The following is a 114,399-nucleotide window of genomic DNA, read 5'->3' as shown; positions in this document are numbered from 1 at the left end:
ACAGCGGCAAACTCCTCGCCGTCCACAACCAGAGCCTCGACGACGGCGCCCACGTCCAGCAGTACAACGACAACGGCACCCAGGACCACCTCTGGCGCCTCGTCGACCCACCCCCACGACTGACATGAGCACGCCACAAACCGCACACCGGAGACCGTCGCCCCACCGATCCCGCCTTTCCCGCCCCACACGGAAATGAAGGAGCGTTCCATGAGAAGCCCCACGAAACTCTGCCTGGGCCTGTCCGCCCTGCTGGCCCTGGGCACCGGAGCCCTCGGTCCGACACCCGCCGCCGCGTCGCCGTCGCGGCCGACGTCGGCTCAGGCTCTCTCCCCCGGCCTGACCACCGCCCTCCAACGGGACCTCGGACTCACCGCGGCGCAGGCCCGGACCCGGCTGACGCAAGAAGCAGCCGCCACGAAGCTCGCACCCCGCGCCGAACGAGCGGCAGGACAGACCTTCGGCGGCTCCTGGTACGACGCGGCGCACGGCACCCTCGTCGTCGGGCTCACCGACACCGCGGGCGCCGCGGCCGATTCCGTACGGTCCACCGGCGCCGACGTCGTACGGGTCGCGCACAGCGCACACACCCTCGACGCCACGAAAACGGCACTCGACAACGTTGCCAGGACGGACGGTGCCCCCACGGCCGTCCGCAGCTGGCACGTCGACCCCCGCACCAGCAAGGTCGTGGCAGAGGTCAGCGAAGGGACCGAACACAGCGCGGCCGTAACGAAGTTCCTGGCCCCCGCGCGCAAGTCCGGACTGCTCACCATCAACAGCGTCACCGCGCGACAGCAGCCGCAGACCTTCGCCGCGGGCACCGTCGGCGGCGACCCGTACTACATCAACGGCAACACCCGCTGTTCCATAGGGTTCTCGGTGGTCGGCGGCTTCGTCAGCGCCGGACATTGCGGAACGCCCGGCAGCTCGGTGGCCGGCTGGGACGGCTCGGCGATGGGCACCTTCGCCGGCTCGTCCTTCCCCGGCAACGACTACTCCTACATCCGGATCGGCAACGGCTGGTGGACCGTCCCGGTCGTGCTCGGCTGGGGCACCGTCAGCGACGTCCTGGTCCGCGGCTCCGCGGTGGCACCGGTCGGCTCTTCGGTCTGCCGTTCCGGCTCGACGACTCACTGGCACTGCGGCACCGTCCTCACCCAGAACGAGACCGTCAACTACAGCCAGGGCTCGGTCTACCAGCTGACCGGCACCAGCGTCTGCGCCGAACCAGGCGACTCCGGCGGCTCGTTCATCACCGGCGACCAGGCCCAGGGCGTGACGTCCGGCGGCTGGGGCAACTGCACCAGCGGCGGCCAGACCTGGTTCCAGCCGGTCAACGAAATCCTCAGCACCTACGGCCTGACACTCGTGACCGCCTGATCCACCAAGCAATCACCGTACGACGGCGCTGCGGAGACGCACCATCAAGACGCCATTCGATTGGCTACGGCCGTCCGGCTCACCAGAGCCGGACGGCCGTCCGTTCCACTTGAAGTACAGCGCGGCCCAATCCGGGAGTTGGGGGTCCGGACCGGCGTACATGAGCACCAGCTGGCAGGCACACCGACATCCCGAGGAACTCGGCACCATCCCGCCCGACATCGAAGTACGGTCCTGGGTCCCGCAGCGGGCGATGCTCGAACAGGCCGGCGCCTTCGTCACCCATGCCGGCATGGGCGGGTGCGGTGAAGGGCTCCTCGCCGGGATGCCCATGATCGCCGTACCGCGGGGAGCCGGGCAGTTCGTGAACGCCGACCGGCTGGTGGAACTCGGCGTAGCCCGCCGCGTGGACACCGCCGACACCACGGCCGAGACCCTCCGCACGGTGCTGAACGACCTCGTCACCGATCCGGAACGCATCGCCCGCTCCAGGCAGTTGCAGGCCGCTGTCCGCTGTCCGCTCCAAGGGCGGCACCCCACGCGTCGCCGACCTCATCGAGAACCCGCTGACCGCTTGAACCTGTGCTCCGGCCGAGAAGAAACCCTGGTCAGCGGAGGGATATGCGGAAACGCACCCGCCGGGTCCACTCCGCATCCGGCGAAGCCAGTCGCTGCCTCATGCGTTCGCCGGACGTGGCGCGGGTGCCTGCGCCCACCGGATCATCGAGGTGAGGGCGGAGCCGAGCGGGCGCACACAGAGCGCGTCCACCGCCGCGAGCCGGGGCAGCCGTAGTTCCTGCGCCGCCCAACGCGGCAGGAGCGAGACCGCGTTTGCGGCGAGCGCACCATAAGGCAGACGGGCCGCGAGAGGCAGGGGCGGGTTCAGGAGGAGGAAGCGTGCGGTGTCGCGTGCCTGCGGGGTCGCTTCCAGCTCCGGGCGGTACGCGAGAAGGCGCTCGGTCAGCTCGGCGCGGTTGCGCGGCGGATCGGACACCCCGAGCGCGACGGCGACCCTGGCGGTGTTCTCCACGTATCCGTCGCACTCCGCATCCGTCAGCGGGCACGCCCCGTAGCGCTGGTGGGCCCGCAGGAAGCTGTCCACCTCCGCGACGTGGACCCAGCAGAGCAAGTGCGGGTCGGAGGCGTGGTAGGCCTCACCCCGGTCGGTCTCGCCGCGCACCCTCTCGTGCACGGCCCGGACCTGGTCACAGGCCCGCTGTGCCTGGTCGGCGGTGCCGTATGTCGTCGTGGCCAGGAAGGTGCTGGTCCGTTGCAGTCGGCCCCAGGGGTCACCGCGGAAACCGGAGTGGGCGGACACGGCGGCCATGGCCAGCGGATGCAGCGACTGGAGGAGCAGGGCGGACAGCCCGCCGATGAACATCGAGGCGTCACCGTGCACGCGGCGGACGGGCTGCTCCGGGCCGAACCAGCGCGGGCCGGGGGTGTCGTGGATCCGGGCGCGGTTGCGCGGGCCGTCCGGTCCGGCGACACGAGCGAACAGGGCGGCGCCCAACCGTTCCCGCGGGCCGGGACACCCGGCGATGGTGGCTTTCATGAGTGATGGCCTTCCGCCGACCTGTCTTCCATTGTGCCGGGACCCTCCCTCGCCGACGCCCGAGGGTCCCGGGGGAAGCACCGCCCGTCGGCCCCGGTGCAGGCGGACCACAAGCACGTATTCCGCCTTTCTTTCCGTGCGGGACGCACTTTTGGATGCGGACCGGGGAGAGAGCGTTTCCAACGATGCGAACCCGGCCGTGACGCCGTGGGGCGAAGCCTGCCGAAAGGCCAGGCCGCGGCTGGAGCCTTGCGGATGCCTGTGGGCCAGGGTCTGGGAAACCGACCCCACCGGTCACAGCAGGCGGCTGTACGCGAGGATGTTCCGGGTCCCTGAGCGACAAGCTGAAGCCGGGGCACTGACTCCACTCGCCGCATATGCCGGGAGAACGTGTTCGTGTCCCACGTAGGCGTTCGGGCGCGGACAGCGGGCCCGTCACCCACAGGTGCGAGGCTTCCCCGAGCTCAGGAGGCCACCGCATGACCGGTCGCCAGGCCGGGCAGCACTGCGGCACGCGACGCCTTGTCTCCACCCTCCACCCGTCGAGGGAGCCGTATGTGAGCGATCTCGTCTTCACAGCCGATTTCACCTCCACCAGCCAATGGGTGGCCGGCCGTTCCTGGGCCTATCCCGACGGCGGCCCCACCAACCCCGGCGACAACAAGCTGGACCACCTCACCCCCGACCCGGCCTACTCCCGCACCGGAACCTTCCGCGCCACCCGCAGGACCGACAGCTGGTGGAACACCGGACTGCTGACCACCGAGGGAAGCGACGAGGCCTTCACGGTCCGCACCGGCGACCAGCTCCAGGCCCGTGTCTGCCTGCCCAGCGGGCTGGGCGCCTGGCCCGCGATCTGGACCTGGCGCGACGGAGGCAACGAGGTCGACGTCTTCGAATACCACCCCGACAACCCCGACCTGCTCGAACTCAGCAACCACGTCCGCGAAGGACACACCTACCTCCACCACCCCGCGGTGAGTCCGGGTGCCGTCATCGACCTCGGAGTGACCTTCGGCCGACGCAGCGTCGTCTGGACACTGAACGGCACCCAGGTCTTCGCCGACGGCCGGGGCGTCGGATCCGGCTGGCACGCCTACCTCGTCGTCAATCTCTCCGTCTGCGCCGGCCTCTACCACCCCTGCCCCGACGCCAAGACCACCGAACTCTCGTACCGCGTCGAGAACTTGACGGTGCGTCGGCGCGCGATCCCGCACGCGGCGGAATCCCACGACGACGGGACGGCGGCCGAGACGGCGACGGCGGACGGCCCACCGTGAAAAGCCCCAGGCGGCAGGGTGTCCGGCGGGCCGCACTGGTCGTCAGTCACTGACGCCGACGGCTCTGCCGCCCCGGCCTTCAACGCGGCAGGCATCCCTTCGCCCGGCTCTTGGCCGACGAAGAGACCGTCGACACCACGCTGCCGGCTCATCCCTCACGGAGAGAGTCCGGGGCGTCGATACGGTTCAGCAGCAGAGACATCGCCGTGCGGGCGATCTCCCGGTTGTCGGGCGAGACCGAGGTGAGACTGGGCACGCTGAAGTCGGCAGCCGCGATGCCGTCGAAGCCGACCCGGATCGCCCTGCTGTCGGTCCGCGACACCAGCAACGGCATCGCCACGATCAATATCGACGGCGGGGCGGAGAGCCAGGTCGACCTTTAGGGGACGATTCGTACAGGCGAGACTGTCCAGTACGTCAGCCCTGAGCTCGTTCCCGGTCGGCACATTCTGCGGATCCGGGTGACGGGCGAGCACAACGCCCAGTCGGCGGCGTCGTCCGTGAGCGTGGAACGGGCCGAGGTGTACACCGACTGACCCGCCACCGGCACGATGCCGACCGACACGGGGCAGTTCACAACCTGCCGGCCTTCGTCCGAGTGAGTCGGAGAGGACCTTGGGGTCGAAGTGCCTTCCGGGGGTATGGGCTTGACGTGCGCGTTCTGGTTCCTCCTAGAGGGTGGTGTCCTTCCCATGGCCGACGATGCCTTGCTGTTCGTCCTTCCCGAGCGTCATCCGCGACTGGGTGCGGCTCTGGCGGCTGTGGGCGAATTGGAGTGTGCCGAGACTCCGGCGGTGCTGGCATGGCTGCACGCGCACGGGGTCCCCGCTTCCTCCGAGTGCGTTCGCATCGTGCCCTCCGGCGCTGAGGTGCTCATCCCCGGCGACGCGGAGTCTCTTCCGGTCCCTCTGAGTGAGGAGGAGACGGTGCGGGTCCAACAGGCGTGCGCGCCCCGGTCCGTGACGGACATGGAGGCCGAACTGCTCGAATTCAGGGACACCACCCAGGACTGGCAGTCCCTGGTCCACCGCGCGCTCACCTCCGGGGTTCCCGCGCCCCGCATCGCACAGCTCACCGGTCTGGACCCACAGCTCATCGTCCAGGTCGTCGACGGCTGAGCTCCCGCCGAATCGACGGGGCTCGAGGGGCGGGGATCACAGGATTCCAGAGAGGCCGTCGGTGGAACCAGGGTCCCCACGGCCGAGCCGCAGTGCCGACCACCGGCTGCTGCGGTGCGGGGTACCCTCTGCGTTGGGACCACCTGCGCCGATGCCTGCGCAAGCGCGGCATCCGCCATCGCATCGCTCGTAAGGCGTCGGATCCTCTGAACGGCCGAGTCGACATCGCTGGGTTGCCGAGAGAACCGCGTCCTGGCTCGCCGGTTGCCGCCGCCTGCACCGACGTCACGAGCGCAAGGCAGAACACTTCCTCGCATTCGCGGCCGTCACGACAGGCTTGATCAGCTACCGCAGACTCGCCATGTGAAGCAGCAATGCCGCCATTGCGGCGTCAACGGATGTCCCATTCATCGGCCGGCACGCAGTCGTGCACCGTGTACGCCCAGTCCTGGAAGTCAGCTACGAAGAAGGCCCTCGACAGGAGGATGTCGCCAGCTCGCTGGGCCCGCACCAATAGCCCGAGCTGTTCCGAGACTGCATCGCCCTCGACAGAGACCGTGGGCACCATGCCACGAACCTCCGAGTATCCATGGAGCTGTCCCGTAAGTTCAGACGGCACCCGGCCAACCAGGCGGAGCCCGTCAAGGGAGACTTGCGGACCGAACAAGGCATCAACCGCGACGGCGGCCAGATCACCAGACTTCCTGCAGTAGGCCGTGACGGCCTCCGCGTACTGCGGAGCGTCTTTGGAGCGAAAACCAACCTGCTGCACCAGAGCACCATGCGGCCGGCTCATGGAGGAATGAGTGCTGGCGAAGTCCTGTGCGCTCATTGCCGTGGCCACTTCCTCAACGCTCATGCCGAACCGAAGCGGGCCGACAGTCTCGAACGGCACAAAGTTCCACTGTGCTCGCTCGGCGTCGTCGACGACGGACCACATCTGTGGGCATCCCTCCAAGCCGTCACGGAACCGCCTCTCGCGGCACGCGGATCAGGGTCGGCTGTACAACCGCACTCCGCCGGATCCTGAGGCCCTGATCTACCAAAGGAAACGACAGCTTAAGCCCCTGCCGAACGGCGGCTCATGACGGGTTCGGCCAGCAGTCTCGCCGTTCCGCAGAGGCTCTGGCCGTGCTGGGCGAAGAGTGCGTCACGTGAGTCGAAATGGCCCAGGTCCGTCAGGACGTGGGCCGAGAGGTCGCACGAGGGACCGGTGGCCGGGCAGACCGTCGTGCCGTCCCAGTCGATCGCCGTCCGGGACAGCGCCTCGAAGAGTGTCTCCGGGCCGGTGTTGGTGAAGCCGCCACCGCTGGATTCGTTCAACTCGTCGAGGTCTCCGAAGAGTTCCGAGACCGTCAGCCACGGCGCGGCGGGACGGCCGTTCCGCGGCGGGCCTTCCATGTGGAACTCCGGCCATGCGAGCACGACCTGGTGCGGGACCAGCCGATGGACCCGGGGGAAGCGCGGGTACCAGAAACTGCCGTCGACCAACAGGCCGCGCACGCGCGTCGGCACTCCGATTGCTCGCGCGACCGCCTCCAGCACCGCCAGCCGCTGACTGCACGAGCCCCGTCCGCGGCGCAGCACCTCCGAGACGGGTCGCTCGTCCTGCACCGAGTAAACCGGCCGCACGGCCGTGGCGATGAATCGGTGGGCCTGCCGCAGGGCCGCCGTTCGGCAGGCGTCCGAGGCGTCCTCCGTGTCCGTCGGCAGGTCGAGACGGCGCAGCAGGGACGAGACGTTCGGATGCCGCCAGTCGAGAATCCGCGTCGGAGCCGCGCTGCCCGCCGCTCCTCCCCTGTCGGCGCCACGTGTGCGGACACGGCCTCGCGGCATGAGAAGTGAGCTCGTCATGACGGTGATCCTCTCCCCCAGCATCCTCCCCGGATGGCGAGACCCATCATGGCAGCATTTTTGAACGCGTTCAACTATGGAGTGAGGCGATCCGGCTATCGGGAGATGCCTGCCGTCCGGACGCCGCCCGAGCGCCCGGACAACCGGCCATCACCGGACCGAAGAGCCACAGGTCAGGCGCACAGCTCTGCCGCCGACCGAGCCGTCCCAGTGTGCGGCCGCCGCCAGGACGGCCGCGGCCGCGCCCGTTCCGAGGACGGCGCCGGCGACGACGTCGCCCGGGTAGTGCACCCCGGTGTGAACGCGCGAGTAGCCCACGGCACAGGCCAGCAGTCCGAGAGGGACCGTGACGGCCGGGAACGCGGGCCCGACCGCCGCAGCGAAGGCGACGGCGGACGCCGTATGACCGGAGGGGAACGATGCGGACGCCGGCATGGGGACGTGCCGACCCGGGAACGGCGAGTCCTCGGCACGGTGCGGACGTGGCCGCCGTACAAGTCGCTTGCCCAGGAGGTTGGCCGTGGTGGACGCGACGCCGATCGCTGCCACGCCGAGCACCGCGGCGCGGCGGGAGCGGCCGGGGCGCAGGGCCAGGGTGGAGGCGATCAGAAGGGAGATCTTGGAGTGATCGGCCGCCGCGGACAGTCGGCGCAGTGCCGAGTCCAGTGCGGGTGTGCTGGTGACCGTCACGGCCTCGTAGAGGGCCTGGTCGAGGCTGGCGAGGTCGCGCAACAGGCCCTGCGGTACTTCCTGCTGCCGAGTCCGACGGTCAATCATCGCTCTGCTCCTGGTTCTTGTCGCGGGAGGGGGCTGCTCGGTCGTGGCTCGCGCGTGCGCGGGGCGACAGGTCGAAGGCGAGGCGTATCACGCGGTACCAGTCGACGGTCGGTGCGACGTACGGTGCCCCGGGACGTTCCCGTGGCACGCGGACCCGCAGGACGCCGGGCCGTATGGAGCACACGACGGGCGCAGGCAGGACGAGTGCCTCACCGTCCACGGCGACCGGGATCGCCTCCTCGTCGGACTCCACGACGACGCTGCGGGACGTCAGGACCGTCATGCCACTGGCCCGCTCCCCCAACAGCGCCAGTTCGGCGGCCTGTACGGCGCCCCCGACCCGGACCGCGATCACACCGAGCTCGCCCGTGTCGAGCCGTTCCCTGCGGCCACCGGTCAGCGGGTCGGCCCGGGCGTAGGGGTTGTTGCTGACCAGCACCGCCTGCGGGGCCTCCAACCGCTCGTCGTCGGTCCGGGCACTGAGTGCGGAGCCCGCCTCGCCCGCCAGCAGGTCCGGCAACTGGTCGAGCGCGGTGACCGCTTTGGCGTCGCGGTAGTCGGGGTTCTGCACGATGTGCGCGTACGTACCGAACGAGGCGGTGTTGACGAAAGGCCGGCCGGCGATGTCTCCGAGGTCGACGCGGAGTTCCACACCGTCCGAGAGCGCGTCCAGGCTGCTCACCGGATCGTCCCGGTCCAGGCCGAGGTCCATGGCGAAGTGGTTGCGGGTGCCGGCCGTCACGACCATGAACGGCAGACCGTGTTCGGCGGCCACTCCCGCCACCAGGGCCTGGGTGCCGTCGCCGCCGGCCACACCGAGCAGGTCGGCTCCTTCGGCCACGGCCTGCCGGGCCAGTGCCACCGGATCCGGATCCGAGTCGAGGTCGAGCAGGATCACTCGCGCGCCCAGCGCCTCGGCCCGCTCCACGAGTCCGTACTGCACGACCTTCCCGCCGCCCGACTTCGGATTCATGATCAGCACGGCCCTGCGGGGCGGGCGCACCGTGCGGGTGTGCATACCGTGCGGCTTGCGCAGACGGCGCAGGGCACTCCGCGCGCAGCCGAGCGCGGCGGTCCACGCCGCGAGGGCGACCACCGCGACCACCCACAGGCCCGACACGGCGTACAGCACCAGGACGCCGACGGGTGCGGTGATCGCCAGAAGAGCACCGAGGAGCCGGGCGAATCCGCGGTGCGCCAACGCCCACCACAAGCCCGCGCCGGCCAGTGCGAGACCCGCCAGGCCCAGCAGCAGGATGAACCACTGCTCGGTGCCGGCCACCACTGCGGCCACCGCGCCCGCGATGCACAGCAGGGCGAGACGGGCCAGGGCTCGCGCCGAGCCGAGACCCTTGTCGGGTCCGTGGCGTTCCGTCTCACGCGTCGTTCTGGTCTCGTTCAATGTCGATTCCCCGTCATGAATGAGGCGGACGGCCGCGATCGCGCGGCGGGTTCTTCGTCTGTCCGTCACACCGGCGATTCATGTCGGTGTCCGTGAAACCTACGCGGTGTGACCCGCCTCCTCCTCGACCGGGCGCGGTCGGCGGCTCGTGTGCAAGCCGCGAAGCGGATCGCGGGAGCGCCCTGGTCCGCGACGGTCGGGCTGCCGATGTCCGCGACGCGGCTCCCGAGCGACGCATCCGGAGTGCGGTCATCGCCCGCTCAACGACGAGCCCTTCGAACCGCGGCCTCGTGTCCCTCTATACCGCGAGTCCGCCGTCTCCCGGCCTCGTTGTCCCTGTCCGCCACCCCGTCTCCTCTCGCCCGCCGGTGATCAACCGAGCCTCGACGACATGTCAGGCAAAGTGGATCAAGACTACAGGCCGGGTCGCACCGCCCCTGCCGGACACCGGATCCGCCGACCCGCCCTGCCGGATCAAGCGGACACGAGGTCTCCGGTCCCCCCGTACCAGGCATGGGCAGCGGCCGACATCGTCACCGTACGTGACGGGACCTTCCTCCACCTCACCGCCCTCGCAGCAACCGTGCAACACCGCCTCAAGAGCCGTGACGGCCACGCACTCTCCTCGATGGAGATCATCGAGCTCGTCGACGCCTCCCCGCCTCCGGCCGGAATCCCTCGGGTCCTGAACTCCCCTTGGCTTGACTCGGTCGGCGATCTTGGAGTTTCGCGGTGCGGCAGCATGGTCAGCGGGCATGCTCTTCGAGCTCCGTTGACCGATGCAGTAGTTGTCGAGGTGCCTGTTGTCCCTCCGTCCACGTTCCGGTGAGCAGGTCCCGTCTCTGACCGTGCAGGTCGCGCAGGCGAGCAACCCGGGCGGCACGACGGCGATATGGGTGCGCGACCGGCCGGACGGGCTGTGGTGCGATGAGGACTTCGCCGACTGGTACCCGCGGGACGGGCGCCCGGGTCTCTCGCCTCCTCAACTGGCCGCCGTCTGTGTGCTGCCGAACCTGCTCGGACTGTCGGACCGGCAGGCCGCCGAGCCGGTCCGCTGCCGCATCGACCTCAAGTACGCCATGGCCATGGAGCTGGACGACCCAGGGTTCCATCACAGCGTGCTCGCCGACTTCCGCGACCGTCTCGCCGAGAGGGACCGTGCTGACCGCCTCCTCGACCTCGCGCCGGCCCGCCTCAAGGAGGCCGGCCTGGTCCGCGAGCGCACCACGCAGCTCACCGACTCCACCCATGTCCTGGCCGCGGTGCGTGACGTGACCCGCCTGGAGCTGATCACCGCGGCCGTCACGCCTCACCCTTGACCTTGCCGCCCTTCCTCCGGTTGCGATCCTCGGACCCACCCAAAGGCGAACGCCACTCGCGCCCCCCTGCCCGGGTTTGCGTGTGGAAGGCCGTCGTCAGCGTCTACCCCGCCTCACCGAGGTTCTTCACCGCTTCCCTGACCCGGTCTTCAGCTCGGCGAGTTCGGCCGGTTCCGCATCCGGCCGGCCCACGGCTCGGGCCGGGCCGGACGCAGGCATCCCGGCGGTGCTCCAACCACTTCGAGAAGGGCGTCACCGTCACCGTGGCAACCGCCGTGCCCCGGCCCGGAGTTGCGTCACCGGCACAGGCTGACTCCTGCGGGGCCGCATCCCGTGCGGGGCAATCGGTTCCGGCAGGGCTGACCGCTGCCGTGATCGGTCCGGAGGAACCGGGCACTCGTGCGAAGGGGTGTGCGACGGCCCTGCCCGGCCGATGTGAGACCAGGCGGCTCAGGGATCGGCAACCCCAGGGCCGGACGTCTCAGGAGCGCTTGCGGGTCGGAGCACCGGCGAACCAGAAGGCGACCCCGATGAGAGCGAAGACGACCAGAGGGATGGCCTCCGTGGCGAGATACGTCCAGCGTTCGGAAGGGTCCCAGCCCGAGGGTGCGTATCCCGGTCCGAACCAGTGCGCGCCGATGCCGGGCAGGAGCAGCTGGACAGTGGCGAAGGAGATCAGCGCGGTCAGCAGCCAGCCGACAGTGCGCGGATAGCGGACGCGGTAGGGCCGGGGAACGTCGGGGTACTTGCGCCTGAGGACGTGCAGCGCGGGGAAGATCCCGAGATAGCTGAGCAGGGTGGTGGAGAGCGCCAGCGAGAGCACCGCGCCGAACAGTTTGGCGGCATCGCCCCCGGTGAGCTGGTGTGCGAGCACGAGGACTCCGGTGGAGACGAGGCCGCTGAGCAGGTTGACACGGACAGGTGTGCCGAGCCGTTCCGAGATGACTCCGAGGGCACGGGGTGCGGCACCGTCGTAGCCGCTGACCGCCAGCGCGCGATCGGTGCCCATGAGCCAGGCGACACCCGAGGAGAGCAGCGTGAGGATGAACAGCACCGCGCAGATGCCGCCGAGTATCAGGCCGGCGCCGGTCAGGGTGACTGCGCCGTCGGGTCCGACGGAGCCTCCGTACACGCTGAAGACCTGTCGCATCGCGTCGAGGAAGCCGCTGAGCCCCGTGACGGCCCTGGTCGGGAGGACCAGCAGGACGCCCAGGACCGGCAGGGCGTAGAGGAGCACGGCCAGCACGCCGCTGCGGAAGATGGCTGCGGGTACGTCCCGCCGGGGGTCGACCATCTCGTCACCTGCGCTGTTGGGCAGTTCGAAACCGACGTAATTGAATATCAACACCGGCATGAGGGCGACGAATCCGGACCAGCCCGGCGTGAAATCGGCGAGGCCGAAACCGTGCACGCCATGCCGGGCGGCGTAGATGAGCACAGTGCAGGTGAAAAGGATCAGCAGCGCCAGCCGGGTCCAGCCTCCCAATACGGGTATCCACTTGCCGATACGGAAAGAGACCACGGCCGTCAAGATGCCGAACCAGACAAATCCCAGCGTGAAGAGATAGAAGCCGAGGGTGCCGAATGGCCGGCCGTCGTGGAAGAAAGTAGTGAAGGCCGTCACGGCGGAGACCGTGAGCGTGCCGCCGAACCACACCGGGTTGGTGACCCAGTACATGAAGGTATTGACCGCCCCGGCGAGGTGGCCGAAGGCGAGCCGGACCCAGAGATAGGGGCCGCCCTCCTGCGGGAAAGCAGTGCCCAATTCGGCACAGAGCAGGGCGGACGGCACGAAGAAGACGACCGCCAGCACGATCATCCAGGTGAAGGCCTGTGGTCCACGGGCAGCGACGGTACCGATGGTGTCGAGGCCGACGAGAGTGCAGAGAAGGAAGAAGAGGATGTCGAAGTGACCGAAGTGGCGTCATAGCTTCCGGATTTCCAGATCGGAGTCGGCGGTACGAAGGACCGGCGTCGTACGAGGGGGTTTGGTGTCCACGAGGCAGAATGCTGCATAACCATCTGATGCCGCGCAAGAATGGGTTCAGGATTTTCGGAGAACCCACTTCACGGCCGGAGGATTTATGACCTTCAACCTCATTCGCGCCCGCTTCGACCAAACGGGGAATCCCGCTCCGCTTTTCCGCGACTCCCTTGCCATTATTGCTCCTTGACCCGCCATCAGAGATGTGGTGACACTGGTCACTTCGACTGACACTGCGCTTCAGCCGCTCACTCCCGGGAGCCTCACGCATGAAAGTCAACCTCTACTATGCGCCATTTCCCTCGCAGATGTTTCGCGGCTTCGACGAGCCGATCAACACCGAACGGCCGTTGAATCCGAAGAGTGCGCTGCCGACGCTGGCGAGTGGGCTGCGGATGTTCGCGGAGACGATGGGCTTCGACTGCGAAATCGAAATCGTCGACATGCAGCTCGGCGGCCAGCGCATCCCCTACAAGACCATCCCGTACGGTCCGCACCAGATGGACTGCTATCGCTTCGGTTCTCCTTTCGAGGACTACGTCGAAAAAATCAAGGAAGCCGAGATACACGGGCTGACCTGCAACTTCACCAACAGTGCGCAGATCACGGCCGATCTGGCGCAGTTCATCAAGAGCGTCAACCCGAAGGCGTTCGTGGTGGCGGGCGGTGTGGACCCGACGGCCCGGCCGCAGTACTACCTGGAGCGCGGGGTGGACCTGGTGGTCCAGGGCGAGGGAGAGTGGGTGTTCTCGCGTGTCGTCCAGGCCTGGGCCGAAGGCGGCGACTTCAGCGAGGTGCCGAACATCGCGACCCGCGAGCGCACAGCACGCAAGGTCGACATGTCACACATGATCGACATGAACACCCTGCCGCCCATGGCGCTCGACCTGGTCGGCGACCTGTCCTTATACACCGACACCGCCGAGGGTCCGCCCCCCGAAGGTGTCGGCATGAACTTCATCTGCTGGGAAACCTCCAGGGGCTGCGCCTGGCGCTGCTCCTTCTGCACGGCACCCTCCCGCGGCAAGTACCGCTACATGTCGCCCGCGGCCGTCGAGGAGCACCTGAAGTACTTCCGCTCACGGGGCATTCGCACGATCGTCTGGCAGGAGGACAACCCGCTCTCGCGCATCCAGCAGAACGGCACGGGCCGCTTTCTGTACGACAGCGGCCGGGAGGAACTCCTGGAGATCTTCCGGATGATCCGCGAGTACGGCTTCGCCTGGGAGTTCGCCAACGGCATCGAGTTCGGCAAGTTCCGCCAGAACGGGCGCTTCGACCACGAGCTGGCCCAGGCTCTGCTGGGCAACGAGAAGTCGGCCGACGGATGGACCGGCTGCTACCGGGTTCAGATCCCGCTCGACAACATGAACATCGGCAAGAGCCGGTTCCCCAAACTGCTCGGCTTCGACGAGCAGGTCGACATCCTGGCGACCATGCTCACCGACTACGGTGTCGGCCACCAGACCTACGACCTGTTCATCGGCTATCCGGAACAGGGCACCGAGGCCATCGACCAGTTCAACGACTACTGCCTGCGCATCAAGGACGAGCTGGGCGCCCTCGGCGGCTCCACCTACCAGCCGTACTTCAACGTCTTCAACCTGTCGCTGCTGCCCGGCGCCCGTGACTGGACGACACTCCACGACCTCCTGGCCTTCGACGTGGAGGCGAACCCCGAGGTGATCGGGATCTTCCTCTCCGCCATCAACAACGACCACTTCACCTACTGGGACATCTACCAGAAGCGGCTGGAGATGACCAACTCCCTCAACGACCGTGAGCTGCACCGTCTCTACGACGGCATCTACGCGGGCAGCGGTACCCACAACGGCGCGGGAGCGTGAGCGGCATGCTTGTCGATCTCTACTACGCGCCCTACCCCGGCCAGCGGTTCGCCGGGGAAGCCGAGACGATCAGCCCCGTACGGGTCCTCAACCCGAAGAGCGCGCTGGCCACACTGGCGGCCGGCACCCGCAGCTTCCTCGCGCAGTGGGGGGTCGAGGCCCAACTGCGGATCATCGACACCCAGGTGGACGAGGACGAGCCGGTGCTCTACAAGTCCTTCGCATACGGACCGCGGGTCATCGAGTGCCTGCGCTACGGCGGGGAATTCGAGCGCTACGACACCACGCTGCGCGAGGCCGACATCATCGGCATCTCGAACAACTTCACCAACTCGGCAGGCTCCGTCACCGACTTCGCCAAGCACGCCAAGGCGGTCAACCCGCAGGCTCTGGTGGTCGGCGGCGGCATGGACGCCACCGCCCGCCCCGAGTGGTACCTGGACAACGGCTTCGACGTGATCGTCCAGCTGGACGGCGAGTATCTCTTCGCCAAGGTGATCGAGGCCGTCGCCAAGGGACAGCCCCTCACCCAGGCGGCGTTCTGCCGTGAGTACAACGGCGGGTACATCGTCTTCGGCGGCCCGTCCCTCAAGATGGACGAGTTGGAGCCGATGGCCCTCGACCTCGTCACCAACTACCAGGACTACAACGACACCGGCGAGGGCACCCCGCCGCAGAACGTCGCCACACCGTTCATCTGCTTCGAGTCCTCCCGCGGCTGCTACCGCACCTGCTCGTTCTGCGCGACACCGATGCGGGGCAAGTACCGCCACATGTCGCCCGAGGCGGTCGAGAAGCACTTCGACTACTTCCGGAAGATGGGCATCCGCAACATCCTCTTCCAGGAGGACAACATCCTCTCCCGGCTCCAGCGCAGCGGCCGCGGCACCATGCTGCACCGCAGCGGCCGGGAGGAGGTCTTCGAGATCTTCCGGATGGCGCGGGAGTACGGCTTCTCCTGGGAGTTCGCCAACGGGCTGGAGTTCGGCAAGTTCCTGGATCTCGGGAAGCCGGACCTGGAACTGATGGAGCACCTGTTCTGGAGCGACCGCTCCGGCGACATCTGGCGCGGCTGCTACCGCGTGCAGATTCCGCTCGAGTTCCTCGGCGACGACCCGACCTCGAAGTTCAACAAGCTGCGCGGCTTCGAGGAGGAACTGGAGATCCTCGACGCGATGCTCGGCTTCGGCGTCACATATCAGACCTTCAACGTGCTGATCGGCCACGACGGCGACGACCGGCCGGCGATCGACCACTATCTGCGCCGAAGTCTCCAACTGCGCGAAGCGCTGCTGGACCGTGACTCCCGCGTGGTGCCGTACTTCAACGTCTACAACCGGACACTGCTGCCGGGTACGGCCGATTTCCGCAACAAGCACGAGCGGCTCGAATTCGACATCGAGCAGGTCCCCGAGGTGATCAGTGTCTATCTCGCGCCGATGAACAGCGATCACCTCTCCTACTATGATCTCCTCGACGAACGCCTGCGCATGATGCGGGAGTTGAACGGGGATCTGATCGACCAGTACGACGGCATCCACCGCAAGGCGCTGATCGAGACCGGCGGATAGAGGCAGAGGAGCAGCGTGTGACCGCACCACCGCGACGGCGGTACGGTTTCGGCGCCCTCTGGCTCGGCCAGAGCCTGTCCCTGGTCGGTACCCAGGTGGGCACGCTGGCCCTCCCGTTGCTCGCGGTGGTGTCGCTCGACGCGAATGCCGGGCAGCTCGGGGTGATCGCCACCCTGCGCTATCTCCCGTTCCTGCTCTTCGCGCTGCCGCTGGGCCCCCTCGTCGACCGGGGGGACCGCCGCCGGCTGATGATCGTCGCGGACGTCGCCCGTGCGGCACTGGTACTCGTCCTACCGGTGCTGCACGCGATGGGTGGGCTGCGGCTGTGGTGGCTGTACGCCGTGCCGTTCCTGGTCGGCATCTTCCAGGTGATCTTCGACTCGGCCTATCTCGCCTACGTCCCCCAACTCGTCGGCCGCGACAGACTCACCCGCGCCAACCGCAACCTCCAGGCCAGCCAGTCCGCCGCCGATCTCGGCGGGCCGGGTCTGAGCGGACTGGTCTGCACCGCGGTAGGCGCGGCCGGCGCCCTGGTCATCGACGCGTTCTCCTTCGCCTTCTCGGCGCTCACCCTGGCCCTGATCAGGCCGACGCCCCGACAGGCCGTCGAGAAGACGGCACCCGGCGGCGTGCGGCAGGTGGCAGTCGCCTGGTGGCAGGACGTCAGGGCCGGGCTGGTCTTCGTCTTCGGCCAACCCGAACTGCGGGCGCTGGCCATCGAGACGGCCGTGTTCAACGCCTGTGAGCAAGGCGCCCTGGTCCTCTACCTGGTCTACGCGGTGCGCGAGTTGGGATTCTCGCCGCTGCTGCTCGGACTGTCGCTCGCGACGGCCGGCATCGGCTCGACGCTCGGCACCTTCCTGTCCGAGGGCTCGGCCCGCCGGATCGGACTGGGACCCACCATCACGGTCGGCTCCGTGCTGGGCTGCAGCGCGCTCCTGCTGGTACCCGCGGCCTCGGGCAGCCGGCTCGCCGCCTTCACCGTGATCTGCTCGGGGTTCGCCGTCTCCGGCCTGGCGACCGGCGTCTCCAACGTGCTGCAGGTATCGCTGCGCCAGACCCTCACGCCGGACACCATGACCGGCCGAATGACCGCTTCATTCCGGTTCGTCGCGTACGGCATGGTACCCCTGGGCACCATGGCCGGTGGTGTGCTCGGCACCGCACTGGGACTGCGCGAGGCGCTGTGGGTGATGTCCGGCGCGTTGCTGTTCGGGCCGCTCGCGATCATCTGTTCGCCCCTCCCCCGCAGGCAGGCCCTGCCGGCTGACAGAGCGTCAACCTGAGGCGACGAAAGGGGCCTTGGGATTCGGACGTCGATAGGATCGTCTCCGACCGCTCAGCTCTCGGAAGGACGCACGGTGGACAGGTTTCGCTATCACGACGGGGTGCTGCGCTGCGAGGGAGTGGACCTGGAGGAGCTGGCCGCCGAGCACGGCACTCCGACCTACGTCTACTCGCGCGACACGTTCCGTACGCACCTCGCGGATCTCACCGCGGCCTTCTCCGAGTTGAACCCGCTGGTCTGCTACGCGGTGAAGACGTGCAGCAACCTCCATCTGCTGCACGAACTGGGCGCGGGCGGCGCCGGGGCGGACGTGGTCAGCGGAGGCGAGCTGCACCGGGCCCTCACGGCGGGCATCCCTGCCGAGCGGATCGTCTTCGCCGGGGTCGGCAAGTCGGAGTCCGAACTGCGCGAGGCAGTCTCCGCCGGAATCGGCTGCGTCAATGTCGAGTCCGAGTCGGAGCTCGAACTCCTGGCCCGGGTGGCCCGGTCGATGGGCCGTACCGTACGGGCCGCGATCCGGGTCAACCCCGACGTGCAGAGCGAGGGAACCCCGGAGAAGACCACCACCGGTATCCGGGGCAGCAAGTTCGGCATCGATCTGGAGCGAGTGCCCCGGCTGTTCGCCCGCGCCTCGCAGCTGGACCACGTCCGACTGACCGGTGTGCATGTCCACCTCGGCTCGCCCATCCACTCCCCCGAGCCCTACATCGTCGCGCTCACCCGGGTGCTGGACCTGGTCGACAAGCTGAGGGCCGACGGCCACGAGATCGAACTCATCAACATGGGCGGCGGGTTCGCCGCCGAGTACGAGACGGGTGCCGCACCGGGCTGGGGGGTGTACGCCGATGCGATCACGCCTGTCCTCAAGCCGTTCGTCGCAGCCGGCGGCAAGGTCGTCATGGAGCCCGGACGCTCGATCGCCGCGAACGCCGGTGTCCTGCTGACCCGGGTGCGCTATCTGAAGGACGCCGGGCAGCACCGGGTGGCGATCGTCGACGCCGGGATGAACAACCTCATCCGCGCCGCACTGTACGACTCCTTCCACTTCATGTGGCCCGTCCGCCCCGTCGACGGCCTGGTACCGCCCACCCGCTCCGGGCGGATCGACCTGCCCGGTCTCACCGGCTACGACATCGCCGGGCCGATCTGCGAGTCGACCGACTACCTCGCCCGGGAGCGCCGACTGCCGACGCTCGCCGAGGGGGACCTCATCTGCATCTTCGGTGCCGGCGCCTACGGCATGGCAATGGCCAGCCAGTACAACTCCTCACTGCGCCCTGCCGAGGTGCTCGTCGACGGCTCCACCAGCCGTCTGATCCGCCGCCGTGACACCTATGCGGACCTGATCGAGGCGGAACTGGGCCTGCCGGACAGCGAGTTGTGAGACAGGGCTCCCCCACCGAGGCCGCGGGGCACCCGGCGGCGGGGCCCCGGCCTCGGTGGGAAGCGGTGCCGCCGGCCGGGGCTCGCCGCCGAAGGAGTCAGCCGGTCGCGTCCAGATAGTCCTCGCCGGGGAGCAGGAGCGCGGAGCGCACCGACTCCCGGCTTCCCCGCGGGGGCCAGACCAGGGCATGGGTGGTGCGCAGCCGGGCGCCGCGCAGCATCTTGCCCCGGTAGGCGCCGGTGCCGAGGTCGAGCCAGGCAAGGCCGAGTGACGCCGCGAGGGCGAGCGGCTCATAGACGGCGAGGTTGAAGTACGCGTACGGGCCGGCGTCCGGGGCGAAGCCGGCGGCGCGGACATGCAGCGTGTCGCCCCACAGATAGCAGAGAGCGAAGCCGGTGAGGCGGCCGTCGCGGCGTTCGAGGAAGACCTCGCTCCACGGATCGAGACAGGCCGCCTGCTGTCTCAGGTACGCCGTCATCGACTCGTCGGTGTCGTCCGCGCCGTACTTGCGCTGGAGCCGGCCGAGCAGCGGTCCGGCCTCCTGGTAGCACTCGGAGAGCCGCACGCGGTGGACCGAGCCACCGGAGTCGGCGAATGCGCGGGCCTCTCGCTGCCATTCGCGGCGACGCCGGGCGGAGCGTTCCTTGTCCACTGTCGCGACCGGGACGACCGCCTCCGCGGACAGCGGAGCGTACGAGGGCGCCGGAACGTCCGGCGCGTGCGCGGCAAGTGCGGCGAGACACTCCTCGGCGTGGTCCTGCGGTGCGTACAGCAGGGCCGTCGCCGCGGCACCGAGGGTCTCGGCCAACTCGGCCGCTGCCTGGATCAGCCGAGCGATCACGCGCGCGCGTCTCGACGCGGGCAGCGCCGGGTCGACGAGTACTCCTCCGTGGTAGCCGGCCCGTGAGCCCAGCAGGAGCAGCGGCATCCAGAGGTGCCGGTCGGCCTCCGCCTCGGCTCCCAGGCGAGGGACGGCGAGCAGGTCGAGCGGGTGGTAGGCCTGGTTCATGGAGACACCGGAGCCGCCGCGCCAGAAGTAGGTGGGCAGCGCGCCCACCACGGAACCGTCCGGTTCCTCCGCGAGCAGATACCGGCTCTCGTAGTCGTCGGATCCTTCGGCCCATTCCAGCCAGGGGCGGCCGAGGTAGACGGTGCGGCCGGCCGACAGTCGCTCCCAGTCCGCGGGTTGGAGTTCGTGGACGCTGCGGATGTGCCGCACTCTCATCCGGCGGGCTCTTCCTGGTAAAGGCCGGTCTGCTCGATCTCCCGAACGCGCCGGTAGTCGTGCTCGATCTGCTTACGGTCGCCGAGCAGATACAGGTGCCCGGGCGAGCTGAACAGGTCGACGGTACGGCGGACCTCGTCTCCGCCGGCCAGAAGGTCGATCGAGCCGCAGAGGTAACTGGGCAACGCGCGCACCTCCGCGAGCGGTCCGGCAGCCAGACGCCCGTCCTGCGGGGCGATCAGGCACACCACCCGCAGGCTCCGCAGGAGCCGGTAGTCCGTGCCGGGCAGGCAGGCGAACGAGGCGGGATCGGTGTACGCGTCGACGGTGAGCGACACCTGGCTGTGGCCGGTGGCCTCCCGCGGGCCGCGGGAGGTGACGGCGCCCTCCAGCCTCGCGCCGATCTCGATCAGCACGGGCCCGCGCGAGGTGAGCATCACCTCGGCGTGCGCGGGGCCGTGGGCGATACCGAGAGCGTCGAGCACCCGTACGACATACGCGGCCAGGTCTCGCTGCACATCACCGTCGGGTGCCAGCAGGTCCTGGTAGTCGTAGACGACGGCGCCGTCGACGCTCGCCCGCTGCTCGCGCCAGATCTCATGGACGAAGTGGAGCCCGTCCCGGCTCACCGTGTTGACGAAGTACTGATCGCCGGCGAGGAATTCCTGGGCGAGCACCAGCTCGTTGAAGTTGCCCATCTGGTCGGTCCGCCGGTGGATACGGGCGAAGGCGTCACGGGCCTGGGCGTCGTCGGCGCAGATCGCCACCGAGTCGGAGCCCGCGCTCGCCAACGGCTTGACCACCAGAGGCCAGTGGCCGCCGACGTCGGCCCAGTCGATCATCTTCTCCACGTCGTCGCAGACGGTGCTCTCCGCGGCGTCCACCCCGGCAAGGCGCAGACATTCGGCCATCGCGTACTTGTCGCGCCGGGAGAGGCTGAGCCGGGTGCCGTTGCCCAACAGGCCGAGCCGCTCGGCGAGTTCGTCGGCGGCCCGTACCCCCCACTCGGATCCGGTGATGACCAATGACGGCTGATGGAGCGCGACTTCGGCGGCCGGATCGGCCACCGATCCCAGATCGATGACGGCCAGGTAACGCTCGGGACGAAAGGCGAGACGGTACGCCGCCGGCATCTCGCCCGGGGTGAAGACGGCCACGGTGTCCCAGCCGCGCCGGGCGAACTCGTCGGCGAGTTGGGAGCCCGTCGAGACAGGGTCGACCACGGCCACGACGGGCCGTTCCGGCTGCGTCACTGCGACCACTCCGTCGGCACACGATCCCAGCGGTGGCGGCGCAACTCGTCCATCAGCCCGGCCGGCAGGGCGACACCGTCACTGACGGACAGATTGGCTCGGACGTGCGCGGGGGTGCGCATACCGGGAATCACCGTGCTGACGGCCGGGTGCTGGAGGATGAAGCGCAGGGCGAGCTGCGGCATGGTCATCCCCTCGGGGACGACGGGGCGCAGGCGATCGGCGCGTTCCACACTGGCCGCGAGATTGGCCGGGACGAAGTAGCTGTTGCGCCAGTCCCCTTCGGGCCAGCGGGTGTCCGTGGTCAGGGAACCGGTGAGGGTGCCCTCGTCGAACGGTACCCGCGCGATCACGGCGACGTCGTGCCGGGCGCAGGCGGCGAAGAGTTCGTCCTCCGGGGCCTGGTCGAAAATGTTGTAGATCACCTGAACGGCGTCGACCAGGCCGGTCTCCAGCGCGGCCAGCACGTTGGTGGGCTCCCACCGGTTGACGCTGATGCCGACCGCCTCGACCAGTCCGCGTTCCTTCATCCGGGCCGCCTGGGCGAGCCACTCGTCATCATCCGCCCAGCTGTCGTCCCACACGTGGTACTGCATCAGATCGATGCGCTGCGCCCCGAGGTTCTTCAGGCTGAGCGCCAGATACTCCGCCACGTGGGCGTCGGGGAAGACCTCGGTGAAGCGCGCGCCCGGGCGGGTGGGCCAGTTCCGGTCCAGTGGCGGAATCTTGGTGGCGATCCGGATCGCCCCGTCGGGGTACTCGGCGCGTAACTCGCCCAGCAGCAGCTCGCTGTGGCCTCGGCCGTAGATCCAGGCGGTGTCGAAGAAGGTACAGCCCTGATCCACGGCGAGGCGCAGCGCCTCGCGTCCGCTGCCCTCGTCACCACCTGTCCAGCCACCGGTGCCGCCACCGATGCCCCACATGCCGTAGCCGATCTCGCCGACTTGCCATCCAGTCCGGCCGAAGCGACGAAGACGCACCGACAGATCCCCTCTCGGACTTACTGTCAATTGGCAAGCAATAGTACAGGGTTGGCCTTCCACAACCGTGAGGGGAGAACCGTGCACTCCGCGCTCAGACACCGGCTCCTGACCGACTTCCAGGGGCACCGGGTGGACTATCCAGCCGACCGGACAACCATTCACCTGATCGAGGAACAGGCGCGGCGGGCCCCCCAGCGGCCCGCACTGCTGTGGGACGACACCTGCCTCACCTACGGCGAGATCATCGAGCTGGCGGCGGCCTGGGCCGGTGAGTTGCGCAGGCTCGGCGTACGCCGCGGCGATTTATTACCCGTGATCACGGCCGGCGGTCAGGAGCTGGCCGTGGTGATGCTCGCCGCGATGAAGCTGGGCGCGCCGTTTGTGCCCATGGACGACGCGTGGCCCGAGCACCGTCTGCACGAGAGCATCACGGCGCTGCGGCCGCCTCTGGCAGTACGCACCGGGCCCCGCCCGGTTCCCCCGCTCGGTGTGCCGGTACTTCACGTGACCGGGACCGGCGCGCCCGACGGCGTGCGGCCCGTGCACCACGCGGTGCCCGGCACCGACGAGTTGATCTACGGCTTCTTCACCTCCGGCTCGACGGGGACCCCCAAGTGCGCGCTCAACGGCCATCTCGGGCTGCTCAACCGGTTCCTGACGATGACGCGGCGCTTCGGTGCGGGGCCGGACGTGGTGCTGCAGAACAGCCGCCATGTCTTCGACTCCTCCATGTGGCAGCTGCTGTGGCCGCTCACCAAGGGCAGCCGGGTGGTACTGCCTCGCCGTGAAGGCGTCCTCGACCTCACCCGGACCATCGACGAGATGGCCCGCCACCGTGTCACGATGACCGACTTCGTTCCCTCGGTCTTCAACACCCTGGTCGATCTGCTCGACTCCGACCCGGCACTGACGGCGCGGCTCTCCTCCCTGCGGCACCTGCTGATCGGCGGAGAGGCGATCGACCCGAGCGCCGTCCGCTCGTTCCGCGAACTGCTGCCGGAGGTCAGGCTCACCAACACCTATGGGCCGACGGAGTGTTCGATAGGTTCCGTCTTCCACGAGGTCTCGGACGCCGACACCGGACCGATACCGATCGGCCGCCCGATCGACAACACCTGTGCCGTGCTGCTCGACGGGAACGGGGCACTGGTCGCACCCGGGCAGGTCGGTGAGATCCACCTCGGCGGAGACTGCCTGGGCGCCGGCTACCTGCACGACCCGGCCCGTACGGCGGATGCCTTCGTGGAGAACCCCTTTCCCGAGTTGCCCGGACGCCGGCTCTACCGCTCAGGGGATCTGGCCTGGCAACGGCCCGACGGGCTGCTGATGTTCGTCGGGCGGCAGGACCAACAGGTCAAGCTGGGCGGCGTGTTGATCGACCTGCTGGAAGTGGAGGCCGCCGTCGCCGCACACCCGCAGGTGGTGCAGGCCAGGGCAGTGATCCACGGCGAGGGCGATCTGCGCAGTCTGGTGTGCTGCGTCACCACCGACGCGACGCTCACCTCCACCGAACTCGACGCGCACAGTCGGGCCCTGCTGCCGGCCCACGCGGTGCCGCGTACCTTCCTGCTGCTCGACCGGATGCCGCTCACGCCCAACGGCAAGACCGACCGCCGGGCACTGGCCGAACTCGCCTCCCTGCAGCTCGCCGGTCGGGCAGGAGGCGGGCAGCTCACCGCGCAGGAGGAGATCATCGCCACGCTCTGGCGGGAGCTCCTGGCCGATCTGCACGGTGCCGCCCCTGGCCCGGAGGCCGACTTCTACGCTCTCGGCGGTACCTCGCTCACCCTTCAGCGGCTCTCGGCCGCCCTGCACCGCGCCTTGGGCGTGCGGGTCCCGCCGCGCCAACTCGCCGCCGCCGCAACCCTGCGGGAGCAGGCGGCGCTGCTGCACCAGGACGGTGCGACTCCCGACGACCGCGCCCTGCTGCTCGCCGACATCGCACACGCGTCCGTCCCGCGCCCCGGGTCCGGTCCGACACCCACCGGCGAACCGGTTCACGTGCTGCTCACCGGTGTGACCGGCTTCATCGGCGCCCATGTACTGGCCGAACTCCTCGACCGCACCGACGCGGTGGTGCACTGTCTGCTTCGCACCGGCGGCCAGGCCGACCGCGTCGCCGAAGTGATGGCCCGGTCGGGGCGGCCCTACGACGCGCGGCGGATCGTTCTCGTCCCGGGTGATCTGGCACAACCCCGACTGGGCCTGACCACAGAGGCCTGGACCCGGCTGGCCGGACGCGTCGACTCACTGCTGCACTGCGGCGCGCTGGTGAACCTGGCCCTGGGCTATCCCGGACTGCGCGCACCGAACGTGGTGGGTACCGGGGTGCTGCTGCGGCTGGCCACCACCGGCCGGCCCAAGCGTCTGCATCACCTCTCCACCCTCGGTGTCTTCCCGGACAAGGACGGCACAGAGCGCGTGCTGGAGGAGGACCCGCTCCCGGAGGAGCTGCCCGAGGACGGTTACAGCCGCTCCAAGTGGGCCGCCGAGCGGCTTCTGACGGCGGCCAGGGCACAGGACGTACCGGTCACCGTCCACCGCCTCGGTGAGGTCATGCCGCACTCACTCACCGGCGCCGGCAACCGGCGCGCCCAGTTGGATCTGCTGCTGCGCGCCTGCGCCCGCCTCGGCCTCAGCCCGCGTACGACGGCCGTCACCGACTGGACACCGGTCGACGAGGTCGCCACGGCCGTAGTGGGTGCCCTTCGCACCGGCCGCGACAACGAAACCTTCCACCTGCTGCGGCCGGGGGCCGTCCCGCTGGAACAGGTCCTGGCGGCGCTGGCCGAGCTGGTGCCGCTCCGCCCGGTGGACTATCCGGACTTCTACCGCGCGGTGGCGGCCGACGGCGACGAGTCACCCCTGCTCACCTTCCTACCGGAACCCGACACCGACGACCTCAACGCTCTGTTCCGCAACGGCCACTTACGCTTCTCCGCCAAGCGAGGCACCGAACTCGCCGATTCCTGCGGCCTGGCCTGGCGCCCCACCACCGACACCGAACTCCTCAACTGCACCCGCTGGATCGTGCACGACTCGCCGTGACAGCCGGCCTGTTGACGACCGCGGGAAGGATCGCCCAGGCCCGCCGAAGCAAGCCACCGTCGAAAGACCAATGGACACGGACACCAACTGGCGCGGGTCCTTGCCGAGTCGGCAGGGACCCGCAGTGCCGGCGGCAGTGCCCCTGTCCTGCGGCAACTGTGCCGCGCGCACATCGGTCACGGCGACTTCGGCCACGAGGCGCGCGGCGGTGCGCGGATTGTCGCAGGTGAACCGCTGGAGGACTTCACCCGCGCGAACAGGTGCTGGAGGACGGTGCTTTCCTCGACCGCTCCGGGGCGACCCGGTGCCGGCGGCTCGATGCCCGCGGCATCCCTCGGACGAGACGTGACGGGCGTCGCGGCCACGTGCCGCAGCGTCCGCTCAGAGGTGGCCGTCCAGGAACTTCCGTACCTCGGCGGTGGTCATGGGCCCCGTGCCGTGCGTCACCGCCTCTCCCTCTTTCAGCAGGACGTAGGACGGGGCTCCGGTGATCCCGTATCGCTCGGTTGCGGCCGGACAACGGGTGATGTCGGCGCGGACGGCCGTCAGGCGGCCCGTGTAGTCGTCGGCGATGCCACCCACGACGAGGTCCATCACCCGGCAGGGCTCGATCGCCTTGGGCCATGTCCCGGTGAAGTACGCGAGGACCGGAACTCCGCTCATCCCGAGGATGAAATTGAACTCCGCGTCCTCACGGGGTCGGTGAACCCGCTGCGCCATAGAAGCCCCTGACCTCACATTCCGTCATTCCATCCCCATCATCCCTCGCGCGGTGCGCCAGGCCGGCCCGGCCGGTCGTCCCGTTGGCCTGTCGGAAGGGAGGCGCGGTGCCGCCGCAGAACCACGGTGGTCCCCGGCGCGAGCGGCCCTGACCCCCGACCCTGGTGACCCGGCCCGGCCGCCCCGCCGGTCACCCAGCTGCAGCCCGCCGCGCGCCCGTGGGTCAGCTCGTGCCAGGAGAGCGCCCTCCACGACGACGTGAAAGCCGTTCTCCACGGCGTAGCTGCCCAGAACGCCGACCAGATGCTCGATGAGCACGTCGACGAACGGGCCGGAGCGCATCGTCCACCGGATCCGGTCCAGCCGTATCCGCCACCGCGCTTCCCAGAGACAGCGCCCCGACGGGCTTCCCCTGGCCGCATGAGCCGGCTGATGGGACCGAGAACGAGGCACGATTCCTGGACCGCTCGCGGACGCGGTCGTGGACGGTCGAAGTACACGTCAGCCGACCCGAAGACCGACCGCCAGCGTCAGTTCAAGGACCCGGTGTGGCGATGCGAGATCCGGAAACAGCTCCCGCAGCTGCGACATCCGGTACCGGACCGTCTGGGGATGGACGAACAACGCCGCCGCCACCTCCTCCCGTCTGCCCTGGTGCAGCAGCCACTCCCGCAGCGTCTCCTCCAGGCGCCGTGCGGTCGCGACAGGCAAGGTCCGCAAGGGGGCGAGGGCTCGGGCACGCAGGTCTGCGAACGCGTCCGCGTCGGCGCTCAGCACCAGCTCGGGCAGGTGGTCCTCGGTGTCGCGGATATCAGGGGAGAGGGAGCGCGCGCGCAGGGCTCGTGCGTACGAGGCGGACGCACGAGTCCACGGCCTGGCCGGGCCGACCACGGCGGTGCGGTCGGTCAGCTGCCGCAAGAGATGTGACCGGTCGGCATCGGGGACGAGCAGCACACCGGTGGCGTCCGGCAGATCGTCGAGGACGAGGGTGCTCGGGTCGAGCGCGCGGTAGGCAGGCCGGCCCTGGGCGGCGGGCAGCAGGACCGCGGTCAGCGAAACCGGAGGCTGCCACCCGGCCCGTTGAGCAGAGGCCAGCAGCACGTCCGGGCTCGCGCCCGCGAGGAGGTCGCGGGCCAGGTGTTCCAGGTGGCGCTCGTGGTCCCTGCCCCGGGCGGTCAGTTCGTCGGCGTGGCCGGCGGCGCTCGCGGCGGAGAGCTCGTCGATGTAGGCGAAGGTCAGCTCGGCGAACTTGGCGACCTCGGCGGCGGGCAGACCTGCGGGTACGGCACCCGCCGCCAGGCATCGCCAGGCCACGCGGGCGCCGACGCGGTAGGCGCTGAGCAGGGCGTCCATCGAACGGCCGTCGCGCACCTCACCGCGGCCCAGCTCGTAGGCCGCGTCACCGGCGTCGCCGCCCGTGGCATTCCCGCTCGCGAGGTCCAGGTAGTGCCCCAGGGCGGTGCGGACGGCTCGGCGGATGGTCGCGCCCATGCGGCCCGCAAGGGCGTTGGCGTAGGGAGGTACCTCGTCGATGATCGCCTGAACGATCTCGTCGGCGGTGGTCTTCAGCGCGGCCCGAAGTACGGTGACCGTCGTCTCATCCAGGGCCAGTTCGCTGGCCCTCCGAACTGCATGCCCCATGTTTTGTTCCCTGCGAACAATTCAGTCGACCAGATTTACGTCCTGCGGTCAGGACTTTACGCCTTGCGGCGCAGCAGGCTGGACTCATGACGAGTACAGCCCTCCGCAGCAGGGCGTGGAAACTGCTGGAGATGGTCACGACGCCGCTGCTGCCGTCGGACTACCTCGACCTGGTCAGTCCGCTGCGTGCGGGCGCTGACCTGCGTGGGCGCATCGAGTCCGTGCACCCCGAGACGGGTGACGCCGCGACCATCGTGATCAGGCCGGGACGGGGCTGGCGCGGCCACACGGCCGGTCAGTACGTGCGGATCGGGGTCGACGTCGACGGAGTGCGCCTGTGGCGTGCCTACTCCCTCACCTCGCCGACAGACCGCCAGGACGGCCGCCTCACGATCACCGTGAAGGCGATCCCGGACGGCAAGGTCAGCAACCACCTGGTCCGCAGGGCGAAACCGGGCACGCTGATCCAGCTCGACCAGGCGACCGGTGACTTCGTGCTGCCGCGGGCCAAGCCCGCCAAGGTGCTCTACCTGACGGCCGGCAGCGGCATCACGCCCGTGATGGGCATGCTGCGCGACAGCGAGTTCGACGACGTCGTCATGGTCCACTGCGCGCCACAGCCGCAAGACGTGATCTTCCGCAACGAACTGCACGACCTGGTCGCGGACAAGAAGCTGCGGCTCACCGAGGTGCACACCGACACGGACGGCAAACTCGACATCGCCCGTCTCCACGAACTCGTGCCCGACTGGGCCGAGCGCGAGACCTGGGCCTGCGGGCCCGCGGGCCTGCTCGACGCCGCCGAAGAGCACTGGACCGAGCACGGCCTCCAAGAGCGCCTGCACACCGAACGCTTCCGCCCGGGCATCGTCGTCACCGGCGACGGCGGCGAGGTCACGTTCAGCGCCACCGGCAAGACCGTCGACGCGGACGGCGCCACGCCGTTGCTGGACGTCGGCGAGGAGGCCGGCGTGCTCATGCCCTCCGGGTGCCGCATGGGCATCTGCTTCGGCTGCGTCACGCCGCTCAAGGCGGGCGCCGTCCGCGACCTGCGCACCGGCGAGATCACCGAGGCCGAGCCGGGCGTCCTCATCCAGACCTGCGTGTCCGCCGCCGCGGGCCCCTGCGACATCGAACGGTAGGAGCACCTTGACCGCCACCGACCCCACCGCCCACCTGACCGCGGAGCAGATCGAGGAGCTCGGCCGCGAGCTGGACGCGATCCGCGACGAGGTGATCGCCGGCCGCGGCGAGAAGGACGCCGCCTACATCCGTAAGGTCATCTCGGCGCAGCGCAGGCTCGAGCTGGCCAGCAGGGGCGTACTGCTGTTCTCGATCTTCCCGCCCGCGTGGCTGCTCGGCACCGCCGGCCTGTCCGTGGCGAAGATCATGGACAACATGGAGATCGGCCACAACATCCTGCACGGCCAGTGGGACTGGATGCGGGACCCGAAGATCCACTCCACCACCTGGGAGTGGGATCACGTCTCGCCGTCCGAGCAGTGGAAGCACTCGCACAACGAGCTGCACCACACGTACACCAACGTGATCGGCAAGGACAACGACCTCGGCTACGGCATCATGCGCGTCGACGAGGACCAGAGGTGGCACCCGTTCCACCTCGGCCAGCCGCTGTGGAACTTCATCAACGCCTGCTTCTTCGAGTACGGCATCGCGGCGTACGACCTGGAACTCGGCAAGAACCTGAACAAGCGCCGCCGCAAGAACCCGGAGTTCCGCGCGCGGGCCAAGGCCGTGGGCCGCAAGATCCGCAAGCAGGTGCTCAAGGACTATGTGATCCACCCGCTGCTGTCGGGCCCCTCGTTCCTCCCCACGCTCGCCGCCACGTTCACCGCGAATCTGGTCCGCAACGTCTGGACCCACTCGGTGATCATGTGCGGGCACTTCCCCGAGGGCGTGCAGGTCTTCGAGCGCCGGTCGATCAACGGCGAGACCCGCGGCCAGTGGTACCTGCGCCAGATGATGGGCTCGGCGAACATCAGCGGCAGCAAGGCCATGCACTTCATGACCGGCAACCTCTCCCACCAGATCGAGCACCACCTGTTCCCGGACCTGCCGAGCAACCGGTACGCCGAGGTCGCGGTGAAGGTGCGCGCGCTGTTCGAGAAGTACGAGCTGGAGTACGTCACCGGGCCGCTGCCCAAGCAGGTGTTCTCCGCGTGGCACAAGGTCTTCCGGCTCTCACTGCCGAACAAGAAGCCCAAGGTCAAGATGCCGGACCGCGAACAGGAGCTCGTCGCGGCCTGATTCCCGGTCTCGGTTCAGTGATAAAGAGCTCCCCACCGAGCCGACGGCGACACGGCCGGTAAATTCCCGGCACCCGTCACTTCGTCCTCACTCATATGCCGCCCCGCCCCTCAGCGGCCCGTCCGGGCAGAAGCCGCATCCGAATCCGGTACCCGTCGGCGGCTGTGGTCTCGAGCTCCAGCCGCCCACCGGCTGCGGCAGCCCCGGGCACACCCGTCAGGCACCGCTGCCGGGCCAGTTCCTGCTGCGCCCGCCACCGCAGTCACAGCCACAACGCCAGCAATCCATACGCCTTCGCAGTGCCGATCGACACGATGGTGACAACAACCGTCGCCGAGTCCACGCAGGCCTCCCTTCCCGTCGGGACGAACCCACAGCAGGCCCGTCATGAGCTACGAGCCCGCAGCCGACTTCAGCGTGAACTCCTCGAGAAACAACGGAGATTGAGGCAGGTCACATTGCCCAGGACGACACGGCCCGGCCGGACAGCTGCCGGACCGGACATCGCGCGCGGCCCCGCCGTCGCGCGCGAGCAACACCCGCGACGCCTGATCCCTTCGCCCACCGCCCGGGGCCGGTCCCACCACCTACTTCATTTTTCTTCCCGCTGTGGGGCGTGGACTCGTGCGGACGGTTGACCGGCGGCAAGCGAGCAGATCCGTCCAACCGCCCACGCGCTGGGCGGAAGCGGAACCCGGCACAGCCCGTCGACCGGACGCCCCGGCACACGCGGCACGCCGGCACCCAACACGGACTCCGACCACATCGCATGGCCCCCCGCAGCCTCACCGGGCGACTCCCCGAGGCGACCGGCCCGAACAGCCCGGTGGGCAAGGCCGGTGGCATGGCAAAGCGGGCCAACTCACCTGAGTGAGCGCTCAGTTGCGTCGGGCTCTCACGCACCGCACGCTCGATTTCGGGGAGCGCGGGACGTCGGGCGCCGACGGTCGCCCGCCGCGGGACTCCCCCGGCTCAGTACAGCGACTCGAAGTACACCTCCGCACGGACCTTGGCGCGCAGTTCGGCGGTGAGGACGTCGCTGCCGCAGGGCCCACACGAGGTGAGCGGGCCGGTCTCGGTCGGCGGGCGCGGGCGACTCCATCGACGGCCTGAGCCTCGATGCCCGACTCGCCGCCGTCGATGCCTCGATGACGGTCCGTCTGGAGATCGCGGCCGTCGCCCACGAGGTCCGCACCGCACACATCCACACCTCCCCCGTGGTCCTGGCCGACGTCGTCACCGTCCCCGACGCCCTCCTGCACACCGCCCCCGCCGCCCCGCCAGCGGTATACCAGTCACCGGTCGCCGCGCTCCTCGATCGCGCACAGCGCCGCATGGCCACCGGCGGATGGTGCGCCGGCACCCTCACCGACGAGGACGGCGCGGTCTGCATGATGGGCGCGATCCGCGCCGAAGCCGGCGGACACCAAGCCCTGGAAGCCAGCGCGCTCGCCGTCGTCCGCGATGCCCTGCACCGCCGCTTCGGTGACGACGACATCAGCGTCCCGGACTTCAACGATGCCCACGGCAGCGGACGCGTCCCGACGCGGATGCTTGGGGAGGCCGCGAGCCTCGCCGATGCACGCGGCCTATAGGTAGGCCGGGTTTGGTGGCGATGTAACGGTCTATCAACCCCACCAGTGTGTATCAAGCGGTCAGATTCGTGAGAACTGCCGTAGTCAGTAGCTTCAGTCCGTTTCGCCAGACCGTAGCCAGTGGGTGAGGTTGTTGCGGGTGATCAGTGTGTTGGGGTGGTTGGGCCCCAGGATCCGTAGCTGGTCGTGGAGGAGTTCCTCGGTGGCGGTGGCGGCTCCGGCCGCATCTCCCGCCTCTCCCCGCCAAGCAGCGAGGTTGCTGCGGGTGGTGAGTGTGTTGGGGTGGTTGGGTCCCAGGATTGGTAGCTGGTCGTGGAGGAGCTCTTCGTAGGCGGTGGCGGCTCCGGCCGCATCCCCGGCTGCGCCCCGCCAAGCAGCGAGGTTGCTGCGGGTGATCAGAGTGTCGGGGTGGTTGGGCCCCAGGATCCGTAGCTGGTCGTGGAGGAGTTCCTCGGTGGCGGTGGCGGCTCCGGCCGCATCCCCGGCTGCGCCCCGCCAAGCAGCGAGGTTGCCGCGGGTGTTGAGTGTGTTGGGGTGGTTGGGTCCCAGGATTGGTAGCTGGTCGTGGAGGAGCTCTTCGTAGGCGGTGGCGGCTCCGGCCGCATCCCCGGCTGCGCCCCGCCAACGAGCGAGGTTGTTGCGGGTGGTGAGTGTGTCGGGGTGGTTGGGTCCCAGGACCCGTGAGCGATCGTGGAGGAGTTCCTCGGTGGCGGTGATGGCTCCGGCCGCATCCCCCGCCTCCCCCCGCCAAGCAGCGAGGTTGCCGCGGGTGGTGAGTGTGCTGGGGTGATTGGGTCCCAGGATTCGTAGCTGGTCCTGGAGGAGTTCCTCGTAGGCGGTGACGGCTCCGGCCGCATCCCCCGCCTCCCCCCGCCAACCAGCGAGGCTGCCGCGGGTGGTGAGTGTGCTGGGGTGATTGGGTCCCAGGATTCGTAGCTGGTCCTGGAGGAGTTCCTCGTAGGCGGTGACGGCTCCGGCCGCATCCCCGGCTGCACCCCGCCAACGAGCGAGGCTGCCGCGGGTGGCGAGTGTGTCGGGGTGGTTGGGTCCCAGGACCCGTGAGCGATCGTGGAGGAGTTCCTCGGTGGCGGTGGCGGCTCCGGCCGCATCCCCCGCCTCCCCCCGCCAACCAGCGATGTTTCCGCGGGTGATCAGGGTGTCGGGGTGGTTGGGTCCCAGGACCCGTAGCTGGTCGTGCAGGAGTTCCTCGTACGCGGTGACGGCTCCGGCCGCATCCCCCGCCTCTCCCCGCCAAGCAGCGATGTTGCCGCGGATGGTGAGCGTGTTGGGGTGGTTGGGTCCCAGGATTGGTAGTTGGTCGTGGAGGAGTTCCTCGTAGGCGGTGACGGCTCCGGCCGCATCCCCCGCCTCCCCCTGCCAACGAGCGAGGTTGCTGCGGGTGATCAGGGCTTCCGGGTGGTTGGGTCCCAGGATTCGTAGCTGGTCGTGCAGGAGTTCCTCGGTGGCGGTGACGGCTCCGGCCGCATCCCCCGCCTCCCCCCGCCAACGAGCGAGATCGCCGCGGGCCACCAGGACTTCGAGGTGGTCGGGTCCCAGGTGTTGTCGCAAGAGGGTGTGCAGTCGTGTGAAGTATTCGGAGGCGGCGGCAACTTGCCCGGATTCGCCGAGGCTTCTTCCCGCAAGGAGCAACACGACATGGGCGCTCGGTTGCAGGAGACTGTCTTCCCCGGAGGCGAGAAGTGCGGCGGTGTTGGCGCGTAGTGCGGCTGTCAGAGCGGTGTCGCGCTCGGTGTTCGGCCAGGCGGCAGTAAGAGCGTCAGCGGCTACGCGGGCGGTCCTGTCGTACCGGGCTGCGCTGAGGGAGTCACGAGTCGCGCGCTGGATGACCTGGTGAACCCGTACTACCTCACTGGATCCATTCAGCCTGTCGGAGCTGATGGCCGAGGAGGGAATGTGGATGAGGCTGAGGCGGCGTAAGGCGCGCAAAGCACCGTCCGCGTCATCCACGCTGACCGCGAGCATCTCGTCTTCCGGAGCAGAGCGGTTGGTGCGGCAGGCAGCGAGGTATGCCCGGGCTTCCTGCGAGATTAGGACGCCGATGGGGATGCTGTTGGGGTCGAGGAAAGCGGCCAGCTGGAGCATAGGACGGGCCAGGCCGACGGGGCTTAGCTGGTCGGCGTAGTCCATGGACAGTGACCAGGCCGCGGCCATGGTGTGGTTCTGCCCGTCGGGGAGGATGTCGGGGCTCAGTTCGGCCAGGGTCCGGGTCCGGTCGGCCAGCAGGGTGCGGTAGGCGGCGCAGCTCTTGCCCGCGTCGATCATGTAGGCGGCGGCCTGGGAGAGGGCCAGTGGCAGGCAGCCCAGATCGTGTGTCAGAGCGGTGATGTCGTCGGCGGGTTCGGTGCGGTTGTGGGCGGCCAGTGCTTCGGTCAGGTAGTCGGCGGCTTCAGCGCGGGTGAACACCCCTACGTCGATCCGTCGCCGACTGGGGCCGGTCATGGCCGCGTCCTGGCGGCGGGTGGTGGCCAGGGTCCGGCCGTGTGGGCTGGACGGAGGCCACATGCCGTTCAGCGCAGCGGGATCGGCTATGTCGTCCAGGACCACCAGCCATCGGCACGGTTCCGACTCGCCCTTAGGTTCCAGCCAAGACAGGAACTTTTGTGCTGCCGCGGTCGGATCGGCCGGGTCGGCGCCCAGGACTTCGACTCCGGCCTGCCCGTACCCGGATGTGGCTGCTGTGCCGCTGGAGGCAGTGATCCACACCAATACGTCCAGCTCCCCCGCCGACAACGCGGTGCGGGCGTAGTCCGCGGCCAACTGCGTCTTGCCGACACCGCCCATACCGGCCAACACTCCCCCCGCAGGCGCGGGCTGGCCAACCACGGCGGTCCCGCCTCCGGCCAGCGCTTGCCGCAACCGCACTGCCTCCGCACGGGCCTGGAAACACTCCGCCAACGCCGGGATCCTCCCGACCAGGTGCGGCCACGGAGCCCCCGCCGGCTGTGTGCCGTGGAAGTGGTTGTGCTGGGTGTTGCCGTCGCCGGACTGACCGGCGGTGGGCCCGTTGTAGGTGTCACCGGCCACGGGTCAGGAGCCGAACGTGTTGTGCTGCGTGTTGTGGTCGCCGGACTGGATCGCGGTGGGGCCGTTGAAAGTGTTGCCGTATACCGCCCGCGCGCCCGGGGCAGCCTCCGCGGCCGCTGCCTGCACGCCCTCGACCGCCTTCCGAAGTTCGGCGGCGAAGCCGGGATCCTGCTCGGTCTGCTCTTCCAAGGCCAGCTGGAGACGCGTCCGAGTCCGGCCCGTCACCTCTCCCTGCTCCGAAGCGGCTTCGACCATCGCCTGCTCCAGGGCGGGATCCTTGCCCAGCCGGGCCGCGACCACCTCATGCACGCGATCCATCCCCGCATCCAGTACCAGGTCGGCCTCGGCATCGGCCCGGCCGGCCACACGCTTCGCCTTGCGCACCGCCCACGCCGCCACGAGCCCGACCGCCAGCTCGATGCCCGTCACGTACTTCCCCCGACTGCCGTTGCACTGATTCTGCGTCGACCGTAGCGCCAACCGCCCCACCGCAGACGGCAAATGACCAAGCCGGACAGAACGCACAACGGCCATCGCATCCCGCTGCCGTCCGTCCTCGCAGACACCGCCCGTACTGATCAGTCATCCATCTCGACGATCAGGTAGCCGTTGTCGTCGACGTACGCGGGATACACATAGCCGTCCACGATCGCCCGGTCGACCACCACCGGCACCTCGGTCAGCATCCGGCCAGCCTCGTCGTACGTCGCGCGCCAGGTGTAGCCACTGGCATCCATCACGGTGTCGACCCACACCTGATCATTGGGGGACCGGCCCTCGGCCTCCGCGGCTTTGCGGGCCTCCAGCGCGACCCCGTCCGCGGTGCGGGCGCCGACCGCGAGCCCGGCACGGGGCCCGGCGACCACGTCGCGGTGCTGCAGGTGGCGGTGCAGCAGCAGGACTTGGACCAGGTCCTTGGTGCCCTCGGACTCGCCGAGCATGACAGCGAAGTACACACATGACGCCCGCGGACAGCGTGACGGCGAGCGACAGCCGTGCTGCCGATCAGGCTGCCGCTCGCAGGTCTCCGGCCGTCAGCAGCGACAACAGTGCGATGCTCTGGGCCGCGAGGGCATCGGCGCCGCCCTGTTCGCGGTCGATCACGCACAGAGCCTCATGCACCTGCGCCCCCAGACCGCGCAGATCCGCGGTCGACAGCACGATCTGTCCACCACTGGTGACCACATCCTCAACGACCAGCACCCGACGGCCCACGACCGCGGCGCCTTCGGCGAGACGGCAGGTGCCGTACGGCTTGGCCTGCTTGCGCACGAACGCGCAGGGCAGACCCGTGTGCCGTCCCAGCGCGGTCACCACGGGGATGCCGCCCATCTCCAGGCCGGCCAGAACCTCGGTGGCAGAGGGCACCAGCGGAACCATCCGCCGGGCGATCTCATCCAGCAGGACCGGGTCCCCCTCGAACCGGTACTTGTCGAAGTACTCCGTGGCAGTACGCCCGGACCGAAGCGTGAAACGCCCCGTCAGATGCGAGGCGGCATGGATACGGCGAGCAAGATCAGAATGAGTCACAGGCATCCAGTCTTCCAGCTGCGGCCACGGAACGCGTCCACCGATACCAGTACTTGACGCCCCGATGGTGCGAGCATGTCCCGCGGGCGTGGGCACTGTATGGGTACGAGCCGTCCTTGCACTTCGCGGTAGCCCCGTGCGGATGCGGCGAGTTCTCCTTGCAAACACCCGCCGTGTGCCGCGCGCACGACGCGGCCGCCGCATCGGCCGCCACGGCCACGAACACCAGCAACGCCCCCGCCATCACTGCCGCCGCAACCGCGCCCCGGAATGTCGCCGGCATGACTCCCCCTTCTGGTCGTTCGGCAGAGGCGGGCACGCATCCGCCTGCCTCAGCATCCGGGCAGACCAGGCGGACCGACACAAAGCAGCGACTGTCGTAGGACGGCCATCGCACTGGGTTCGGCGGGACCGCCGACCGCGTGCACGGCACCTCCGGCTCACGCCGCTGGCCACGGGCACAGGAACCCGGTGGATCTCAAGGGGATATCGCACATTCGGCGATCACCACGCGGACCGCGGAGCGCGTTCCGTTCAACGGCACAGCACGCGACGGCGTCGGCCCGGGCTGTCAGCGTTCTCCGGGTCACGCACCACTGTCGTCGACGAGGAGAAGTACACGCTCATGAGAACGCAGCGAGAAGGAACGAGACTCGGACGTCTGCTCGGTGCCGTCGCGGCCTGTGCCGGACTGCTGATCGGAGGAGCGGCGATCGCCGCTCCCGCCCACGCAGCCGAGGCCACGGGGTCGGCCGTCACGGCCACGGCCCGCACCGCGGCAACGCCGGACTCCTTACAGGGCCAGCTCGACAGCATCATGGCCAAGCATCCCGGTGGCACCCAGACCGGCAGGGACGCCATCACCTGGAAGAGCGAAGGGGTGACGCTGAAGCTGACATCGCCGGCGGCTCTGGCGGACTGCGGGAGCGGGCAGTTCTGCCTGTGGCAGGACAACTGGAGCGGCCGGATGCTCAGTTGGACGCCGAGCACCTCACTCTGCTCGGGCTTCACCATCAACCTGACCGACTTCGGGTTCAACGATGTCGCCTCCTCCTGGGCGAACAACACGCAGAGCTACACCATCGACGTCTGGCACGACATCGGCCAGGGTGGATCGAGACTGTGGACCGAACTCCCGGGCACCAGCTCCCAGTTCGTGTCGGCCAACGACCAGGCCTCCAGTCTGAACTGTCACCTCTGACAGTGCCGTCCGGTCCCGCCAGGACCGAGTGGGCCCCTGCGCCGAAGCTGTGAGCCGGGCCGACGCAGGGGCCCACGTCCTCGCGCTCCGCGCCCGGGCCGGCTGCGCGGGTCGCCTCGAAGCCAGCACCGCTGAACACGTGGACCTGGAGGCACCAGATGCGGTCCTCCCATACCGGCCCTGGCCGCCGGCCCGCCCGTTACCTCGCCGGTCGCCCCGTCAAGTACCGACCGACCAGCTGCCTGGCCGCTCCCGGAACCCGTGATTGCGTTCAAGGGCCCACTGGGGGATCCCCGAGGTGAGCTCCAAAGCCTCCAGCTACTGATCCTGTGGTTCAGTCCGACGGCGGCCGTCGTCGACCATCCACACTCCGGGGACCGGAGCCGGTGCGATCGTCGGCGCCGGAGCGCTGCTCGATCACAGCCCCTACGGCTGGGCGGGTCCGGCTGACGGGACACCTTGTCGGCGCAGGAGCAGGCCCGCGGGCCGCCGCAGGGCGAAGGTCAGGCCGAGGACGAGTGGGATCTGCAGGAACTGCTGGATTACCGGCGGCCCGGGCTTGTCCCCTCGCTTGAGCGTGGCACGGCCCTGCGGATCGACGGTCACCGTGTAAGTACCGCCTACCACCCACTTCCAGCCCATGAGCCCGTTCTCCTCGAACGGAGCCAGCGGTGGGCCGTCGAGGACGGTGACCGTGTAGCGGTGGACGCCCGGATCCATGCCGTCACCGGCGGACCACCGAATCTGTCGGACCCTGACGTGTTCGGTACGCCCGTGCTGGTGCAGCGCCTGCTGATCCAGCTCCAGGTTCTGCAGGAACAGCACCCCGAAAAGACACACCGCACACAGCAGCCATCGGAGGTCCAAGTACCAGCACGTGCACAGGAACACGCAGCCGAGGAGGATCGCCAGCGCGCACAACGCGTCGATCCACTGGGCCTGCGTGACGAAGGCCGTGCGCACTATCAGACGCACGATCGCCCACAGCGCCAACGCCGCGCCGGTGCTTGCGGCGCCGACGAGCACCCGCCAAGCCATGCCTGTCCGCCCTTGTCCTGCTTCCTCCGCGCTCACCCTCACCCCTGCTCTCGACGAAACCGTCGGCTTGGTGGTGCACGCGTTCCAATGTATGGATTGTTGAACGATCCTTCAATAGGATGGTTCAACATTGAGTCGTCTGCTTCGTGGACGCGGAACGGCAACCAACCGGAGGGCTGAAGAAGAAGATGAGCCGGCATCAGTTCGAACAGGTCGACGACCTCGGGCGGATCCTGTTCTGCGACGACCCCGCACTGCAGCTCGAGTGCGTGCTGGGGGGCCTGGAGACCGCGGAAGGCACAGTCACCCTCCATCCCGCACAGACACCCCGCCTGCCCACCGCCCTCTTCGAGTTCAGGCAGGCCGTGGGCGTCGGCCACTTCGGGTACGTCGCGCCGAAGGGAGCCTCGCCCGACGAGATACCCGAGGAACCGCAGATCGAAGGCGCCATCCTGTTCGGCATGAGGCGCCTACCGCCCGACGTCTACTGCGACCTGCCCTCGATCCCCGGATGGGAGCTGCACGAGATACCCGATGAACAGCCAAAACTGGCGCGGTGCTACGGAGACACCTACTCCCGGCTGGAACTGCGGACGCCCGACGGTGAGATCTACTCCCGGACCTGGGTCCCGCACGACCCCGAGTGGGCAGCCGCCGCCCTGCGTCACGGCTACGTCGTGTGCCTGTGCGGCGTGGAACTGGGGATCCGCGCACCATACGCGATGACCGACGCCCAGCACACCCCGGGCATGCGCCACGAATCCTTCCGCCGCGGATGCGCACTGGGCCTGACCATCGGCGGACTCGTCACCTACGTCGACCACCGCTGACCAAGCCACGCCGTGCGACACCACCCGCTACGACACGGCCGAAGCCCTCGCCTGGGACCGGATGCGCCCCCGATTGCAGACCCGTGGCCCCTGGCTCGACCACTGCGGTGAACTCCCGCTGATCCACGGCACGTTGATCCGGCTGAAGGTCGAGCACCTGCCTGGTGACCGCGGCCCCAAGCCGGTGTGGCTGTGGTCCTCGCGTACCGGCACGACCGGTCAGGACGTCGATGTCGGCCGGCAGGCGTTCCTCCGCAGATTCGACCTTGAACACACCTTCCGGCTGTTCAAGCCGACCCTGGGCTGGACCGTCCCCAAGGTCCACGATCCGCACACGGCCGACCTGAGGACGTGGCTGATCATCGCCGCCCACATCCAACTCCGCCTCGCACGGCCCCTCGCAGAGGACCTCCGCCGCCCTTGGGAACGGCCCGCCGAGCCGCGTTGGCGCACCCCCGCCCGGCTCGAAGAACCTCAGGTCAGCGGCACGTCACGAGCTTGGGAAGACCGTGAAACGAATCGCAACCCTCACCGAGCACGTCCGCCTGAAACAACAGCGAGGTCAATGATCGAGATGAGCGATTGTGACCGTCACGGGCTCCGGGAGGCCAGGTCTCTTCAGCCATCGAGCGGCGACAAGCCAACAGCCGTCCCCGGAGTCCTCGGGCTCACCGATCCTACGAATGACCGGCGTGGGCCCGCGCTGGAACGGTAGGACAAGCTCAGAGGCGCGAGCTGCCGTCCTGCTGCTGGTCGCCCTCGGTCCCCCGTGCCGCTGTGGACGGTGAGGCGGCCGGGGAGCTTCGGCCGGGCGCCCGTGGTCGTCATGATCCGCATCGGCGACGGTGGGGCCGCTCCCCCTTGACGGCCCCACCGGGCGCTCGGCCCGTGCCGTGCTCACCTTCTCCGGCGTCCGGACTCAGCAGCTGGCGAGCCACTTGTGGGACAGCACCTTGAGGCCGGGGCCGCCGCTGACGCCAGGGCCCTTCACGCCCTGTCCTATGCAGCCGAGATACCCCGAGTAACCCGCTCCGGAATAGAGGCCGACCCCCTCGTACGAGGAAGAAGTCCCGTGGTTGTAGACCGACTTGACGTTGCGGTCGTCGGCCCATGAACACGTCACGGTCCCGCTGGTCCAGTCGCTGTCGGCGTTGCTCCAACTGCAGCGGTTTCCCGTGTAGTTGATTTGGTCCCAGACGCACAGGCTGCCGGAAGGGCAGTCACTCGCGGCGGCTTCGGCCGAAGTCGGTGCCAACAGGCCCAGAGCCGCCACCGTGGCGGCGACGACGGTCGCGCTCAGAGTCCTGCGGACTGTGCGTGTTGTGACGTTCATTCATGGTCCTTTCCCGTGAGTGATCCTTCCGGCGGAGAACACGTCTCGGGCCGGCCCCTCGGCGGTGCGTGCACGGATCGTGGAATACCGACCTTGTCGCGACCTTGTGGAAACCTTGTCCGCCCTGTAGGTGCCTGCCGTGATGAATCCGCACCCCAGGTGATGAAGTGGACCGAGCAGACCGGTTGGGATAACGGACTCTCAACTGCTGGGCCCGCTGGAGTTGCGCGTGGCCGGACACTCCGTGGAGCCCGGTCCGGTGGGCCTGCTGGTGGACCGGCCGTGGGGTGGCATCCGCCCGCCGAGGCCCTCGCTTCGGTCTCTTCGCGCATTGACGGCGGCCGTTGCAAAGTCCAGTTGTGCGGCCAGCCGAGTCCAGGCTGATGGCCACCGGAATTCCAGGTGGATGGCCGTCTGACCAGTGGTGTTCCTGATCACTTCCTTAACTGGCGGAGACCCCTCCGACCGTTTGCTGGTGTTTGCACGCATCAGCTACCGGCCGGAGAGGTCCTGTGACGAAGTCTGACACGGAGATCATGGAAATCGTTGGGGCGTACGACCTGACCGGGACGGTCTGGTCCGCGGCGACCTTGACGGGGCACGACCCGAAGACGGTCAGGCGGTATGCCGAGGCCCGCAACGGCGGGCGCAATCCCTATGAGCGAGAGCCGCGGCCGAAGATGATCGACGCGTTCCTGGAGAAGGTCGAGGAGTGGGTCGAGCAGTCGAAGGCGACGATCCGCGCCGATGTGGTCCACGACAAGCTCGTGAAGATGGGCTACCGGGGCAGCGAACGCTCGACGAGGCGGGCGGTGAACACGGCAAAGACCGCGTGGAAGGCGGGCAAGCGACGAACGTACCGCCCGTGGATTCCCGAGCCGGGCCGGTGGCTGCAGTTCGACTGGGGCGAGGGGCCGCGCATCGCGGGGCGTCGGACCTGGCTGTTCTGCGCATGGCTGTCCTGGTCGCGGTTCCGGGTGGTGATCCCGGTCTGGGACTGCACGCTGGGCACTTTGGTGGCCTGCCTGGACACCACGCTCAGGCGGATCGGCGGGGCGCCGACGTATGTACTGACCGACAACGCGAAGACGGTCACCGTCGAGCACATCGCCGGGATCCCGGTACGTCATCCGCAGATGGTCGCCGCGGGCCGGCATTACGGCTGCCAGGTGGTCAGTTGCGTGCCCTACGATCCCGAATCGAAGGGCGGCGCGGAGGCTGCAGTCCGCATCGCGAAGGCCGACCTGGTGCCCACAGATGCGAACCTGCTGGCCGCCTACGACACCTTGACCGAGCTCGCCGATGCCTGCCTGACCTGGTGCGATGCGGTGAACTCGCGCCGTCACCGGGCGACCGGGCAGATACCCGTCGACCGTCTGGACATCGAACGCACCACACTGCATGTCCTGCCCATCGAGCCGCTCGCGCTCGCACTGGGCGAGGAGAGACTGGTCGGCTCGGACCGCACCATCAGCTTCAACTCGGTGCGCTACTCGACCCCGCCGGGCTATACCGGTGCCAAGGTGTGGTGCCGGGTGGTCGGCGAGGAACTGTCCATCACCGCCCGCACCAACTCCGGTGACCTGTCGGAGATTTGGCGCCACCAGCTTTCCACCCCGGGTGTTCCACAGATCATCGACGCGCACTGTCCCGACCATCCCGACGGCCGCAGCATCCACCAACCGAGGCTGCAGCCCCGCTCGGAAGCGGAGATCGCGTTCATGGGCATCGGCGCCGGGGCCGGGCGCTGGCTCAAGGAAGCCGGCCCCGCCGGCGCGGGTCCGCATCCGCGCCAAGATGGCCCGCGCGGTTGAGCTGGCCACCGTCCTGGGCAACGACAAAGTCGACCAGGCCCTCGGTCTGGCGGCCACGGCCGGGCGCTTCGCCGACGACGACCTGCTCTCGATCCTGGGACACATCGCCGACAGCAAGCCTGCCGGCGAGGTCGTCCGCGCCGACGAGTCCCACTCCGTCCAGAACGGAACCATCGGCTGGCAAGCCCTGGGCCAGTAGGCAACGACTTCAAGGAAGTTGACGCACGACTCTGCGGTCAGTCGCCGACAAACCACAGATAACGGTGTGACCCCTGCTCGACGACCTGGCACAACTCGCGAGCCTGCCCGACCCAGTCACCGCCGCAAGCAGCCGGGAGCCGGTCGAGTTCCGCCAGCAGCAGCGACACCTGCCGATGGTTGAAGACCGCATCCCCATAGGGAATCAGGCCCCAGAGCATCGGGAACAGCCCCGGATTCAGATCACCGAAAGCGGAAGTCCACTCCACCCCGCCCTCGGCCCGGGCTATGACGTCGCCGCTGTCACCGCGCACCTGCATATCGATCACCCGTCGAGCCTATCGGCGCCAATCCTGACCGACGAAGGAATTGACGACCATGACGTTCCCCCAGGCCCCGGCCCTGCCCGAGGAGCTCGACAAGCTCATGCGCCACATGCGCCTGCCCTACATGCGCAAAGCGGCCCCGGACGTCCTGGCCACCGCCCGAGCCCAACGCTGGGACCCCGCCGAGGTGCTGCGGCTGCTGATATCCGAGGAGGTCACCGGCCGCGACGCCGCCACCCGGCGTCTTCGTCGCCACTCGGCGAACTTCCCCACCGGCAAGACCCTGGGCTCCTGGCGAGCCGAGGACTCCACCATCCCCGAGCCCACCCAGAACTCCCTGATCACCCTGGAGTGGATCGGCCGCGCCGAGAATTTGGTGATCGCCGGCCCCACCGTTATCAACGGTTTCAGCTATTGATGTGGCATTCTTGCACTTCAGAACGTTGATGAGATTGCTGCCAGGTGGTGTCAGCGCAGGCTGGCAAGTTCATTGACGTGGCGAGTGGGGACGCCGAGGAAGAGGTCGGTCCGTGCCGGTCCATGGACGATGTTGAGCGTGTCGAGACGGTAGGTCCATTCGCCGCCGTGTGAGCCGGTAAAGCGGTAGTTGACCTGCCAGCGGAGCCATTCTCCACGGGCGAGGCGAACGGCCGGGGGACGCCGCCATCTGCGCGGCATGCCGAATGGCGTCGCGACCAACTGAACCCGCAGCAGTCCGTCGGCTTCCCGCAAGAGCACGCCGGCGTCCGTGCTGGAGTTGGGCATGCTGTCGTGCGTCACAGACCGGGGCTGGAAGTCTTCGGCTTCGTGCATCCGGACCTCGTGCATGAAGGGCGGCGAGCCGAGCGGCAACGGAAAGGCCGTCGGGGTCGCGTTCCGACGCGCGGCTTCGAGCCCGCCGCGGGATTGTTTGGTCCAAGACGTGCGAACCCACTGCACCACTGTCTCCACGAGGTTGATCCTGCGGCATGGTGCTGACCGGCCGCTACTTCGTTTCGGCAATGGCCGCCTGTGGCAGGCCTCGGCGGGCGAGTTCGCGTCGTAGGTCGAGGTTCTCGCCATGGGCCTGCTCCAGCGCGTCCCGCAGGGCCTGTACTTCTTCTCGGTGCTGCTTCTTCAGGCGCGTGATCTGGCTGGTCAGAGCGAGAACGAGGGTGCTTTCCGCGTCGGCGGGGGCGGCCGGTGCAGGAACAGGGCGGGCTTGGGACCGCAGGCGTTCAATGCGTCCTCGCAGGTCGGGGTGGTTATAGAGGAAGGCATGCGAGACGCCTGCCTCGCGCTGAACGCCTTGGAAGGTGATCGGCTCGCCGCGCTTGATGAGCGCGCGGATCGCCTGTTCGGCGGCCTTCGTCTTGGCTTGCGACTTCGCCTTCGCGGCGGCGGTGAGGGTCTGGGTGCGTTTGGTGCGGGCGTCGGTCATGGCCGAGTCCTTCGGTGACGGTCGAGATCGAGACTGATCGGGACGGGGCCTGCGGGGGCGGTGCCGCAGCCGGCGCCCTGGACCGCCCGGCCGGGCTGTGAGCCGATGGTGTCCAGCAGCTTCTCGCGGGCGGCGTGCTCGGCTCGCCGCTGCAGGAGCCAGACGTTGTCTTCGGGCATCGGGCGGCCGTGTCGTTCCTGGAAGGCGGTGGTGGAGCGGTCGATCAGTGCGGTGGTCTCGGTCAACTGCCGTTCCAGCGCCGCCTTGTGGGATGAGTCGGTCACGAAGACTGAGCAGGTCAGGCAGGCGTTTCCTTTGTCGCAGGACTGCATCGGCGGCAGCATGCACCAGCCGTGGGGCAGGAATCGGTCGGCACGGTTGAACAGGTGGAGGCTGTCGTGGTCGTTGCGGGAGAAGACGACGTGGGTGCCGTCGGCCCTGAGTTTGGCGGTGGCCAGGAACGCCTGCTCGGCGTGTTCCTGGCGGGCCGCGACGTAGTGCATCGACATCGACGGGGTGGTGTGTCCGGCGTAGCGCATCAACACGTGGACGGGCAGGCCGAGTTCGGCGAGCCGGGTCAGCTTGGTGTGACGGAAGCGGTGGGTATGACTCAAGCCGACGGCCTTGCCCTTGCTGTCGGTGATCTTCACGATCTTGCTGAACTCGCGGAGCATCCAGCTGTAGGTGCCCGACGGGTAGGGCTTGTCGCCCTGGCGGTTGCCGGTCCTCTGCATGAACAGGTGACGCGGGGCGATGCCGGGGAAGTGATCACGGACCCACTTCCGCTGTTCCTCGATGACCGCGACGACCTCGAGATCGACAAGGATGTTGTCCGGCGCGATATCGATCTTGCTCTGTGCGTAGTGGAACCGGGCGATCTCCTCGTCCTCGACCGCGTCGAGGACCCGGTCGGGGACCGGGGAGAGGCAGTCGAACAGGCAGGTGCGGATCTCGCTGGCCCGCCGACCGGTGAGGATCTGCAGCAGGATCATGCGCATGGCCTGCGGGTCGTCGAAACCGCGAGCCGTCGTCTGCTGTCCGTCGCCCCGAGTGACCAGCATGTGCTCGTCGCGGCCAAGCCCGAGCAAGGGCAGGGCGGCGGGAATCTGGGCGAGCGCGTGGTCGTCGACGTAGTGCTCGTCGTTGAGGTCCCGCTGGTGCGGAATGCGGGAGACCTGACGGAACCACCCGGCCGCGTGCACGTCCGTGGCCCTCGACCACGGGTGGGCGCCGAGGACCTGGCGGGCCTCGGCGGGGTTGGCCGCGACGAACGCGAACAGCTCGGCGACGGCCCGCAGGTCATCGTTGAGCTCACGGGCGGCAACGGGACGCTGGGCATGCCGTTGCTCGTTCTCGCGCAGGAGGCGGTTGGCGGGGTCGGCGTCCCAGCGGCGGAAGGCGGCGGCCGTCTGGACCGCATGGGCGGGATCGCCCAGGACGTCCAGCGGATCGGCGAAGGTCGACAGCCACCGGTCGAAGCGGACCAGGCAGCGCATCCGTTCCTGGCTCACCGTGGACCAGCGCAGGACACCTGCTTCCAGCTGGGTGCCGAGCCACCATTTCACCGCTTCCCGCAGCCACTCGTGGGTGATCTTGGAGGGTGAACAGCCGTAGTGGGCCTGGGGTTCGTGCTCCGCCAGCGGGATGCGCGGGTCGCATCTCGGGTACCACTCGTCCAGCGTCCACCACGGCTCGATGGAGCATCGGGCAAGCAGGGCCAGACGGGAGAATCGGCAGCATCACCCGCAGTCGGGCGATGCTGCCGTGCGGCGGAAGCCGGCCCCAGCGGGTGGCATAAAACCACCGCTGCAGAGCGCTGGCCGTCTCCCAGTCCATCGTGCGGATCGAGGACGGGAAAGCGTGGTTCTCGCGAAGAGCCCGGCGAAGGATGTTGGCCAACTGGTTGGTGCCCAGCACCGCAGAGCGGGTCCCGTCCTGAGCCTGCCAGTGCGCCATCCAGGCCAGTTCGGCGGAGATCAGGTCGGGCAGGCCCCGCAGGTCGATGCGTCGGTCGCCGTTCTCGGTGATCCTGTCCCAGTCCTCGATGCCGTCGCCGATGACCGGCCCCTTCCAGGGCTCGGGCAGTTTCAACCACAGATGCCAGAACGGGTCCAGGTCACCGACCTTGTGCAGATGCCGATGTTCACCGGCCATCGGTCACCTGCCAGGGGGAGATGTACGACTTCCAGTTCGCCGCGGCCCGCAGGGCCTCGTCCTCCCGGACCCAGCCATAGAGGTCGATCGTGGTCTGGACCTGTGCGTGTCCGAGGCGGCGAGAGACCACCCACTCCGGCGTCCCGGCCAGCAACAGCGCGGTCGCGTGGCTGTGGCGGAACCAGTGCGGCGTCCACCAGCCGGGGCCGATCTTCTTCTTGCGGAGGGCGGCGGTCCTGTCCCGCACCGTTCCTTCCCGCACTGCGGCCAGCAGCGGCGGCCGGGTCAGGTTCACCAGTAGCGGCGAGTGCGTACCAATCTCCTCACCCAACTCGGCGGCCCGGCAGGCGAGATGGGTCAGGTAGTCGGCGAACAGCTTCTCCAGGTCGGTGCCGACATAGACCCGGCGAGGGCGCATCATCTTCACCCTCGCCCCGTTCTCGTTGTCCTCGCGCGGAACGATCTCGATATAGGGGGTGTCACCGCGGCCCATGACGAAGTCACCGATCCGCAGGCCCAGGGCCTCGCCCAGCCTCATCCCGGTCTCCGCGAGAAGGGCGAACAGCAACCGGTCACGGAGGTTCCCGGTCCACTCGCCGAGCGAGGTGTCCGGCATCGCGCAGCCGTCCAGGATGCCCTGGATCTCGGTCGGCAACAGCAGAGGCGGCCGCCCACGATACCGGTGGCGGCGGACCCTCACCAGCAAGGACGGGCCCGGCACGGTGCGGGCGTCCAGGTGTGCGAGCAGTCCGCGGGCCGGGGCAGCACACGAGAACCGACGTGAGGAAGTCGTACTTCGTGCTCCGGGGATCCCGGAACCGGTGGTGCGTGGAGACCGAACTGATTCCACCAGTGTGCGAGCCACACGCCCAAGGCTCCTACGGGTTAAATCCCGAGCTTGGACACATATCGCGCCGAGGGGTTGCGGCAAGAACGCGCCGACGTCCACGCGTTGCCGTGCTGTCGGGCGGATCCGCGATGTCGGGACGTCGGACGCGGGCGGCCACAGGTCACCCGGGCCGCAGCCTGGCGTTCTCGGCTTTCGATGTCCTCGGGCGAAGACCGCGGCGGTGACGGCACGGAGCGACCCGGTGCGCGGACGGCGGGCCTGGGCGCCGCCGCAACCTCCTTGCCCACCGAGGTCACGGCCACCCGGCCGTGTTCCCGGCTCGCCCGGTCAACTCGGCCGGATCAAGCCGGTGCGAGGTCACAACCCTGGGCGACCGGCGCGTGTCTGACCTGTCAGGAGCAAGACACTCCTAAGACCATAAGGGGGAAATATGCGATTCAATCATTCCATTCTCGCCGGTACCGCGATGGCGGCCCTGGCATTCGGCGCGACGACCGTTCTGGCCGGCCCCGCCTCCGCAGCACCGAACACCACCGCGCAGAAGGTCTGCGGAAGCAGCTACAAGACCGTCAACTCCGCGCCCGTCGGCACGCAGGGCACGGTCTACCTGACCTACAACGCCTCCAACGGCAAGAACTGCGTCGCGACCATCCGCACCAACCCTGGCACCGCGCGCGACATGGGCGCGTGGGTCTACGTCCCCGACACCGGCGAGTACGCCCAGGACGAGGGCGCGTACACGTCGTACGCCGGACCGGCCTACGTCCAGGGCAAGGCCCACTGCGTCGACTGGGGCGGCCACATCGACAACGTGTACGTCTACGTGACGGGCTCCAACTGCGCCGCGCTGAAGGAGCACCGGGTCACCACGGTCCGCTGACCCGCAGAGCACTGCCACGGTCCGGCCCACTCCCGTCATCCGGGGGTGGGCCGGATCCCATCGCCGGCCCGGATACCCCGTCGCCCCCGCGCCAGCGAGGGCAGCCCCATGGCCGGAAGCTGCGGAACCGTCCCTGGAACACAGGTCTCCCGCGTCCGCCGCTCCGCTTCCGCGACCTTGTCCTCGACCTGCGCGACGCTCAGCCCGCGCCCTGGGGCCGGACCGCCGCCCGGACCACATCCTCCACACTCCCCATGGCGGCCGTCCTCCCGTGCCCGCTCCAGACCGAGCGCGCGGTCGGCTGCGCACGGCGCTCAGGGCTCAACTTCCCAGCCCGGGGGCATCCGATGTGCTGGACACGGAGCAACTCCCTCTGGGTGATGGGGCGAAGGGGAAGAAGCGGTCCGCCGGGCGGCCGACGGTGCGGGATGTGCAGATGATCATGCCGTTGGGATGTCGCCTCTGCCCGATGAATCCTGCGTCGGTGCCGTGAGTCGCGGTTGTCCACGGGGATGAGGAGGTCGCCCCGGTCGCCGTCCGTGAGGTGTCTGACGCCGATTTTGCGCAGGCAGAAGGTGTGGACATCAGGGGTGCCGGGCGAGATGACGATGTCCCTCGGGCCGTCGATCAGGGTGTCGATGGGAAGGGGGCCCCGTGCCACGCTTCCGAGGGGCCGAGGCACACCGGGCACTGGATGATCGATTCCAAGGGATGCCTGCGGAGGATGTGGGGGTGGGCGGCGGAACATCGAGGTCCTGCACCACGTCCGCGACACCACCGTCGCCGAGGACGCCTCCCAGCTGCGGACCGGCAACGCGCCCCGTGCCAAGGCCATCTGGCGCAACCTCGCCATCGGAGCCCTCCGCACGGCCGGAGTGAAGAAGATCGCGGCGAGCCTCCGCCGCAACGCCCGGGGCCCTCACCGTCCCCTCGTACTCCTCGGCCTCGGCTGATCACGAACAGAACGTCATACAACTGCGCCGAAGCCCTGGGGCTCACGTGACCACGGAACGACACCTCCTCACCCACGATCAGCAGTCACCGGGCAGCCCTTAGGGTGAGCGGATGGCCGGACGAGATGCAGGGAAGACGCGGGCGACACTGCCTGCTCACGCGATCGAGGTCGGATCCGGGCCGCTGGATCGACCGGCGCGGAACTCCGTTGGCGGCTGGCCATTCCTCGACAACCCAGAGGAATGGCCTTCATGCTTCTGCGGGGAGCGGATGGCCCTGTTCTTCCAGCTCGACGTGCCTTTGGACCTAGGGCCTTTTGGTGGAGATCATCTACTCGTCTTCCACTGCCGTGCGCACAACGACGCGTCCGAACCCGAGTTTGCTGATGGCCGGCTCGTGCCCGAGTACTGGGACGCTCCGCAGTTGCCCTACCCGCGTCCGTTCTGGCGCGTCCTCCTCCAGCAACACGCGGTGTTTCCGACTGCGGAGCCCGAGCCGTCGGTATGTGCACTGCCGCTGAGGCTTCAGCCCTTCGTGGACACCCCCAGCCCGCGCGGGCTGGGAGCCCAGTCGTTCAAGGTGGGCGGCTCACCGTCCTGGGCGCAGGATCCTGAGTACTACGAGTGCGTGTGCGGAGCGGATCTGGAGTACCTCTGCCAGGTTCCGGAAGGCATGGAATTCGCCGTCCATCCTGGCCAACCAGAGCAGCCCTACAGCGTTGGAGCTGACACTTACGGGCTGTTCCTCGGCAACGAGGTCTACCTGCTGGCGTGCCCGGCCCATTGCGATCCGGCGGCAGTCTGGCCCGTCAACCAGAACTGAATTCCCGGCACCACCGGCCTGCACAGTCCTGTCCGCGCACCCTCACCACGAGCAGACCAGCGCACGTTCCGTAGATCGATTACGGGACGGCCCTCCAGCCCCCACTGCCGATAGATCAAAATGAGCTACGGTCTCACGGCTTTACCGCAGGTTTCGGCAGATGGGCCGTGGAACGTGTCCGCCGGAGCAGACCCATTCCGCCTCTCCTGAGGTGTTGCTGGGACGGACACCGAGTCCGTGGGTCGGGTGTGTGGGCCACACGATCCAGCCCAGGTAGGCCAGGTAGGTCTGCACACCGTCGGCTGCTTCGGCGAAGACGCCTTGCGCGTCGGCAGACTGGATGTGGGTGCCCTCCACCGAGATCTTGCCCAGTGCGAACCGGGGGTCCGGGTCCATTACGTCGACGAGGATGTCAGGTGACGGATGCCCGGCGGCGCGGACGTCGCGCGTAAGCGCGGCGACTGCCGTTTCCGCCAGGAAAATACCGCGTGCCATGACGTGCAGGGCGAGGTGGACGGTGGTCATCTCTCCGTGGTCGCGGAAGAGCGAGACCAGCCACTCGCCGACCGCGGGGTCCCGGTCGATGGGGGTGACGTCCACGTCGACGTCGTCGCACAGGCGTGCCGACCAGCGCGTCCGACCAGGCGAGGTGACGGCCCTTCAGACCGCGTCGGCCGACGGCCCGCGCCCGACCGGTGACTTCACCGCCGCCCACCACTGCGCACTGTGGGACGCGGTCGCGGCAACCGGCTCAACCCGGGGCGACGAAACGGAAGTTGGGCCCTGCCCATAGTGCGTGCGCGCCGCGAACAGGGCCCAACTCGCAAGAAATACCGCGCAGATCAGGCCGGACGACCGCATATCCGGCTAGTCCGCCTCGAAGTGGGCCAGGGCCACGCTCAACCTGTCCTTCTGCAACGGCCATTCGTCCGCCGAACCCGCCACCAGGACCGCGTACTGCGTGCCGTTGGGCGCCGTGAAGGCGTAATCCACCACCTGTCTGCGCTGGTTCAGCGTCTTGTTGTCGTAGGCGTAGACGAGTTCCGCCGCGTCCTGGCCCGGCGCGGTCGTCGACGCCGTGACGTCCTCCAGGCTCAGCTGCTCGTAACCCGGCTCCTCGTTGCTCCGGTTGTTCGACGTGGACTGGAGCGCTTCGTACGGAGTGCCGGTCGGGTTGGCGACCTCGTAGATCTGGAGCAGGTCCCGGTCGCCGTCGATCGTGTAGAAGACGCCGTTCGTGCGCTCGTCGCGCTGCCAGCCGTCGGGTACGGCGATCGTGAAGCCCGCGGTGTCGTGGACCACCCGGTAGCCGGCGGGAACATCGGTGGCGTCGGCCAAGGGTGAGTCCGTGGCGGACGGCGCCCCGGAGGCCGTCGTGGTGTCCTCGGTCGACGGTGATCCACTCCGCACCGCCGTCTCCTGACCGCTCTTGTCGTCATGGGGGTTCCGTGAGCCCGACGTCAGCTGGACCGTCACGAGGGTCACGACGACGGCGGCCACCAGGGCCCCGGCACCCGCCGCCCACCACGTGCGGTGAGGGCGTCCGCCCCACTCGGGCGCCGGACGACGGGCAGACGGATACGCACCGTCCAGCGAGTCCGGATCGGTGACCGATTGCCCGGCCGTGCCAGGTCCACGGTCCAGCTCCACGACCGGATCGCGCGCCGGGCGGACCGGAGGCGGCTCGGATGCCCGGCCCGCGGACGCCCCGCCGTCACCGTCCTCCCAGTCCTGCGTGTCCTCGTTCCAGTACGGCTGTCCCCCACCCCTCACGGGCTGCTCCTCCCCCGTTCAACTGCCCTTGCCTACCGTCGAGTTCGTCATCCGCTCACAGGCCGACCATCGCCGCCACCGACCCGGCGGACGCAAGCACCGTCAGCAACGCCTGTGAGTCCGTGAGGAGTTCGCGGAGCCGCTCGCGGCGGGTGCGGCCCGCCGTGCCCGTGCTGGTGATCTCCGCCTCCGTGTCCGCGAGTTCCGCATCCAGCGCCACGGTCGCCTCGTCGGACCGCACCCGCCGCAGGTCGGCCCTCAACTCCCGTACCGCTGCGAGGAGTTCCTCCGTGGCCTCGTCACGGGCGGGCGCCGTGTGCTGGTGGGTCTCCGCGTGCGCTTGGTGCCCGATGGCGAAGTTGCTGCCGTGCACGTCGCCGATCGTGACGCGCGGCTCGTTCGCGTCCGAGGTGGTCATGGGGTGTCCGGTCCCTTCTGCGGCACGGGGCCGCCGGTGGTCGTACTGGCGGAGGCCCGGTCGCCGATGGCGAAGTTGGAGCCCTCGACGGAGTCGATGTTCACGCCGCCGTTGCTGATGTTGACGATCTTCTGGACGAACTCGCCGGTCTGGTAACCGGCTTCGGCCAGCGCGATGCGCACGCCGTGCGAGATCCGGTCCTGCACGCTCCTCAAGTACCGGTCCACGTCCATCTCCTGGAACAGCGAACCCGAGGGCGCCGAGCCGAGTTCGCGTACCGACAGCGCGGGGCCCTCCGGCAGCGCGCCCGCGTAGCCGCCGGTGAGCAGCCGCCAGCCGTACGCCGCGGTCCGGCCCAGCGTGACGACGGCGGTCACGATGGCGCGCGGCACCTGCGGCACCGTCGCGGCGGCCTTGCCGATCAGGTGGTTGTGCCGGAATCGGTGGGCGACCCGGTCGGCGTCCTTGAAGTCCTCGCGGACCGGTTGCAGGACGTGCGGGGCGATCTCCAGCATGAGCATGCGGCCCTGGGTGTGAATGCGCACGAAGACCGTGACGACCAGCTCCTCGTCCCAGCCGCCGACCCGTACCCGCAGGAAGTGCCGTCGCTTCTCGGCGCCCTCCTCGACCGCGCGCTCCCGGTGCTTCGCGAAGACCTCGTCGCCGTAGGGGGCCATCTCGCGCCGCCGCAGCCCCTCGACCGGCAGGAACACGCACTCGTCGATCTCCAGGCGGCGCAACCGGTCGCGCACCGGGTACTGCGCGAACTCCGAGGACTCCCGCAGCTGTTCGAGCAGGGGCCGGATCGTCTCCAGGACCGAGCGGTTGCCGATCGGGCGCTGTGTCTTCATACCGTCGGGCCGCAGTTCGACGGCGAGGACCCAGGTGTCGTGGGGGGTGCCCGCGCCGCAGAAGGGGTGGGCCTCCTGGTACATGATCAGCGGCGCGTGCTGTTCGGTCCGGATCAGCCCGGCCAGCCGCTGGGAACGACCGCTGCCGCCGCGGTAGGCGGGGTCGGCGACGGCGTCGGCGAAGCCCTTGCGGGACAGCTCCGCGCCCAGCGCCCTGGTGACCTGGCTGCGCTGTGCGGTGATGCTCGCGACGACGAGCACCAGGACGAGGATGGTCAGCCACGCGCGCAGGGCGCCGGGCCCGTCCGAGGACGAGTTCGCGCCGAAGAAGCGGCCCAGGAAACCGAGCGCCGGATTACTGATCGACGGCGCGCTCTGCGTCGGGTAGCCCTCGGAGTCGTACGTCGTCGTCCCGGCGGACGAGGAGGGAGCGGCGGACTTGCCGGAAAAGGCGTCGGCGAGCGTCACAGCCAGGATGCCGAGAAGGAAGAATCGGCCCGACCACCGCAGGTAGAAGGCGAACCAGCGGCGCAGCAGCGACGGCCGCTCGGCATGTCCCCTGACCCGGCTCGCCATGGCCAGCATGAGGCTGGGCAGCAGGAAGAGGAGCAACCAGGAGTCGGTGACCAGCATTCCGACCACCCACAGACCGACGATCGCCCCGGACCAGGCCAGGTCCAGACGCCGGGCACGCAGGGCGTGCGCGAGGACGCGGGCGGCGTCGAAACCGGACGAAGGCGCCACGATCCGCTGTTCGTTGACATACAGCTCGTCGATCACGCGGTCGCGGTAGAGCGGGTCGAGATAGGTGCCCGCGCACAGGAGCCGGGTCGACTCGGTGGCGTACGACGGAGTGGCGGCGTCGGGCGGCGTGGTGGCCCGGGGCTGCTGTGGTTGGTGCGGCTGTTGCGGCACGAATGCGGTACTCACGCCATCCCCCGATGGTAAAGCCGGGCGAACTCGCCCTCTGCGATCTGACTGGGCATCAGGATAGCGAACCCAGCGACGCCGTAACCGATTTGTGCACATCCGGCCCTGGCGTACAGGCGTGCGGCCACAACCCGTGCGTATGCGTGTCCACCGATCCGGCTGCCGGCCCCGCACCATGGGAGAGGCGTTCCGCAAGGAGGGAGTCGACCTGCAAGGCGCCGAACGCTGCTTCACGGAATCGGTCCATCTCTTCCGTAGCGTGGGCGACGACTACGGACTGAGCGGTGCTCTGGGCAACTTGGGTATCCTCTGGCGCCAACAGGGCCTGCTGAGGGAGAGCACACGCAACCTGGCGGCCGCCGAAGACATCTTCCGCTCCCTCACCTTGGAACGCGCCCTGGCCTGGACACTGCGGGAACAGGCCGTTATCAGCCGCCACCACGGCGAGTACACGTCAGCGCTCTCCGAACTCGACGAAGCCGCAGCCCTGTTCGCCACGAATGACGAACCTCGCGGGATGGCCTGAGTACCGCGCACGCGGGCCGATACCGACGCCGGCGGCGTCGAGCGCGGATGCCCCCTGAACCACCGCTGATATGGAGGCCCATGGCCGGGGCAACTCCGCCCCGCTCGTCCTGCAGACGACCCCCATTGGGCACGATCCCGCGCCCACTACGCCGCCGCCGAGCTGATCATGGAAGAGGTGGACGACCACTGTGCCCGCACCTGGGCCCCGCTCGGGCGAGCCAAGGCGGAAGACAACAACCTCGACGAGGCAATCGCCCTAGCCGAATCAGCCGTCTCCACGTACCAACGCCTCCTGCCAGACGGGTCGACGAAGCAATCGCGGCCCTCCGGCTCGCCCGTCTCTACAGCGCTGCAGAGCGCCGCCAGGACGTTCCTTGTCAGCCCGACAGCGCCCCGCCCGCACCCGTGCAGTGGAAGGAGCCGTCGTTTTCACGCCCCTGGAGTCGGTTACGGCCGCGGCTGTGGAGCGTCAGCGGCCCGACTGGGTAATGCCGTCGGCGAGCTGCCCCACCACGTTCAGGATTCCCTGGCCGAAGGCGGTCGGGGCGACCAGTACGCCGAACACCAACACGATGAGCACGGTCAGTTGTTCATCGGTCCGCTTCCTCGCCTCAGTACGGCGACGAAGCCGCAGCACGATGATGACCGCCAGAAGGACCGCGAGATTGATCGACAGCACCATGAGAGCCCCCTCCTCCGAATGCACCTCGTTCAGATGTAGCGAGCACGGGCAGTACGGACAGCTCAGGGGCCAAGAGATGGCAACAAAGCACGTACAGTTCGGCCGGATACACGGGGTTGCGCGGAGCACAGTGGCAGCGTTCGACCGTAAGGAACGGCTTCCCGGAGCGAGCACTCAGCCGCCGCAGGCGCCGGCCTGGGTCGGGCCGACCAGGAGGCCGGCCGGAGCAGCCGTCGTCGGTACGCCGGCAGGCGCCTGGTGTCGCGGGCGTGCAGGCTGGTCGTGTGGAGGGGCCTCTGGACGTCTCCCTTGGGCGGCCCGCACAGCAGCTGCCGACGGGACCGTGGGCGTGCGAGATCACATCATGGACAGGGTTTCGAGCTGTCCGTCGTCCGCCGGAGAGCCTGCCCACGGAGGCCGGAGCCGGCCGTCCGTTGTCCAGTGTTGCCTCGGCGCACAAGGGCTGTTGGCGATGGGGCACGGCATGGCACCGAGGCTCGGGTCCACACGCTCGACACCAAGATGTTCATGATCGACGCGGTGCCGGACCGGTGGGTCCGCCGCCTCGGACGACACGGCCATGGTGACCGCAGGTAGGGGCCAAATCCGCCAACCCCGTATCCGCTCTTGTGTCAATGGCGGCGATCCCATCGATCTCTACCGTCAAATTCGGCCGAGTTACCCATAGATGCGGGATTCGCCCGGCGGAGTGGTACTGCGGTACCACTCCGCCGGGCCAATTGTCTCCTGTGGTCCCACGAGCACGGCAGCGACTCTCTCTAGCCTGAGCGGGCCGGATCACAACCAAGCGAAGAGAAGCCAGTTTAACGCCTGGCGCAGTCGATTTTCCCCTTTGGCAATGGACCGAGTCATTGGCTATCGGATCGCGGGCGGGAACCTGACGTCAGCGGACCGGGCTGGAAACAGGCGTCCATGAGCGATGTTCGTGAGAGTTGGCCGAGCCTGCGGCCGCGGGGTCGATATCAGTCCGATCGATTTCGGTCCCGTGGCGCAGAGAACAAAAGAATTCTGTTCTGTCGGACGTGGAAATTGAGGATCACATGGTGCTGTTCAGAAGTTCTGCCGCGACGTTAAGCGCGGCGGCGTTCTCCGCACTGTTCCTGGTATATGGAACACCTGCGGCCGTTGCCTCGCCGATCGGCGCAGGCAACGCAGCCATTCACGAAGTCGACGTCACCAACATGCCGGCCACCAAAGAGGGCCAGCCCACGGTCGCCGTCAATCCGAGGAACCCGAAGAACCTGGTGTTCGTCTCGACGATCTTCCCGCCGTCACCGGGCCTGGAGCCGGTCGACGGCGGGTGTTTCCTCGCCTACTCCAACGACAGGGGCGACACCTGGACCCAGGTGGCGTGGCCGCTGGGCACGGCGGCGCCCAAGTGCGGTGAGCCGAGCGTGCAGTTCGACGCGAAGGGCACCGCGTACGTGGACAACAACCAGGTCAGCTCCGGCCTGGACGCGAACCTGGTGAACCACAACCAGGTCGCGAAGTCGACGGACGGCGGCCGGACCTGGACCGACCCGGTCTCCACACCGCTGCTCCTCGGCGGCGCCCCGAAGATGCGGGTGGACGCCGCGACCGGCAAGGTCTACGCGGTCGCCGGGGCGGCGTGGGAGTACCCGAGCGCGGTCTCCGTCAGCGCGGACGGCGGCAAGACCTTCAGCAGTGACTCTCGGGTGATCCCCGGGCCGATGCCCTGCATCGAGGTGGCACCGGGCATCCCGCTGGTGTGCGGCTATCCCGGGCGGGAGATCGCCGTGTACGGCGGGATCCTCGTCTCCGCATCCCAGGAGGCGGGCAAGCCGGTGAACTTCCACGTCAGCCGTGACGACGGCAAGACGTGGACGAACACGACCGTCAAGGACGGCCAGGGGGCGCCTGTCGCGGCGGGCACCGGTTCTCTGGTGCCGACGCCGGGACTGGGCGCGGCCGCCGACCCCGTCCCATGGGTGGCGGCCGACACCTCCCACCGCGGCCGGTTCGCCGTCATGGTCCCCCGGGACTCCACCACCCTGGACGTCTACGTCACCCCGGACGCCGGCAGGACCTGGACCGGCCCGGCGACGATCCCCACGCCGGACGCCCAGCGGCCGGCGATCGACTTCGGCGCCAACGGCGACCTGGGTGTCATGTGGCGGACCACGACGGGCGACGCGTTCTCGGTCGTCTCGTTCGACCACGGACGCTCGTTCGGCGACCCGGTGCAGGTCAACCACGTGACCGAGCCGGTCGGGGAGATGGGCCCTCCCGGTGACCGCTGGTCGGGCATCACGCTGACCGACAAGTACGCCTACGTCACCTGGGCCGACGGGCGGAACGACTCCTCCCTCGACTCGATCATCAGCCGAGTGCCGCTGAAGCTGTTCAAGAGGCACACCGCCTCGACGTCGACCAACTGAGACCGGAAGCCTGACGCACGGCAGTGTGCCGCCGAGTCACCCCGGCGGCACACTGCCGTGTCTCCGACGCCAAAGGTCGCGGTGCTCACTGCCGGGGAGTGACCAGTCCCGCGTCGTAGGCGATGATCACCGCCTGGATACGGTCGCGGGCACCGAGCTTGGCCAGCACCCGGCCCACGTGCTTCTTCACCGTGGACTCGGTCAGCACGAAGCGTTCGGCGATCTCGGTGTTCGTCCAGCCCGTACCGATGGCCACGAGCACCTCGTGCTCGCGTTCGGTGAGAGTCGCCAGCCGCGGGTCCGTACGAGGCCCGGCGTCGGGCGCAAGGACGTCATGGGCGTGGGCGTCGAGAAGGCGGCGGGTCAGCCGGGGGGACACGACGGCGTCGCCGGTCGCCACCGCCTGGATCCCGGCGAGGAGTTCCGCCGGCTTGACGTCCTTGAGCAGGAAGCCGCCGGCTCCGGCGCGCAGGCCGGCGTAGGCGTACTCGTCGAGGTCGAAGGTGGTCAGGATGAGCACGCGGGTGCGGCCGCCCGCCGCCACGATGCGGCGGGTCGCCTCGATGCCGTCGAGACCGGGCATCCGTACGTCCATCAGAACTACGTCGGGGCTCAGTTCGGCCGCCATGCGGACGGCCTGCGCCCCGTTGTCGGCCTCACCGACGACGCTCACGCCGGGCGAGCCGTCCAGCAGCATCCGGAAGCCCATGCGGGGCAGCGGCTGGTCGTCGGCGATCAGGATGGTGGTCATGGTGTGGGTTCTCCGGATGTGGCCGAGGCGGACGGATCCAGCAGGACGTCCACGATCCATCCCCGGCCGTCGTCGCGTGGTCCGATGGTCGCGGTGCCGTCGTAGAGGGCGGCCCGCTGGCGGATGCCGACCAGGCCGTGCCCGCTGTCCCGGCGGGGAGCCGTGGACGGTCTCCGCGAGAGCGAACCGGTGTCGGTGACCCGCACGCGGAGCCGACGGTCCTCGACCACGACCGTGACGTCGGCCGTGGCGCCCGGGCCGACGTGCTTGAGGGTGTTGGTCAGGGCTTCCTGCACCACGCGGAACACCGTGAGCTGCACACCGCGGCCCAGCGCGTCGACCGGGCCGACGGTGCGGTAGGCCACCGGCAGACCGGCCGCGCGCACCCGGTCGAGCAGGGTTTCCAGGTCACGGACACCCGGCTGCGGGGACCGCAAGGTGTCCCCCGTCTCCGGGGACTCGCGCAACACCCCCAGCACGCGCCGGAGTTCGTCCATCGCCTGCCGCCCGGTGTCGCCGATCAGATGAAGCGCCTGCTCGGTCCTCGCGGGGTCGCGGGTGGTGAGCACGGCGGCGCCGTCGGCGAGGTTGACCATGACCGACAGGTTGTGGCCGACGATGTCGTGCATCTCGCGGGCGATCCGAGAGCGCTCCGCCGCCGCCGTCAGCCGGACGCGCTGGTCTCGCTCGACCTCCAGCCGCGCCGCGCGGTCCCGCAGCGCGGACAGGTACAGCCTGCTGATCCGGAAGGTCAGGCCCAGGGCGACGGCCCCGACGCCGGTACCGACGGACAGGACCAGGAAGGCCACCGGACTGGCCGTCGGGATCACGGTGACCACGATCAGCACCCAGCCCGCGACGGTCACCGGCAGCGCCCGGCAGATCGCTCGCGGCGAAGCGTGCAGAGCCAGGTCGAACAGGGCGACCAGCAGCACGGCCGCGGCCGCGGGCCCCAGCCCCAGCGACCACATGACCGGGCACACCACGAGGCAGACACCGAAAACCGCGGCGGGATTGCGGCGGCGCCACCACAGCGGGACGACGAGCACAGCCGCGATGCCCAGCACCACACCGACGGGCAGGTCGGCCCCCACCGGGCGCGACACCGGATGCCCCGGGCTGTGCACGAGCAGGTCCGGCGGCGCGGCTGCGACGAGCAGGACGACCACCGTGGTGTCGAGGAGCCAGGGGCGCCGCCGGTCGGCCGCCCTCAGCCGACCCAGCACCCGCAGCAGCAGCCGCATCAAGGGGTGCGCCCAGACGGCGTCCGCCCCGGGGCCGACGCCTTGCGGCCCGGGCGAGGGCGCGATCGCCCCTGCCCGGGCCGACGATGCCGTCGTCCTGTCGTCCATCGGCTCCATCCTCGCGGACGCGACCTCAGACGTCACTGCGGCGCAGCCGGTAGGCGGCACCGGCCAGGAGCAGTACGGCCCACACGAGCAGCGCCGTCACCCCCGCTCCGGGACTGACCAGGGAGTCGCTGGACTCGTGCAAGGTCATCACCGACTGGCCCGCGTTGCTGGGCAGATACCGGCTGACGGTGTCGCCCAGGGAACTGGGCAACAGCCCGGTCAGACCGGGCAGCACGAGCACCACACCGGCCAGGATCGCGATGCCCCCGGCGTTGTTGCGCACGAGCAGGCCGACCGTCACGCCGTACACACCGACCAGGCCGAGGTACACGCCCGCGCCCACCAGGCACCGGAAGACCCCGGCGTCCCCGAGGGACAGCGCGATCTTCTCGCCGTGCAGAGCGGCGCTCCCCAGCAGGAACGAGACCAGGGCGCCCACGGTGGACGTGACGAACGCGATCGGGCCGTAGACCGCGCACTTCGCCCACAGCACAGGCAGCCGGCCCGGCACGGCGGCGAACGTCGAGCGGACCATCCCCGTGCTGTACTCACCCGCAGACAGCAGGACGCCCAACGCACCGATGGCCAGGGCCGCGAGGTTGGTGCCGGCCAGCGCCAGGGTCAGCGCGGCACCGGATGCCGCGTCCTTGCCACCCAGCGGGCCACTCGGACTGTAGAGGGCGGCGGCGATCGCCCCGATGGCCACCAGGAACAGCACGGCCACCCCCAGCGTGATCCAACTGGAGCGCAGCGACCAGAACTTGGCCCACTCCGAACGGATCACCCGCCGACCGGTAACGCGGTACGAGGGACGCACCGACGACGGGGCGGTCGTAGGCGAAGTAATGGTGTCGGCGGTCATCAGGCGGCCCTCCCGGCGTCGATGCTCTGGTACTCCACCGCGTCCTGGGTCAGATGCATGAACGCCTCCTCCAATGACACCGACTCGGTGACCAGTTCGTAGAGCGGCACCCGGTGCTCGGCGGCCACTTCCCCGATCCGCCGCGTGTCCAGGCCGGAGACGACCAGCCGCTCGGCGCCCGTCGAGGTGACGGTGACGCCGGGGCCGGCCAGCAGGGAGCGCAGTCGCGCGGGCTCGCCGGTGGCCACCCGCACGCCCTTGTCCTCCGACTGCTCCACCAGCGCGTCGACGGTCGTCTCGGCCAGCAGCCGCCCCCGGCCGACGACCACCAGACGGTCAGCGGTCTGCGCCATCTCGCTCATCAGATGCGAGGACAGCATCACCGTGCGGCCCTCGGCGGCCAGTCCGCGCAGCAACTCCCGTACCCAGCGAACGCCTTCGGGGTCCAGCCCGTTGACCGGCTCGTCGAGCATGACGACCGCCGGATCACCGAGGAGCGCGGCGGCGATGCCCAGCCGCTGCCCCATCCCCAGCGAGAACGCCCCGACCCGCTTGTGCGCCACGGCATGCAGTCCGGCGAGGTCGATGACCTCGTCCACCCGTCGACGCGGCACGCCATGGGTGTACGCCAACGCCATGAGGTGGTTGAACGCGGACCGGCCCGGATGTACGGCCTTCGCTTCCAGCAACACCCCCAACTCCTGCAAGGGGGCGCGGTGTTGGGCGTAGGGCTTGCCGTTGACCAGGGCCGTGCCGCTGGTCGGCGCGTCCAGGCCCACAATCATCCGCATGGTGGTGGACTTGCCCGCCCCGTTCGGCCCCAGGAACCCGGTCACCTGCCCCGGCGGCGCGGTGAAACTCAGGCCGTCCACCGCCGTCCTGTCCCCGTAGCGCTTGGTCAGTTCACGAACTTCGATCACGGTGCCGCTCCCCGCTTCCGTCCGGCCCGGCATCCGCCGGGTCACTGCTGTCGAGGCTAGGAGCGGCTACGGCGCGACCCGTGGACCCAGAGGTCACAATGAGCGCTGGTCACTGGTACCGCGGTACACCGGCAAGGTCGTCATCGACGCCGGCCGGATGCCCGGAACGTCGTCCAGGGCTCAGCCGTGCAGCGCACGGTATGCCGCGATCGCCCCGGGGCGCAGAGGGACGGCGCCGGTGCCGATCAGGCTGTGGATGGGGCGATGGTCAGCACCTTGGGCACCTCGGCGGAGAGATCGATCCCGGCCTCCGCCATCGCCTCGATGACCGCAGGGTTGACGGTCCCGGCCGGGGCGGACCCGGCCGAACGGACCTCCACCCGGCCGGCGGACAGCTGCGTGAGGAAGGCGGCGGCCATCTGGGAGCGTCCGGCGTTGTGCACGCACACGAACAGCACGAACGGCTTGCCGGAGAGGGTTTCACACACGAGCAGTCCCTTCTTCGAGGGCAGCCGACTGGCCGGTCACCGGGGCGGGTTGAGAACCCACCTTCAAACCGGTGAGAGGTCCGACCGAGATACGGGTCAAAGGGGCAACGGGATGGACAGCTGCCGTGGGGACGAGGGTTGTGACGGTTCTTGTGAGCCCTCGTCGTATTTCAGGGGGAGACCCGAGCTGCTCTGCCAACGGCAGAACAGCGGACGGACCGGGCTCGACGATCACTACAGTCCAGTCCCATGACGGCGATTACGACGCGTACGGTCGAGTACCCGGCCGACGGTCTGACGATGATCGGGCACCTCGCGCTCCCGGCCGGTGTGGACCGCCGGCCTGCGGTGCTGCTCGGACCAGAGGGCACAGGGCTCAGCGACGTCGAGCGCCGCCGGGCCGATGCTCTCGCCGAGCTGGGATACACAGCGCTGGCCTTCGACCTCCACGGCGGGCGCTATTTGAGCGACCCCGAGGAGATGCTGGCCCGTTGCATGCCACTGCTCGCTGATCCCGACCGGATGCGGAGCATCGGCCATGCAGCGCTCGACGTGTTACGCACCGAACCGCGGACCGACCCCGACCGGATCGCCGTTATCGGCTACGGCACCGGGGGCGCCGTCGGGCTGGAACTCGGGCGCGACGGCGTGAACCTGCGCGCGATCGGGACAGTCAACGCACTGACCACGGGCCGACCGGGCGAGGCAGCGCGCATTCGCTGCCCGGTGTGGGCCGGGGTCGGGTCGGAAGACCCGATCATGCCGCCCGCGCAACGAAACGCGTTCACCGCTGAGATGCAGGCCGCGGGCGTCGACTGGCGCCTCACGGTCTACGGCGGCGCATTGCACGCCTTCCACCATCCGCCGGTCGACCACCCCACGGTCCCCGGCGTCGGCTACCACCCGCGGCACGCGCAGCGAGCCTGGCGCGACGTCGTCGACCTGCTCGCCGAGTGCCTGACCGTGACGGAGGATCTGGGGTCATGACCCAGGCAGACATGCCGGCACCAGGCTTGGTCGGCGTCATGCTGGGACGCCTCAAGCAGCGTGGACGGGTTCGGCGGATCGGGGCATGGATGCGTTGGGCCGGGCGGCGGGCCGGGTGAGCCTGCGGGTCATAAGCGTGATCGAGGCGAGCCCCGCCCGCGCCACCGACCTGCTCCGGGCCCTGCGCGTCCTGACGAACCTCGAACTCGACCGCTGACAGACGATCAAGACCGAACACAGCCGCCCACGACCAGTTCGGCCAGGTCCGACCGGGCCCCCGCGAACAGGGCGAACCCGCCGCCGACCACGACGGCGCTGCCGGCCGGAACAGGGGGTCGGCGATCCGCGTCCGGACCCGCGGCGTGAGCTTGTTCGTGACCATGTCGGCCGCCGCCTCTGATCCGGCCCATCCCGCCCACGTTCTCTTCAAGCGGCGATACACGGACCTGAGCGCGCGGATCCAGGAAGGCCTGGAGCAGGGCCGGCAGCACAAGCAGATCCGCGAGGACATCGATCCGGAGCCCAAGGCGCGGCTGCTGCTCGCCGTGTCCGACGGCATCCAGCCGCAGTGGCTGCTGGATCCGAGCATCGACATCACCGCTCTGGTCGAGGCGTTCAACCTGATGTTCAAGGAGGGTAGTTACACCGACCCACGCACGGAGATGCGCTGGAAGGTCGACTACCACGGAACCGCTTGTGGGACGCCGACGTCCACCTCCCCTCCGGCACCGACAGCGCCTCCTTCGTCCGGATCCCGCGAAGCGTCAACCCCTCCCGCACACCTTTGGCGTGCCGGGCAACCCACGTCGCTGATCCGAGCCGCGGCCTCTCGTACACAGTCGGCCAGATTTCAACTATGCCGTTCCGTGCTGCCGGCGTATCAATGGGAACTGCACGATTTGACGGACCGTCAGATTCGATCCCCCGCAGTGTGCCCGCACCCACCCGGCCCGGGGTCGCCATCCCACACATGGCACTCCCACCAACGGGAAGGGAACACGATCCCCATGAAACGCTTAGCCACAGGTGCGGCACTCACCACCGGGGTCATCGCCGCCACGGCGCTGGCCTTCGCGCCCTCCGCGTCCGCCGCCGTCACCCCGAGCTCCGCCACCATCACCGCCGCCTGCGGCATCTTCGGCGGCGGCGCAGCCACGCTGACCGCGACCCAGGTCAGCAGTACTTCAGCCACCGTCACCCTCAGCTCCACCGCCATCACCACGCCACTCGCCCTGTCGGCGAACTCCATCAGCTCCACGCTCACCATGACCAACTCCACCGGCGCCAACCGGGTGTTCAGCGGCACCGTGAACCCGGCCATACCCGCAGGCGGCTCGGTCACCGTCGGTCCGCTTCCCGGCACCGTGGCCGTCGGCGACAGCCTGGACTTCTACAAGGGCTCACTGAAGATGGTCATCTTCGGCATCTCCGTCACCTGTACGTCGAACGCCGCCCAGTCGCCCGGGCCCTTCGTCTTCAGCTGAGCCTGCCGTGAGTGAGTGACCCGTTCCCGATGCCGCAAGGACTGACGTACCTGAGGATCCGTCATGCTCTTGCGGCATCTCCACCGGCTTCCAGGAGCCGCCGCACCCGCGCCTGCGGAGAACCGAACTGTCGCTCCGGGCGGACGCCGCCCTGCCCGTACCGGGACCGGACCCCGGCAGGCTTCCACCCGGAGCGATGCCGTACCAGCCGCGAGCTTCCCACGAGCGCCGCGCACCACGGGACCTCACATCGGCTTGATCCCGGCAACCACAGCTCTGTCACCGACCTGTCCGTCCCCGGGCAGCCACACGTCCGGCTGCCGTCCGCTACGCACCCGGGAACAGGGCCGCCTTTCAGGCGTCGCTACTGGTCCGCGCTTGAGCCGTCGTCGACAAAGGTTCTGACGGGGTGTGGGCCGATGAGGAAGTGATCAGTGCGGAGCTGCCGGTGTCGCGGTCCGTGAGGCCTGCGAGGAGGGCGAGGCCGAGGCCGGCTGCGGCGAGCGTCGCCCCGACCAGGGCCGGTGAGGCCCAGCCCCAGCCGGCGGAGATGGCCAGGCCGCCGAGCCAGGCGCCGCCGGCGTTGGCCAGGTTGAAGGCGGAGTGGTTGGAGGCCGCGGCCATCGTCGGGGCGTTCTTCGCCTTGGCCATGAGCAGCATCTGCACAGGGGTGGTGACCAGGGCGCCCATCGCCCCCATGAAGGCGAGGGTCACCAGGGCGAGGACGGTGCTGTGGACGGTGAAGTAGAACGCCACGAGCGTCGAACCGAGCAGGAAGAGGCCCCCGTACAACGTCGGGCGCAGAGCCCGGTCCGTGAGCGGACCCGCGATCAGTGTGCCCAGGGTCATCCCGATGCCGTAGAGCGCGAGGACCCACGTCGTGGAGGAGTCGGAGAGACCGGTCAGGTGGGTCAGGATCGGTACCAGGTAGCTGTAGACGGCGAAGAAACCGCCGAATCCCACGACGGCGGTGGCCAGGCCCAGGGCGACCTGCCGGTTGCCCATCGCCCGCAGTTCGTGCCGGATGCCGGCCTGGTCGCTGCGGGGCTGGTGGGGGACGAACGCGGCCAGCGCGGCCAGCGCGACAAGGCCGATGACGGCGACGGCGCAGTAGGCGTACCGCCAGCCGAGATGCTGCCCGAGGGCGGTGCCGGCCGGGACGCCGACGATGTTGGCGACGGTGAGTCCGAGGAACATCCTCGACACGGCCCGCCCGGCTCGTTCGGGAGCGACCAGCCGGGAGGCCACGACAGCACCCACGCCGAACAGTGCTCCGTGCGGCAGGCCCGCCAGGAACCGTGCGGCGAACAGCAGGCCGAAGTTCGGGGCGAGAGCGGAGGCGACGTTGCCGACCACGAACAGTGCGGACAGCAGGAGCAGGAGCCGTTTGTGGGCGATGCGCGCGCCGATGCCGGTCAGGACGGGCGCCCCGACGACGACACCGAGCGCGTAGGCGGAGACGAGGTTGCCGGCGTGCGGCACGGACACGCCGACGCCGTGGGCGATCTGGGGCAGCAGTCCCATGGTGGCGAACTCGGTCGTACCGATACCGAACGCGACGAGGGCAAGGGCCAGCAGGGCCAGTGGCATGGAGCGCAAGTACCTTTCACGGGCAGCGGTTTGCGTGCGGATGCGGGGGACGTGGGCAGGACCGTGATGCGTCCCGTTCGCCCTGTTTCTGTAGCCTGTCGCGCCGACCACCGTTGCCCGATGCGCCCCTCAGGGCAGGGAAAGTCTACGAGCGCTACAGCCGCGGCAGGCACTCACGCATTCCAAGATCGGACGACGAGAATCATGGCCTGCGTCACAGTCGACCCGTCGCCCTGCCTTCCGAAGGCGGAACGAACTGGAGCATCCCCGCCGGTCGGCAGACCGGAGTTCACGCGGCGGCGTTCCCGCTGTTCCGCTCGATCGGGATCCACAGCTGGGAGTGGGTCTCCTCGCCGATCTCCACCAGTTGGGTCCGCAGGAGTTCCGGTCCTGGCCGGGTCGTGTACGGGTTGGAGGGGAACCACTGGGTGAACACGTCCCGCCACAGTTCCTGGAGCGCGCTCGGATAGGGCCCGTCGTTGTCGAAGACCGCCCAGGTCCCGGCCGGCACGTCGAGGGCGTCGAGTTCCGCAATGGCCGTTTCCGGGCCGGTGGCCACGCCGATCCAGTAGTCCGCCTCGGCGCCCTCCTCGCGACTGTCGGTCAGGTACACCGCTGCCGACAGGATCCCCTCCGGTTCCGGGCCGGCCAGCTCCTTCATCCGTACGATCGCCTGCTCGTCCAGGTTTTCCACGTGCGCCGCGGCGGCCGCGTTGACCCCCTCGTGCACCAGCGGGACCCGGGCCTTCCTGCCGACGATCCGGAACGCCTCCTTCTCCACGATCCGGTACCGCATCGTCGTACTGCCCTCGACGACGACGCGGAAGGACATGCGGGGCTGTGCCGTGAGCAGTGCGCCCGTGCGCCGGGCCTCGCCCGGACCGATGCCGTGCACCGACCGGAACGCCCGGGCGAACGCCTCGCCCGAGCCGTAGCCGTACCGCACCCCGACATCGAGCAGTGTGCGTTCACCGGCCAGCACTTCGGCCGCGGCGAGCGTCATCCTGCGGCGCCGCACGTAGACCGGGAGCGGCATCCCGGCGAGGGCGGAGAACAACCGCCGGAAGTGGTACTCCGACACCGCGGCGATCCGGGCCGCCTCGGCCACGTCGACCTCCCGGTCGAGGCAGGCCTCCAGGTGGTCCAGCGCCTGATTCAGCCGGTCCAGCACGTGTATCCGTCCCTCTTCCCTGTGTCTCCCCCGTAGGCATGCGCACCCCGATGCGGCAGCTCCTGCGGCCGGGTGCGCTGTGGTGACACACATGCCGTTCGAGGGGTCCCCGAGATCGCGGGACCAGCTGTCGATACGGCCGGCCGGGCCGTCTTCAGGTGTAGGTGATTCCTTCGCACCCTGCCCGACAGAAGCCGTCCGGGAATTGTCGGGCGGGCGGCCTCGGCGCTGGCTGAGGCTTGCGCACATGACTGATGTTAAAGGGCTGTGCGAGCCGCGGTTCGCCGCAGTCGAGGAGGCCCTCGCGGCTTCGCTCGGCAAGGACGACGTGGGTGCCTCGGTCGCCGTCCACCTCGACGGCGAACCGGTGGTCGACCTCTGGGGCGGGTACGCCGACGCCGACCGCACGGTCGGCTGGGAGCGCGACACCCTCACGGGCGTGAACTCGACGACCAAGAACATGACCGCCTTGTGCGCGCTCGTCCTGGCCGACCAGGGCCTGCTCGATCTGTCCGCGCCGGTCGCCGCCTACTGGCCCGAATTCGCCGCGGCGGGCAAGGAGCGTCTGCTGGTACGCCACGTGTTGTCCCATACGGCGGGGCTGCCGGACCTGTCCGGGCCGACGACGGTCGAGGACCTCTACGACTGGCAGAGCGTGACGGCGGGGCTGGCCGCGCAGGCCCCCGAATGGGAACCGGGAACAGCCGGCGGGTACCACGCGCTCACCTTCGGGTTCCTGATCGGCGAGGTCGTCCGCCGCATCACCGGCCGTAGCCTCGGCGATTTCTTCGCCGAGGAAGTGGCCGAACCGCTGGGCGCGGACTTCCACATCGGGCTCTCCGCCGCCGACGACCACCGCGTCGCACCGCTCATCCCGCCGCCGTCACTGACCGACGAGTTCGCCGCCGGCGCACCGCTCGGACCGGACGGCACACGTCGGGAGTACACCGGTGTTTCGGTCCGGGTCAGGGATGCCAACTCCGTGGCCTGGCGCCGTGCGCAGATCCCCGCGGTGAACGGCTTCGGCAACGCCCGGTCCGTCGCCCTCGTCCAGTCGGTCCTGGCGAACCGGGGTTCGGCCGGTGGCGTGCGGCTGCTGTCCCCCCGGGGCTGCGAGCCCGCGTGGCAGGGGGTGTTCCGCGGCGAGGACCGGGTGCTGCGGACGCCGATGTCCTGGACCGTGGGCTTCGGAAAGTTCGGCAACACCTTCGGATGGGGCGGATGGGGCGGCTCGCTGGTCGTGAGCGACCCTGACGCACGGATGACGGTGGCCTACGTGATGAACCAGATGATCGACCGGGAGCAGGAGGCGGACAACCGCGGCATGGAGATCGTCATGGCCGCCTACAGCGGACTGCGGTGACAACCCGCGGGAGGGGGAAGGCCCGTGTGCACGGGCTCGCGGAGCGACGGCCGCGAGAACGTCCCGCCCGTCAGCCGGGCGCGCCCGGGTGGTCGATCGGGGCGAGGTGTGGTTCGAAGGCCCGCAGCAGGAGCGAGCGCATGCGGTCCGGCCACAGCTCGGTCGAACCGGCGAGTATCTGGATCGCCAGGCCGTCGACCATCGCGGTGAACCGGTCGGCGAGGGCTTCGACGTCCGCCTCCGGTGCCAGGCCCTCGAACGGGCACTCGTCCAGTACGTCCACGGCGACCCGGCAGCAGCCCGAGTAGATCCGCCGCTGCGCGGGCCGTAGGCGGGGGTCGAGCAGCGCCTGGTTCCAGAACTGGATCCACCGACCGTTCGTCGATGTCCTCGGCGGCGAGCGGGAGTTGAGCATCGGCGGATTCGAGTGTGCCGGGCACCCCGGTCAGGACGACGCCCCCGGCCTCGTCCTGATCCCGGCCGCCGCCCACAGGCTGCGTATCCCGGTCATCGCGTCCGGCGGCTTCGCCCGGATTATCGCGAACGACGAGCGCGGCACCCAGATCGTCTTCCGGGGGTTCGGCAACACCGCCCGGGTGGCGCGCAATTCGGCCTCGCAGGGCATCGCCCGCATCGGCGCGCGCCCCGGGGGTCGCCTTCTCCGACGTCGCCGTACTCGCCGCCGGGAAACGCGGCAGGCAACGGGCACCGAGTGAGGGCGACGTCGAGGGCGGCATGTGGTGGGCCGGTCGGGCGCAGGGTCTCATCGACAGTGTGGAGAGCTGCGAGACGGTGGTCCGCACGATCGTGGCGATCGCCGAGAACATCGTCCGCGCCCGCCTCCGGCGGCAACTCGCGCCCTCGGGACCGAAATTGGTCTAGACGAATCTTTCCCGGATCTCTTGACGTCGGCCGACGCGGCCAGCCACGCTTCACTGCGCAGGCAGATGTAAGGAAAGTTTCCGGTTAACTTCACGACTCACCGTTCGACGGTCTTCCCCTGCCTCACCCCGCCCTGATCACGTCGCACGGCTCCTCCCCACCCGCGCCTCCCCACCGTGCGACGGGCGTGCAGGGCACCGCAATCCGCGTACCGGCGCGACGCCGTGCGCGGCCTCGCCCCACGGAGGAGCATCCGCATGAGACGTGCGTCGCTGCGCGCCGCATTGACCGCCGCCCTGATGGTCGGCGGCATGGCCACGATCGCCACCCCGGCCGCCCACGCGGCCGACAACACCGGTCTGATCGCCTCCTTCGGCATCACCTCCACCTGGGGTGCCGGCTTCGAGGGCGGATACACGGTCACCAACAAGTCCACCCACGCGGTCACTTCATGGACCATCACCTTCACGCTGCCCGCCACCGAGGCCGTCACCAGTTCGTGGAACGGCACGCTCACCCACAGCGGGACGCAGTACACGATCACCTCCCCCACCTGGGAGGCCCCGCTCGCCCCCGGTGACTCCGCGCCCGTCGTCGGCATGGACTTCAGCTACAGCGGCTCGGTCGTCGCGCCGAGCGCCTGTCTGATCAACAACGGCCCCTGCGCCGGCGTCCCCGCCGACACCGTCGCACCCTCGACCCCCTCCGGCCTCGCCGTCCGGGCCACCGGCCCCGGCAGCGTCACGCTGGGCTGGAACGCCTCGACCGACAACGTCGGCGTGGTCGGCTACCGGGTCTACGAGGGCAGCAGTGTCATCGCCACCACGTCCGGCACCGGCACCACCTCCACGGTGAGCGGCCTGCTCGGCGGCAGCAGTCACAGCTTCTCGGTGACCGCGCTCGACGACTCCAACAACGAGTCGGCGCACTCCGCGACGCTCACCGCGACCGCGGGCAGCGGCACCACGCCCGGCGTGGCGGCCCCCTTCATCGACCTCGGTGCCTACCCGACGCCGAACCTCACGCAGATCGCCACGAACACCGGGCTGCGGCAGTTCTCGCTCGGCTTCATCACCGCCGGGTCGACCGGGTGCAACGCGAGCTGGTTCAACTCCTTCGACCCGGGCGCGGCCTGGGACCGGGCGGACTTCGACTCGCTGCGCGCGATGGGCGGTGACGTGCGTCCGTCCTTCGGTGGCGAGGCGGGCACCGAACTGGCCCTCGCCTGCACCAGCACGACCGCGCTCCAGGCGCAGTACCAGAAGGTCGTGGACGCCTACGCCCTGGACCGCGTGGACTTCGACATCGAGGGCGCCGCCACGGTCGACCACGCCTCGATCGACCGGCGCTCGACGGCCGTCGCCGCCGTCCAGGCAGCGCAGCGCGCCAAGGGCCGCGACCTCAAGGTCACACTCACGCTCCCGGTCCTGCCCAGTGGCCTGACCGCGGACGGCCTCTACATCCTCAACTCCGCCAAGTCGCACAACCTGAACGTCGACACCGTCAACCTGATGGCCATGGACTACGGCGACGGCGCCGCGCCCAACCCGGCCGGGAAGATGGGCAGTTACGCCATCCAGGCCGCGACCGCGACCCGCGCCCAGATCGCCTCGGTGTGGCCGAACCTCACCACCGCCCAGACCTGGGCCATGGTCGGCCTCACCCCGATGCTCGGCCAGAACGACACCGCCAGCGAGGTGTTCACGGTCGCCGACGCACAGCAGGTGCTCACCTTCGCCCGCCAGAACCACCTGGGCGAGCTGGGCTTCTGGGACGTCACCCGCGACGGGAACGCCTGCACCGGTGGCCTGAGCGAGTGCACGAACATCCCGCAGACCCCGTACCAGTTCTCCAAACTGTTCGCGACCTACGCGGGCTGAGCCCGCGAGGTCACCCGCGCCCCCGCACAACAGCTTGTCCGGGCCGAGACCCAGCTCGGCCCGGACAGGTTGGGGACACGTTCCGTGTGTGGACGGACAAGAAGAAGACCGCTGGGAGGAAGCCGTCCTGGAGGCCGCCGACAGCGACGCCGCCAAGGCGACCGTCGCCCGGCTGCGCACGAACGGCAGTTCCCGATCGGTGAGGACGCAGGGGTGTCACCGTGCCGTCTGCTCCTCCCCGCTCATCGCACCGGTCAGCGCGGTCCGTGCCAGATCTCGTAGCCACATGTGCGCGGGGTCGGTGTCGTAGCGCTGATGCCACGACAGGTACACCGGGGCCGGTGGAAGGTCGAGCGGGAGCGGGAGCAGGACCATGCCGAGATCCGCGGCAGCCGAACGCGCCGTGGGCCCGGGGACGGTGACGACGAGATCGGAGCCCCGCGCGAACTCGAACGCGGCGCTTTCCGTGGGCGCGGTCACCACCACACGTCGCGTGAGATCGAGGCGCGCGAGAGCGTCGTCGAGGATGTTTCCGAGCCTGCCGCGCCGCGAGACGCCGATGTGCTCCGCCGCGGCGTACCGCGCGGCGGTGAGGGTCTTGGCGCGGGTGAGCGGGTGCCCCCGCCGTACGACGACGACCTGCTGGGTCTCGGCCACCCGATCGGCGTGGATCTCGGATGCGGTCGGGCGGTCGGCGTTCGCGGCGAGGTCGACCTCGCCGCGACGCAACTCCGGTGTGTCGATGCTCGACTCCGCGATGAAGCGCAGTCGCACGCCGGGTGCCTGCTCGCGCACGGCAGCCAGAAGCGCGGGCCCGCTGAGGGCGACGAGCGCGTCGTGCCAGCGGAGCGTGAAGGTGCGTTCGAGTGTCGCGAGGTCGAGTTCACGGCTCGGCGCCAGCACACCCCGGACCTGCTGGAGCAGGTCGTGCACCTGTTCCCGCACAGCGATCGCGTACGGCGTCGGGGTCATCGTGCGTCCGGTGCGCACCAGGATCTGATCCCCCGTCGTACGCCGGATCCGGCCGAGGCTGCGGCTCATCGCGGGGGCGGTGACATGCAGGCGGTCGGCGGCGCCGGCCACGCTGCCTTCCTCCAGCAGAGCGTCGAGCGCGGCGAGCAGATTCAGATCCAGTTGCATGGGAGTCATCCTAGCCGTGCTTCACATGCACTTGATGTTAACGATGGCCTCTCCTACCTTCGAACTGCGGGCGCGGACGAATCAGGTTCTCGCCCGGTCGATCTCGATCCCCCCTGCTCAGACGGGAGTACCGCCATGCCCGAATCGATGCGGAACACCAGTGCCGCCACAGCCGCCGTCGCCTCCGACGCCGACCTGCTGGCGCAGACCGAGATCGCCGTACGTGCGGCGGGTGCGGCTCTGCGGGACCGCTTCGGGGACGTGGTCCCCTACCGGACCTTCGAAGAGCTGATGCGAGCGCTCGCCGCCAACGACGACGCGGTGCTCGACATCCTGCGCCCCCGCCTCACGGCCCTGCGCCCGGACGCCCGCTGGGTGGAGGAGGAGTTGGAGGGCGGCGCCCTCCCGGCCGGTGAATGGTGGGTGGTGGACCCGGCCGAAGGCAACGTCAACCATCTGCACGGCCTGCCGGAGTGGGCGGTGACCGCGACCCTCGTACGCGACAACCAGCCGGTGCTCACCGTGATCCACCTTCCGATGACCGGCGAGACGTACACCGCGCTCGCGGGCGCCGGCGCTCACCTCGACGGCCGGCCGCTGCACGTGTCCGGGACCCCGGAACTCGGTCTGAGCATCGTGGCCACGAGCCAGGCCAGGCCGGACGAGGACGAGAAGGTCGTGCGGCGCGTCGGCGCGTCGATCACCGAGATGCTCGTCGACGCACTCGTGGTGCGGACATCCGTGCCCGCCACCCTGCATCTGCTGAACGTGGCCGCCGGTCGGATCGAGGCCTTCTGGCAGTTCGCCGGAGCCCGCGCGGACCTGCTTCCCGGGGTCCTGCTCGTCACCGAGGCCGGCGGACGGGTCTCTGACGTCGAGGGCCGCCCCTGGACTCCGGAGAGCGAGAGTTTCCTGGCCGCCGCACCCGACGTGCACGCCGACGCGGTCGCCACGCTGTCCCGCTGAGCCCACTTGCCACCCAGCCCACGTACCACTGAGCACTGAGCACTGATCGCTTTCGAGACACAGAAGGACCGGATCGACATGACTGACATCACCGTTCTTGGCGGCGGCCGCGTCGGCGGCGGCCTGGCCACCGCCCTCACCCGGGCCGGGCACGAGGTGACCGTGGCGACCCGCGCGCCGGGCGCCACCGCGGACGCCGTACGGACAGCGCGCATCGTCATCAACGCCACACCGGGCGCCGGCTCGCTGGAGAGACTCGCCGCGCTGCGCGCGGAACTGCGGGGCAAGATCCTCGTGGATGTCTCCAACGCCACCGTCGACGGACCGGACGGACTGCCCGCCGGCCTGCTCTACCCCGGCTCAAGCCTCGCGGAGCAGCTCCAGGAGGCGCTGCCCGAGACGCTCGTCGTCAAGACGCTCAACACGATGCTCCACTCGGTGATGACCGCGCCCGCCACGCTCGCTCAGCCGCCCACCGCCTTTCTCTCCGGCACGGACCCGGAGGCCAAGCAGGTAGTGCGCGGGCTTCTCCTGGACCTCGGCTGGCAGCAGGAGTGGATCACGGACCTCGGCGGGATCGAGACCGCCCGGGCTGTCGAGGCCGCGATCCTCTTCGTACCGCACGTGATCCGGTCCAGCGGATTCGCGCCCTTCGCTATCTCGATCGCCCGCTGATCCGCGCGCGGTGCCGTCCGCGATGATCAGGCGTGCTCGCGCTCGGCCCGTTGCCTGACCAGTTCCTCGACCGCGCTCGGCAGGGTCGTCTCGAAGTCGATCAGCTTCGCCCACGTCGGCGTCACGACGATCCGGACCATGCCGTCGTAGAGCGAGCGGACCTCGGCCTCCCACTCGACCCGCTGCTCGGGCGTCATCTCGTAGGAGCCGTTCATCTGCAGGTATTCCTCCGGGATGCCGTCCACGGCATCCAGCTCCGCCCGACCGCGGATCAGCAGGATCTTGGGCGGATGCACCTCGGTGTCGATCGTCAGCGCGACCATGGGGTTCTCGCCCAGAGCCGGGAGCTTCGGGGCGTTCTTCGTCGTACACATGACGATCTCCGAACCGTTCCAGGTGAACGCGATCGGGATGTTCCGGGGCGTGCCGTCCTTGGCCACGTAAGCCAGCCGGAGCACGTCGCGTGCCAGCAGCTCCCGGCTGATCGGCCGGTCCAGAATCTCGGTGATCTCACTCGCTCGCATAACCGTCCTCCAGGGAAGTCGTCGCCATCCGCCCCGGGGACGGAGCCGTCACCACGATCTCGACATCCGCCGGCCCTCGAATTGCCTCGGTGCTGCCGCCGCCTCCCGTGCGCAGCGGCCCGAGGCGATTCAGGCGGATTCATCCCTTTCCTCCGGGAACCGTCGGACGCCCCGCGTAGCGGTCGCGCATCGCGCCGCTGGCCGCAGGGCCCGCGGTGAAGACATAGGCGGCGCTGTCGTCGAGTCGGCGGCCGGACTTCGCGTCGACGACGACGGGTTCGACCTCCTCGCCGCTCTCCGCGTCGACGAGAATCATGCTGCGCTCCGCCGCCGCGAGGCGGGAGTTGCCCCAGGCGGCCAGGGCGACGATCACCGGGCGCAGGGAGTGCCCGAGTTCGGTGAGCACGTATTCGTGGCGCACCGGATTGGTCTGATAGGGCCGGCGTTCCAGCAGACCGTCCGCGACCAGGGTCTTCAGCCGTGTGGTGAGCATGCTGGAGGAGATGCCCAGGCTCTCCTGGAACTGGTCGAAGCGGGTGTAGCCGTCGAAGGCGTCGTGGAGGATCAGCAGTGTCCACCACTCGCCGACGTGTTCCACCGTCGTGGACAGCGGGCACTCCCGGTCCTCCAGCCTGATCCGACTTGCCACGGTGGCCACCCTCTCAGTTACTGCTAAAGTCGAAGTTAGTTGCTTCCATTTTAGCAGTTAGTACGGGAGTGGTGCCCGCCATGCCCGCGCCCGGGAACGGACTCGACGTGACCACATCCATCAGCGAAACCCTGTCCATCAGCGAATCCCTCGAAGGCCGACGCGCTCTGGTCACCGGCGGCACCAAGGGCACGGGAGCCGCGATCGCCGGACGGCTCTCCGAAGCCGGGGCGACCGTGCTGGTCACCGCCCGCAGCCGCCCCGACGGCATCGACGCGAAGACGTTCATCGCAGCCGACCTGTCCACCGCCCAGGGCGCCGCCGATGTCGCCTCCGAGGTGGACGCCCGCGCGGGAGGCGTGGACATCCTGGTCCACACCCTCGGCGGCTCCGAGGCGCCGGCCGGAGGATTCGCCTCGCTAGGCGAGGACGAGTGGGCGACGGAGCTGAACACGAACCTGCTGGCCGCCGTCCGGCTGGACCGCGCGCTCGTGCCGCACATGATCGCCACGGGCAAGGGTGCGATCGTGCACGTCACCTCCATCCAGCGCCGCCTGCCGCTGTGGAACGGCACCCTGGCCTACGCCGCCGCCAAGGCCGCCCTGTCCACCTACAGCAAGGGCCTGGCCAACCAGCTCGCCCCGCACGGCGTCCGCGTCAACACCGTCTCGCCCGGCTTCATCCGGACCTCGGCCGCCGAGAACCTCGTCGCCCGGATCGCCCACGAGGCCGGGATCAGCCACGAAGCGGCACTGGGCCGGCTCATGGAGTCCCTGGGCGGCATCCCGCTCGGTCGCCCCAACCGGCCCGAGGAGGTGGCCGAACTCGTCGCGTTCCTCGTCTCCGACCGCGCCTCGGCCATCGTCGGCGCCGAGCACGTCATCGACGGCGGCACCACGCCCACCGTCTGAACCCACCGTCGCCCAACCACCCGAACCCACCGTCACCGACAGGAGCGTCATGCACGACAACCAGCCCCGGACCATCGCCCCGAACGACCTGCCGGCGGTCATCACCCGCTACCTCGCGGCGCACCGCGCCCACGACACCGCCACCGCGGTCACGACGTTCACCGACGACGCCGTCGTGATCGACGACGGCAACGCCTACCGAGGGAGCGCCGCGATCGAGCGGTGGCTGGACCGTGCCGCCACCGAGTACACGTACACCACCGAACTGACGCACGCTCAGGAGACCGACAAGACGCACTACATCGCCACCCACCACCTCGAAGGCGACTTCCCCGGCGGCACCGTCGATCTCCACTACCGGTTCACCCTGCGCGACGACCTCGTCGAGCACCTCGTCATCGAACCCTGAGCCCGTTCCAGCCGTACCTGGAGGTCCGCGAGCATCGGCGACACCCCCTGTGCCCAACGGAGTTGGGAGACACGTCCCCACCGCGACGCGATATCCCGGCGAACCGGGGTAGCCGCCAGACACACGGCGGTTGGACGCCCATCATTCGAGGAGAAGCATGTTCGCACTCACGTCCCGACGTCTGCGCGGCACCGCCCGTCGGGTCTTCGGCTGGCAGCACTTGCGTCCGGCCCAACTGAGCGCGATGAAGGCCGTGATGAAGGGGCGTGACGTACTCGCCGTCATGCCGACCGGCGCGGGCAAGTCCGCCGTGTATCAGGTGCCCGCGGTCCTGCTCGGCGGTCCGGTCGTGGTCGTCTCGCCGCTGATCGCGCTTCAGCGGGACCAGATGCAGAGCCTGCTCGGATCCGGCGCGCTGCGCACCGCCGCCATCAACTCCGCGCAGCGCCGAAGCGACAACGAGACGGCATGGGCCCGCATCAGTGCCTCCTCGGTCGACGTCGTCTTCCTCGCTCCTGAGCAGCTCGCCAAGCCGGACGTCACGGACCGGCTCGCCGCCGTCCGTCCCCGGCTGCTGGTGGTGGACGAGGCGCACTGCGTGTCGTCCTGGGGGCACGACTTCCGGCCGGACTACCTGCGGCTGCGCCACGCGCGAGAGCGGCTCGGCAACCCGCCGGTGCTCGCCCTGACCGCGAACGCGGCGGCCCCGGTACGGCGGGACATCGCCGAACGTCTCGGCATGAACGACCCGGTGGAGATAGTGGCCGGCTTCGACCGTCCCAACATCCGCCTGGAGGTGTCGGCCTTTCAGGACGCGGCCGCCAAGGAGCGGTTCGTCGTGGAGCGGACGGCCGTCGAGGAGAAGCCGGGAATCCTGTACGCGGGGACGCGTAAGGCGGCGGACAGCTACGCCGAGCAGTTGAGCGACCTGGGACTGGCCGCCGCGAGCTACCACGCGGGCCTCTCCGCCGCCGAACGCCGCCAGGCCCAGGACCGGTTCAGCTCCGGTGAACTCGACGTGGTCGTGGCCACCTCGGCGTTCGGGATGGGCATCGACAAGGCGAACGTACGGTTCGTGCTGCACGCGTCCGTCCCCGGCTCGCTCGACGCCTACTACCAGGAGATCGGCCGGGCCGGCCGCGACGGCGCACCGGCCAGGGCGATCCTCGCCTACCGCACTCAGGACCTGGGCCTGCAACGCTTCTTCGCCGCCGGCGCTCCCGACGCCGACGCACTGCGCCGCGTCGCCGAGCGCCTGCGCGGCGACGCGGACGCCGTGAGCGCGACCCGGCTCCGGGCCGACTGCGAACTCAGCGCGACGGCACTGTCCGCCGTACTGAACCTGCTGGAGGAGGCGGGGGCCGTCCGCACCGGACGGGACGGCAGCCGCTTCACCGGCGCCGACGGCGCCTCCGCGGATGACGATCTCGACGCCGTTGTGCAGAGTGCCCTCGCCGTCCACGCCACTCACCGCAAGCTCGAACAGTCCCGGATCGACATGATGCGCGGATACGCCGAGACGACCGACTGCCGACGGCAGTTCCTCCTTGGCTACTTCGGCGACTCCGCCCCCGTCCCGTGCGGGGCGTGCGACAACTGCGCGGACCCGGCGACCAAGCCTGCGAGCCGGTCGAAGCGCGAGCGGTCCGGAGACGCCGGACAGCCGCGCGAGGACGCCGCGCGCCGGCGCCGGTGGACCCGGACCGGTGCACGCGCGGACGCCTCAGCGGGCGCCGGCCACACGACCGAGACCGCCGTACGCCCCGCGGCGGACGACCACGACTACCTGCCGGGCGTCCGCGTCAGCCACGGCCAGTGGGGCGAGGGCGAGGTCATGAGCGAGGGCGACGGCAAGATCACCATCCTGTTCGAGTCGGTCGGCTATCGCACCCTGTCGCTGGCCGTGGTGACGGACAAGCAGCTGCTCGTCGCCTTGCCCGACGCACCGCGCTGACGCCGGATCCGCGAGTCCCGCGCGGCTGAAGTGGCTGCCGTCGGTGAATTGCCGGTGTGCGGCGGCCTCCGAGACGCCGAGCTGCGATCCAGAGGCGGTGAGCGCCTCGGCCGCTTCTTCCATTCGTCGGCGGCGGATGTGGGCGCAGAACGACTCGTGGTCCGTGAGTCGGGCATCGACGAGCTTGGCGGCCAGGACACCTGACCCGGAAGCCAGCCATCGCGCCCTCGGTTGCTCGTGAGGTTGGAGTCCCTGGCCGGCGGAACTTTTTCCTGCACGACCCTTGCCGCCCTTCGGGGCCCCTCCCTACAGTCTCATCCCAGTCAGTCGATACGTATCGACACCGCGTATCGACAGCGAGGGAACCGAGGGAGGTGCTCGCATGGTGACAAGCCGGGACGTGGCCCGGTTGGCGGGCGTCTCCCAGAGCACCGTCTCCTATGTCATGAGCGGGCGCCGCTCGATATCCCCCGAGACCCGGCGTCGGGTCGAGGAGGCGATCGAGACGTTGGGGTTCCAACCCAACGCGGGTGCGCGGGCGTTGGCGAGTCAGCGCAGCCAAGTCATCGGCCTGGTCGTGCCGTTCGCACCCGGCGCCGACATGACCGGGGTGCTGCCCTTCATCGAGACGATCACCAAGTGCGCCCGGGAAGAGGACCACAACGTCATCCTGGCCACCGAGGACGAGGGCGCCGAGGGCCTCACCCGGCTCAGCGACCAGTCCCTGTGCGACGCGATCGTCCTGATGGAGGTCGGGTCCAAGGACCCGCGCATCCCCGTGGCGGCCGGGCTGAGCGTGCCCGTCATCCTGATCGGCGTGCCGGACGACCCCGAGGGCCTGTACTGCGTCGACCTGGACTACACCCTGGCCGGACGCATGGCGGTGGACGAACTGGCCGCCTCCGCGCACGACCGCGTCGTCCTGCTCGGCTACCCGCGTGACGTCATGGCCCGCGACGTCAACTTCGTCCGCCGCTTCCTGCGCGGAGCCGAGGACGCGGCCGCCGCGCACGGCGTCGCCTACGCCGAGGTGAGCCCGCCGGACACCAGCCGCGCCGGTGCCGAGGCCGCCCTGGACGAAGCGCTTGCCGAACGAGGGCCCGGCGACGGCCGGTTGGGCCTCGTCGTCCCCGATCCCCAGTTGATCCAGCCGACGTTGCAGAGCCTGCTGGACCGCGGTCTGGTTCCCGGGCGCGACCTGTCCGTCATCGGACTGTGCACGGACCGGACGGCCGAGACCTCCACACCCCCCGTCACCAACCTCTCGCTGGAACCCAGGGACGTCTCGCGCCGCGCGATGAGGATCCTGTTCCGGCTGCTCAACCGCGAGAGCGTGCCCACTCCTTCGACCGTTGAACTGGCGACCCCGCGTCTGACGCTGCGTCAGACCAGCCTGTCCGCCCGCTGATCCCCACTGTTCGTGTCAAGGGGGATGACGCGTCATTGCTGTCGATACGCATCGACACCCCGCGCGGTCCGCCCGAGACAGCGCCGACCGAGGAGAGAACGAACATGGCTCAACGACGAGCGATCCTCAGCAGAACGACACTGACGATGGCCCTGGCGCTCCTGGCGCCGCTCTCCCTGAGCGCCTGTGGCTCGAGCAGCGGATCGTCCGGCGGCGCCGACACCCTGCGGGTGATGGACTACTACGCCGATCAGCCCGACAAGGGGATCTACGCGAAGGTCCTGGACGCGTGCGGTCAGCAGAACGGCGTGAAGATCAAGCGGGAGGCGGTGGCCGGCCCGTCCCTGATACCCAAGGTGCTGCAACAGGCCTCGTCGCGGACCCTGCCCGACGTCCTGATGCTCGACAACCCCGACCTGCAACAGATCGCCGCCAGCGGCGCCCTCGCCCCGCTCAGCGACTTCGGCCTGAAGGCGGACGGATACGCCAAGGGCGTGGTGGACGCGTCGACCTACCAGGGCAAGCTCTACGGCCTGCAACCGGTGACCAACACGCTCGGCCTCTTCTACAACAAGGACATGCTCGACAAGGCCGGAGTCAAGCCACCGACCACCTGGGCCGAGCTCAAGTCGGCTGCCAAGAAGCTCACTTCGGGCAAGCGGTACGGCATCGCCTTCGCCGCACCGGCCACTTACGAGGGGACCTGGCAGTTCCTGCCCTTCATGTGGTCCAACGGCGGCGACGAGAAGGACATAGCAACTCCGCAGACCGCGCAGGCACTTCAGCTCTGGGTGGATCTGGTCAAGGACGGATCGGCGTCCAAGTCGGTGGTCAGCTGGGCCCAGGCCGACGCCGACGACCAGTTCGCGGCGGGCAACGCGGCCATGATGGTCAACGGCCCCTGGCAGTTCCCGATCCTCGACAAGAAGACGAGCCTGCACTACGACGTCGTCCAGATCCCCGTGCCCAAGGCCGGCGGAACTCCCGTCGTCCCCTTGGGCGGTGAGACCTGGACCGTCCCGCAGACCGGCAACGCGCAGCGCCAGGCCAAGGCGGCCAAGGTCGTCGCGTGCCTCAACTCCGACAAGAACCAGCTGTCGCTGGCCCAGCAGCGCCAGACCGTGCCGACGAAGACCGCGCTGATGGACAAGTTCGCCGCCGAGCAGCCCCGGATGAAGGCGTTCACCGACCAGGTGCGCAACGCCCGTGCCCGCACAGGTGAGTTGGGCAAGGACTGGCCTAAGGCGGCCACCAAGATCTACACCGCGCTGCAGACCGCGCTCACGCAGGGGGCGACTCCGGCGAAGGCGCTGAAGCAGGCCCAGGATGGCTGACGTACTGCGCCGTGCGGTGCGGGCCAAGGAGCATGCGGTGCCGGCCACGGACTGCGCCCCGGCGGGCCGGAGGCTCGGGAAACGCAACCGGCGCCGCCAGTCCCACCTGCTGTTCCTGGTGCCCGCCCTGGCCTACATGGTCACCTTCTTCGGCTACCCGGTCGTCAAGAACGTCGTCATGGGCTTCCAGCACTACACGACGACCACCTTCTACACCGGCGAGGCGCCCTGGGTCGGCTTCGCCAACTACCGGGCCGTCATCTCGTCCTCCGTCTTCGACAAGGCACTCCTCAACACGGTTCTGTTCACGGTGGGTTCGATCGCGGGTCAGTTCCTCATCGGTCTGGCGATCGCCCTGTTCTTCCGCCGCAGGTTCCCGCTGAACGGCGTGCTGCGCTCCCTGCTGTTGCTGCCGTGGCTGGTGCCGCTGATCGTCTCCAGCGCGGTGTGGCGCTGGATCCTCGACCAGGACAACGGCGTGCTCAACCGGTTCCTCGGCGCCCTGCACCTCGTACAGGACCGTCCCGGCTGGCTGACCAGCACCTCGCTGGCATTGTTCGCGGTGATCGTGGTCAACATCTGGATCGGGATCCCGTTCAACGTCGCGATCCTCTACAGCGGACTCCAGGACATCCCCGAGGAGTTGTACGAGGCGGCGGCCCTGGACGGCGCGACGGGCTGGCGGGCGTTCCGGCACGTGACCTGGCCCCTGCTGCGGCCCGTGGTCAGCGTGGTGCTCGTCCTCGGCGTCGTCTACACGGTCAAGGTGCTCGACGTCATCCTCGGGCTCACCAACGGCGGACCGGCGAACGCGACGCAGACCATCGCCAGTCAGTCCTACCAACTCTCCTTCCAGCAGTTCGACTTCGGACAGGGTGCCGCGCTCGGCAACATCCTCATCGTCATCTCGCTGGTCTTCGCCGTCCTCTACCTGCGCGCGAACCGTCGCGCCGTCGAGCAGTGAGGCGTCATGGCATCCATCACGCACACCTCTGTCCAACCGGCCACGCACACACCCGTCCACCGGCGGCGCTCCCGGCGGCGGCCCTGGGGATACACCGCGATCGGCGCGCTGATCCTGGCCGTGATGCTGTTCCCGGTCTACTGGATGGTCAATGTCTCTCTCCAGCCGGCCAACACCGCGGTGAGCACGCCCTGGTTCCCGACGCATCTGAACTTCCACGGCTACGCCACCGCGCTGAGCCAACAGGGGGCAAATCTCCTGACCAGCCTGGTCGTTGCGGTGGGGAGCGTGGTGTTCAGCCTGATCATCGCGAGCCCGGCCGCGTACGCGCTCGCCCATGTGAACGCGCGCTGGGTCGGCCCGGTGCTGTTCGGGATCCTGATCAGCCAGATGGTCCCGGGCATCGTCGTGGCCAACGCCCTCTACAGCGCGTACAACGACGTGGGTCTGCTCAACTCGATCCCCGGCCTGATCCTTGCCGACTCCACCGCCGGCATCCCCTTCGCGATCCTCATCCTGCGGGCCTTCATGGGCAACATCCCCGCCTCGGTGATCGAGGCGGCCCGGGTGGACGGGGCGGGCAGGCTGCGGGCGTTCGTGTCGATCGTCCTGCCGATGAGCAGGAACGCCCTTATTACGGCTGGGCTGTTCACGTTCCTGTTCACCTGGAGCGACTTCCTCTTCGCGCTGACCCTGACGACGACCGAGGACGTCCGGCCCGTCACCCTCGGCCTCTACCAGTACCTCGGCTCTCACGTCAGCGACTGGAACGCGGTGATGGCCACCGCGACCCTCGCCTCGGTCCCGGCTCTCGTGCTGCTCCTGGTGGCACAGCGTTACATCGCCACCGGCGTGACCGGCGGAGCCGTCAAATGACCCGCCCCCAGGGCGACTTCGGAGAAAGGCAGAGCACCCCTGTGACCACGTCTTCCGCACCGCCCCCCGCTCCGATCAACGTGACCGTGTGGGGGGAGAACCGCCACGAGAAGATCGAGGAGCACGTGGCCAAGATCTACCCGCAGGGCATGCACGCCACGATCGCCGAGGGCATCAAGGAGAACCTCGGCGACGCCTGCACCGTACGCACCGCGACGCTGGACGACCCCGAACACGGCCTCACCGAGGAGGTGTTGGCATCGACCGACGTCCTCACCTGGTGGGGACACGCGGCCCACGCCGAAGTGTCCGACGAGGTCGTCGAACGCGTACACCGGCACGTACTGTCGGGCATGGGTCTCGTCGTGCTGCACTCCGGCCACTGGTCGAAGATCTTCGTCAAGCTCATGGGCACGAGCTGCACCCTGCGCTGGCGCAACGAGCACGACCGCGAGCTGGTGTGGACGGTGAACCCAACGCACCCCATCGCCAAGGGAGTTCCACATCCGCTCGTCGTCGAAGAGGACGAGATGTACGGGGAGTTCTTCGACATCCCCGTCCCGGACGAGCTGGTGTTCGTCAGCTCGTTCACCGGCGGCGAGGTGATCCGCAGCGGCTGCACGTTCCGTCGCGGCCACGGCCGGATCTTCTACTTCAGCCCCGGCGACCAGGACTACCCCGTCTACCACAACAAGGACATCCGCCGGGTGATCGCCAACGGCGTGCAATGGGCGCGTACGGACCGGCCCGAGCGCAGCCACCCGGTGCTGCTGCGCTACGACACCGACGACTTCTTCAACGGCGTGGACTACTCGGGGCCGCTTCGATGACCCACCGGACCATCCCCTGCGGGCCCGACAACCCCCTGCGCGTGCTGGTGGTCGGGGCCGGCTCCATGGGACAGCAGTGGCTGACCACCGTCACCGCCGCGCCCGAGGCCGAACTGGTCGGCATCGTCGACCTCGACCTGGACGCGGCTCGGCGGTCCGCCGCCGACCTGGGTCGGCCGGGCCTCCCGGTCGGCTCCGACGCGGTCGCGCTCGCGGCCGACACCGGTGCCCAGGCGATCGTCAACGTGACGGTTCCGGTGGCCCATCACCCCGTCACCACCGCCGCGTTGTTCGCCGGGCTGCCCGTCCTCGGCGAGAAGCCGATCGCCGACACCCTGGCCCACGCGCTGTCCCTCGCCGCCGCGTCCGAGGTCAGCGGCGAGCTGTTCATGGTGAGCCAGTCACGGCGCTGGAACCCCCAACTCTTCGCCCTGCGCGGAATGTTGGGGGAACTCGGTGCGATCGGCACCCTCACGACCGAGTTCTACAAGGCTCCGCACTTCGGCGGTTTCCGCGAGGAGATGGCATACCCGCTGCTGATCGACATGGCGATCCACGCCTTCGACTCGGCCCGCTTCCTGCTCGGCGCGGACCCGGTCGCCGCCTACTGCCAGGCGTACAACCCGTCGTGGAGCTGGTTCGACGGCGACGCCGCCGCGAGTGCCGTCTTCGAGATGGAGGGCGGAACACGCTATGCCTACAACGGCAGTTGGTGCAGTCCGGGCGCCGAGACCTCGTGGAACGGCACCTGGCGGGCGAGCGGCGAGAAGGGCTCGGCGCTCTGGGACGGCGACACCGAGCCCGTGCTCGCCGCCGACGTGCAACCCGCCGAGCGGCCCCGCTCCCCGTACTCCGACATCGCCGGAGCGCTGCGGGTCTTCGTCGAGTCGCTGCGGACCGGCAGTACGCCCATGGGCGAGGTGCACGAGAACACCATGAGCCTGGCGATGGTCGAGGCCGCGGTGGAGTCGGCCCGGACCGGACAGCGCGTACTCGTCGACGACGTCCTCGACCAGGCGTACGCGGCGGCCGTGCGCGAGGAGCGCCGTCCCGACGTCCGTGCGGCCCTCGCCAGTTGGTCCTCGGTCCGCGGCGCTCTCGCCCCGCACCAGGCACCGCCCGCCGCCGCGTCCGCCTGACGCCCTACCGATACGGAGACCCCGTGCCCCGCCCTTCGCCCGACCTCGCGTCCGGCCGCCCCCGGCTCGGGGTGGCGATGATCGGCCACTCGTTCATGGGAGCCGTGCACTCCCAGGCCTGGCGCACCGCGCCCCGCGTCTTCGACCTGCCCTTCGACGTCGACATGACCGTCGTCTGCGGCCGTGACCCGAAGGGCGCGGCACGGGCCGCCGATCGGCTGGGGTGGGGCGACTGGGCGGCCGACTGGCAGGAGGTGGTCCGCCGCGACGACGTGGACGTCGTCGACATCTGCACGCCCGGGGACTCGCACGCGGACATCGCGATCGCCGCCCTGGCCGCCGGCAAACACGTGCTGTGCGAGAAGCCCCTCGCCAACACGGTCGAGGAGGCCGAGCGCATGGCCGCCGCCGCACAGGTCGCCGCCGAGGCCGGCGTCCGGTCGATGGTCGGCTTCAACAACCGGCGCGTGCCCGCGTTGGCACACGCGGCCCGCCTGATCACCGAGGGCCGGATCGGCGAGGTACGGCACGTCAGGGCCCAGTACCTCCAGGACTGGATCGTCGACCCCGAGTTCCCGCTGGTGTGGCGGCTGCGCAAGGAACGGGCCGGCTCCGGCGCGCTCGGGGATCTCGGCTCGCACGTCGTCGACCTGCTCCAACACCTGACCGGCGAACGGCTCACCGGAGTGTCGGCGACACAGGCCACCTTCGTCACCGATCGCCCCCTGCCGACGGAATCCAGCGGGCTCTCGGCGCGGGCCGGGGAGCAGCGCGGGCCGGTGACCGTCGACGACGCGACCGCGTTCACCGGCCGGCTGGAAGGGGGCGCACTCGTCGTGGTCGAGGCGACCCGCTTCGCCACGGGACGCAAGAACGCACTGCGGATCGAGGTCAACGGCTCACGCGGGTCGGTCGCCTTCGACCTCGAGTCGATGAACGAACTTCTGCTGTACGACGCCCACGGCCCGGAGACGGAGGCGGGATTCCGCCGGATCCTGGTCACCGAGCCCGCACACCCCTACCTGAGTGCCTGGTGGCCGCCCGGTCACGGTCTGGGCTACGAGCACGCGTTCGTCCACCAGGTCCACGACTTCCTGACCGCGGTGGCGGACGACGGAAGCGACCCGCGCCCTTCGTTCGCCGACGGCCTCCAGGTCCAGCGCGTGATGCGGGCCATCGAGCGCAGTGCGGCGGACTCCTCCCGCTGGACGAGCATCGGCTGACCGCAAGGCACCTCTCGGCACCTTCACGGGCAACGTGCCCGCCGATTCGACGCGTCCAGGGCCCACAGGGCACTCCCGTGGTACTCCGTCACACCCTTCACATTCACAACATCCGAGGTCAGAGGGTCGTAGTGCTCCTCACCAGGGAGTTCACCGGAAGTCCTGCGCGCGGTCCGGCACCCGCATAGCGTGCGATGACCCGGACCATTCCCCGCCTTCTCGCGGTCCGCACCTCTTGGGGCCCACGACCCACTAGGAGATCTTGGAATGTCTTCCGACAGCTCCGAGTTACGCCCGCTCCAGTACCGTCCCGGACGCCACGCCTCCTCCACCACGCCCACGTGGGCCTCGGCCCCGCAGGACGGCCGCCGGCCGACGGCCCTGCCCCGTTCGGCGACCGGACCGCACCGCGATCTGCGTCTCCTGCGCCGGGCCTGTCGCTGGCAGCGACGTGTCGCCGCGTTCGCGGCGCTCGGCTACTTCGCCGTCTTCCTCACTCTCACCGTCGAGTTCCCCTCGGTGATGGCCCGTCCCGCCCCGGGCGGCCTGCCCACCGGGCTGTTCCTGGCCCTGGTGCAACTCCCCGTCACCTGGCTGGCCGTGATCTTCTACGAGGGAATCGCGCGGCGGTACGTCGACCCCCTCGCCCGCCGGGTGCGCCGGGCCCATCACGCCCGCGACGGGGAGGTGCGGCCGTGACGGACTTCAAGGGCGCCGCACAGTCCTGGTCACTCGTGGCGTTCTTCAGCGTCGTGACCCTCACGCTGCTGTTGTGCGTGGTCACCGGTCCCGACCGTGACGACCTGGACGAGTTCTACACCGGCTACCGGTTGCTGTCGCCCCTGCGCAACGGCCTGGCCATCGCCGGTGACTACATCTCCGCGGCCACCGTCCTCACGGTCGGCGGCATCATCGCGCTGTGCGGCTACGACGGCGTCGTGCTGGCCCTGAGCACCCTGCTCTCGCTGCTGCTCCTGATGTTCGTGCTGGCGGAACCGCTGCATCACACCGGCCGGTTCACGATGGGCGACGTGCTGGCCCGTCGTATGCCCGGCCGCGCGGTACGGATCACCGCGTGCGCGGTCACCCTCGCCGCGCTGGTGCCCATGATGGTCGTGCAACTCGCCGGTGTGGGGCAGTTGTTGGCGTTCGTCCTCGGCTTCTCCGACGGCACGATGCGGACCGGCTGCGTCGTCGGGGCCGGAGCGCTGATGATCACGTACGCGGCCATCGGGGGCATGCGCGGCACCGCCCTGATCCAGATCCTCAAGACGGTGATCCTCCTCGGCTCCGGGCTCGTCGTCGCCGCGCTCATCCTGCACACCTTCGGCTGGAGCCCGCAGACCCTGTTCCAGTCCGCCGCACAGAACAGCGGCGCCGGCCCGAACTACCTGCGCTACGGCCTGCAGTTCGCGGGCGGACAGCACCCCGCCCTCGACATGGTGAGCACCCAGTGCGCCATCGTGCTGGGCGGCGCCTGCCTTCCGCACGTCACCATGCGCATGTACACCGCCGGCAGCACCCGCCAGGTACGCCGCGCGATGTCCTGGGCAGTCTCCGCCGTCGCCCTGTTCATCGCGATCATCACCGTCGTCGCCGTCGGCGCCACCGCCCTCATCGGCGGCAAGACGATCGCCGCCGCGGACCCGCACGGCAGCACCGCCTATCTGCTCGGGGCGCGCGCCGCGTTCGGACCCGACCTCTCCCGCGCGGAGAGCCTGCTGTTCACCACCGTCACCACGGCCATCTTCCTGACCCTGCTGGCGTCCGTGGCCAGCATGACGCTGGCCTGCGCCAACTCCCTGGCCCACGACGTCCTCGCCCGCTCGAACACACCGCCGCTGCGCGAGATGGCGCTGGCACGCCTGGCCGCGCTGGCCGTGGGCATCCCGGTGATCGTGCTGGCGGTGGTCGCCCAGCACCGCAGTCTCCAGCCACTGGCCATCGTCTCCTTCTGTCTGGGTGCCTCGGCCATCGCCCCCGCGCTCGTCCTCGGTCTCTTCTGGCGGCGCTACACCCGTGCCGGTCTGCTGTGCACGCTCATCGGCGGCACCCTCAGCGTCCTCGTTCTGATGACCGGCACCAACCTCGTCTCCGGGTCCCCCCAATCCGCCTTCCCCGAGGCCGACTTCAACTGGTTCCCCTTCACGACCACAGCTCTGGTCTCGGTCCCGGCGGGTTTCCTGTGCGGCCTGCTCGGCACCGTCCTGTCGGGCCGAAAGGCCACCGCACGCGAACGCCACCGCTACGAGGCGATCGAACCCGCACTGCTGGCCGGACCGCCACATCCCAGAAGCGGATGACCGTGCGCCGCCGACCGGACCGGGGCCCGCAGACCACACCGGAGGTTGCCGCCGACCTCGCCGGAATCGCGGGGCACGGACGCAGGCCGACGATGTCAGATGACCTCGTAGCCCTCGAGTGGGAGTTGGCCAAGAAGCGCTGACGGCAGGCGCCCGGTGCGGGTCAGCTCCGCGCCGGTGTGGTCGAGCGGGCGTAGTCGGTCGGTGTCCGGCCGTAGTGCTTCTTGAAGGCCCGGATGAAGTGGCTGCTGTCCGCGAACTGCCAGCGGGCGGCGAGTTCGGAGACGCTCAGTCTGCCGGAGGGCGCGGAGAGGGCGAGGCGGGCTTCTTCCAGGCGTCGTTGGCGGATGTAGGCGGTCACCGACTCCCCCGCCGCGGCGAACGCCCGTTGCAGGCTGCGCACGGAGACATTGAGTTCACGGGCCAGCATCGTGCCGGAGAGTTCGGGGTCGGTCAGGTGGTTGTCCGCGAGGTCCTTCGCCGCCTGGGCGAGTGCCAGGGCCAGTTGGGGCTCCGTGTCGTCGACCCGGCGCCTGGCCACCGCCTTGGCCAGCTCGATGAGCGCGCTGTGCGCGGCCTGCATTCCGGCCGGGCCGAGATCGGCCGCCGTCTCGTAGAGCATGTTCGCGTGGGCCACCAGCAGGCGCACCTCGGCGGAGTCCACGGGTCCGCTGACGCTCTGTCGCTCCCCGAGCAGTGGCCTGAGCGTGGCGGCGGGCAGGACGAGGACCTTCGCCCTCGTGTCGGGCACCGTCTCGAAGTGCAGGGGCCGTCCGATGTGGCGGATGAGGAACTGCCCTGCCGGTACGGTCTGTTCGTCGCGGGCGAGCGGGGCGCCCAGGGACCAGGAGCCACTCCGGACGACGTACATCCGCACCTGGTCCTCGACCCCGTTGAGGGGGCCCTCGGTCCGGATGGCCGACGCGCCGTGGAGGTCGGTGACCGCCACGTCACCCACCTTGGTGGCGCGGCTCCTGACCCGGAAGTCACGTGTCGTGGCCGGACTGAACGTCGGCAACGGGAAGCCGTCGCCGATCTCCGTCTCCCAGCCGTCGCGGAAGGCGTCGAACGCTCCCGGCCCGCCATCCGAAGGGCCGGAGTCCGCGGAGGGCGTACGGACCGAGCTGTCGGCCTCCACTCCGGTGCGGTCCGTCAACGGTCGTCCCCAGCCTTCATCGCTCCGGCGTCATCTGGCGCGGATGTTCTGCCGGGATGGCGCTCTGGTTCAAGCCTTCGCTGCAGCGATCTTCCTAGGCTTCTTCCGCAGAGACAACCCCCGCCCCGGGCAGGGCAGTTGCGTAGGAGGGGGTTCTCGAGAGCCGGCAGAGTGCGCCTGCCCACGCACGGCGCACCGACAGCCGCGTACAGAAAGGAAGTGGCGTGATGGGGCACGAATCCCACCAAGAGCCCGACCAGGTACCCGACGAGCGATCTCGCACGGACCACATGCGGTACTTCGTCGAACAGGTGCAGGAGAAGGGCCGGCTCGACCTGATCGACGAACTCGTCCATCCCGAATTCCGGAATCACACCGTCGAGCCGGCACAGCGCGACGACCGGGAGGGGATGCGCGAGACCATGGCGGCCCTGCACGAGGCGTTCTCCGACCTGCGGGTCGAGGTCCTGCACTGTGTCGGGGACGGCGATCTCGTGGCCACCCACAAGCTGTTCCGGGGCAGTCACACCGGCCCTTGGTTCGGCGTCCCGCCGTCCGGCAACCGGGTCGAGTTCAGGGTGATGGACCTGATCCGCTACCGGGACGGTCAGCTCTCCGAGCACTGGGCCGTCGCCGACGCGGTGACTCTGCTGCGCCAGACCGGCGCCCTGCCGTAACCGCACGGTGTGCGGATCGGCATCCCGCTCTCCGCCGACCCCATTGATTTCAGGGCCTGTTCGCAGACGCCCGCACTCCCCCTCCCTGCATACCCCTTCGACACATGAGGAGTTGACGTTCTCCGATGACTGAGAACACATTCACCGGCAAGGTCGCCATCGTCACCGGCGGCGGTTCGGGCATCGGCGCCGCCACCGCTCACCGCTTCGCCGCCGAGGGCGCCACGGTGGTGATCATCGGCCGTACGCAGGCCAAGTTGGACAAAGTGGTGTCCCAGGCACCGACGGGCTCGACGCTGACCGCCCGGGTCGGTGATGTCTCCGACGAGGAGGGCATCACCAGGCTGGTGAACGCCGTGGCCCACGACCACGGCCGGTTGGACACCTTGGTCAACAATGCCGCGACCGTCGAGCCGTTGGGCTCCGTGACCGACATCGACGCGGCGGGCTGGCGACGCGTCATGTCCACCGATGTCGACGGAGTCTTCTACGCCTCCAGGGCCGCACTCCCCCATCTCCGCGCGACGGGCGGCAGCATCGTCAACGTCGGTTCGGCGTCCGGGCTCGGCGGCGACTGGGGCCTGGCCGCCTACGACGCCGCCAAGGGTGCGGTGACCAATCTGACCAACGCGATGGCGCTCGACCACGGCGCGGAAGGCGTGCGGGTCAACGCCGTCCACCCCAGCATGATCTCCACCGACATGACCGCGGGATTCCTGCAGAGCGACGAGATCGTCGCCGCCGCGCTCAACCGCGTACCGATGCGACGCTTCGGCGAGCCCGCCGAGGCGGCCTCCGTCATCACGTTTCTGGCCAGTTCGGCTGCGAGTTACGTGAACGGGGCCCACATCCGCGTCGATGGCGGCCTCGGCGCGTCGAACGGCAATCCGCACCTCGCCTGAAGCCGAGGCACCGCGCCCGAATATCGGCTCTCATCATGAGAGTGGACTTGCATGAAAGGGTCGACTCGCCTACATTGATGAGAGTCAACCCCAACGAACACAGCGCACTCTCTTACACGGAGGCTCAAATGACAGACGTCTCAGTCGTCGGTCCGGACGCCGGTGAGTCGATCCAGCTCGGCCCGACCCGGATGCGGATCCTCGAGGACGGCACCACGACCGACCACCGCCTCGGCATCGGGGAGATCACGCTCGCGCCGCACACCGACGGCCCGCCGCAGCACCGGCACGCCCGGCACGACGAGGGCTTCTACGTCGTGTCCGGCACGGCCCGGTTCACCGTCGGCGAGACCGTGTACGACGCGCCCGCCGGAACGCTGGTCATGATCCCGCCCGGCGCCCCGCACACCTTCGCCAACCCGACCGACGGCACAACGGTCCTGCTCAACACGTTCACCCCGGACCTGTACGTCAACTACTTCCGGGACCTGCGCGACATGATCGCCGCCGGCCGACCCCTGACGCCCGAGGGGACGATCGAGGTGATGAGCCGGTACGCCACCGAGCCGTCCACCGACTTCGCCTGAACACCCACACCCGCTATCCCGCTAACGCATCCGTCACCCGGACCAACCAAGGAGAAGCCCATGCCAACCACCACTCAACACACCGTCAGCCTCGAAGGAGTCGGCCCGGTCGAGGTGTCCGTGGCCGGATACGGGGACGGGGACGGAGACAGGCAGTCGTTCCTGCTGCTGCACGGCGGCGCCGGCCCGCAGTCGGTGACGGGGTTCGCGGAGAAGTTCGCCGCCGCTCACGACGTGCGCGTGCTGGTCCCGACCCACCCGGGTTTCGGCGGCACCGAGCGCCCCGAGGCACTGACCACCGTCTCCGGCCTGGCCACGCTCTACGGCGCGCTCCTGGACCAGTTGGCGCTCACCGACGTCACTGTCATCGGCAACTCGATCGGCGGCTGGATCACCGCCGAGATCGCGCTGCTGAAGTCGCCGCGCGTCAGCGGCATCGTCCTGATCGACGCGGTCGGGATCGAGGTGCCCGGCCATCCGGTGGCCGACTTCTTCTCCCTGACCATGGATGAGGTCTTCGGGCTCACCTTCCACAATCCCGAGCCGTTCCGCATCGACCCGACGACGCTGCCCCCGGTGGCGCAGGCGATCGCCGCGGGCAACCGCACCGCGATCGCCGTATACGCGGGTTCCGCCATGGCCGACCCCACCCTCGTCGGGCGTCTCGGCTCCCTGGAGATCCCCACCCTCGTGCTCTGGGGCGAGAGCGACGGGATCGTCGACGCCGACTACGGACGCGCCTACGCCGCCGCGATCCCCCTCGCCCAGTTCCAACTCCTCCCCGAAACCGGCCACTCCCCGCAGCTGGAGACCCCCGACCAGGTCATCCACGCGATCTGGGACAGCGCCGACACGGACTTCTCCACCTTCGCCCGCTGAACCCCGACCACCTTCCACCCCTCGCCCCACCACCCCACGCCACGGAGCCCCGCCCATGCCCAGGACCGCGGTCACCCGCATCACGCACAGCTGCCACCTCATAGAAATCGGTGGCCGTACGTTCCTCACCGACCCCTGGTTCAGCACCCGCCCCGGGTACTACCAGGGCGAGCCGACCGCCATCGCCATCCCCACGCTCAGCACCGGCGGCCCGGACAGCCTCGTCCAGCTCGACGAACTCCCCATTGACTAGCGGCAGTTGATCCATCCGTATCAGCGCGACCGTTCGACCACCGCGCCAGGAACAGGTGAAGGCCCCCGGATCCAGTCCAGGCATCCCGGCCCACCTTCACGGCAGCACCCAGCCGAAGTGCAAGCGCGCCGGCCAACTCCATTCCCCGCGCCCCTTCGAGTCCGCCGCGCAGCCCGGCCTCGTCCCTCGCGTCGCCCAACCCTCAACGGCCTTCGAGGCGACAAGCCACGCCGTAGACCCTCAGGTCAAGCCCACCGCCGACCATCGCGGGGCCCGGCCCGAAGCCGCAACCCCCGCGCCACACCGCCCCGTTCACGGCGCAGGCCGCCGAACACACCGCACGCCGGAAACACGGATCGCAGCACCGCCGATCGCGAGGAGAACAACCATGCCGACGGACACCCCCTTCCCCAACGACGCCCGTCGACGGGGACTGCTCATCCTCGCGGTGTGCTGCCTGAGCCTCCTGATCACCGCCCTGGACACCACCGCCGTGAACGTCGCCCTGCCGGCCGTAGGCCACGATCTGCGCGCACCGGTGAGCGGGCTGCAGTGGACCGTCGACGGTTACACCCTCGCCGTCGCCGCCTTCATGATGCTCGCCGGATCCACCGCAGACCGGATCGGACGGCGCAGGGTGTTCCAGGCCGGACTGGCCCTCTTCACCGCCGGCTCGCTGGCCTGTTCCCTGGCTCCGAGCCTCGGCTGGTTGATCGCCTTCCGTGTCGCCCAGGGCCTGGGCGCCAGCATGCTCAACCCGGTCGCCCTGTCGATCATCACGCACGCCTTCCCCGACCCCCGCGAGCGCGCCCGCGCGATCGGGCTGTGGGGCACCACGGTCGGCCTGTCCCTGGCCGCCGGACCGGTGGTGGGCGGCCTGCTCGTCGCCTCGGCCGGCTGGCGCTCGATCTTCTGGATCAACATCCCGATCGGGGTGGCCGCCCTGGCGCTCGCCGCGGTATTCGTCCCTGAGTCGAGAGCCGCGGTGCCCCGACGCCCGGACCCGGTCGGTCAGATCCTCGTCGTCACGATCCTCACCTCGCTGATCTTCGCGATCATCGAGGGCTCCCACCGGGGTTACGGCAGCACCCCCATCATCACCCTGTTCACCCTGGCCGCGGGCGCGGCCGTAGCGCTGCCCGCCTACGAACGGCGTCGCCAACAACCGCTGGTGGACCCGGTGTTCTTCCGTTCGGTCCCGTTCACCGGCTCCTTCGTGGCCGCCGTCACGGCGTTCGTCGTGCTGTCCGGTTTCCTGTTCCTCAACACGCTCTATCTGCAGGACGTACGCGGATGCAGCGCGCTGCAGGCCGGGCTGCTGACCATGCCGATGGCCGTCGGCACCGCGCTCGCCTCACCGCTGTCCGGACGTCTCACCGCCGCGCGCGGCCCCCGACCGCCCTTGGTCGCCGCGGGCCTGCTGATCGCCGTCGCCGCACTGACGCTGACCACCCTCACCCCGACCACACCGTGGGCAACCCTGCTCATCGCCTACGTACTCCTCGGCATCGGATTCGGCCTGGTCAACGCCCCGATCACCAGCACCGCCGTAGCCGGTATGCCACGCGCCCAGGCCGGGGTCTCCGCCGCGATCACCACCACCGGGCGCCAGATCGGCAACAACCTCGGCGTCGCGGTCCTCGGCTCGATCGTCACCGCCCGCACCCGCACCCCGGGCGGACCCGGACTCGCGACCGCCAGTCACCCGGGCTGGTGGATCCTCGCGACCGGCGGCCTCGTGATCACGGCGATAGGCGTGGCGACCACCACGGCCCGCGCCGCCGCGACCGCGACCCGCGTCGCCGCGCGCTTCCCTGCCGATCCGGTGACAGCGCTGACCACCGCGCCCGCAGTACGCGGCGCCGCCCAGACCTGATGCCACATCGAAGCGGCACTACGGCGTCCAGGGCGCCCCGCGCCTTCCGGTCGGGCCGCTGCCGCGAGCGGCCCGAAGCCCAACACCCTTACTGCGGACCGGCGTTCGACACCAGGAAGTCCACACCGTCCCCTTCCCCGCCACAACCCCACCCGGCTGAACCGACCCGCACAGAAACCCTCAGCCGCGAGGGTTGACAACGATGTCGGCCAGGAGCAGATTCCACCAGGCGCGAACGGGAACCGGCACACCTCCACCACGGGCCCGAGTGGCCCCAATCCAGGACGGAGCCGTCCGTGAGAAGACGATGGGCGTTTCGCACCACACGCACCCCGCGAAGACATGTCACGGTCCTCGCGCTCGTCAGCACCCTCGCTGCCATGCTCGTGACCGGCACCGGAGCGGCCTCGGCGCACGCGGTGACCAACCACCGTGCCGCAGCGGTGACTTCGGGCAACGCACGCTTCCAGGTCCTGTCCCCGACCCTGATCCGCACGGAGTACGCGCAGGACGGGAAGTTCACCGACAGCGCGACGTTCAACGCGATCGGCCGCACCGCGTTCACGCCGCCCCCGTACACATCGAGTACGTCCAACGGCTGGCTGACCATCACCACGAGCGCGCTCACCCTCAAGTACCAGGTGGACTCAGGGCCGTTCGACGCGCAGAACCTCTCCGTTCACCTGTCGGCCGGAGGCTCAGCGGTCGACACCACTCCATGGCATCGGCTCACCTGCGGCCTGGGTGCCCTGTGCGAGGCCGAGCAATTGCCCCACAGCGGGGCCGGTGTCGCCATGGACCACACCGGCTACACCGGGTCCGGGTTCCTCGCCGGGTTCGAGGGGACGGGCGACTCCGTGTCGGCCGACGTCAATGTCAGCACGGCGGGGACCTACACGTTCGACTCGCGCTACGCCAACTCCGTCGGCGGAGACGGCCAGAACACCACCCGCACCCTCACGCTGTCGGTGGACGGCGGCGCGAGCCGCACGGTGAGCCTGCCGACCACCGCCAACTGGGACACCTGGGCCCTCGCGAGCAGCGCGGTCCAACTCGGCGCAGGGCAGCACACGTTGACCCTGACGAGGACCGCCGCCGACTCCGGCGACATCAATCTCGACAGCGTCGCCCTGGTGAACCAGGGCAGCGGCTTCCCCTCCACCTCCGCCACCGCCATCACGAGTTGCGGATACGGCGTCACCTGCGAGGCCGAGGCCGCTCGCGTCTCGGGTACGGCGATCACCGCCACCGATCACGCCGGGTACTCCGGCAGCGGTTTCCTCGCCGAACTGAACCAGGGAGCAAGCGCGTTGACCCACGTGGTCGGCGTACCGGCCGACGGCACCTACGCGTTGCAGGTCCGCTACGCCAACGCCACTGGCAGCGACGGGCTGTACCAGACCCGTACGGCGACGGTGTCGTCCGGCGGCACCACGCGGACCCTGTCGCTGCCGGTCACCGGCAACTGGGACACCTGGAGCACCGCCTCGGTCCCCGTCACCCTCAAGGCCGGAGCGAACGACATCACCGTCGGCTGCCCGGACGCCGCGAGCTGCCATGTCAACCTCGACACGGTCTCCGTCACGGCATCCAACTCCCCTGCCCCGCAGCCGCACTTGGCGCTCGGTGGCTACCGCCGCAGTCTGGACGGGGTCGACGGCAACAACGGGGCGCCGGCCACCACGCCCGGCCTGCTGTACAAGGACGGCTGGTACCTCCTCGACGACACGACCTCGGCCTTGTACGACACCGGGACCCACCAGGTCACCCAACGTCCCTCCCACGGGGGCGCGCCGTACCAGGACGGCTATGTCTTCGGCTACGGCCACGACTACCAGCGGGCGCTGACCGACCTGGCCACCCTGACCGGTCCGCCCGAGCTGCTTCCCCAATGGGCGTACGGCGTCTGGTACTCGGAGTACATCGACCGCACCGCCGCCGACTACGAGAACAGGATCCTGCCCGCCTTCCGCGCCGAGGGCGTGCCCCTCGACGTCCTCGTCACCGACACGGACTTCAAGTCGCCGAACACGTGGAGCGGTTGGGAGATCGACCAGTCCAAGTTCCCCGACCCGAAGGGGTTCTTCGACTGGGCCGCGTCCCAGGGGCTGCACAACACGCTCAACATCCATCCGAGCATCCTGAGCAGCGACCCGCAGTTCGCGCAGGCCCAGGCGACCGCCAAGGGCAAGCTGCACAAGGGTGGTTGTGCGCCCGCGGCGAGCAGCGGTGCCGGTGACTGCTACACCTTCGACTGGGGCGACCCGGACCAGCTCAAGGCGTACATGGACCTGCACCAGACCATGGACCAGCAGGGCAACGACTTCTGGTGGCTGGACTGGTGCTGCGACGCCACCCAGTCCTCGCTGCCCGGTGTCACCCCCGACGCGTGGATCAACCAGCAGTACGCTCCGGACGCCGACAAGACCATCGGCCGGGGCTTCGCCGTCTCCCGCGCCTACGGCTCGCTCCAGGCGGGCGGTTACAGCGGCCAGCAGGGGCTGCCCACCGGGCCGTGGGCCGACAAGCGCACCACCGTCCACTTCACCGGCGACACCTCCTCCACCTGGGGCACCCTGAAGTCCGAGGTCGGCTACACGCCCGGCGAGGCGGCCGCCACCGGCATGTCGGCGATCAGCCATGACATCGGCGGCCACAACGACACGACGAAACTGACCGGTTCCGAGACCTACACCGCCGACGGCACGACCCACACCACCTACAAACTCCCCGACGACATGTACGCCCGCTGGGTCCAGCTCGGCACCTTCCAGCCCATCGACCGCCTGCACAGCAACCACAGCGACCGCCTGCCCTGGCAGTACGGCACGGCGGCCCGCGCCTCCGCCGACAAGTTCCTCAACCTCCGCGAGAACCTGGTGCCTTACACCTACTCCCTCGCCCAGCAGGCCAACGCGACCGGCGTCCCGGTCACCCGCCCGATGTACCTGCAGTACCCGAACGAGCCGCAGGCGTACGCCACTTCGGGCAGCGAGTACTTCTACGGACCCGACATGCTCGTCGCCCCCGTCACCACGCCCGGCACCACGGCGACGACCTCGGTGTGGTTCCCGCCCGGCAGCCAGTGGACCGACTACTTCACCGGGCAGACCTACGCCGGCGGCACCACCCAGAACATCAGCAACGGCCTCGACACCATGCCGGTGTTCGTCCGGGCGGGTGCCGTCATCCCGACCCGCACGAGCGACGTCACCAGCAACGACAAGGCCCCACTGACCAAGGTCACGCTCAGCGTCGCCGCGGGTGCCTCCGGCACCTCCACCCTCTACGAGGACGACGGGACCGCCCGCACCGGACGCGGCCACAGCGCCGTCACGAAGATCCGGTACCGGGAGAACGGCACCCGGCACACGGTGACGATCACCCCTCCGACCGGGACCTTCCGCGGCCAGATCAAGAACCGGCAGTGGACCGTCTCACTCCTTGGCGTCACCGCCCCGAGCACTGTCCGAGTGGGCGGGTCCCAACTCCCCTCCCACGCCTACCACTTCGACAGTACGACCCGTACGTTGACCGTCACGCTCCCGGCGCGGAGCGCGCACACGCCGATCACCGTGACGTGCGGGTGACCGGCTCCGGCTGTCTCCCGTGAGCCACTGGGCATGACGTCGAACCCCGGCGAGTTCCTCTCGCCGGGGTTCGACTCATCGGTCTCAGCCCTGCGTCGAGGACTTGGTCAGGCTCTCCGGCACCGTATGCCCCGAACCCGAAGCCGAACCGCCCGGGCCGGGAAGAGCACTTAGCGGGTCCCGGTCTCCCGGCTCGATCGACGCCAGGCGCTTGAGCAGCCTCGGGGTCAGGCGTCGGTACGCGGCCGGATCGACCGGGCCGAGCCAATGGGCCGCGCGGATCAGGGGGTTGACGTCGACGTCCAGGTCGCTGAGTACTTCGTCGGCGTTGTGCATGGAGAACGGGATGATCTTGGTGCCGCGGCAGTGGTGGGTGTCGGTGGCGACGTCCATGAAGGCCAGTTGCTCGACGACCGCGTGGCGCATGGTCTCGGTGTCGGGTGTCGCCACCGCGCCGGCGAGGTCGGCGGCGATCCACAGCGCGGCGATCTCGGCGTTGAGCGGGCTGAAGAAGGAGGAGTTGTAGCCGTTGAAGTACAGGCCGGGGATGCCGAGGGGCAGGATCTGGCGGTAGAGCATGAAGTTGCCGCGCTCGTCGAGCAGTTGCTCGCGCACCTTCTCGGGCAGGAACGGGACGCCCTGCGTGAAGCCGGTGGCGCAGACCACCAGGTCCGCGGGCAGCACGGTGCCGTCGGAGAGACGGGCGGAGGGCTTGCCGTCCACGACGAGGAGTTGCTCGATGGTGCGGTCGCGGCGGACGGTGATGTCGCCCGCGGTGACGGCCTCGAAGAAGCCCTCGGTCGCGAGGCCGATGGCGCCGCGCACGATGTCCTCCATCGTTCCCGCGGGCACCAAGTCGAGTCGCTGCAGGCCGAGTTGACGTATCGACACGGTGCCGATGGAGTTGATCATCCGGCGGCGCAGGCCGTTGCCGGGGCCGTGCAGGAAGCGTTCGAAGCCTCGCGGGCGGATGTAGCGGAACAGCGCTTCGCCGAGCCGGGTGAGCAGCAGCATCTTGAAGTTGAGCCGGCCGCCGATCTTGCGTGGGACCTTCCACAGCAGTTGGCGCGCGATCACGTCGGTGCTCGCGGCGACCGCGCTGGTCGGCACGGCCACGTCGCAGGCCGACTTGCCGTAGCCGACGACGAGGACGTTGCGGTCGCGCGCCTGTTCGGCGTCGTGGAACTCGGTGCCCGCGCACACCTGGCCACCGGCCGCGGTGAACTCGGCCAGGCCGTCGAACTTCGGGACCGCCGGTTCGCAGAACACTCCATTGGCGACGACGAGTCGGTCGTAGGTCTCCGTGCTGTGTGTGCCCGCGGAGTCGCGGTACTCGACGCTCCACGCCCCGTCGGCGGTCGGCAGGGCCGAGAGCACCTCGGTGCTCAGGCGCAGGACGGGTTCGAGGCCGAAGTGCGCGGTGTAGTCGGCGAGGTAGGACTGGATCTGGGCGCCGTCGGGCCACTCGGGGAAGCCCGCGGGCATGGGGAAGTCGGAGAAGGAGTACTGCGCCTTCGGGCTCTGGGTGGTGACTCCCGGGTAGCGGCGTGTGCGGCTCCACACGCCGCCGACGTCGGGGGTCTTGTCGAACACGTCCGTCCGGTGTCCGGCCTGGGTGAGCACCTTCGCGGTGACCAGGCCCGCGACACCGGCACCGATGATGGCGATCCTCATGATCAGGCGACCTCGGGCGGCAGTTGGAGCTCGATGCCGAAGTCGCCCATGATCTTCTTCATCAGCCCGATGTCCTTCGGGCCGGGCGGCATGTCCGCGAGCGTCTGGTAGTAGGCCTCCAGACCGGCCGGCGAGACGACGGAGATGACGCGCGACTCCTCCTGGTAGGGGTTGCGGAAGGCGTGGATCACGTCGCGCGGCAGGTAGAGGTAGTCGCCGTGTTCGAGGACGAAGTCCTTGCCGCCGAGGTGCACGTCGAGCCGTCCGGCGAGGCAGATGAAGGACTCGTCCTCACGGGTGTGCAGGTGCGGCGGCGGTCCGTCGGTCTCCGGCGGGACCGTGTACTCGAACAGCGAGTACGCGTCGTGCGTCGCGGCACCGTCCGCCTTGAGGGTGATGCCCAGCCCGATCGCCGCGATCTTGTGTCCGTCGCGGGAGGGCAGCATGTAGCCACCGCCTAGAGTCACCGTCGTCTCCTTCCGGTCGCCACCGTGGCCGACCGGCCACGGCGCTGGTCTGCTGCGCCCAGCGTCGGTTCGGAACGGTCGATGCGCAATGATCCAGTCCCACCCGCTGGGACTTTTTCATCGGCGGGTGCTGTAGGCCCGCGAGGCGGCCGCGGCGGCGAGCCGTACCGCGGGTCCGGCCCGGTCTGCGCGGACCAGGGCGGTGGGCCCGGTGACGGACAGCGCCGCGGCGACGCGGCCGGACGGGCCGAAGATCGGGGCCGCGACGCAGCTGACGCCGATGTTGCCCTCCTCGCGCTCCACCGCCCAGCCCCTGGCCGGAACGGCGGTCAGCTCGCGGATCACGGCCTCCTTGGTGGTCAGGGTGCGCGGGTTGCGCGGCGGCGTCCCGGCGTCGAGTACGGCGTCGATGGTCTCGGTCTCGCTGTAGGCGAGGATGGCCCGGCCCAGCGCCGAGCAGTACGCCGGGATGATGCCGCCGACCTGGGAGAGCATCGGCATGGGGCGGTGGCCGGTGATCTTCTCGACGACGAGGATCTGCTCGCCCTCCAGGACGCCGAGCTGCACGGTGTTCCTGGTCGCGCTGTGCAGGTCCTGCAGGTAGGGCAGCACGGCCTCGCGCAGTTCGAGCCGGATCGGCGCCAGGCACGCGATCTCGAACAGCCGGTTGCCGATCCGGTAGTGGCCCCGGGGTTTGTCCAGCCAGCCGAGCCGGATCATCCGGTCCGCGGTGCGGTGCGTGGTCGACCGGGGCAGTCCGCAGCGGGCCACGAGCGCGGAGAGGGTCAGCTCGCGGTGCGCCGCGTCGAAGGCGCCGAGGATCGCCGCCGCGCGCTCAAGACCGGAGACCTCGGTCCTGCCGTCCCGCGCAGTGGGACTCATCTCTTGTTCCGCGGGGGTCATGCCGGTCACGCTAAGGCTGTCCCCGCCCGGCGGACAAGGGGAGGGCCCGGCCACGACTGCCCCCGCCGGCGGACAGGGGGCGGACTCTGGAGGATGCCAACATCATGCGGACAGCATTGGTCGGCGGCGGTGCGAGTGGCATCGGCCACGCGGTCGCCGAGCGCCTGGCGGGTTCGGGCGACCGGGTGGTGATCACCGGCCGCCGCCCCGACCTCCTCGAAGCCGCGGCCGCGCGGCTCAGCAGCAGCGTGGGCGACAGCCCGGCGCGCGAGGTGCACGCCCTGGTCAGCGACATGGCCGATCCGGACTCGGCCGCAGCGGCGATGGCAGAGGTCGACGAGCGGTACGGCGGCCTCGACGTGCTCGTGCTCAATGCCGGCGGTCCGCCGCCCGGCGGGATCCTCGACCTCGACGACGCGCGGTGGCGGGAGGCGTCCGAGCTGTTGCTGCTCGGCCCGCTGCGGCTGGCACGCCTTGCGATGCCGGGCATGGCGAAGCGGGGCTTCGGGCGGGTGGTGTTCGTGACGTCCACCGCGGTACGACAGCCCCAGCCCGACCTCGCGGCGTCGGTGGTCCTGCGCTCGGCGGTCACGGCCGCGGCCAAGCTGCTCTCCCGCGAGTTCGCGGCCGAGGGCGTGACCGTCAACTGCGTTGCCCCCGGCGCCACTTCGACCGAGCGGCGGACACAGATCCTCACCAACCGGGCACGCGCCGCGCAGCTCGGCTTCGACGAGCTCGACGCGCAGGACCGCGCGCACATTCCGGCCGGGCGGGCCGCGCTGCCGGCGGAGATCGCGGGCGCCGTGGCGTTCCTGGTCTCGGACGACGCGGCGTACATCAACGGGACCGTGCTCACGGTCGACGGCGGAAGGACGGAGACGATCTGATGGCGGAATCGGGATCGCGTTTCACCATGGCCGATTTCCTCGGCTCGATCCATGACACCGTGCAGCCGGGTGCGGCACGGCCGGTCGTCGTGCACGCCGACGAGCTCCAGCCGCTGCCGGCCGACCAGGTGCACAACCCGACCGTGCTGGCGATCGCCGGACTGCTGCCGACGGCCAGCTTCGAACTCTTCCGGCAGACCATCCCAGCGGGTCTCAGCTCGGACATGCAGCGCCACCATCACGAGACGGTGCACTTCGTCATCAGCGGGAACGGCCACAGCGAGATCGAGGACGACACCGAGCCCTGGGCCGCCGGCGACTTCATCTACACCCCGCCCTGGACCTGGCACCGGCACTACAACGACTCGCAGACCGAGCCGGTCGAGTTCCTCACCATCGAGAACTCCCGCCTGCTGAACCTGCTGGGCGTCGGACGCCGGCAGAGCGCGGGCCTGGTCACGGTCGCGGAGGCCCGCGCACGATTCAAGGAGGAGCAGGCATGAGCCCGCTGCCCGCCCACATCGGCATCTGGGGCGAACTGTCCGACGTGGAACACGAGTTGCGCTTCGTCGACGTTGCCGGCGTCCGCACCCGGGTCCTGCGCGCGGGGTCCGGCCCCGACCTGATCCTGCTGCACGGCACCGGCGGACACCTCGAGGCCTACGCCCGGGACATCGCCGGGCTCGCCGCCGACTTCCGGGTCACCGCCTACGACATGGTCGGCCACGGCTGGTCCGACCTGCCGGACCGGCCGTACACGATCGACGTGCTCTCCGATCATCTCCTCGGCCTGATGGACGAGTTGGGCATCGACGCCGCGCATCTGTCCGGCGAATCACTCGGCGGATGGGTGACCGCGTGGACCGCGGCCCACCACCCCGACCGCGTCGACCGGCTCGTGCTCAACACCCCCGGGAACATCGCCAACAAGCCCGAGGTGATGGTCAAGATGCGCGAGAGCACCCTGGCCGCCGTCCGGAACCCGAGCGACGAAACCGTGCGCCGCCGCGTCGAGTTCCTCTTCCACGACACCTCGATGGTCACCGACGAGCTGGTGAACCTGCGCCGCGCGGTCTACGGCCGCCCCGGCTTCCTGCGCGCGATCGAGAACACGCTGGTGCTCCAAGACCCGGAAGTGCGCAAGGAGTTCGCCTGGGACCCGGCCTGGGTCGGCCAGGTCACCGCGCCCACGCTCCTGTTGTGGACCGACCACGACCCGACCGGCGGACTCGACGAGGCGGCCATGCTCCAGAGCTGGCTGCCCGACGCCCGCCTGCACGTCATCGAGGACGCGGGCCACTGGCCGCAGTGGGAGAAGCCCGCCCAATTCCTGCGCGCCCACCGCGACTTCCTCCTCCTCGGCAAGGACCCGGCATGAGCGAGATCCTCGGCCTGGTGGCCATGTCCCACTCCCCGTTCGCCACGCTGCTGCCGCCCGAGGGCCCCGAGCAGCCCGGCGGCCGGTTCCTCGCGGAGGCGGCCCGGCTCTCCCGGACGGTCGCCCGGTTCGCACCCGACGCGGTCGTCGTCATCGGCCCCGACCACTTCCACGCGAACTTCTACGACGCGATGCCGCCGTTCCTGATCGGCGTCGAACACGCCGTCGGATTCGGCGACTTCGGCAGCCGCCCCGGCCCTCTGCCGATCGCCGGCGACCTGGCCTGGTCCGTGTACGACGGGCTCACCCGCGCGGGCTTCGACCTGTCGCTTTCCTATTCACTCACCATCGACCACGGGCTCGTGCAGAGTTACGAGATGGTGTGCGGTGGCACCGACATCCCGATGGTGCCGCTCGTCGTCAACACCGCCGCTCCCCCGCTGCCGACCATGGATCGCTGCATCGGCTTCGGCCGGGCGCTCGGCGACACCCTGCGCGGCGACGGCGCCCCCGGCCGGGTCCTGCTCATCGCGAGCGGCGGCCTCTCCCACTGGCTGCCCAGCAACGACCCGCGCGATCCCGCGATGGCCGAGGAACGCCGCCACTCGGTGATCCACGGCCGCGAGGACGCCCAAGCCTTCGCGGCCGCGCGCGAACCCCGGGTCCGGGCGATGGGCGGCGACCCGCACGCCCACGTCAACAGCGCGTGGGACCGCTGGTTCCTCAAGCAGTTGGGGACGGGAGAGTCCGAGCCGATCGCGGCCCTCGGCGACGCGGGTCTGGAGGAGCAGGCGGGCAGCGGCGGGCACGAGATCCGTACGTGGCTGATCGGGCAGGCGGCGGTACGGGCGCCGCTGGTGTGGAGCGCGTACGAGCCGGTTCCGGAGTGGATCACCGGGATGGGCATCGGGGCGACCTTCGAGGTGGAGTGAGGGGCGGGTACCCGGTTCAACTGAGCGTCGGGCAGGACGAGTTGGACCTGCCCGGCCGGGACGCCCGGCCTAAGATCAACGCGACATGAGTGGAGAGACGAAAGGAAGCCGTGTGTCCGCGTTCCCCGACAACCTGCGGAAGGCCATCTCGACCCATGATCTCGAAGCACTGGTCGCCTGCTTCACCCAGGACTACCGCTGCGACATGCCGACCCACCCGGCGCGGAGTTTCGTCGGACAGGACGTCGTACGCAAGAACTGGACCGGCCTCTTCGCCCGCGTCCCGGACATCGAGGCGCGCGTGCTGCGGTCCGTCCAGGACGGTGACGTCGTGTGGAGCGAGTGGGAGATGACCGGCACCGCTGTCGACGACACGCGCTTTCTGGCGAGGGGCGTGGTCGTCGCGCACACCGAGGGCGACCGGGTCGCGCAGGCGAACTTCTATCTGGATCCGGTCGAGCGGGACGGTGCGTGAACTTCCCGCCGGTCAGCGGAACATGGCGGGATCACGCTCCGAAAATCCGTGCCCGCATCCGCACCTCTCTGCGACTGCCGAGCCGTTCCGCCCAGCGCAACCGCCCTTCACCTGAGTCCGTCGACAGTCCGCCGAATCGATACACCCGCCACGGCACTTCACCTCGTCGGCTACAACAACCGTCCGATCGAATTGTTGCCAACTCCGATCACTTGCGACCGTTTCCGATGAGGGGGTTTAGGCCCTCGTCCGGGCCGTGCAGGATGGGACCGTGTTAGGCAACCTCCCAGTGATGACGACCAGCTTTGTCGGCCGCGACAGCGAAGTCGACACAGTCAAAACGGCGTTGGCGCGGCAGCGGTGCGTCACGCTCACCGGTGGTGGCGGGGTCGGGAAGAGCCGGCTGGCGCTGCGTGTCGCGGAGCAGGTCCGGGGGCGGTACGCCGACGGGGTCTGGTGGGTCGACCTGTCCAACCTCTACGACGACCGGTTGTTCACCGCGACGGTCTGTGACGCGGTCGATCTCCTGGACCACAATCCGCGCGCCCCGGTCGAGGCGCTGTGCGAGTGGCTGACCGGTCGGCAGATCCTTCTCGTCTTCGACTGCTGCGAACGCGTGTTGGCCTCCTGTCTGCTCCTGGTGAGCGAACTCCTCGCCGCGGCACCCCAGTTGACCGTCCTCGCCACCAGCAGACAGGCCATCGGGGTCCGGGGTGAGCACCGCATCGAGGTGACTCCGCTCTCGATGGACGACGAAGGCGACGGGGGAAACGGCGACGCCGTACGGCTGTTCCGCGAGCGGTGCGCCACGGCCGCGCCCGCGCTGTCCCTGGACTCCCCCGGCTCCGCCGAAGCCGTCTCCGCCATCTGCCGCCGCCTGGAGGGAATCCCCCTCGCCGTCGAACTCGCCTGCGCGCGCCTGCGGGAGAACAGCCTCACGGAGATCGCCGAGCGTCTGGGTTCACGGCTGGACACCCTCGTGGACGACACCGTGTGGCCGCGGCGGCACCGAGCACTGCGCACGGCGATCGGCTGGAGCCATGAACTGTGCTCGCCACTCGAGCGGTTGCTGTGGGCCAGGCTGTCCGTCTTCCGGGGTCCTCTCGACGTGGCCGCCGCGCAGTCCGTCTGCGCGGGCGGTCCGCTCATCGCCGACGACATCCCGTGGCTTCTCGAGCGGCTGGTCGACCAGTCGGTCCTCCAACAGGTGGGCACCCGTTTCCGGATGCTCGACACGCTGTGCGAGTACGGCGCCATGTGGCTCGCGGAGCTCGGTGAGACGGACTCCCTCGCCCGGCTCCATGCCGCGCACTTCGCCGCCATGCTGGCCGAGGCGGAGGCCGGCTGGCTCAGTGACCAGCAGGTCGCCTGGTACGCGCGGATCTCGTCGACCCACGCCGACGTACGCGCCGCACTCGACCACCTCATCGAGACGGATCCCGACGCCGCCGTCGAAATGGCCGGCCGCACGGGCCTGTTCTGGCCCTGCTGCGGGCACCTCCACGAATCCCGCGACTATCTCGAACGCGTCCTGGCCCTAGACACCCCCAGGGGGCCGTCCCGCACCCGCGCGCTCTGGGCCCTGGGCATCACGCTCACCCTCCAGGGCGACCACCGGACCGCCCTGCGCATCGGCGAGGAGTGCACCGAGGCGGCGCGCGAGGACGGCACCCCGCAGTCCGAGCTCTTCGCCGCCCACACCCTCGGCCTCACCCACCTCATGGCGGGCCGTCCCGAGGCCGCGTACGACGTGTGCGACCAGGCGCTGATCAGCCACGGCACGTCACGGCCGTCGGGCGCGCCGCAGCTGTGCTGCATGGTGATCCGGACCTTCGCCCACTCCGCGCTGGGCCGACTGGCCGAGGCCTACGAGGCGGCCATAGCGCTGCGCCGGCTCAGCGTCCGGTACGGCGAGCACTGGGCCCGGTCGTACGCGTTCCACCAACTCGCCTTCATAGACCTTCTCCAGGGTCGCGCGCACGACGCCGAACTCCATGCCCGGGCCATGCTGACCAGCAAGCACAACCTCAACGACAACCTCGGCATCGCCCTCGCGCTCGACCTCCTCACCGGGGCGAACGCGGTCCAGGGCAACGGCATCGCGGCCGCGCGCACCTCCGGCACCGGGAACACGTTCTGGCGCATGCTCGGCCACCCGAACCACGGCACCCCGGAACTCTCCGAGGTACGCGACCAGTGGGAGTTGCAGGCCCGCAAGTCGGTCGGCGACGACGCCTACGACAAGGCCTTCACCAACGCCCTGAACGACGACGCGGAACAGGGCCTCGCCCTGGTGATGCAGGGTCCGCTTCCCTCCTGACCCGTGCCAGCGGCTCAGGAGGGGCTTTCAAGGGGGCCGTCTTCCTCGTCCCCGGGCGGCGCGGAAGAGGACCTGAAGGCCTCGGCGATCGTCGCGTACTGGGTCGCGAGGTGCAGGTCGGGCCCGCCAAGGGTGTCCGCAGCCTTGACCTGAGCCTCGTAGAGGAAGAACCTGGCTCGCTCCAGGCAGAAGGCGCGGACCTGCGCGTCGCTCATGTTGAGGACGTCGGCGCCCTGGTAGCGGAACACGCCGATGACGTCCTCGGTCCGGGGCGGATCAGCGGCCCCGCTCGGCTGTCGCGATCGCTCCCAAGGCCGTTTGTCCTGTGCCATGCGGACCCCCTTCCGCGGAACATCATGGCAGGACGGAAACGGCCTCGGGCATTGCGGCCCCCTGAATACGCGTCAGGCGTAGCAGTGCGGGCTGGTGCTGATTCGGATGCCGGTCACATTGCCGTAGCCCTGGATGCTCAGGCGGGCCTGGCGTCCCGGCTCGACGCAGCTGGTGTACCCCCTCCTGCTGTAGAGGAAGTACGCGACACCGGAGTGCCGGGCGTTGTAGGCGTACGTGACGTCGGCGCGGCTGAAGGTCTGCCAGTAGCCCGTGACGTCTTTGTAGTTGCCCACCTTGGTCTGGTACTCGTCGTACACACAGACGTACGGATGCCTGCATCCGGTGAGCGTTGAGGATGACGCCTCAGCTGTCGGTCCGGCCACCAGACCTGCCCCGATGAGCAGAGTGGCCGACGCGCACAGCACGGCGAACCGTTGCACAAGACGATGACGCATGTCCTTTTCCCCCTCTTTGTTCGGACGACGAGCTCATCAGTGCTCGGCCTCGAACAGGAGGGCGTGCGAGGGTGGTTCGGAGGTGTGCGTACTGAGTGCGGCCGCCCCTGCGCCCTTCTTCACGCCTGTGCCGTGCGGAGGGTGTTGACGGTTCGTCATGCATGCGACTGGTCCGTTGCCAGGAGCACGGCGAGCGTGCCGAGCGCGGATCCCGTGAAGTACCGCTGTATCCGCAGCCAGGTGGGGCGCACGGCGAGGAAATTCGAGAGGGCGCCCGCGGCCATGATGATGACCAGGTTCGCGCACACGCTCACGGCGACCTGGATGCCACCGAAGGCGAAGCCCTGGAGCAGGACGTGGCCCGCACGGGTGTCCACGAACTGCGGAATCAGCGAGAGGTACAGCAGGGCGATCTTGGGGTTGAGGAGGTTGGTGACCAGGCCCATGGTGAAGAGGCGGCGGGTGGAGGTGTCCGCCAGCTCGCGCGGGGCGAAGACGGACGCGCCGTCCGATCTGAAGGCCTGCCAGGCGAGCCAGCCCAGATAGGCGGCGCCCGCGATCTTGAAGGACGTGTACAGCACGGGGACGGTTCTCAGCACGGCCATCAGGCCGAGGTTGGTCACCACCACGAAGACCAGGGCTCCGACCGCGACCCCGCCCAGCGACACCACCCCGGCGCGGCGGCCCTGGGCGATGCTCCGCGAGACCATGTACATCATGTTCGGCCCGGGAGTGACCACGACGCCGAGGGATATCGCGGCCACGCTGATCCCGTTGCTCAGGTTCACCGCCGGTGCTCCGCGACGGCGTCGGAAGGCCGGGCTCCACCCCGGCGAACGGGCTTCCAGGCGAGTTTCCCGGAGTCGTGCACGACGGCGTTGCCGGTGATGCGAGCGGCCGTCGAGGGAAAGTCCTCGCGGTGGTGTGCCCCACGCGACTCCTCGCGGAGCAGCGCGGACTCGACGATCAGCCGGGAGGCCAGAAGGAGGTTCTCCAGGTCCAGACACGTCTGTACCTGGCCCGCGGCCCGAGGCCCGGAGGCGATGTCCAGCTTCTCCCGGCGCTCCTCCAGCGCCGCGACCGTGTCGGTCATCGCCAGGAGGTCACGGGCCGTACGGATCGGACCGGCCTTGAAGTACATCTCGCGCCGCAGGAGTTGGAGCAGGGCCTCGGGGCAGGCGCCGTCCGGGGAGACGTCCATGCGGTAGGGCCCGGTGACCCGGATGTGCTGTTCCCTCAGCCCCGTACCGGCGCTGAGGGCGGCCGCATGCCGACCGGCGATGCGGCCGAAGACGAGGGCTTCCGACAGCCCGTTCCCGCCGAGGCGGTTGGCGCCGTGGGCACCGCCCGCGGTCTCGCCCGCGGCGTACAGGCCGGGAATCGTGGTGCGGGCCGTGCTGTCGATCCGGAGTCCGCCCATCAGGAAATGCGCGGTGGGGCGTACGGCGAGTACCGACGCGTCCGCCGCCGAACCGAATCCCGGCCTGATCAGACAGAGCCGTTCGTACAGGGCCGGATAGCGCTCCGGTACGACATGCGCGCAGGCACCGAGATCGAGCCGGACCGTCGCGTCCGGGAAACCGCGCCCCTCCATGATCTCGCGGTACGCACCGCGCGACACCTTGTCCCGGGTGGCCTGTTCGCCCAGCGGGTCGTACCGCAGCATGAACCGCTCGCCGTCACGGTTGAGCAGGGTCGCACCGTCGAACCGTACGGCTTCCTCGACCGGCATTCCGTCGTAGGTCGGGACGTCCGACGCGAGCCCTGTGGGGTGGAACTGGACGTACTCCATGTCGATGGCCTCGGCACCGGCCCGCAGGCCGAGGGCGAGACCGTCGCAGGTCTTGTCCGTGGAGGCGGCGGACGGTGCGTACATCGAGGTGCCGCCGCCGTCCGCGAGGATCACGGAGTCCGCGGCGATCTCCAGGATCTCCAGACTCTCGACGGACAGCACCTCAAGCCCTCGTACGGCTCCGTCGGCGTCGAGCAGAATCTCCATGGCCCTCAGTCCGGAACGGACCTCGACGCGGCCTTCCTGGACGAGTCGTGCCAGTCGTTCGCCGAGCACACGCTGGATGTGGAAGCCGAGCCGGTCCTCCAGATGGACGGCACGGGGCGCGCCGTTCCCGCCGAACGGGCGGGTGGCGAAGCGGCCGTCACCGCTCTTCTCGAATCGCAGCCCGAGGCCTTCCAGCCATTCCACCAGGCCCAACGCGCCCTCGCAGAGCGTCCGTACGATGTCCTCGTCGCCCGCGTACGCCCCACCCGCCAGGGTGTCCTCGATGTGGGCCGCGACGCTGTCGTCCGGCGCGACGGCCGCGTTGAAGGCGTGGGTCTTCCAGGTGCAGCCGCCGGCGGAGGCCCAGCGGTGCCGGGCATGCTCGTAGACGGCTTTCGTGACGAGTACGACGTGTGCGCCCTCCGCGGCGGCCTCGATGGCGGCGGCCAGTCCCGCACCACCGGCGCCGACGACGATCACACGCGGGGCCGATGCTGCGGGTACGGACGTCGTCCGAGCCGTATTCGCGGTCGTATTCACGGTCATGTTCACTGCCTTCACCGGTGTCGTCGCCCTCTTGAGCCCGTCGCTCGTGTCAGAGCTGTGCACAGATCTCGTCGAGCAGTCGTCGCTCGGCCGCCTCGTCGTCGTCGACTCCGCCGAGCATGTAGCCGCCGAACTTCATGTGTCCGCGCTCCCGGCCGAGGGCGATCACGCCCCGGCCGATGTCGGCGATCGCGGCTTCCACATCGGCGAGTTCGACCTCTGTGTTCTCGTGGACGTACAACTCGGTGAGGCGCCGGGCCGGAATGATCTCGCCGTGCGCGGCGCGCACTTCGGGGTGGGACCGGAAGCTCTCCCAGTACATGCGCGAGCCCGGGATGACACCGGGCGCCGCGACCGACACCGTGGTGATGGTGTCCCGGTAGGTCTCCGCGAGGGAGAGCCAGGAGTCGACCTCTTCGTGGAGTTGCTTCCGGGTGGTGCCGGGCAGACCGAGGATTCCCGAGGCGTAGATCTTGTAGTCCAGTTCCTGGGCCAGTTCGAGTGCCTCATATACCCGGTCGGGTCCTTTGTTGATGCCCTTGGAGTCGCCCTTGAGGAGTTTGGGGTCGAAGGCCTCCAGGCCGACGTTCCACGTACGGACGAAGCCCTGGCACAGCTTGGCCGACTGGAGGAACTCGAAGACCAGGCCGTAGGCGAGGAGGAACCGGTGTTCCCGGAGCACCGGTGAGGCGGCGCAGCGTTCGGCGAGTTCGTCGAGGTAGCCGATGTCGCCGGACCACTGTGCGCGGGAGAACCCGAGGGTGGAGTCCCCGGCGGCGTACACATTGGCGCCGAGGCCGCCGACCGCCGTCTCGAGTGCGGGAACGATCGTGTCCATCCGGGCGAACTTCGGAGTGAGTCCCTGGATCGAGCAGTGTTTGCACCGGCGTCCCGGGCGCATTCCCCAGGTGCAGCCTGCGTCCAGGGGGAGCGTGACCATGCGTTTCAGCTCGTAGTGATGCGCGTACCAGACGTCGAACGCCTTGTCGTAGTACCGGTCGAGTTGGTCTTCGATGAGTGTGTAGTCGGGGAGCATGCGCCGGTCGAGTGGGTAGGTGGGAGCGGGCTGGTTCACGACCCCGAGGTGTTCGCGATAGGCGAGGGAAGGGACACGTTTCAGATGGAGTTGCCCTCGTAATGCGTACAGGAGGCCGAGCATGGTGAAAGGCCCGTTGTTGCCGGTGCTGACGAAATCGACGAGCCGGTGGCCGTAGTGGCCGGTGAGTATTTCGCGATGGAGGATTCCCGCGTGGTCGTTGCCGAACACGACGACCGCTTCGGGGTTCACGCGCTTGATTTCCGCGGCGACGATGAAAGCCCACAGTGCGGTGGCGGTGTAGACGGTGAACGCCGCCACGTCCGGGGGGTCCGCGGCGATGGCGGCACGTACGTCGTCCCACGGGACATGGCTCAAGTCGAGGTATTTCCAGGAGAGTTCGGGGAGGTACCGCTCCTGGTAGGTGATCATCTCGACCAGACCGGAGTGGGGGTAGACCGTCCCCTCGTTCCGGTACCGCTCCTGGCCGTCGACGCCGTCCACGAGGGCACCGCCGCCGGAGTGGCCGCCGCGGTGGGCGGAGGTGAGCGGCAGGGCGAAGTACCAGACGGACAGGGCGGCGGAGGCGGAGCCGGAACCCGGATCGGGGCCGGTACCGTCCGGCGGGGGGAACTGCCACTGGAACCGACCATCGATGCCGACGACTTCCTCCACCGGCTCCAAACCCATCTCCACGACGTCTCCCACCACAGTCGGTACCAGGAGCGCCCCAGCGTCATCGCCCCCTCCCGGCCCTGTCATGCGCGGTTCCGCTGAGCGGACCGGCCGATGCGGGTCGTGGTCCTCCGAGTGCCTGGCCCGGCGCAGGCGACGTCACGGCAATTGCCGTCACAGGCCCGGGCGGTGGGTTGCCGACCCCCGGCACCCCCAGCCATCAGGCACTCAGGCACTCAGCCGAGAGACGCGAGATACCCCTGCGCGCGCCCGAGCGGCCACACCTCGCCGATCTTGTGCCTGATGTCGAAGAGGTTCGCCGCGTGGATGTCCGGGTCCCGGTCGCCCACCGCCTCCTCGACCACGATCGGTACGAATCCGTGCTGCATGGCGTCCAGCGCGGTGGCCCGGACGCAGCCGCTCGTCGACAGTCCGCCGATGAGCAGGGTGTCGATGCCGTTCGCCGTGAGGTGAGCGGCCAGTTCGGTGCCGAAGAAGGCACTCGGGCACTGCTTCGTCACGGTCAGATCGTCCGGCGCCGGGGCCAGGCCCTCGATGAACTCGCCGAAAGGATTGCCCTCTGCGAATACCCCCAGGACCGGCACCTTGCGTAGGAACAGGCCGCCGTCACTCCCGTCCGCCCGCAACAGCACCCGCGTCACGATCACCGGGATCCCGGCCCGGCGTGCGTCGGCCAGCAGGAGCCTCATCGCGTCGACCGCCGGTTCGACGCCGGCGTAGAGCGGGCAGTCCGGGTCGACGTAGGCGCGGGCTGGGTCCACCAGGATCAGGGCCGGGGACGTGCCGGGGGTGAGCTGTCCGTCGAACCCGGCACGCTCGTAGTCCTCCTGCTGATGACCGGTCATGGCGTTGCCCTTCGTGAAGTGGCGGACTCCGGTGGGGAGTTGACGGCGCCCGCGTCAGCGGTACGGGGTGCCCGCAACGACGTGGGGAACGCCAGGCAGATCACTCCCCCGACCACGACGATGCCCGTGAGGACGAACCCCGTGGCGCGGATGTTGGCGACGAAGCGGTCCAACTCGCCCGCGGCGAGCACGTTCAGCGTCCCGTCGTACGCGGCCTGGCGGGCCGGTCCGCTCAGGCCCGTCGTCGTGAACGCGAGCGCGAGGGCCGTGCTGAGGAGGTAGCCCACGTTCTGTGTGGTCGAGCGCAGGCCGTTGGCCATTCCGCGCCGGTCGGCCGGTACGGACAGCATCAGGGCGCTCGTGCTCGGTGTCATGAACAGCCCGGTGCCGGCGCCGACGAGGAAGAGGAACGGGGCGACGGCCAGGAACGGCACGGTCGTCGTCGAGAGTGTCAGCGAGAAGCCCAGTAGTCCGCACGCCGTGACCGTCATGCCGGTTGTCGTCAGCGTGCGCGGGGTGAAGCGGTCGAACAGGGACCCCGCGGCGGCCGAGGTGATCAGCGTTCCGGCCGCGACCGGTGTCACCAGCACCCCCGCCTCCAGGGAGGTGGCGCCGCCGACCGCCTGTTCGTGCAAGGACGCCAGGAGGACGACGGCGTAGCTGCCGAGCGCGTTGGCGAGGACGGCCGCGAGCACGAGGGCGATCGCGCGGGTGCGCAGCAGCGCCACGTCGACCAGCGGGTGCGAGCGGCGCGTCTGGACGGCGACGAAGGCCGTGAACAGCGCGAGGGTCGCGGCGCCGCAGGCCCACGGCAGCCAGGAGGCGACGGTGGACGTGACTCCGGGTGTGAGGGTGAGGACGAGCGCGGTCAGCATCGCCGTGGACAGCAGCGCGCCCGGCACGTCGAACGGTTCACGGACCCTGCCGACCCGCTCCACGCTCGCGGGGACCGACAGTACCGACGCGCCGATCGCGACCAGCCCGATCGGTACGCAGACGACGAACA

General features: G+C 69.4%; 106 protein-coding genes and 6 pseudogenes (2 of these 112 running past the window's edge). 59 read left to right on the top strand and 53 right to left on the bottom strand.

What is annotated here, in order from left to right; translation table 11 throughout:
* From OG504_RS51565 to OG504_RS51555, 3 genes and pseudogenes are all read left to right on the top strand, one after another.
* Positions 1-128, top strand: partial view of a glutaminase domain-containing protein gene (locus tag OG504_RS51565; protein ID WP_405996099.1) — the 3' end only. The gene continues 934 nt to the left of window position 1, outside the view; the window shows 128 of its 1,062 coding nt (coding positions 935-1,062); its start codon lies beyond the left edge, outside the window; the stop codon is at positions 126-128.
* 82 nt (positions 129-210) lie between these two features.
* On the top strand, positions 211-1,383 hold the full coding sequence (locus OG504_RS51560) for a S1 family peptidase (RefSeq protein WP_405996098.1): 1,173 nt from the start codon (positions 211-213) through the stop codon (positions 1,381-1,383).
* Positions 1,384-1,556: 173 nt separating this feature from the next.
* Positions 1,557-1,961, top strand: a pseudogene (locus OG504_RS51555) (nucleotide disphospho-sugar-binding domain-containing protein); the annotation flags it as partial.
* 98 nt (positions 1,962-2,059) lie between these two features.
* Here OG504_RS51555 and OG504_RS51550 read toward each other — a convergent pair.
* Positions 2,060-2,938, bottom strand: coding sequence for an oxygenase MpaB family protein (locus OG504_RS51550; protein WP_405996097.1), 879 nt, complete (start codon positions 2,936-2,938; stop codon positions 2,060-2,062).
* 557 nt (positions 2,939-3,495) lie between these two features.
* Between OG504_RS51550 and OG504_RS51545 the strand changes: the two genes are divergently transcribed.
* Positions 3,496-4,218, top strand: a complete 723-nt coding sequence (locus OG504_RS51545; RefSeq protein ID WP_405996630.1) for a beta-glucanase — start codon at positions 3,496-3,498, stop codon at positions 4,216-4,218.
* A gap of 148 nt (positions 4,219-4,366) precedes the next feature.
* Here the strand turns inward: OG504_RS51545 and OG504_RS51540 are convergent, their stop codons facing one another.
* Positions 4,367-4,552 carry a substrate-binding domain-containing protein gene (locus OG504_RS51540; protein WP_405996096.1) on the bottom strand — a complete coding sequence of 62 codons (186 nt, stop codon included), beginning with the start codon at positions 4,550-4,552 and terminating at the stop codon, positions 4,367-4,369.
* Here OG504_RS51540 and OG504_RS51535 point away from each other — a divergent pair.
* Positions 4,509-4,754 (top strand): annotated as a pseudogene (locus OG504_RS51535) (hydrolase); the annotation flags it as partial. The gene OG504_RS51540 and the pseudogene OG504_RS51535 overlap by 44 nt on opposite strands.
* Positions 4,755-4,910: 156 nt before the next feature.
* Positions 4,911-5,336, top strand: a complete 426-nt coding sequence (locus OG504_RS51530) for a DUF6003 family protein (protein WP_405996095.1) — start codon at positions 4,911-4,913, stop codon at positions 5,334-5,336.
* A 391-nt stretch (positions 5,337-5,727) separates the two neighbouring features.
* Here OG504_RS51530 and OG504_RS51525 read toward each other — a convergent pair whose 3' ends face one another.
* The 4 genes from OG504_RS51525 to OG504_RS51510 form a co-directional block, all read right to left on the bottom strand.
* Complete coding sequence (locus tag OG504_RS51525; protein ID WP_405996094.1) at positions 5,728-6,276, bottom strand: hypothetical protein; 549 nt, start codon at positions 6,274-6,276, stop codon at positions 5,728-5,730.
* Positions 6,277-6,395: 119 nt separating this feature from the next.
* On the bottom strand, positions 6,396-7,190 hold the full coding sequence (locus tag OG504_RS51520) for a transglutaminase domain-containing protein (RefSeq protein WP_405996093.1): 795 nt from the start codon (positions 7,188-7,190) through the stop codon (positions 6,396-6,398).
* 150 nt (positions 7,191-7,340) lie between these two features.
* Positions 7,341-7,967, bottom strand: a complete 627-nt coding sequence (locus OG504_RS51515; RefSeq protein WP_405996092.1) for a phosphatase PAP2 family protein — start codon at positions 7,965-7,967, stop codon at positions 7,341-7,343.
* Positions 7,960-9,369 carry a diacylglycerol/lipid kinase family protein gene (locus tag OG504_RS51510; protein ID WP_405996091.1) on the bottom strand — a complete coding sequence of 470 codons (1,410 nt, stop codon included), beginning with the start codon at positions 9,367-9,369 and terminating at the stop codon, positions 7,960-7,962. The genes OG504_RS51515 and OG504_RS51510 overlap by 8 nt, the downstream gene beginning before the upstream one ends.
* Positions 9,370-10,172: 803 nt before the next feature.
* Here OG504_RS51510 and OG504_RS51505 point away from each other — a divergent pair.
* A complete protein-coding gene (locus OG504_RS51505) occupies positions 10,173-10,688 on the top strand; it encodes a transposase (protein ID WP_405996090.1) in 516 nt (171 codons plus the stop codon).
* A gap of 481 nt (positions 10,689-11,169) precedes the next feature.
* On the opposite strand, the pseudogene OG504_RS51500 reads toward OG504_RS51505, so the two are convergent.
* Positions 11,170-12,594, bottom strand: a pseudogene (locus tag OG504_RS51500) (APC family permease); the annotation flags it as partial.
* A gap of 347 nt (positions 12,595-12,941) precedes the next feature.
* Between OG504_RS51500 and OG504_RS51495 the strand changes: the two are divergent.
* From OG504_RS51495 to lysA, 4 genes are all read left to right on the top strand, one after another.
* Positions 12,942-14,519 (top strand): B12-binding domain-containing radical SAM protein, encoded by a 1,578-nt coding sequence (locus tag OG504_RS51495; protein ID WP_405996089.1) that lies wholly within the window; start codon positions 12,942-12,944, stop codon positions 14,517-14,519.
* 5 nt (positions 14,520-14,524) lie between these two features.
* Positions 14,525-16,090 (top strand): B12-binding domain-containing radical SAM protein, encoded by a 1,566-nt coding sequence (locus OG504_RS51490; RefSeq protein WP_405996088.1) that lies wholly within the window; start codon positions 14,525-14,527, stop codon positions 16,088-16,090.
* A 17-nt stretch (positions 16,091-16,107) separates the two neighbouring features.
* Positions 16,108-17,376, top strand: a complete 1,269-nt coding sequence (locus OG504_RS51485; RefSeq protein WP_405996087.1) for an MFS transporter — start codon at positions 16,108-16,110, stop codon at positions 17,374-17,376.
* A 75-nt stretch (positions 17,377-17,451) separates the two neighbouring features.
* On the top strand, positions 17,452-18,762 hold the full coding sequence (gene lysA / locus OG504_RS51480; protein WP_405996086.1) for a diaminopimelate decarboxylase: 1,311 nt from the start codon (positions 17,452-17,454) through the stop codon (positions 18,760-18,762).
* A 97-nt stretch (positions 18,763-18,859) separates the two neighbouring features.
* On the opposite strand, the gene OG504_RS51475 is transcribed toward lysA, so the two are convergent.
* The 3 genes from OG504_RS51475 to OG504_RS51465 are packed head-to-tail and all read right to left on the bottom strand — an operon-like array spanning position 18,860 to position 22,220.
* Positions 18,860-19,987 carry a GNAT family N-acetyltransferase gene (locus tag OG504_RS51475; protein WP_405996085.1) on the bottom strand — a complete coding sequence of 376 codons (1,128 nt, stop codon included), beginning with the start codon at positions 19,985-19,987 and terminating at the stop codon, positions 18,860-18,862.
* Complete coding sequence (locus OG504_RS51470; RefSeq protein WP_405996084.1) at positions 19,984-21,240, bottom strand: ATP-grasp domain-containing protein; 1,257 nt, start codon at positions 21,238-21,240, stop codon at positions 19,984-19,986. Before OG504_RS51470 ends, OG504_RS51475 begins: the two co-directional genes overlap by 4 nt.
* Positions 21,237-22,220, bottom strand: a complete 984-nt coding sequence (locus tag OG504_RS51465) for an aldo/keto reductase (protein ID WP_405996083.1) — start codon at positions 22,218-22,220, stop codon at positions 21,237-21,239. Before OG504_RS51465 ends, OG504_RS51470 begins: the two co-directional genes overlap by 4 nt.
* An 81-nt stretch (positions 22,221-22,301) precedes the next feature.
* On the opposite strand from OG504_RS51465, the gene OG504_RS51460 reads away from it, so the two are divergent.
* Complete coding sequence (locus OG504_RS51460; RefSeq protein WP_405996082.1) at positions 22,302-25,271, top strand: non-ribosomal peptide synthetase; 2,970 nt, start codon at positions 22,302-22,304, stop codon at positions 25,269-25,271.
* 381 nt (positions 25,272-25,652) lie between these two features.
* Here the strand turns inward: OG504_RS51460 and OG504_RS51455 are convergent, their stop codons facing one another.
* Complete coding sequence (locus tag OG504_RS51455; protein ID WP_405996081.1) at positions 25,653-25,991, bottom strand: thioredoxin family protein; 339 nt, start codon at positions 25,989-25,991, stop codon at positions 25,653-25,655.
* 501 nt (positions 25,992-26,492) lie between these two features.
* The gene (locus tag OG504_RS51450) at positions 26,493-27,632 is read right to left on the bottom strand and encodes a PucR family transcriptional regulator (RefSeq protein ID WP_405996080.1); all 1,140 of its coding nucleotides are present in this window, start codon (positions 27,630-27,632) and stop codon (positions 26,493-26,495) included.
* An 86-nt stretch (positions 27,633-27,718) separates the two neighbouring features.
* Between OG504_RS51450 and OG504_RS51445 the strand changes: the two genes are divergently transcribed.
* From OG504_RS51445 to OG504_RS51435, 3 genes are all read left to right on the top strand, one after another.
* Positions 27,719-28,774, top strand: a complete 1,056-nt coding sequence (locus tag OG504_RS51445) for a ferredoxin reductase (RefSeq protein ID WP_405996079.1) — start codon at positions 27,719-27,721, stop codon at positions 28,772-28,774.
* A gap of 7 nt (positions 28,775-28,781) precedes the next feature.
* Entirely contained in the window at positions 28,782-29,900 is a 1,119-nt protein-coding gene (locus OG504_RS51440; RefSeq protein WP_405996078.1) for a fatty acid desaturase family protein, read from the top strand.
* 1,148 nt (positions 29,901-31,048) lie between these two features.
* Positions 31,049-31,495, top strand: coding sequence for a hypothetical protein (locus OG504_RS51435; protein WP_405996077.1), 447 nt, complete (start codon positions 31,049-31,051; stop codon positions 31,493-31,495).
* Positions 31,496-31,588: 93 nt separating this feature from the next.
* Here OG504_RS51435 and fxsT read toward each other — a convergent pair whose 3' ends face one another.
* The 5 genes from fxsT to OG504_RS51410 form a co-directional block, all read right to left on the bottom strand.
* Entirely contained in the window at positions 31,589-34,540 is a 2,952-nt protein-coding gene (gene fxsT, locus OG504_RS51430) for an FxSxx-COOH system tetratricopeptide repeat protein (protein WP_405996076.1), read from the bottom strand.
* 3 nt (positions 34,541-34,543) lie between these two features.
* Positions 34,544-34,969, bottom strand: coding sequence for a hypothetical protein (locus OG504_RS51425; protein ID WP_405996075.1), 426 nt, complete (start codon positions 34,967-34,969; stop codon positions 34,544-34,546).
* A 149-nt stretch (positions 34,970-35,118) separates the two neighbouring features.
* Positions 35,119-35,496 (bottom strand): hypothetical protein, encoded by a 378-nt coding sequence (locus OG504_RS51420; RefSeq protein ID WP_405996074.1) that lies wholly within the window; start codon positions 35,494-35,496, stop codon positions 35,119-35,121.
* A 49-nt stretch (positions 35,497-35,545) separates the two neighbouring features.
* A complete protein-coding gene (gene pyrE, locus OG504_RS51415) occupies positions 35,546-36,076 on the bottom strand; it encodes an orotate phosphoribosyltransferase (RefSeq protein WP_405996073.1) in 531 nt (176 codons plus the stop codon).
* Entirely contained in the window at positions 36,057-36,314 is a 258-nt protein-coding gene (locus OG504_RS51410) for a DUF3761 domain-containing protein (protein ID WP_405996629.1), read from the bottom strand. Before OG504_RS51410 ends, pyrE begins: the two co-directional genes overlap by 20 nt.
* Positions 36,315-36,695: 381 nt before the next feature.
* Here OG504_RS51410 and OG504_RS51405 point away from each other — a divergent pair, with 381 nt between their 5' ends.
* The gene (locus tag OG504_RS51405; RefSeq protein ID WP_405996072.1) at positions 36,696-37,271 is read left to right on the top strand and encodes a peptidase inhibitor family I36 protein; all 576 of its coding nucleotides are present in this window, start codon (positions 36,696-36,698) and stop codon (positions 37,269-37,271) included.
* 426 nt (positions 37,272-37,697) lie between these two features.
* On the opposite strand, the gene OG504_RS51400 is transcribed toward OG504_RS51405, so the two are convergent.
* On the bottom strand, positions 37,698-38,309 hold the full coding sequence (locus OG504_RS51400; protein WP_405996071.1) for a hypothetical protein: 612 nt from the start codon (positions 38,307-38,309) through the stop codon (positions 37,698-37,700).
* 188 nt (positions 38,310-38,497) lie between these two features.
* On the opposite strand from OG504_RS51400, the gene OG504_RS51395 reads away from it, so the two are divergent.
* Both OG504_RS51395 and OG504_RS51390 read left to right on the top strand, forming a co-directional pair.
* Positions 38,498-39,139: a hypothetical protein gene (locus tag OG504_RS51395; RefSeq protein ID WP_405996070.1), complete on the top strand. Its 642-nt coding sequence runs from the start codon at positions 38,498-38,500 to the stop codon at positions 39,137-39,139.
* Positions 39,138-39,708, top strand: a pseudogene (locus tag OG504_RS51390) (transposase); the annotation flags it as partial. The gene OG504_RS51395 and the pseudogene OG504_RS51390, both read left to right, overlap by 2 nt.
* 350 nt (positions 39,709-40,058) lie before the next feature.
* Here the strand turns inward: OG504_RS51390 and OG504_RS51385 are convergent.
* A complete protein-coding gene (locus OG504_RS51385; protein ID WP_405996069.1) occupies positions 40,059-40,472 on the bottom strand; it encodes a peptidase inhibitor family I36 protein in 414 nt (137 codons plus the stop codon).
* A gap of 536 nt (positions 40,473-41,008) precedes the next feature.
* Between OG504_RS51385 and istA the strand changes: the two are divergent.
* Positions 41,009-42,485 (top strand): annotated as a pseudogene (gene istA, locus OG504_RS51380) (IS21 family transposase).
* A 37-nt stretch (positions 42,486-42,522) separates the two neighbouring features.
* Here the strand turns inward: istA and OG504_RS51375 are convergent.
* Positions 42,523-42,804, bottom strand: coding sequence for a hypothetical protein (locus OG504_RS51375; RefSeq protein WP_331754393.1), 282 nt, complete (start codon positions 42,802-42,804; stop codon positions 42,523-42,525).
* 58 nt (positions 42,805-42,862) lie between these two features.
* Between OG504_RS51375 and OG504_RS51370 the strand changes: the two genes are divergently transcribed.
* Complete coding sequence (locus OG504_RS51370) at positions 42,863-43,228, top strand: ATP-binding protein (RefSeq protein ID WP_405996068.1); 366 nt, start codon at positions 42,863-42,865, stop codon at positions 43,226-43,228.
* Between the two features lie 50 nt (positions 43,229-43,278).
* On the opposite strand, the gene OG504_RS51365 is transcribed toward OG504_RS51370, so the two are convergent.
* From OG504_RS51365 to OG504_RS51350, 4 genes are all read right to left on the bottom strand, one after another.
* Positions 43,279-43,761 (bottom strand): hypothetical protein, encoded by a 483-nt coding sequence (locus OG504_RS51365; RefSeq protein ID WP_405996067.1) that lies wholly within the window; start codon positions 43,759-43,761, stop codon positions 43,279-43,281.
* 34 nt (positions 43,762-43,795) lie between these two features.
* The gene (locus OG504_RS51360) at positions 43,796-44,230 is read right to left on the bottom strand and encodes a DUF6262 family protein (RefSeq protein ID WP_405996066.1); all 435 of its coding nucleotides are present in this window, start codon (positions 44,228-44,230) and stop codon (positions 43,796-43,798) included.
* Complete coding sequence (locus OG504_RS51355; protein ID WP_405996065.1) at positions 44,227-45,795, bottom strand: tyrosine-type recombinase/integrase; 1,569 nt, start codon at positions 45,793-45,795, stop codon at positions 44,227-44,229. Before OG504_RS51355 ends, OG504_RS51360 begins: the two co-directional genes overlap by 4 nt.
* A gap of 578 nt (positions 45,796-46,373) precedes the next feature.
* Positions 46,374-47,039: a tyrosine-type recombinase/integrase gene (locus OG504_RS51350; RefSeq protein WP_405996064.1), complete on the bottom strand. Its 666-nt coding sequence runs from the start codon at positions 47,037-47,039 to the stop codon at positions 46,374-46,376.
* Positions 47,040-47,664: 625 nt separating this feature from the next.
* Here OG504_RS51350 and OG504_RS51345 point away from each other — a divergent pair.
* Both OG504_RS51345 and OG504_RS51340 read left to right on the top strand, forming a co-directional pair.
* Positions 47,665-48,114 (top strand): spore-associated protein, encoded by a 450-nt coding sequence (locus OG504_RS51345; protein WP_405996063.1) that lies wholly within the window; start codon positions 47,665-47,667, stop codon positions 48,112-48,114.
* Between the two features lie 1,224 nt (positions 48,115-49,338).
* Positions 49,339-49,890, top strand: a complete 552-nt coding sequence (locus OG504_RS51340; RefSeq protein ID WP_405996062.1) for a hypothetical protein — start codon at positions 49,339-49,341, stop codon at positions 49,888-49,890.
* A 141-nt stretch (positions 49,891-50,031) separates the two neighbouring features.
* Here the strand turns inward: OG504_RS51340 and OG504_RS51335 are convergent, their stop codons facing one another.
* The 4 genes from OG504_RS51335 to OG504_RS51320 form a co-directional block, all read right to left on the bottom strand.
* The gene (locus OG504_RS51335) at positions 50,032-50,490 is read right to left on the bottom strand and encodes a hypothetical protein (RefSeq protein WP_405996061.1); all 459 of its coding nucleotides are present in this window, start codon (positions 50,488-50,490) and stop codon (positions 50,032-50,034) included.
* Between the two features lie 267 nt (positions 50,491-50,757).
* Positions 50,758-51,663, bottom strand: coding sequence for a hypothetical protein (locus tag OG504_RS51330; RefSeq protein WP_405996060.1), 906 nt, complete (start codon positions 51,661-51,663; stop codon positions 50,758-50,760).
* Positions 51,664-51,718: 55 nt separating this feature from the next.
* Positions 51,719-52,081 (bottom strand): hypothetical protein, encoded by a 363-nt coding sequence (locus OG504_RS51325; protein WP_405996059.1) that lies wholly within the window; start codon positions 52,079-52,081, stop codon positions 51,719-51,721.
* Positions 52,078-53,862: a hypothetical protein gene (locus tag OG504_RS51320; protein ID WP_405996058.1), complete on the bottom strand. Its 1,785-nt coding sequence runs from the start codon at positions 53,860-53,862 to the stop codon at positions 52,078-52,080. The genes OG504_RS51325 and OG504_RS51320 overlap by 4 nt, the downstream gene beginning before the upstream one ends.
* A gap of 139 nt (positions 53,863-54,001) precedes the next feature.
* Between OG504_RS51320 and OG504_RS51315 the strand changes: the two genes are divergently transcribed.
* Positions 54,002-54,388 (top strand): tetratricopeptide repeat protein, encoded by a 387-nt coding sequence (locus OG504_RS51315; RefSeq protein ID WP_405996057.1) that lies wholly within the window; start codon positions 54,002-54,004, stop codon positions 54,386-54,388.
* Positions 54,389-54,859: 471 nt separating this feature from the next.
* Here the strand turns inward: OG504_RS51315 and OG504_RS51310 are convergent, their stop codons facing one another.
* A complete protein-coding gene (locus tag OG504_RS51310; protein WP_405996056.1) occupies positions 54,860-55,072 on the bottom strand; it encodes a hypothetical protein in 213 nt (70 codons plus the stop codon).
* 1,202 nt (positions 55,073-56,274) lie between these two features.
* Here OG504_RS51310 and OG504_RS51305 point away from each other — a divergent pair.
* Positions 56,275-57,492, top strand: coding sequence for a sialidase family protein (locus OG504_RS51305; protein WP_405996055.1), 1,218 nt, complete (start codon positions 56,275-56,277; stop codon positions 57,490-57,492).
* 85 nt (positions 57,493-57,577) lie between these two features.
* Here OG504_RS51305 and OG504_RS51300 read toward each other — a convergent pair whose 3' ends face one another.
* From OG504_RS51300 to OG504_RS51280, 5 genes and pseudogenes are all read right to left on the bottom strand, one after another.
* Entirely contained in the window at positions 57,578-58,243 is a 666-nt protein-coding gene (locus OG504_RS51300) for a response regulator (RefSeq protein ID WP_405996054.1), read from the bottom strand.
* Positions 58,240-59,595: a sensor histidine kinase gene (locus OG504_RS51295; RefSeq protein WP_405996053.1), complete on the bottom strand. Its 1,356-nt coding sequence runs from the start codon at positions 59,593-59,595 to the stop codon at positions 58,240-58,242. Before OG504_RS51295 ends, OG504_RS51300 begins: the two co-directional genes overlap by 4 nt.
* Before the next feature lie 25 nt (positions 59,596-59,620).
* Positions 59,621-60,457, bottom strand: a complete 837-nt coding sequence (locus tag OG504_RS51290) for an ABC transporter permease (protein WP_405996052.1) — start codon at positions 60,455-60,457, stop codon at positions 59,621-59,623.
* The gene (locus OG504_RS51285) at positions 60,457-61,377 is read right to left on the bottom strand and encodes an ABC transporter ATP-binding protein (protein WP_405996051.1); all 921 of its coding nucleotides are present in this window, start codon (positions 61,375-61,377) and stop codon (positions 60,457-60,459) included. Before OG504_RS51285 ends, OG504_RS51290 begins: the two co-directional genes overlap by 1 nt.
* 266 nt (positions 61,378-61,643) lie before the next feature.
* Positions 61,644-61,865: pseudogene (locus tag OG504_RS51280) on the bottom strand (phosphotyrosine protein phosphatase); the annotation flags it as partial.
* A gap of 249 nt (positions 61,866-62,114) precedes the next feature.
* Here OG504_RS51280 and OG504_RS51275 point away from each other — a divergent pair.
* Positions 62,115-62,852 (top strand): dienelactone hydrolase family protein, encoded by a 738-nt coding sequence (locus tag OG504_RS51275; protein ID WP_405996050.1) that lies wholly within the window; start codon positions 62,115-62,117, stop codon positions 62,850-62,852.
* Between the two features lie 85 nt (positions 62,853-62,937).
* Entirely contained in the window at positions 62,938-63,069 is a 132-nt protein-coding gene (locus OG504_RS51270; RefSeq protein ID WP_405996049.1) for a hypothetical protein, read from the top strand.
* Positions 63,070-63,076: 7 nt separating this feature from the next.
* Here the strand turns inward: OG504_RS51270 and OG504_RS51265 are convergent, their stop codons facing one another.
* A complete protein-coding gene (locus tag OG504_RS51265) occupies positions 63,077-63,538 on the bottom strand; it encodes a hypothetical protein (RefSeq protein WP_405996048.1) in 462 nt (153 codons plus the stop codon).
* A 321-nt stretch (positions 63,539-63,859) separates the two neighbouring features.
* On the opposite strand from OG504_RS51265, the gene OG504_RS51260 reads away from it, so the two are divergent.
* Positions 63,860-64,336 (top strand): hypothetical protein, encoded by a 477-nt coding sequence (locus OG504_RS51260; RefSeq protein WP_405996047.1) that lies wholly within the window; start codon positions 63,860-63,862, stop codon positions 64,334-64,336.
* Positions 64,337-64,690: 354 nt separating this feature from the next.
* Here the strand turns inward: OG504_RS51260 and OG504_RS51255 are convergent, their stop codons facing one another.
* Both OG504_RS51255 and OG504_RS51250 read right to left on the bottom strand, forming a co-directional pair.
* Positions 64,691-65,926 carry an MFS transporter gene (locus OG504_RS51255; protein WP_405996046.1) on the bottom strand — a complete coding sequence of 412 codons (1,236 nt, stop codon included), beginning with the start codon at positions 65,924-65,926 and terminating at the stop codon, positions 64,691-64,693.
* 289 nt (positions 65,927-66,215) lie between these two features.
* Positions 66,216-67,097: a GyrI-like domain-containing protein gene (locus OG504_RS51250; RefSeq protein ID WP_405996045.1), complete on the bottom strand. Its 882-nt coding sequence runs from the start codon at positions 67,095-67,097 to the stop codon at positions 66,216-66,218.
* Positions 67,098-67,344: 247 nt separating this feature from the next.
* Here OG504_RS51250 and OG504_RS51245 point away from each other — a divergent pair, with 247 nt between their 5' ends.
* Positions 67,345-68,460, top strand: coding sequence for a serine hydrolase domain-containing protein (locus OG504_RS51245; RefSeq protein WP_405996044.1), 1,116 nt, complete (start codon positions 67,345-67,347; stop codon positions 68,458-68,460).
* Positions 68,461-68,530: 70 nt separating this feature from the next.
* Here OG504_RS51245 and OG504_RS51240 read toward each other — a convergent pair whose 3' ends face one another.
* A complete protein-coding gene (locus OG504_RS51240; RefSeq protein WP_405996043.1) occupies positions 68,531-68,875 on the bottom strand; it encodes a TetR family transcriptional regulator C-terminal domain-containing protein in 345 nt (114 codons plus the stop codon).
* Between OG504_RS51240 and OG504_RS51235 the strand changes: the two genes are divergently transcribed.
* The 3 genes from OG504_RS51235 to OG504_RS51225 all read left to right on the top strand — a co-directional run bounded on the left by OG504_RS51235 (position 68,868) and on the right by OG504_RS51225 (position 71,222).
* Positions 68,868-69,176 (top strand): hypothetical protein, encoded by a 309-nt coding sequence (locus OG504_RS51235; protein ID WP_405996042.1) that lies wholly within the window; start codon positions 68,868-68,870, stop codon positions 69,174-69,176. The genes OG504_RS51240 and OG504_RS51235 overlap by 8 nt on opposite strands.
* 19 nt (positions 69,177-69,195) lie before the next feature.
* Positions 69,196-69,342 (top strand): hypothetical protein, encoded by a 147-nt coding sequence (locus OG504_RS51230; RefSeq protein ID WP_405996041.1) that lies wholly within the window; start codon positions 69,196-69,198, stop codon positions 69,340-69,342.
* A 257-nt stretch (positions 69,343-69,599) separates the two neighbouring features.
* Positions 69,600-71,222: a cellulose binding domain-containing protein gene (locus tag OG504_RS51225; RefSeq protein ID WP_405996040.1), complete on the top strand. Its 1,623-nt coding sequence runs from the start codon at positions 69,600-69,602 to the stop codon at positions 71,220-71,222.
* A 216-nt stretch (positions 71,223-71,438) separates the two neighbouring features.
* On the opposite strand, the gene OG504_RS51220 is transcribed toward OG504_RS51225, so the two are convergent.
* Positions 71,439-72,362: a LysR family transcriptional regulator gene (locus tag OG504_RS51220; RefSeq protein WP_405996039.1), complete on the bottom strand. Its 924-nt coding sequence runs from the start codon at positions 72,360-72,362 to the stop codon at positions 71,439-71,441.
* 135 nt (positions 72,363-72,497) lie between these two features.
* Here OG504_RS51220 and OG504_RS51215 point away from each other — a divergent pair, with 135 nt between their 5' ends.
* Positions 72,498-73,328 (top strand): inositol monophosphatase family protein, encoded by an 831-nt coding sequence (locus OG504_RS51215; protein WP_405996038.1) that lies wholly within the window; start codon positions 72,498-72,500, stop codon positions 73,326-73,328.
* A 78-nt stretch (positions 73,329-73,406) separates the two neighbouring features.
* Entirely contained in the window at positions 73,407-74,003 is a 597-nt protein-coding gene (locus OG504_RS51210) for an NADPH-dependent F420 reductase (RefSeq protein WP_405996037.1), read from the top strand.
* Between the two features lie 26 nt (positions 74,004-74,029).
* Here the strand turns inward: OG504_RS51210 and OG504_RS51205 are convergent, their stop codons facing one another.
* Both OG504_RS51205 and OG504_RS51200 read right to left on the bottom strand, forming a co-directional pair.
* Entirely contained in the window at positions 74,030-74,527 is a 498-nt protein-coding gene (locus OG504_RS51205) for a pyridoxamine 5'-phosphate oxidase family protein (protein WP_405996036.1), read from the bottom strand.
* A gap of 139 nt (positions 74,528-74,666) precedes the next feature.
* Positions 74,667-75,176, bottom strand: coding sequence for a winged helix-turn-helix transcriptional regulator (locus tag OG504_RS51200; RefSeq protein ID WP_405996035.1), 510 nt, complete (start codon positions 75,174-75,176; stop codon positions 74,667-74,669).
* Between the two features lie 80 nt (positions 75,177-75,256).
* On the opposite strand from OG504_RS51200, the gene OG504_RS51195 reads away from it, so the two are divergent.
* The 13 genes from OG504_RS51195 to OG504_RS51135 all read left to right on the top strand — a co-directional run bounded on the left by OG504_RS51195 (position 75,257) and on the right by OG504_RS51135 (position 88,670).
* Entirely contained in the window at positions 75,257-76,087 is an 831-nt protein-coding gene (locus OG504_RS51195) for an SDR family oxidoreductase (protein WP_405996034.1), read from the top strand.
* Between the two features lie 49 nt (positions 76,088-76,136).
* Positions 76,137-76,496, top strand: coding sequence for a nuclear transport factor 2 family protein (locus OG504_RS51190; RefSeq protein WP_405996033.1), 360 nt, complete (start codon positions 76,137-76,139; stop codon positions 76,494-76,496).
* Between the two features lie 157 nt (positions 76,497-76,653).
* Positions 76,654-78,450 carry a RecQ family ATP-dependent DNA helicase gene (locus OG504_RS51185; RefSeq protein ID WP_405996032.1) on the top strand — a complete coding sequence of 599 codons (1,797 nt, stop codon included), beginning with the start codon at positions 76,654-76,656 and terminating at the stop codon, positions 78,448-78,450.
* 382 nt (positions 78,451-78,832) lie between these two features.
* The gene (locus OG504_RS51180) at positions 78,833-79,858 is read left to right on the top strand and encodes a LacI family DNA-binding transcriptional regulator (protein ID WP_405996031.1); all 1,026 of its coding nucleotides are present in this window, start codon (positions 78,833-78,835) and stop codon (positions 79,856-79,858) included.
* Positions 79,859-79,962: 104 nt separating this feature from the next.
* Positions 79,963-81,192 carry an extracellular solute-binding protein gene (locus tag OG504_RS51175; RefSeq protein WP_405996030.1) on the top strand — a complete coding sequence of 410 codons (1,230 nt, stop codon included), beginning with the start codon at positions 79,963-79,965 and terminating at the stop codon, positions 81,190-81,192.
* Positions 81,185-82,156, top strand: coding sequence for a carbohydrate ABC transporter permease (locus OG504_RS51170; protein WP_405996029.1), 972 nt, complete (start codon positions 81,185-81,187; stop codon positions 82,154-82,156). The genes OG504_RS51175 and OG504_RS51170 overlap by 8 nt, the downstream gene beginning before the upstream one ends.
* A gap of 6 nt (positions 82,157-82,162) precedes the next feature.
* Entirely contained in the window at positions 82,163-83,032 is an 870-nt protein-coding gene (locus OG504_RS51165; protein WP_405996028.1) for a carbohydrate ABC transporter permease, read from the top strand.
* The gene (locus OG504_RS51160; protein WP_405996027.1) at positions 83,029-83,862 is read left to right on the top strand and encodes a ThuA domain-containing protein; all 834 of its coding nucleotides are present in this window, start codon (positions 83,029-83,031) and stop codon (positions 83,860-83,862) included. The genes OG504_RS51165 and OG504_RS51160 overlap by 4 nt, the downstream gene beginning before the upstream one ends.
* The gene (locus tag OG504_RS51155; protein WP_405996026.1) at positions 83,859-85,001 is read left to right on the top strand and encodes a Gfo/Idh/MocA family protein; all 1,143 of its coding nucleotides are present in this window, start codon (positions 83,859-83,861) and stop codon (positions 84,999-85,001) included. The genes OG504_RS51160 and OG504_RS51155 overlap by 4 nt, the downstream gene beginning before the upstream one ends.
* Positions 85,002-85,078: 77 nt before the next feature.
* Positions 85,079-86,224 (top strand): Gfo/Idh/MocA family protein, encoded by a 1,146-nt coding sequence (locus OG504_RS51150; protein ID WP_405996628.1) that lies wholly within the window; start codon positions 85,079-85,081, stop codon positions 86,222-86,224.
* A 267-nt stretch (positions 86,225-86,491) separates the two neighbouring features.
* On the top strand, positions 86,492-86,923 hold the full coding sequence (locus OG504_RS51145) for a DUF485 domain-containing protein (RefSeq protein WP_405996025.1): 432 nt from the start codon (positions 86,492-86,494) through the stop codon (positions 86,921-86,923).
* A complete protein-coding gene (locus OG504_RS51140; RefSeq protein ID WP_405996024.1) occupies positions 86,920-88,527 on the top strand; it encodes a cation acetate symporter in 1,608 nt (535 codons plus the stop codon). The genes OG504_RS51145 and OG504_RS51140 overlap by 4 nt, the downstream gene beginning before the upstream one ends.
* Before the next feature lie 2 nt (positions 88,528-88,529).
* The gene (locus OG504_RS51135) at positions 88,530-88,670 is read left to right on the top strand and encodes a hypothetical protein (RefSeq protein ID WP_405996023.1); all 141 of its coding nucleotides are present in this window, start codon (positions 88,530-88,532) and stop codon (positions 88,668-88,670) included.
* A gap of 20 nt (positions 88,671-88,690) precedes the next feature.
* On the opposite strand, the gene OG504_RS51130 is transcribed toward OG504_RS51135, so the two are convergent.
* Positions 88,691-89,683: a helix-turn-helix domain-containing protein gene (locus OG504_RS51130; RefSeq protein ID WP_405996022.1), complete on the bottom strand. Its 993-nt coding sequence runs from the start codon at positions 89,681-89,683 to the stop codon at positions 88,691-88,693.
* Positions 89,684-89,910: 227 nt separating this feature from the next.
* Between OG504_RS51130 and OG504_RS51125 the strand changes: the two genes are divergently transcribed.
* The 7 genes from OG504_RS51125 to OG504_RS51095 all read left to right on the top strand — a co-directional run bounded on the left by OG504_RS51125 (position 89,911) and on the right by OG504_RS51095 (position 98,447).
* On the top strand, positions 89,911-90,360 hold the full coding sequence (locus OG504_RS51125; protein ID WP_405996021.1) for an ester cyclase: 450 nt from the start codon (positions 89,911-89,913) through the stop codon (positions 90,358-90,360).
* 125 nt (positions 90,361-90,485) lie between these two features.
* Entirely contained in the window at positions 90,486-91,262 is a 777-nt protein-coding gene (locus tag OG504_RS51120; protein WP_405996020.1) for an SDR family NAD(P)-dependent oxidoreductase, read from the top strand.
* Between the two features lie 128 nt (positions 91,263-91,390).
* A complete protein-coding gene (locus OG504_RS51115; protein ID WP_405996019.1) occupies positions 91,391-91,849 on the top strand; it encodes a cupin domain-containing protein in 459 nt (152 codons plus the stop codon).
* Between the two features lie 60 nt (positions 91,850-91,909).
* A complete protein-coding gene (locus tag OG504_RS51110) occupies positions 91,910-92,728 on the top strand; it encodes an alpha/beta fold hydrolase (protein WP_405996018.1) in 819 nt (272 codons plus the stop codon).
* Positions 92,729-92,783: 55 nt separating this feature from the next.
* Positions 92,784-92,981, top strand: coding sequence for a hypothetical protein (locus OG504_RS51105; protein ID WP_405996017.1), 198 nt, complete (start codon positions 92,784-92,786; stop codon positions 92,979-92,981).
* A gap of 388 nt (positions 92,982-93,369) precedes the next feature.
* Positions 93,370-94,857, top strand: a complete 1,488-nt coding sequence (locus tag OG504_RS51100; RefSeq protein ID WP_405996016.1) for an MFS transporter — start codon at positions 93,370-93,372, stop codon at positions 94,855-94,857.
* Positions 94,858-95,237: 380 nt separating this feature from the next.
* Entirely contained in the window at positions 95,238-98,447 is a 3,210-nt protein-coding gene (locus OG504_RS51095) for a TIM-barrel domain-containing protein (protein ID WP_405996627.1), read from the top strand.
* An 84-nt stretch (positions 98,448-98,531) separates the two neighbouring features.
* On the opposite strand, the gene OG504_RS51090 is transcribed toward OG504_RS51095, so the two are convergent.
* The 3 genes from OG504_RS51090 to OG504_RS51080 all read right to left on the bottom strand — a co-directional run bounded on the left by OG504_RS51090 (position 98,532) and on the right by OG504_RS51080 (position 101,470).
* On the bottom strand, positions 98,532-100,121 hold the full coding sequence (locus OG504_RS51090) for a flavin-containing monooxygenase (protein ID WP_405996015.1): 1,590 nt from the start codon (positions 100,119-100,121) through the stop codon (positions 98,532-98,534).
* Between the two features lie 2 nt (positions 100,122-100,123).
* Entirely contained in the window at positions 100,124-100,588 is a 465-nt protein-coding gene (locus tag OG504_RS51085; protein ID WP_405996014.1) for a cupin domain-containing protein, read from the bottom strand.
* Positions 100,589-100,705: 117 nt separating this feature from the next.
* Entirely contained in the window at positions 100,706-101,470 is a 765-nt protein-coding gene (locus tag OG504_RS51080) for an IclR family transcriptional regulator (RefSeq protein WP_405996013.1), read from the bottom strand.
* 125 nt (positions 101,471-101,595) lie between these two features.
* On the opposite strand from OG504_RS51080, the gene OG504_RS51075 reads away from it, so the two are divergent.
* The 6 genes from OG504_RS51075 to OG504_RS51050 all read left to right on the top strand — a co-directional run bounded on the left by OG504_RS51075 (position 101,596) and on the right by OG504_RS51050 (position 107,483).
* Positions 101,596-102,378 (top strand): SDR family oxidoreductase, encoded by a 783-nt coding sequence (locus OG504_RS51075; RefSeq protein WP_405996012.1) that lies wholly within the window; start codon positions 101,596-101,598, stop codon positions 102,376-102,378.
* Positions 102,379-102,404: 26 nt separating this feature from the next.
* Positions 102,405-102,881, top strand: a complete 477-nt coding sequence (locus tag OG504_RS51070; RefSeq protein ID WP_405996011.1) for a cupin domain-containing protein — start codon at positions 102,405-102,407, stop codon at positions 102,879-102,881.
* Positions 102,878-103,756, top strand: coding sequence for an alpha/beta fold hydrolase (locus tag OG504_RS51065; protein ID WP_405996010.1), 879 nt, complete (start codon positions 102,878-102,880; stop codon positions 103,754-103,756). Before OG504_RS51070 ends, OG504_RS51065 begins: the two co-directional genes overlap by 4 nt.
* Positions 103,753-104,688: a 2,3-dihydroxyphenylpropionate 1,2-dioxygenase gene (locus OG504_RS51060; protein WP_405996009.1), complete on the top strand. Its 936-nt coding sequence runs from the start codon at positions 103,753-103,755 to the stop codon at positions 104,686-104,688. Before OG504_RS51065 ends, OG504_RS51060 begins: the two co-directional genes overlap by 4 nt.
* Before the next feature lie 112 nt (positions 104,689-104,800).
* On the top strand, positions 104,801-105,163 hold the full coding sequence (locus OG504_RS51055; RefSeq protein ID WP_405996008.1) for a nuclear transport factor 2 family protein: 363 nt from the start codon (positions 104,801-104,803) through the stop codon (positions 105,161-105,163).
* Between the two features lie 292 nt (positions 105,164-105,455).
* Entirely contained in the window at positions 105,456-107,483 is a 2,028-nt protein-coding gene (locus OG504_RS51050) for an ATP-binding protein (RefSeq protein ID WP_405996007.1), read from the top strand.
* Between the two features lie 14 nt (positions 107,484-107,497).
* Here the strand turns inward: OG504_RS51050 and OG504_RS51045 are convergent, their stop codons facing one another.
* The 8 genes from OG504_RS51045 to OG504_RS51010 form a co-directional block, all read right to left on the bottom strand.
* On the bottom strand, positions 107,498-107,815 hold the full coding sequence (locus OG504_RS51045; protein ID WP_405996006.1) for a hypothetical protein: 318 nt from the start codon (positions 107,813-107,815) through the stop codon (positions 107,498-107,500).
* 72 nt (positions 107,816-107,887) lie between these two features.
* Positions 107,888-108,271 carry a hypothetical protein gene (locus OG504_RS51040; protein WP_405996005.1) on the bottom strand — a complete coding sequence of 128 codons (384 nt, stop codon included), beginning with the start codon at positions 108,269-108,271 and terminating at the stop codon, positions 107,888-107,890.
* Positions 108,272-108,307: 36 nt separating this feature from the next.
* Positions 108,308-108,430: a hypothetical protein gene (locus OG504_RS51035; RefSeq protein ID WP_405996004.1), complete on the bottom strand. Its 123-nt coding sequence runs from the start codon at positions 108,428-108,430 to the stop codon at positions 108,308-108,310.
* Positions 108,427-109,059 (bottom strand): LysE family translocator, encoded by a 633-nt coding sequence (locus OG504_RS51030; RefSeq protein WP_405996003.1) that lies wholly within the window; start codon positions 109,057-109,059, stop codon positions 108,427-108,429. The genes OG504_RS51035 and OG504_RS51030 overlap by 4 nt, the downstream gene beginning before the upstream one ends.
* Positions 109,056-110,816, bottom strand: coding sequence for an FAD-binding protein (locus tag OG504_RS51025; RefSeq protein ID WP_405996002.1), 1,761 nt, complete (start codon positions 110,814-110,816; stop codon positions 109,056-109,058). Before OG504_RS51025 ends, OG504_RS51030 begins: the two co-directional genes overlap by 4 nt.
* Before the next feature lie 49 nt (positions 110,817-110,865).
* The gene (locus OG504_RS51020) at positions 110,866-112,548 is read right to left on the bottom strand and encodes a B12-binding domain-containing radical SAM protein (protein WP_405996001.1); all 1,683 of its coding nucleotides are present in this window, start codon (positions 112,546-112,548) and stop codon (positions 110,866-110,868) included.
* Between the two features lie 215 nt (positions 112,549-112,763).
* Positions 112,764-113,393, bottom strand: a complete 630-nt coding sequence (locus tag OG504_RS51015) for an isochorismatase family protein (protein ID WP_405996000.1) — start codon at positions 113,391-113,393, stop codon at positions 112,764-112,766.
* Positions 113,390-114,399, bottom strand: partial view of an MFS transporter gene (locus tag OG504_RS51010; RefSeq protein WP_405995999.1) — the 3' portion only. Its footprint extends 493 nt past the window's final position; 1,010 of the gene's 1,503 nt are visible here — the last part of the coding sequence; its start codon lies beyond the right edge, outside the window; the stop codon is at positions 113,390-113,392. The genes OG504_RS51015 and OG504_RS51010 overlap by 4 nt, the downstream gene beginning before the upstream one ends.

Origin of the sequence: Streptomyces sp. NBC_00986 (assembly GCF_045162565.1) — a bacterium.
Lineage (GTDB): Bacteria > Actinomycetota > Actinomycetes > Streptomycetales > Streptomycetaceae > Streptomyces.
This window is presented reverse-complemented; position numbering and strand designations above follow the sequence as displayed.

Excerpts from the sequence above, each read along its gene's own strand:
- OG504_RS51560 (WP_405996098.1), top strand. The coding sequence starts at position 211 with ATGAGAAGCCCCACGAAACTCTGCCTGGGCCTGTCCGCCCTGCTGGCC.
- OG504_RS51550 (WP_405996097.1), bottom strand. The coding sequence starts at position 2,938 with ATGAAAGCCACCATCGCCGGGTGTCCCGGCCCGCGGGAACGGTTGGGC.
- OG504_RS51540 (WP_405996096.1), bottom strand. The coding sequence starts at position 4,552 with ATGCCGTTGCTGGTGTCGCGGACCGACAGCAGGGCGATCCGGGTCGGC.
- OG504_RS51530 (WP_405996095.1), top strand. The coding sequence starts at position 4,911 with ATGGCCGACGATGCCTTGCTGTTCGTCCTTCCCGAGCGTCATCCGCGA.
- OG504_RS51525 (WP_405996094.1), bottom strand. The coding sequence starts at position 6,276 with ATGTGGTCCGTCGTCGACGACGCCGAGCGAGCACAGTGGAACTTTGTG.
- OG504_RS51520 (WP_405996093.1), bottom strand. The coding sequence starts at position 7,190 with ATGACGAGCTCACTTCTCATGCCGCGAGGCCGTGTCCGCACACGTGGC.
- OG504_RS51515 (WP_405996092.1), bottom strand. The coding sequence starts at position 7,967 with ATGATTGACCGTCGGACTCGGCAGCAGGAAGTACCGCAGGGCCTGTTG.
- OG504_RS51495 (WP_405996089.1), top strand. The coding sequence starts at position 12,942 with ATGAAAGTCAACCTCTACTATGCGCCATTTCCCTCGCAGATGTTTCGC.
- OG504_RS51490 (WP_405996088.1), top strand. The coding sequence starts at position 14,525 with ATGCTTGTCGATCTCTACTACGCGCCCTACCCCGGCCAGCGGTTCGCC.
- OG504_RS51475 (WP_405996085.1), bottom strand. The coding sequence starts at position 19,987 with ATGAGAGTGCGGCACATCCGCAGCGTCCACGAACTCCAACCCGCGGAC.
- OG504_RS51455 (WP_405996081.1), bottom strand. The coding sequence starts at position 25,991 with ATGGCGCAGCGGGTTCACCGACCCCGTGAGGACGCGGAGTTCAATTTC.
- OG504_RS51450 (WP_405996080.1), bottom strand. The coding sequence starts at position 27,632 with ATGGGGCATGCAGTTCGGAGGGCCAGCGAACTGGCCCTGGATGAGACG.
- OG504_RS51445 (WP_405996079.1), top strand. The coding sequence starts at position 27,719 with ATGACGAGTACAGCCCTCCGCAGCAGGGCGTGGAAACTGCTGGAGATG.
- OG504_RS51435 (WP_405996077.1), top strand. The coding sequence starts at position 31,049 with ATGACGGTCCGTCTGGAGATCGCGGCCGTCGCCCACGAGGTCCGCACC.
- pyrE (WP_405996073.1), bottom strand. The coding sequence starts at position 36,076 with ATGCCTGTGACTCATTCTGATCTTGCTCGCCGTATCCATGCCGCCTCG.
- OG504_RS51410 (WP_405996629.1), bottom strand. The coding sequence starts at position 36,314 with ATGGCGGGGGCGTTGCTGGTGTTCGTGGCCGTGGCGGCCGATGCGGCG.
- OG504_RS51405 (WP_405996072.1), top strand. The coding sequence starts at position 36,696 with ATGAGAACGCAGCGAGAAGGAACGAGACTCGGACGTCTGCTCGGTGCC.
- OG504_RS51400 (WP_405996071.1), bottom strand. The coding sequence starts at position 38,309 with ATGGCTTGGCGGGTGCTCGTCGGCGCCGCAAGCACCGGCGCGGCGTTG.
- OG504_RS51395 (WP_405996070.1), top strand. The coding sequence starts at position 38,498 with ATGAGCCGGCATCAGTTCGAACAGGTCGACGACCTCGGGCGGATCCTG.
- OG504_RS51385 (WP_405996069.1), bottom strand. The coding sequence starts at position 40,472 with ATGAACGTCACAACACGCACAGTCCGCAGGACTCTGAGCGCGACCGTC.
- OG504_RS51375 (WP_331754393.1), bottom strand. The coding sequence starts at position 42,804 with ATGCAGGTGCGCGGTGACAGCGGCGACGTCATAGCCCGGGCCGAGGGC.
- OG504_RS51370 (WP_405996068.1), top strand. The coding sequence starts at position 42,863 with ATGACGTTCCCCCAGGCCCCGGCCCTGCCCGAGGAGCTCGACAAGCTC.
- OG504_RS51360 (WP_405996066.1), bottom strand. The coding sequence starts at position 44,230 with ATGACCGACGCCCGCACCAAACGCACCCAGACCCTCACCGCCGCCGCG.
- OG504_RS51345 (WP_405996063.1), top strand. The coding sequence starts at position 47,665 with ATGCGATTCAATCATTCCATTCTCGCCGGTACCGCGATGGCGGCCCTG.
- OG504_RS51340 (WP_405996062.1), top strand. The coding sequence starts at position 49,339 with ATGGCCCTGTTCTTCCAGCTCGACGTGCCTTTGGACCTAGGGCCTTTT.
- OG504_RS51325 (WP_405996059.1), bottom strand. The coding sequence starts at position 52,081 with ATGACCACCTCGGACGCGAACGAGCCGCGCGTCACGATCGGCGACGTG.
- OG504_RS51315 (WP_405996057.1), top strand. The coding sequence starts at position 54,002 with ATGCGTGTCCACCGATCCGGCTGCCGGCCCCGCACCATGGGAGAGGCG.
- OG504_RS51310 (WP_405996056.1), bottom strand. The coding sequence starts at position 55,072 with ATGGTGCTGTCGATCAATCTCGCGGTCCTTCTGGCGGTCATCATCGTG.
- OG504_RS51305 (WP_405996055.1), top strand. The coding sequence starts at position 56,275 with ATGCCGGCCACCAAAGAGGGCCAGCCCACGGTCGCCGTCAATCCGAGG.
- OG504_RS51300 (WP_405996054.1), bottom strand. The coding sequence starts at position 58,243 with ATGACCACCATCCTGATCGCCGACGACCAGCCGCTGCCCCGCATGGGC.
- OG504_RS51295 (WP_405996053.1), bottom strand. The coding sequence starts at position 59,595 with ATGGACGACAGGACGACGGCATCGTCGGCCCGGGCAGGGGCGATCGCG.
- OG504_RS51290 (WP_405996052.1), bottom strand. The coding sequence starts at position 60,457 with ATGACCGCCGACACCATTACTTCGCCTACGACCGCCCCGTCGTCGGTG.
- OG504_RS51275 (WP_405996050.1), top strand. The coding sequence starts at position 62,115 with ATGACGGCGATTACGACGCGTACGGTCGAGTACCCGGCCGACGGTCTG.
- OG504_RS51270 (WP_405996049.1), top strand. The coding sequence starts at position 62,938 with ATGGATGCGTTGGGCCGGGCGGCGGGCCGGGTGAGCCTGCGGGTCATA.
- OG504_RS51260 (WP_405996047.1), top strand. The coding sequence starts at position 63,860 with ATGAAACGCTTAGCCACAGGTGCGGCACTCACCACCGGGGTCATCGCC.
- OG504_RS51255 (WP_405996046.1), bottom strand. The coding sequence starts at position 65,926 with ATGCCACTGGCCCTGCTGGCCCTTGCCCTCGTCGCGTTCGGTATCGGT.
- OG504_RS51245 (WP_405996044.1), top strand. The coding sequence starts at position 67,345 with ATGACTGATGTTAAAGGGCTGTGCGAGCCGCGGTTCGCCGCAGTCGAG.
- OG504_RS51240 (WP_405996043.1), bottom strand. The coding sequence starts at position 68,875 with ATGCTCAACTCCCGCTCGCCGCCGAGGACATCGACGAACGGTCGGTGG.
- OG504_RS51230 (WP_405996041.1), top strand. The coding sequence starts at position 69,196 with ATGTGGTGGGCCGGTCGGGCGCAGGGTCTCATCGACAGTGTGGAGAGC.
- OG504_RS51225 (WP_405996040.1), top strand. The coding sequence starts at position 69,600 with ATGAGACGTGCGTCGCTGCGCGCCGCATTGACCGCCGCCCTGATGGTC.
- OG504_RS51220 (WP_405996039.1), bottom strand. The coding sequence starts at position 72,362 with ATGCAACTGGATCTGAATCTGCTCGCCGCGCTCGACGCTCTGCTGGAG.
- OG504_RS51215 (WP_405996038.1), top strand. The coding sequence starts at position 72,498 with ATGCCCGAATCGATGCGGAACACCAGTGCCGCCACAGCCGCCGTCGCC.
- OG504_RS51210 (WP_405996037.1), top strand. The coding sequence starts at position 73,407 with ATGACTGACATCACCGTTCTTGGCGGCGGCCGCGTCGGCGGCGGCCTG.
- OG504_RS51205 (WP_405996036.1), bottom strand. The coding sequence starts at position 74,527 with ATGCGAGCGAGTGAGATCACCGAGATTCTGGACCGGCCGATCAGCCGG.
- OG504_RS51195 (WP_405996034.1), top strand. The coding sequence starts at position 75,257 with ATGCCCGCGCCCGGGAACGGACTCGACGTGACCACATCCATCAGCGAA.
- OG504_RS51190 (WP_405996033.1), top strand. The coding sequence starts at position 76,137 with ATGCACGACAACCAGCCCCGGACCATCGCCCCGAACGACCTGCCGGCG.
- OG504_RS51185 (WP_405996032.1), top strand. The coding sequence starts at position 76,654 with ATGTTCGCACTCACGTCCCGACGTCTGCGCGGCACCGCCCGTCGGGTC.
- OG504_RS51180 (WP_405996031.1), top strand. The coding sequence starts at position 78,833 with ATGGTGACAAGCCGGGACGTGGCCCGGTTGGCGGGCGTCTCCCAGAGC.
- OG504_RS51175 (WP_405996030.1), top strand. The coding sequence starts at position 79,963 with ATGGCTCAACGACGAGCGATCCTCAGCAGAACGACACTGACGATGGCC.
- OG504_RS51170 (WP_405996029.1), top strand. The coding sequence starts at position 81,185 with ATGGCTGACGTACTGCGCCGTGCGGTGCGGGCCAAGGAGCATGCGGTG.
- OG504_RS51165 (WP_405996028.1), top strand. The coding sequence starts at position 82,163 with ATGGCATCCATCACGCACACCTCTGTCCAACCGGCCACGCACACACCC.
- OG504_RS51160 (WP_405996027.1), top strand. The coding sequence starts at position 83,029 with ATGACCCGCCCCCAGGGCGACTTCGGAGAAAGGCAGAGCACCCCTGTG.
- OG504_RS51155 (WP_405996026.1), top strand. The coding sequence starts at position 83,859 with ATGACCCACCGGACCATCCCCTGCGGGCCCGACAACCCCCTGCGCGTG.
- OG504_RS51150 (WP_405996628.1), top strand. The coding sequence starts at position 85,079 with ATGATCGGCCACTCGTTCATGGGAGCCGTGCACTCCCAGGCCTGGCGC.
- OG504_RS51145 (WP_405996025.1), top strand. The coding sequence starts at position 86,492 with ATGTCTTCCGACAGCTCCGAGTTACGCCCGCTCCAGTACCGTCCCGGA.
- OG504_RS51125 (WP_405996021.1), top strand. The coding sequence starts at position 89,911 with ATGGGGCACGAATCCCACCAAGAGCCCGACCAGGTACCCGACGAGCGA.
- OG504_RS51120 (WP_405996020.1), top strand. The coding sequence starts at position 90,486 with ATGACTGAGAACACATTCACCGGCAAGGTCGCCATCGTCACCGGCGGC.
- OG504_RS51115 (WP_405996019.1), top strand. The coding sequence starts at position 91,391 with ATGACAGACGTCTCAGTCGTCGGTCCGGACGCCGGTGAGTCGATCCAG.
- OG504_RS51110 (WP_405996018.1), top strand. The coding sequence starts at position 91,910 with ATGCCAACCACCACTCAACACACCGTCAGCCTCGAAGGAGTCGGCCCG.
- OG504_RS51105 (WP_405996017.1), top strand. The coding sequence starts at position 92,784 with ATGCCCAGGACCGCGGTCACCCGCATCACGCACAGCTGCCACCTCATA.
- OG504_RS51100 (WP_405996016.1), top strand. The coding sequence starts at position 93,370 with ATGCCGACGGACACCCCCTTCCCCAACGACGCCCGTCGACGGGGACTG.
- OG504_RS51095 (WP_405996627.1), top strand. The coding sequence starts at position 95,238 with ATGCTCGTGACCGGCACCGGAGCGGCCTCGGCGCACGCGGTGACCAAC.
- OG504_RS51090 (WP_405996015.1), bottom strand. The coding sequence starts at position 100,121 with ATGAGGATCGCCATCATCGGTGCCGGTGTCGCGGGCCTGGTCACCGCG.
- OG504_RS51080 (WP_405996013.1), bottom strand. The coding sequence starts at position 101,470 with ATGAGTCCCACTGCGCGGGACGGCAGGACCGAGGTCTCCGGTCTTGAG.
- OG504_RS51075 (WP_405996012.1), top strand. The coding sequence starts at position 101,596 with ATGCGGACAGCATTGGTCGGCGGCGGTGCGAGTGGCATCGGCCACGCG.
- OG504_RS51070 (WP_405996011.1), top strand. The coding sequence starts at position 102,405 with ATGGCCGATTTCCTCGGCTCGATCCATGACACCGTGCAGCCGGGTGCG.
- OG504_RS51065 (WP_405996010.1), top strand. The coding sequence starts at position 102,878 with ATGAGCCCGCTGCCCGCCCACATCGGCATCTGGGGCGAACTGTCCGAC.
- OG504_RS51060 (WP_405996009.1), top strand. The coding sequence starts at position 103,753 with ATGAGCGAGATCCTCGGCCTGGTGGCCATGTCCCACTCCCCGTTCGCC.
- OG504_RS51050 (WP_405996007.1), top strand. The coding sequence starts at position 105,456 with ATGACGACCAGCTTTGTCGGCCGCGACAGCGAAGTCGACACAGTCAAA.
- OG504_RS51045 (WP_405996006.1), bottom strand. The coding sequence starts at position 107,815 with ATGGCACAGGACAAACGGCCTTGGGAGCGATCGCGACAGCCGAGCGGG.
- OG504_RS51040 (WP_405996005.1), bottom strand. The coding sequence starts at position 108,271 with ATGCGTCATCGTCTTGTGCAACGGTTCGCCGTGCTGTGCGCGTCGGCC.
- OG504_RS51035 (WP_405996004.1), bottom strand. The coding sequence starts at position 108,430 with ATGACGAACCGTCAACACCCTCCGCACGGCACAGGCGTGAAGAAGGGC.
- OG504_RS51025 (WP_405996002.1), bottom strand. The coding sequence starts at position 110,816 with ATGACCGTGAATACGACCGCGAATACGGCTCGGACGACGTCCGTACCC.
- OG504_RS51015 (WP_405996000.1), bottom strand. The coding sequence starts at position 113,393 with ATGACCGGTCATCAGCAGGAGGACTACGAGCGTGCCGGGTTCGACGGA.